This is a genomic window from Streptomyces sp. NPDC127117 (assembly GCF_042677325.1).
In the GTDB taxonomy this organism is placed as follows: domain Bacteria; phylum Actinomycetota; class Actinomycetes; order Streptomycetales; family Streptomycetaceae; genus Streptomyces.
Genome location: NZ_JBHXTM010000006.1, coordinates 163,746 through 252,539, shown reverse-complemented (window position 1 = coordinate 252,539; position 88,794 = coordinate 163,746). Strand labels below are relative to the sequence as shown.

Sequence of the window (88,794 nt, the reverse complement as noted above, 5' to 3'; positions counted from 1 at the left end):
GACCCAGGCCGCCGGGGCTCAGGCCGCCGCGGACTCAAGCCGCCCGGACCCAGGCCGCCGTGGCTCGGGCCGCCGCGAGCTCAAGCCGCCCGGACCCAGATCATCCGGACTCAGACCGCCGCGAGCTCAAGCCGCCCGGACCCAGATCGCCCGGGCTCAGGTCGTCGCGGGCCGGGAATTGACCGCCCGGCCCGGCGGGCGCTGTTCCAGTTCCGGCTGCGCACCGGCTGCCGCCGCGGCGGCGGCCGCCGCGGCCGCCAGCTCGGCCGGGCGCCGCCAGCCGTGCTCGCCGCGCGCCCGCAGCCACGCCGTGGTCTCCTGCGGCGGCATCGCCGCGGCGACCAGCCAGCCCTGCACCGCGTCACACCGCAGATCCCGCAGCCGCTCCCAGGTCTCGTCGTCCTCGACCCCTTCCGCGACGACCAGCAGACCCAGCGAGTGGGCCAGGTCGATCGTGCAGCGGACGATCTCCGCGTCCTCGTTGTCCACGGCCAGCCGGGCCACGAACGAGCGGTCGATCTTCAGCTCGCTGACCGGCAGCCGGCGCAGATGGACGAGCGAGGAGTACCCGGTGCCGAAGTCGTCGAGGGACATCTTCACGCCGTGTCCGGTCAGCCCGGCGAGCGTGTCGGCGGCGCGCTGCGGGTCCTCCAGCAGCACGTGTTCCGTTATCTCCAGCTGCAGTGCCCCGGCCGGGACGCCGTGCCGGGCGAGCCGAGCCGCGACGCCGCCCGCGAACCCGGGGGTGTGGACGTCGCGCGGGGAGACGTTGACCGCGACCGGGACGAACAGTCCCTGTGCCCGCCACCGGGCGACCTGGGCCAGCGCCGTCTCCAGGACGTACTCCGTGAGATGCGGCATCAGGCCGGACGACTCGGCGATGGCGATGAACTCGTCCGGAGGAACCCTGCCGCGTTCCGGATGCACCCAGCGCACCAGGGCTTCGAGGCCGGCCACCTGGCCGTCGAAGCGGACCTTCGGCTGGTAGTGGAGCTCGACCTCGCCGGCGTCCAGGGCGCGGCGCAGATCGCCCAGCAGCCCGAGCCGGTCCGGGGTGTTGCTGTCCCGCTTGGACTCGTAGACCTCGACGCCCGTACGGTCCCGCTTGGCCTGGTACATCGCCACGTCCGCGCGCCTGAGCAGCCCCTCGGCGTCCAGCGCGTGGTCCGGATAGACGGCGACTCCGGCGCTGGCCTCCAGCACCAGGGTCAGTCCGTCGAGGTCCAGGGGGGAGGACAGCTCGGCGACCAGATGGCGGGCGACCCGCTGGGCGCTGGTGGTGGAGTCCGCGGTCGGCAGGAGCACCGCGAACTCGTCGCCGCCCAGCCGGGCGGCCTCCGCGCCCCGGGGCAGCGCGAGTCTGAGGCGTTCCGCTATCTGCAACAGCAGCCGGTCCCCCGCCAGATGGCCGAGAGTGTCGTTGACCGCACGGAAACGGTCGAGGTCGATCAGGACCAGAGCGGATCTGGCGCCAACCGATTCGGCGTCCTCCAGGGCCGTCCAGGTGCGCTCCAGCAGCCACTGCCGGTTGGGCAGCCCGGTCAGCGGGTCGCGCAGCTGCTCCTCGGCCCGGGCCCTGGCGATCCAGAGGGCGGAGTCGAGGGCGATCAGCGGGACGGCGAAGAGCGGCAGGAGCAGCGGAGTGGCCATCGCGACGACGCAGATCAGCGGTGCGATGGCGAGCAGGGCGAGGGCGACGAGGCCCTGGCGCAGCAGTGCGGTGCGGGCGATGGTCGGCAGTCCGCCGCCCTGGGGTGTCCTCGCGTACCACAGCAGGACCCGGGTGACCAGGAGGTAGGTGGAGGCGGCGAGGAGGACCTCCGGGACGGCGTCGATGCCCCAGTCGAGTGGCTGCCAGGGGGATTCGACGGTCTGCACCTCGCCGAAGGCGGCGAGCACCAGGGCCGCCGCACCGATCCCCAGGATGTCCACCGCGCCGTGCAGCAGCCCCTGCCACCAGCGGTGTCTGCGGGCGACGCCGACGAGGACGACGACGACCAGGGAGACCAGCCCGGCGGGCACCCAGCCGTAGAGCAGCAGCACGGCCAGGGTGAGCGAGGCACCGGAACCGGTCCCTCCCCACCAGCGGTCGCGGCCCAGGGCGACGAGATGGCCGACGATGATTCCGGTCAGGACGGCGAGGGACCAGCCGGCCCTGCCGTCGGGGAAGAGCGCGTGTCCCTCGCTCACGGTCCGGTAGAAACCGGTCGCTATCTGGACAACGGCGATCGCCATGGCAACGGCACCCACTTTTGGCGTGAGGCCGACGAAACCTTGCAGCCGCGACACCGGTGCGGCGCTCTCGGTCGGTTTCATTCCGTCCCTCTCACAGCCGGCGGTGCCGATGTCACCCGATGGTTCCGTTCCATGCCGCCACGACCCGGTTTCCCACCCCGCGGCCGGACACGGCAGGTGCACGTCTCAACAGTAGGCCGCGGAAGGCTTCTACGGGCAGCGCTCTGACGCTCTTGCCCGAATGCGGACCGACCATCCGTCAGCATCTGCTAGGCGCCGATCGGGTGAACCGGCCGAAGCGGCGAAACCCTTGCCCCGGCCTGCCCATCTACGCACCTTATTGCCGCCTTGCTCTCCATTCGCCCGCCTCCCTGTCGTACGGCCATCGCTCTGTTCCGATACCCCGTCCGGGGGCGGGGATCCGCCTACAGTGCCGGTTCCTCGGCCGGAACCGCCGCCTCGCGCGCCGCATCCGGACCCTGATCGAGCAGTACGGCAAAGCCGTCCTCGTTCAGCACCGGCACCTTCAGCTGCATGGCCTTTTCGTACTTCGAACCGGGGTTGTCACCGACGACCACGAAGGAGGTCTTCTTCGAAACGGAACCTGTCACCTTCGCGCCGCGGCTCTGGAGCGCCTCTTTCGCGCCATCCCTGGTGTGGCCGGCCAGCGTGCCGGTGACGACGACGGTGAGGCCTTCGAGCGGACGCGGCCCCGTGTCCTCCCCCGCCTCCTCGTCGGCCATCCGGACCCCCGCCTCCCGCCACTTGCGCAGGATCTCCCGGTGCCAGTCCTCGGCGAGCCACTGCTTCACCGATGCGGCGATGATGTCCCCGACCCCGTCGGCCTCGACCAGCTCCTGCTCCGTCGCCTCGTCGATCCGGTCGATGGAGCGGAACTGGCGGGCCAGCTCCGCGGCGGCGATCGGTCCCACGTGCCGGATGGACAGCCCGGTGAGGATCCGGGCCAGCGGCGCCTCCTTGGCCGCGGCGATGGCGTCGAGCATGGCGAGGGCGTTCTTCTTCGGCTCGCCCTGCTGGTTGGCGAAGACCCAGGCGGTCTTCTCCTCCCCGGTCTTCGGGTCGCGCTTGGGCAGCCCGCTGTCCTGGTCCCGGACATAGGCCCGGATCGGCAGCAGCTGCTCGACGGTCAGCCCGAAGAGATCACCCTCGTCGCGCAGCGGCGGCTCGGCGGGCTCCAGCGGCTTGGTCAGGGCCGCGGCCGCGACATAGCCGAAGTGGTCGATGTCGAGGCACTTGCGGCCCGCGAGATAGGCGAGGCGCTCACGCAACTGAGCAGGACAGGAGCGCGCGTTGGGACAGCGGACGTCGATGTCGGCCTCCTTCATGGGCCGCAGCTCCGTACCGCACTCCGGGCATTCGGTGGGCATGACGAACGCCCGCTCGGTGCCGTCACGGAGGTCGACGACCGGGCCGAGGATCTCCGGGATCACGTCGCCCGCCTTGCGGAGCACCACCGTGTCCCCGATGAGGACGCCCTTCGCCTTCACCACGTTCTGGTTGTGCAGGGTGGCGAACTCCACCTCGGAGCCCGCCACTTCGACCGGCTCGACCTGCGCGTACGGCGTGACCCGGCCGGTCCGGCCGACGCCGACCCGGATGTTGACCAGCTTGGTGTTGACCTCCTCCGGGGCGTACTTCCAGGCGATCGCCCAGCGCGGGGCGCGGGAGGTGGAGCCGAGCCGGCCCTGGAGCGGGATCTCGTCGAGCTTGACGACGACGCCGTCGATCTCGTGCTCCACGGAGTGCCGGTTCTCACCGAAGTACCTGATGAACTCCCGTACTCCGTCTAGGGAATCCACCACCTTGTTGTACTTGGCGGTGGGCAGGCCCCATTCGTGCAGCAGCTCGTAGGCGTGCGAGAGGCAGTCGATGTCGAAGCCCTCGCGGGCGCCGATGCCGTGCACCACCATGTGCAGCGGGCGGGTGGCGGTGACCTTCGGGTCCTTCTGGCGCAGGGAACCGGCCGCCGCGTTGCGCGGGTTGGCGAACGGCTTGTCGTCGGCCTCGACGAGCCTGGCGTTGAGCTCCTCGAAGGCCTCCATCGGGAAGAAGACCTCGCCGCGGATCTCGACCAGCGCCGGGATCCGGTCGCCCTTCAGCCGGTGCGGGATCTCGGCGATCGTACGGATGTTGGGGGTGATGTCCTCGCCGGTGCGGCCGTCGCCGCGGGTGGCGGCCCGGGTCAGCCGCCCGTGCTCGTAGGTGAGGTTGACCGCCAGTCCGTCGACCTTCGGCTCGCACAGGAAGTGGTAGTCGGTGGTGCCGACGTCCCGGGCGATCCGCTCGCCCCAGGCGGCCAGCTCCAGATCGTCGAAGGCGTTGTCCAGCGAGAGCATCCGCTCCCGGTGCTCGACGGAGGTGAATTCCGTCCGGTAGGGGCCCGCGACCTTCTGCGTCGGCGAATCCGGCGTACGCAGCTGGGGGTACGTGTCCTCCAGCGCCTCCAGCTCGCGCATCAGCCGGTCGAACTCGGCGTCGCTGACGACCGGCTGGTCGCTCACGTAGTACCGGAAGCGGTGCTCCTCGATCTGCTCGGCAAGGAGCGCGTGCTGCTCCTGGGCCTGTGCGGGCACCGTCGTCTGCTGTTCGCCGGCCATCGTCTCGTCCTCCCGTTACCCGTTGCCCCGTTACTCAGGGTTGTCTGCGAGCGATCTCGCGGCCCGGACGCAGTGGGCGAGCGCGGCGCGCGCGTACGCGGGCGAGGCACCCGCGAGCCCGCACGACGGGGTGATCACCACGGACTCCGTCAGAGTCCCCGGATTCAGCCCCAGCCTGCGCCACAGCGTCCTGACACCCATGACGCTACCGCCCGGGTCCGACAATCCGCCCGAGGCCGGGTCGGTGCCCGGCACCACTCCGAGGAGGAGCTGGGTGCCGCCCTCGACGGCTTCCCCGATCGCGTCCTCCTCACGCTCGGTGAGCAGCGAGAAATCGAAGGAGATGCCACCGGCGCCGGCCCGGCGCAGCAGCGCGAACGGCACCTCGGGCGCGCAGGTGTGAACGAGCGTCGTCCCGTCCCCGGCCGCCGCCAGGACATCGCGCAGGGTGCCCTCGACGACCTGGCGGTCCACGGCCCGGTAGGTGCGGTAGCCGCTGGCCGTCCTGACCCGCCCGCGCAGTACGGCGGTCAGCGACGGCTCGTCGAGCTGGAGGATCACTTCGGCGCCGGGCACCCTGCGCCGCACCTCCGAGAGATGGGCGCGCAGCCCCTCCGCCAGCGAGCCCGCCAGGTCGCGGCAGGCACCCGGGTCGCCGAGCGCGGCCTCGCCGCCCCGGCGCTCCAGCGCGGCGGCCAGCGTCCAGGGGCCGACGGCCTGGACCTTGAGCGGCCCCTCGTACCCCTGGGTGAACTCCTCCAGGGCGTCGAGGTCCTCGCCGAGCCAGGACCTGGCCCGGCGGGTGTCGCGTCCGGGCCGGTCGCTGATCCGCCAGCCGCTGGGCTCGACGTGCCCGTACAGGTCGACGAGCAGCCCGATGGTCCGTCCGATCATGTCCGCACCGGGCCCGCGGGCGGGCAGCTCCGCCAGATACGGCAGGCCCTCGCCGCCCGCGAAGGAGCCGGTGACGGTCTTCGCCGCCTCCCGCGCGTCTCCTCCGGGCATGGACCCGATCCCGCTGGCCGGGCAACCGCTGAACTTGCTCTTCTCGCTCACACGGGAAGCCTAAGGCCGCGCCGGGCCACCACCGGCGTCCGCGTCGCTCAGCGCCCGGGGCGCACCGTGAGGTCGTTGACCTCGGCGTCGCGCGGCAGGTCGATGGCCATCAGGATCGTGGTGGCCACCGACTCCGGGTCGATCCAGCGGGAGGGGTCGTACTCCTTGCCCTCCTGCTGGTGGACCTTGGCCTGCATGGGGCTGGCGGTGCGCCCCGGGTAGACGGAGGTGACCCGGACGCCGTTGCCGTGCTCCTCGTGGCGCAGCGAGTCGGCGAGGGCCCTCAGGCCGTGCTTGCTCGCGGCGTACGCGCTCCACTCGGCGTGCGCGGCGAGGCCGGCGCCCGAGTTCACGAAGAGGACGTGGCCCTGGGCGACGCGCAGCTGCGGCAGGAAGAGCCGGGTCAGCTCGGCGGGCGCGACCAGGTTGGCGTTGAGCTGGAAGTGCCAGGCCTTGGGCGTGAGGTCCCCGACGCTGCCGAGCTCGACCACGCCCGCGATGTGCAGCAGCGAGTCGATCCGCTCCGGCATCGCCTGCTGGGCGAGCGCCCACGACAGCCGGTCCGGGTTGGAGAGATCGCCGACGAGCGTACGGGCGCCTGGGTGGAGCGCGGCCAGCTCCTTGGCGCGGCCCGCGTCGCGGGCGAACAGCACGGTCTCGTCACCGCGCTCCAGCAGACGGCGGGTGACGGCGGCTCCGATGCCGGAGCCGGCACCGGTGATGACATGAGTGGGCATGCCCTCATGATCGCACCCCCGCCGCCCCGTCACCGCAGGCCGGACCACTCCTCCAGGTGGGCCAGCGCGCCCACGCCGTCCTTGGCGAAGAACACCAGGTCGGTCAGCGGGACGGGCAGGAAGCCCTCGTCCTCCATGCGCTGGAACTGCTGGCGCAGCCCGTCGTAGAAGCCCGCGGTGTTGAGCAGGACGACCGGCTTGTCGTGCTTGCCGTGCTTCTTCAGCTCCAGGATCTCGGTCGCCTCGTCGAGCGTCCCGGTGCCGCCCACCATGATCACGACCGCGTCGGCCTTCTCCAGGAGCAGCGCCTTGCGTTCGGCGAGATCACGGGCGATCACCATCTCGTCCGCATTGGCCCGTGCCTTCGCGGCCAGGAAGTCCACCGACACCCCCACCAGCCGCCCGCCCGACTCCTGGACCCCGTCGGCGACGACCTTCATCAGCCCGCTCTCCGAGCCTCCCCAGACCAGGGTGTGGCCGCCCTTGCCGAGCAGCTCGGCGAATTCGCGGGCGGGCCGGGTGTAGCGCTCGTCGAGGTCGGCGGCGGAGAGAAATACGCAGATCTTCATGGACCAACCGTAAGGGCCACCGCCGACAGCCCCGGCGCCCGGTGGGAAACCGGCCACCTTGAATGGCCGGGGAAGAATCCGGTCCGCGAAACGGCTGACCTTTACATGACTACGTCACCAGGACACCGCATCACGGTCGAGCCCGGCACCGAGCATGTACGTGTGGTCCGCGACGGGCGGGTGCTCGCCGAGAGCCGGCGCCCGCTCGTCCTGCGCGAGACCGGCTGCCCGGTCCGCTACTACCTGCCGCCCGAGGACGTCCGTACCGAACTCCTCACGGCCTCGGACACCCGAACCCATTGCCCGTTCAAGGGAGATGCCTCGTACTGGTCGCTCCCGGACGCCGCGGATCTCGTCTGGGCCTACCCGGAGCCGAAGCCCGAAGTCGCCGCGATCAAGGACCACTTCTGCTTCTACGACACCGTGACCGTCGGCGACACCACGTCCGACTGATCGTCAAGAAGGGCCCTGACCTGGGCAATCGAAGAATTTCAGAAAAACTTCGGCGAGAGCGATGAGTTTTCGCGGGCCCGGCGGTCCACCCTCGCATGGACAAGATTCTCTCCCGCGACGGCACCTTGATCGCGTACCGGCGGCGCGGTGAAGGCCCGTCGGTGATCCTGGTCGGCGGCTCGCTGGGCACGGCGGTGACCGAGGCGCCGCTGGCGCGTCTGCTCGCGCCGCACTTCCATGTCGTCACGTACGACAGGCGCGGCCGCGGCTCCAGCGGCGACAGCACTCCGTACGCGGTGGAACGCGAGATCGAGGACCTGGCCGCGCTCGTCTCCGCGTCGGGCGGCCGGGCCTCCGTCTTCGGCATGAGCGCCGGCGGGGCCCTGGCCCTGGAGGCACAGGCCGCCGGCCTCCCCGTCGACCTTCTGGCCGTCTACGAACCGCCGTACACGCCGGGCGCCTCGGGCCTCCAGTACAAGGTGTGCTGCACCTCGCGCCTGCACCGGCTGCTGTCCACCGGGGACCGCGCGGGAGCCGTCGAGCTGTTCCTGTCGGTGACGGGCGTGCCGGCCGACATGATCGCCCGCATGCGCCGCGCCCCGCTGTGGAGCGACCTGCTGGCGATGGCGCACACCCTCGCGTACGACGACGCGATCCTCGGCACCGGCGCGATCCCGGCCGCCCGGTTCGCCTCCGTCACGGCCCGCACCCTGGTGATCTGCGGCGGCTCCAGCCCCACCCCGTCCCGCCTCGCCTCCCGCGCCCTCGCGGAGACCCTCCCCCGCGCCCGCCACCGCACCCTGACGGGCCAGACCCGCGATCTGGCCCCGCAGGCGGTGGCCCCGGTGCTCACGGAGTTCTTCGCCCGCCACGCCCCCCTGCGCCAGGCCTCCTGAGCCCATGGACCACCCCGCGCATCCACGCCCGTACAGGGGTCGGACGTGGCCGCGCGGGGCATCGCCGCGTGGGCGAGGGCACCGGGCAGTGGCGTCGGCCGGCCGCACGATCAGCGGCGGCGCCAGGGCGACCGGGACCGTGGCGTTGCGATGTCAACTCCGACTTCGCCGAAACCGCCCGCCCGTCAGCCGGCCGGCGCGGTCTCCCTGCGCACCGTCGTCGCGATCGTCGCCGAGCCGACGACGCGGGTGCCGTCGTACAGGACGACCGCCTGGCCGGGGGCCACGCCCCGTACCGGCTCGGCGAACGAGACGCTGAGCGTCCCGTCGGCCAGCTCGGCCGTCACCTCGGTCTCGCCGCCGTGGGCGCGGAGCTGGGCGGTGTACGCGCCGGGGCCGGACGGGGCGGTGCCGCACCAGCGGGGCTTGATGGCGGTGAGGGCGGTGACGTCGAGGGACGCGGCCGGGCCGACCGTGACCGTGTTGTTCACCGGGGAGATGTCCAGGACGTAGCGCGGCTTGCCGTCCGGGGCGGGGTGGCCGATGCGCAGGCCCTTGCGCTGGCCGATGGTGAAGCCGAAGGCGCCCTCGTGGGTGCCGACCTTCGTGCCCGACTCGTCGACGATGTCGCCCTCGGCGGTGCCGAGGCGGCTCGCCAGGAAGCCCTGGGTGTCGCCGTCGGCGATGAAGCAGATGTCGTGGCTGTCGGGCTTCTTGGCGACGGCCAGGCCACGGCGCTCGGCCTCGGCGCGGATCTCGTCCTTGGTGGTGAGGGTGTCGCCGAGCGGGAACATCGCGTGGGCGAGCTGCTTCTCGTCCAGGACGCCGAGAACGTACGACTGGTCCTTGGCCATGTCGGAGGCGCGGTGCAGCTCGCGGCTGCCGTCCTCGTTGAGCACGACGGTGGCGTAGTGGCCGGTGCAGACCGCGTCGAAACCGAGCGCGAGGGCCTTGTCGAGGAGCGCGGCGAACTTGATCTTCTCGTTGCAGCGCAGGCACGGATTGGGCGTGCGGCCCGCCTCGTACTCCGCGATGAAGTCGTCCACGACGTCCTCGCGGAAGCGTTCCGCCAGGTCCCAGACGTAGAACGGGATGCCGATGACGTCCGCCGCGCGGCGGGCGTCGCGGGAGTCCTCGATCGTGCAACAGCCGCGCGCCCCGGTACGGAAGGACTGCGGGTTCGCGGAGAGGGCGAGGTGCACACCGGTCACGTCGTGGCCCGCCTCGGCGGCGCGGGCCGCGGCGACGGCGGAGTCGACACCGCCCGACATGGCGGCGAGCACACGGAGGGGGCGCAGGGAAGTCTCAGTCATAGCTCCACCAGGGTACGGGGCGCCGGGAACCGAACGCTCTCGGATATGCGTTGTGGATCACATGGGGACCAAGGGGACATCGGGCGCCAAGAGCTCCGCGGGCGCGAAGTCCGGGCGCGGCATCAGCCGGCGCGGGCTGCTGATCGGCGCCGCCGTCACGGCCGTGGGCACGGCCGCGCTGGCGCGGGAGCAGCTGGAGCATGCCTGGTGGCGGCTGCCGGGGGTGGAGAAGCCCCGGAAGCCCGGCGAGGTGGATTTCGCGCGGGCCCAGTGGATATCGGCGTCCTCGGCGAACTGGCGGCGGGCCGACCGCCCCGACGACTACACGGTCGACCGGGTCGTCATCCATGTCACCCAGGGCAGCTACAACAGCGCGGTGAAGGTCTTCCAGGACCCGGGACACGGGGCGGCGGCGCATTACGTGGTGCGCAAGGACGGCCATGTGACGCAGATGATCCGTGAGCTGGACGTGGCGTTCCACGCGGGGAACAGGTCGTACAACGAGCGCAGTGTGGGGATCGAGCACGAGGGCTTCGTGGACCGGCCGCAGGACTTCACGGCGGCGATGTACGGGGCCTCGGCGCGGCTCACGGCGGCGATCTGCGGGCGGTACGGGATGCCGGTGGACCGGGAGCACATCATCGGGCACGTGGAGGTGCCCGGCACGGACCACACCGATCCTGGCGAGCACTGGGACTGGGACCGGTATCTGAAGCTGGTCCGGGCGGCCGAGAAGCGGTGAGCGCCCGGCCCCCGGGGTGAGCACCGGGCCAGGCGTACCGCCCCGGGCTCAGCTGAGTCCCGCTGTCCGTGCCCGTTCCACCGCCGGTCCGATCGCGCGGGCCACCTCGTCGATGTCCTGCTTGGTGGAGGTGTGGCCGAGCGAGAAGCGCAGGGTGCCGCGGGCCAGGTCCGGATCGGTGCCGGTGGCCAGCAGTACGTGGCTGGGCTGGGCGATCCCGGCGGTGCACGCGGAGCCGGTGGAGCACTCGATGCCCTGGGCGTCCAGCAGCAGCAGCAGGGAGTCGCCCTCGCAGCCGGGGAAGGTGAAGTGGGCGTTGGCGGGGAGCCGCCCGCCGGGGGCCGGGTCGCCGCCGAGGACGGCGTCGGGCACGGCCGCCAGCACGGCCGCGACCAGATCGTCGCGGAGCCCGCCGATCTCACGGGCGAATTCCTCGCGCCCGTCGGCGGCCAGCCGCCCGGCCAGGGCGAACGCGGCGACGGCCGGCACATCGAGGGTGCCCGAGCGGACGTGCCGCTCCTGGCCACCGCCGTGGAGCACGGGTACGGGGGTGTGTTCGCGGCCGAGCAGGAGCGCGCCGATGCCGAAGGGGCCGCCGATCTTGTGCCCGCTGACCGTCATCGCGGCCAGCCCGGACCGGGCGAAGTCGACCTCCAGCTGCCCGAACGCCTGCACCGCGTCCGCATGCATCGGTACGTCGAACTCGCCGGCCACAGCGGCCAGTTCGCGTACCGGCATGATGGTGCCGATCTCGTTGTTGGCCCACATCACGGTGACCATCGCGACGTCGTCGGGGTCGCGGAGGATCGCCTCGCGCAGTACGTCCGGGTGGACGCGGCCGTATCCGTCGACGGGGAGGTATTCGACGTTCGCGCCCTCGTGTTCGGCGAGCCAGTCGACGGCGTCCAGCACCGCGTGGTGCTCGACCGGGCTGGCCAGCACCCGGGTGCGGCGGGGGTCGGCGTCGCGGCGGGCCCAGTAGAGGCCCTTCACGGCGAGGTTGTCGGCCTCGGTGCCGCCGGAGGTGAAGACCACCTCGCTGGGGCGGGCGCCGAGGGCATCGGCGAGGGTCTCTCTCGACTCCTCGACGGTACGGCGGGCCCGGCGCCCGGCGGCGTGCAGTGAGGACGCGTTGCCGGTGACGGCGAGCTGGGCGGTCATCGCCTCGATCGCTTCCGGAAGCATCGGCGTGGTCGCGGCGTGGTCGAGGTAAGCCATGGTGGGCTCGATTCTACGAGCCCCGGCGGGGCGTACGGCGGGCGCATCGCGGCCCGGTCCCCGCGCACCGCGCGCGGCGCCCGGTGGCCCGCACCGATCCGGAGCCCGATCCGGTCGTGCGTGGCGGCTCGTACGTGTGGCCGGCCGTGGGCGGCGGGCCGTGTCCTGCCGGTCGTATGCGGACCGCGTCAGCCGGCGAAGTTCCAGGACACGGTGCCGGAGCCGGTGACCAGGCAGGCCAGCACCACGAGGTCGGCGATGCCCAGCGCGAGCCCGAGGAAGGCGCGGCCGCGGCGGGAAGTGGAACGGGCGAGGGCGATGACCGCCATGACGATCGCGGCCGGGCCGAGCAGGATGTTCATCACCAGCAGACCGACGAGCCCCAGCACGAACGAGGCGACGGCCAGCCCGTCGGCGTCCCGGGTCCGGGCGCTGCGGCTGCCCGGCCGGGTCTCGGCGGCCACGGGGTCGGGTCCGGCTTCGGCCCCGGCGGTCGTCGTCCCGTCATCCGTCTCCGGGTGGTGGACCGATGCGGCGAGTGTCATGGTGCGGGCTCCTTCGGATCGATGGGCGGGGCGACTTCGGGAACGGCGGCCGGAGCGACGGTCACCGCGAACGGCGCCGCGCACCCGCCCGCTCCCGCACGGCGAAGACCAGCAGCCAGCAGCCGATCGCGGCGGCGCATACGAGGCTCAGCGGCAGCGGGATCTGGGCCACCGCTCCGAGCACGATCCCGAGCAGGAGCAGGGCGACGACGAGGACGATCATGTTCAGCCTTTCCGCGGGCTCTCCACGAGCTTTTGAGAGTACGACTGTTCACTGACTTGTCAGTCTAGACCCGCTCGCCACTTCCCCGCCCCGGAGAACAGTTGTTTACTGAATGGCATGAGTCACACCGTCGGCGTCCGACAGACCCAGAAGCTGAGAACCCGTCAGGCACTGCTGGATGCCGCACTCGGACTCCTGGAGCACCAGAGCCTCAGCAGCCTCGGGCTGCGCGAGGTGACCCGGGTCGCGGGCGTCACGCCCACCGCCTTCTACCGGCACTTCGAGGACACCGCGGCACTCGGTGTGGCGCTCGTCGAGGAGGCGCTGGGCAGCCTGCACGGAATGATCGGCGCGGTCCTCGCCGAGACCGGCGACAGCGAGCAGCGCCTGGGGCGCAGCGTCGAGCTGATCCTGCGCCATGTCGGCGAACAGCCCGCCCACTTCCGCTTCATCGCCCGCGAGCAGCACGGCGGCGTCGGCCCGGTCCGCGAGGCCATAGCGGCCCAACTGCGGCGGTTCGCCGAGGAGGTGGCGGCGGCGCTCGCCGAGGAGCCGCAGTCCCGGGGCTGGAGCGACGAGGACCTGCTGATGCTCGGCGGCCTCTACGTCGACCACATGGTGATCACCGCGTCGGCGCTGCTGGACGCGGGGCCGGAGGGCGAGCGGGAGGTGGCCGGGGTGGCCCGCCGCCGGCTGAGACTGGTCACCCTCGGCAGGCTGCACTGGCTGGACGACACCGGCGGGAGCGACAGCCCCTGAGAGCCGGCGGGAGCGACACCCCCGAGACCCGTCAGCCCTGATCCGCCGGACAGGCGCCGGGGCCGCTCTTCCGGATCATTCCGCGCCCGCCCGCCCGTACAGCGCCACGACCGCCGCCGCGTGCCGGGCCAGGACATCGCGGGCCTCGGGCGGTGACAGCACTTCGACGTTCGGGCCGAAGGAGAGCAGGGCACGGGCCCTCTCGACCGAGTCCACGGCCAGCTCGGCCCGCAGCCACTCCCCGCGCCCCTCTCCGGCCTCGCCCGCCTCGCCCGCCTCGGGCTCCTCCGGCCCCTCGGGCTCCTCGGGCTCCTCCGGCCGCGGTTCCCCGGTCAGGGATCCGGCATGGAAGCGCAGGAACAGATCGAGCCGGGAGCGGTGCACGCGTACCAGCAGCCGCACCCGCCCCGGCCGCTCCTCGACCTGTCTGCGCAGGGTGTCCCACAGGTCCGCCGGCTCCACCCCGGGCCGCCGTACGACCGGTTCATCCGTCAGAACGGCCCGCCGCACCCGGTCGGCCCGGAAGAGCTGGGGCACCCCGTCCCGGTCCGCCACCAGGTACCAGACGCCCGCCTTCACGACGAGGCCGTACGGATCGACGGTGTAGGTGCGCGGGGTACTCGTACCGCTGTGGCGGTAGTCCAGCCGCAACCGCCGGTCGGCGAAGACGGCGTCGTGGAGTTCGGCCACATCGACGGCCGGCTGCGGGCCGCTCATCCAGCGCACCGGATCGACCAGGATCCGTCTGCTGGTCAGTTCGGCGGCGGGCCGGTGCGGTTCGGGCAGGGCCGCCATCACCTTGCGCAGCGCGGAGCCGAGCGCCTCGTCGAGGCCGAGCGCGGCATGGGCGCCCTCGGCGGCGAGGACGAAGAGGGCGCGCGCCTCGTCGGCGGTGAGCCCGGTGACATCGGTACGGAACCCGGGCAGCAGCGCGATGCCGCCGTGCCGCCCGCGCTCGGCGTAGACCGGGACGCCGGAGGCGGAGAGCGCCTCGATGTCACGGTAGATGGTGCGTACGGAGACTTCGAGGCGCTCGGCCAGCTCGGTGGCGGGCACCAGACCGCGGGTCTGGAGCAGCAGGAGGATCGAGAGCAGCCGGTCGGATTTCACCTCACCAGCTTCTCCTGTCCGCCGCCTTCGCCCGCGCCCCGGCCCCGGCCGCGGCCGGTCGTCAGGAGCGCGGTGCGCGTGCCAGTTGGCGGGACTGGGCCACCAGCCGGTCCGCGCTGTCCCAGACCTCCGCGTCCTCCTCCAGGAAGCCGCCCGCGAGGTTGCGGGTGGTGATGGAGACGCGCAGCGGGCCGGGGGCCGGGCGGCAGCGGATGTGGGTGGTGAGCTCGATGGTGGGCGTCCAGCCCTTGAGGCCCAGCTCGAACGAGGTGGGCGGCAGCGCGTCGACGGTGAGCAGCAGCGAGAGCGGGTCGGCGTCGCGGCCGTCCGCGAGGCCGAACCAGCCGCGCATCTCACCCTTGCCGGAGGGCGCGCCGACGGCCCAGCCGACCGTCGCAGGGTCGAGCTTGATGTCGAGCCGCCCGGTGATGGCGGAGCTGCCGGGGATCGGGGCGGGTCCGTCGCCCGGGCCGAGGCAGTGCTCCGCCGGCGGGATGGCCGGCGGCTTCGCCGACGTACGGACCTCGTCGGACAGGCCGTCCAGGTCGCCATAGGTGGCGATGACCCGGATGCGCTCGATCTCCGTGCCGTCCTCCGCGAACTGGAAGAGGGAGGCCTGGCCGGTGGAGAGGGTTCGGCCGGTGCGGACGGTCTGGGTCCGGATCACCGCGGGGCCGGGGACGGACGCGGTGAGGTAGTGCGCCGAGACGGAGAAGGGGTCCGGGTGCGGCAGGGCCTGGCCGAGCGCGCGGCCCAGCGTGGCCAGCAGATATCCGCCGTTGACGGCGTGGATGATCGTCCATCCGGCGGAGAGTTCGGCGTCGTAGACGCCCTCTTCGCGAAGGGTGACGGCGGTGTCGCGGTCGAACTCGCTGTCCCCGATGGTCGCCTGTGCGGTCCGCGCCGCCTGCTCTGCTGCCTGTGCCATGCGATGCACCGTACACCGATTGTATTACTGAGCGGTAGCTTTTTGGCCGGAATATGTCTCCCGGAAGCCGGAACATGTCTCAGGTGGTCGCCGGGCCCTCCTCGGCCGACGCGGACTTCCGGTTGTAGGCGCGCGGGGCCCGCCAGTGGTAGCGCATCGCCAGCAGACGCAGCACGAAGGCGACGATCACGGCGGTGCCGCTGGTGACCGCGTTGAGCGCGTCGAAGCGGATGCAGAGGGCGGTCATCGTGGCACCGACGATGGCGGGCACCGCGTACAGGTCGCGGTCCCAGCGCAGCAGCGAGGGCACCTCGTTGGCCAGTACGTCACGCAGCACACCGCCGCCGACCGCGGTGGCGAGGCCGAGGGCCGCCGACGCGGTGAGCCCCAGGCCGTAGTCGTACGCCTTGACCGTGCCCGTGACGCAGAACAGCCCGAGGCCCGCCGCGTCGAAGACATTGACGCCGACCTGGATCCGCTCGACGTGCGGGTGCATGAAGAACACCAGGACGGCGGCGAGGAGCGGGGTGGTGAAGTAGCCGAGATCCGTGAACGCCGCGGGCGGGACCGCCCCGATGACGATGTCACGGAACAGCCCTCCGCCCAGTGCGGTCACCTCGGCGAGCACCGCGATGCCGAAGACATCGAAGTTCTTGCGTACGGCGAGCAGAGCGCCGGAGATCGCGAAGACGAAGATTCCGACGATGTCGAGCGCATGCTGGACGGAGGGCGTGAACAGTTCGTTGAGCACCGGGCAATTGTGCCGGTACTACTCCTTCGTGCTGTCCTCCTGCGTATCGGGCGAGGCTGCGCCACCCTCCGCCTCGGCGCCCTCGGCGGCCTCCGCTGCCTCGGCAGCATCCGGCTTCTGCACGTCGACGATCTGGATCGCCTCGCGCGCCGCCGCCGTCACCGTCTCGCCGGGCACCTGGTCGGGCGCGTTCTCCGGGTGGTGGCAGGCCACCTGGTGCCCGGTCTTCAGCGCGGCCAGCGGCGGTTCCTGCGTCTTGCAGACCTCCGTCGCCTTCCAGCACCGGGTGTGGAAACGGCAGCCGCTGGGCGGTGAGATCGGCGAGGGCACGTCGCCCTTGAGCAGGATCCGCTCACTCTTGACCGAACGGCGCTTGGGGTCCGGGATCGGCACCGCCGAGAGCAGCGCCTTCGTGTACGGGTGCATCGGCGCCTTGTAGAGCGACTCGCGGTCGGCCAGCTCCACGATCTTGCCGAGGTACATCACCGCGATCCGGTCCGAGACGTGCCGGACCACCGACAGGTCATGGGCGATGATCACGTACGTGAGGCCCAGCTCGCTCTGGAGGTCGTCGAGCAGGTTCACCACCTGCGCCTGGATCGATACGTCCAGCGCCGACACCGGCTCGTCCGCCACGACCATCTTGGGGTTGAGCGCCAGTGCGCGGGCGATCCCGATGCGCTGGCGCTGACCGCCGGAGAACTCGTGCGGATAGCGGTTGTAGTGCTCGGGGTTCAGGCCCACGACCTCCAGCAGCCGCTGCACCTCCTTCCTGACGCCGCCGTCGGGCGTGACGCCCTGCAGCTTGAAGGGGGCGCCCACGATCGTGCCGATCGTGTGCCGCGGGTTCAGCGAGGAGTACGGGTCCTGGAAGATCATCTGCATGTCCCGGCGCATCGGGCGCATGCCGCCCACGCCGAGGTGTGTGATGTCCCTCCCCTCGAACTCGATCTTCCCCGCGGTGGGTTCGAGCAGCCGGGTGATCAGCCGGCCCATCGTCGACTTGCCGCAGCCCGACTCGCCGACGACGCCCAGGGTCTCCCCCGAGCGCACCTCGAAGTCGATCCCGTCGACGGCCTTCACGGCACCGGCGTTGCGCTGCAGCAGCCCCTTCTTGATGGGGAAGTGCTTCTGCAGCCCGGTCACCTTGAGCAGCACCTCGCGGGAGGCGGTGTCACCGGCCGACCTCTGCGCCGGAACGTCGACGCCCTTGTCCTCGCTCGTCACGGCCTTGTCCTCGCTCACAGCTTGGGCGCAATCTCTTCGGTCCAGATACGCTCCCGCTGCTCCGGCGACATGTGGCAGGCCGCCCAGTGCCGGCCGCCGACCTCCTGGAGCTCGGGCCGTACGGTGCGGGTGACGTCGTCCTTGGGCACGTCCGCGTACGGGCAGCGCGGGTTGAAGGCGCAGCCCGACGGGATGTTGATGAGCGACGGCGGCGAACCCTTGACCGGGATGAGCCGGTCGGTCTGGTCGCGGTCCAGGCGCGGCATCGAGCCCAGCAGGCCCCAGGTGTAGGGGTGCCGGGGCTCGTAGAACACCTTCTCGGCCGGTCCGCGCTCCACGCAGCGCCCGCCGTACATCACCAGGATGTCGTCGGCGAGCTCGGCCACGACGCCCAGGTCGTGGGTGATGATGATGACCGCGGAGCCGAACTCCTTCTGCAGGTCCCGGATCAGGTCGAGGATCTGCGCCTGGACGGTGACGTCCAGGGCGGTCGTCGGTTCGTCGGCGATCAGCAGCTCGGGGTTGTTGACCAGCGACATGGCGATCATCGCGCGCTGGCGCATGCCGCCGGAGAACTCGTGCGGGTAGCTGTCGACGCGCTTGTCGGGCTGCGGGATGCCGACCCGGTCGAGCATCTCGATCGCCCGCTTGCGGGCGGTCTTCTTGTCGACGCTGTGATGGACCCGGTACGCCTCCACGATCTGTTTGCCGATCGTGTAGTACGGGTGCAGCGCGGACAGCGGGTCCTGGAAGATCATGGCCATGTCGCGGCCGCGCAGCTTGCGCACCTCGTCGGGGTCGGCGGACAGCAGCTCCTTGCCGTCCAGCCAGATCTCGCCGGAGACCTGTGCCTTGCGCTTGCCGTACTGGCCCGTGGTGTGCAGGCCCATGATGCCCAGCGAGGTGACGGACTTTCCGGAGCCGGACTCGCCGACGATGCCGAGGGTCTTGCCCTTCTCCAGCTGGAAGTTCAGCCCGTCGACGGACTTGACCAGGCCGTCGTCGGTCGGGAAGTGCACCTTGAGGTCGCGCACTTCGAGGAAGGCGGTGGGAGCGGGCGAGCCGGCCGGGGAGGGTTCGCCCAGCGCGGCACCGCTCTTGTGCAGTTCGGTCATCCCAGCCTCACTCGCGGGTCGATGACGGCGTACATGATGTCGACGACGAGGTTGGCGACGGCGATCGCGAGAGCCGCGAACAGGGTGACGCCGAGAATCACCGGCAGGTCCTTGTTGCTGATCGCCTGGACCGCGGCCAGCCCGAGTCCCGGCAGGTTGAACGTGGACTCGGTGAGGACGGCGCCACCGAGGAGCACGCCGATGTCGAGGCCGAAGACGGTGAGGATCGGCGTCATCGCGGACCGCAGGGCGTGCCGGGTGATGACGGTGCCCTCGCCCAGGCCCTTGGCGCGGGCGGTGCGGATGTAGTCCTCGCCGAGCACTTCGAGCATGGTGGCTCTGGTGAGGCGGGCGTACATCGCGGCGTTCAGGAAGGCGAGCACGATCCACGGCAGGATCAGGGTCTGGAACCAGGTGCCGATGCCGTCGTCCGTGGAGAGGTTGTCGGCTATGTGGACCCAGCCGAAGTTGTGCACGAACAGGCCCATGGCGACCATGCCGGTGAAGAAGATCGGCAGCGAGACACCGGCGAGCGCCGTGGTCATCGCGGCGCGGTCCCAGATGCTGCCGCGCCGGAGCGCGGACACCACACCGGTGGCGACACCGCCGAGGAGCCACAGCACGCAGGCACCGGCGGCGAGCGCGCCGGTCACGGGCAGCGCGTCCTTGAGGGTGGTCCAGACGGGGACCTCCGTGCGGAAGGAGTAGCCGAAGCAGGGCGCGGCGCAGTGGGTGACATCGGCACCGTTCGCGTAGTCGCGTCCCATCGGGATGCCCTTGACGAAGTCCCAGAACTGGACGAGGAGGGGGTCGTCGAGACCCAGTTTGATCCGGATGCCCTGGAGCTGCTCGACACCCGTGGCCTTGCCGGCGAAGAGGACTGCGACGTCCTGACCCGCCCACTTGGGCAGCATGAAGAAGATGGTGAACGTCGCGAGCAGTACGACGAGCACCATGATGACTACGGCGAACAGGCGCCGGATGAGATAAGCAAGCACTGTGTGCGGCCCGGCGGTGGCCGGGAACCCCTTGTGGGGGCTCCCGGCCATCGCCCCGGCCCTCACCTGCCCTTCGGACTGGCGGGTTTCGGCGGCGGTGGAACAGTCAACCGGGTTGACTGCGAATGCTGTTGACTACAGCGGCTACTTGACGACGCCGAGCGAGACGTAGTCGTAACGGCCGTTGTACGCGTCGGACATGTAGGCGTTCGTCAGACGGTCGCCGCGCCAGGTGATGTTCTTCTCGTAGATGAAGGGCATCCAGTCGGCCTGGTCGAGGATCCGCTTGTCGACCTGCTTGTAGATCTCACCGGCCTTGACCGGGTCGGTCTCCGCGATCGCGCTGTCGAAGAGCTTGTCGATCTGCGGGTCCTTGATCTGCGACTCGTTGTAGTTACCGGTGTCCGAGAGGAACCGGCTGTCCCACAGCGGCTGGCCGAAGCCCTGGCCGGAGGGGAAGTCCGGGCCCCAGCCGCTCATCGTCATGCCGTAGCCGCGCTTCTTCACGACGGACGGCGAGCCGGTGATGCTGGACGCCTCGGCGCCGTCGAGCGGGTCGACCTCGATCTTGATGCCGACCTTGCCGAGCTGCTCCTGGAGCGCCTCGGCGGCGTCGACCTCGCCCGGGTTGTTGTTGCGGGCGGTGAGCTTGGTGGAGAAGCCGGTCGGGTGACCGCACTGCTTCAGCTCGTCCTTGGCCTTGGCCAGGTCCGGCTTGCCCTTGCGGGCGAGGACGCCGTACGGGTCGTAGTCGCTGTGGCCCTTGATGGAGACCGGCAGGCTGCTGTTGGCGATCGCACCACCGGCGATCTCACCGCCGCGGGTCTGCTGGAGACCGGCGAAGTCGGTGGCGTAGAAGACGGCCTTGCGGCAGTGGACGTCGTCCAGCGGCTTCGCGGTGTGGACGAGCGCGACGTAGCGGACGAAGGACGTCTGCATGTTGTCGACGCTGTCCTTGTGGTCCTGGACGGCGGTGACGCGGCCGGACTGGGTCATGCCGGTGCCGTTGAGGTCGACGTCGTAGTCGCCCTCCATCAGCTTCTTGTCGTTCTCCTCCAGGTTGGCGGAGATCGTCACGGTGATCTTGTCCGGGAGCGCGGGGCGCAGCGGGTCGGAGGCCTTCTGCCACTTGTCGTTGCGGACGAGCACGATGCTCTTGCCCGGCTTGTACGACTCGAACTTGTACGGGCCGGAGGAGAACGGGCGCTGGGTGTACTTGGCGCCGGTGTCCTTGTCCGCCTTCACGGGCGTGCCGGACGGCATGGCGAGGAACTGCTCGAAGTCACCGTTGGGCTTGGGCAGCTTGAAGATGATGGTGTTGTCGTCGGGCGTCTCGATCGCCTTGAGGCCGAGCTTGTCCGCGGACTTGTCCTTGTAGGGGCCCTTGTACTCGCCCTTGGGGTCCAGCGTCTGCTTCAGGTACTGCGGGCCACCGGTGATGGTGTCGGTCGCCCAGATGCGCTCGATGCCGTACTTGACGTCCTTGGAGGTCAGCTTGGAGCCGTCCTCCCAGGTCAGGCCGTCGCGCAGCTTGTACGTGTAGGTCTTGCCGCCGTCCGTGATCTCACCGGGGCCGGTGGCCAGGTCGCCGACCAGCTTGGTGGAGGCCACACCCGGCTTGGTGTCGTACGTGACCAGCTGGCGGGTGTAGAAGCGCATGAAGTCCCAGGCCATGCCGTAGTAGGCACGCTGGGGGTCGGCGGAGTCGAGGTCCTGCTTGCCGACCATCTTCAGCGTTCCACCCGTTTTGGTGGACGGGTTGGCGACCTTGTTGAACGCCGCGTTGAAGCCGGCGGCCTTCGACTTGCCGCCGTCGCCGTCTCCGTCGCCGCCGCCGCACGCCGTGGTGGTCATCAGCGCCGCGACCACGAGGGCCGCACCAGCGGTGAGCCGTCGTTTCGAGGTAACTGTGGACATTTTCTCGTAACCTCCGAGATCGCGGTCCCTGGCCGTTGCTTGCCGGAGAACCATGGGAAAAGCCACCTGACGATGCGGCAGGGGCAAGTCGTGGGTTATCGGGTTCCCTTGGGATCCAGGGCGTCGCGCAGCCCGTCCCCGAAGAGGTTGAAGGCCAGCACGGTGATGAAGATCGTCACGCCGGGGAAGACCATGAACATCGGGTCGTGCTCGTACGTCTCCAGCGCGTCCCGCAGCATCCCGCCCCAGGAGGCGGTCGGCGGCCGGACACCGGCGCCCAGGAAGCTGAGTGCCGCCTCGGTGAGGATGTTGGTGGGGATCATCAGCGTCGCGTAGACGGTGATCGGCGCCACCAGGTTGGGCAGCAGTTCGCGGAAGAGGATGTGCGTCCGCCCGCCGCCGAGGCTGCGCGCCGCCTCCACGTACTCGCGCTCGCGCAGCGAGAGCGTCTGTCCGCGGACGATGCGGCCGACATACGGCCAGCCGAAGAAGCCGATGACGGCGACGAGTACGGCGATGCGCACGCCGCTGCCGGTGAGCCCGAGCAGGTCGTCGGGGAGGACGGAGACCAGGGAGATGATGAAGAGGAGCTGCGGGAAGGAGAGCAGCACGTCCATGACCCGGCTGATCACCGCGTCCACCCAGCCGCCGAAGTAACCGGCGATGATCCCGAAGAGGGTGCCGAGGGCGACGGCGACCAGGGCGGCCAGGAAGGCCACGAGCAGCGAGATCCGGGCGCCGTAGACGATCCGGCTGAAGATGTCGCGGCCCTTGTTGGGCTCGACGCCGAACAGGTAGTCGCCGCTCACGCCGCCGAGGCTGCCCGTGGGCAGATTGGTCAGCGGGTCGAGCAGGTCCTGGTGGAACTCGTTCGGCGGGTGCCCGAACAGGTTCACGATCAGCGGTGCGAAGACCGCCACCACGACCAGGACGAGCACGGTGATGCCGCCCGCCAGCGCGACCTTGTCCTGCTTCAGGCGGCTCCAGGCGATCTGCTTGAGCGACCGTCCCTCGACCTTCTTCACCCCGGAGTCGACTGCGGGACCGCCGGCCGCGATCGGATCCGCTTCCTTGGTCGGCTCGTGCAGTGGTGCCGTCATCGTGGCAAGGACCCCTCTCAACCGGCGGTGGCCGGGCCGAACTGGCCGCTGTGGCGGCACGATCAGTCAGTCGTACGCAGAGGCGGCAAGACGCCCTTGCTGCGGGAGTCTTCATTGCCGTTACGACTGGTAGCCATACCGACAGGCGAATGGATGCCTAACCGTGATGCGCCCTGGGGTGTTCCGTTATCCGGACGGATGTGAACGCCCGCCGAACACAGGTCAGTTGATACGGAAGAGGGCATGCGAGCGAATTCATGATGCTTTCACCATGAGTTGTGCCGAGCACGGAAATCTCGGACATGCGCGGCGAGATGGGCCACGGCAGGAATGAACGAGCCTCCGTATTGGGCGAGTTGATTTCTTATGGCCGCGTTCCGGAAATCAGGAACGTACGACCACATTCGGGCCCCCGGGGGCGAAACACCCTCTTTACGGGTGGCGGGAAAGGCCCGTCCGCCTTCCCGGCGCGGAAACGCGCGACCGGGCGTCCGGAACGGTCAGTACGCGCCCTGCGGCGGGTAGCCGTACCCCGCGACGGGGGCCGCCGGGGCGTGCGCCTCGCGGTCGTAGAACGGGCGGGCGTTGGCCCGCAGCCACATCGCGACCGGGTCGTACTCGTCGGACATCGCGACGGTGGAGACGGGCAGCCCCTCCGGGACCGCGGAGATCGACTGCTGCATCATCGCGCGCGCCGCGTCCACCGAGGGCGGGCTCGTGTCGTAGAGGTCGAGGCCGATGGTGAGGTACGGGACGCCGAGCGCGGGCTGCACCCAGGCGCGGCGCAGCGAGCGGATCGCCGGGGTGTGGTGGGCGTTCTGCGTGAGCAGGGCGTAGAACTGCGGGATCTCGATGGCCGGCTCGGTGAGCCGGAGCGGGCCGGCGGGCATCCGGTCGAGGCCGGTGGCGATCCGGCGCAGGTCCAGCCAGGGGATGCCGACGCCGCCGCCCGGGGCGTGCGGGTTGAGCCAGATGCCCCAGCGGTCGGGGAAGAGCGCGCGGGCGATGTCCCGGCCGTCGACCAGCTCGTGGGCGCGGTTCCAGCCGCTGGCCGAGAGCTCCTGGGCGGAGGTCACACAGGGGGCGTAGCCGAGGCCGTCGACCTCCATGTTTCCGTACTGGGCGTCGGGCGATCCGGCCTGGCCCTGCCAGAGGAGCATCCAGATCCGGCCGCCGGCGAGGGCCTGCAGCAGCGCCTCGTACGCGTCGTAGCGTCCGGGCGTCACTTGGCGCAGCATGTGCTCGACCTGCCCGGCCGCCGCGGTGCCTGACGCACTCACCTGGTCCCGCCCCTCTTCGATCCACTGTGTCGGCCCGCCGCCCCGGGCACACGGGTGCGGCCTGATGCCGAGGCACCGGCCATGAAACCAGCTTATGCGCCGGTCCTGACACCGACTTGACGCCATGGGTCGAAGCGGTGTTCCCCACCGGTGCCCGGCGCGGGCCCCGCGCCGGGTTCTATATGCCCGCTCGCTGGTAGAACGGCCGGACCCGCTCCCGCATCCAGTCACCGACCGGGTCCTGTGCCACATCGAGCAGTACGAGATTGACCGGCCAGGGAACCTCGACCCGGCCCAGAGCGCGGCCGAGGGCGTCCATCGGGGCATTGCGCCCCGCGCCGTCCCAGGTGGAGAACTCGACGCCGATGAAGAGGACGGGGTCGCCGCCCTCGATGCTGGCCAGCGCCCGGCGGGCGGAGAGCACCACGCCGCTCTCCTCGAACTCACCGGCCGCCGCGGCGAGGAAGTCGACCGGCTCCTCCTTCCAGTCCGGCTCGTACAGCCGGACCCTGCCGCCGCCGGCCGGCCCGTCCAGCGGGGTGCGCCCGGCCCGGCAGAGTTCGGCCACGGCGGGCGGCGGCAGCGGCATCCCGACCGCGCCGCCCGGGTTCACCGCGATGCCGAGCTGCGGGGGCAGTCCGCGGGCGAAGTCGCGGGCGGGCGCGACGGTGAAGGACATATGGGCGCCGACACAGGCGAGGAACTGCTGTTCGGAGCTGAAGACGGGGACGTACGGGGCGCCCTCGATCTCCATCGTCGGCAGGTCCAGCGCGCCCGAGTCGGGTCCGCCGCCGTTGGGCAGCGGCACCCAGACCTGGCTGCGGCCGAGCACCTCGACGAGCCGCCCGCCCGCCTCCGGGCTGCCCACCGAGGCCATCAGCACTTCTTCGAGCTCATTGGCCGGCCATCCGCCCTGCGGATGGGACTGGACCTGCGCCGGAACGTCCACTGCTTCCCCTTCTCGCCCAAGCTTTCCGGCAGAAGATTAACGCCCGGTCCCGCCGCCGCCCGGCCCCGCTACCGGTCCCCGGGCCGCCCGTCCGCGAAGTCGATCCGGGTGAGCCGCCCCGCCGCCTCCCGGTCCAGCAGCACCGCCGAGCCGCACCCGGGCGGCAGCAGCCCCGCCCCGGCCGCCCGCAGCAGCCTGCCCACCGCCCTGCGGTGCCGGGCGAAGGCGTATCCCGATACGCCGCGTCCGCGCTCGCGCTGGCCCTCCCGCGCGACATCGGGCGTGACGTCGAGCAGGACCAGGTGCAGCACCCGGCCCCGCCGCCGCGCGTCCCGGGCCAGCCAGCCGCGCACCCACGACTGCGTCCCGCAGTCGTGGACGACGACGGACTCCCCGGAACGCAGCACCCGCCACAGCCCCCAGTAGTGGGCGGCGCGGACGAGCGGGCGGTAGAGGGCGTACGGGAATAACCGGGGCACGGACCGTGCCCAGCGGTCCCGGGTGTCCTGGGAGTCGATGGCGTGCGCCGTCGTCACCGCGCGCCGGATGAGCGTCGACTTGCCGCTGCCGGGCAGCCCGGAGACCACCACCACGTCGCCCGCCGCGAAGCGCAGGCCGCGCGGGCTGCGTCCGGCCCGCTCCCGCAGATCACGCACGACGGGCGCGTGCGGGCCGGACGCAGCCCTGGCCGGGGCCCCCGGCTGTGCGGGCATCGCTCCGTGCGCGAACCCCGCGGTCGTCGCGTAGCGCTGCAACGTCATCGCTCCCCCTGTCGGATCACCCCACGTATGCCCCTGAAGTGTAAAGAAAAGGTAATGCGACACAACCGTCCACGCCGGTTGTTTCCGATGGGGGACCGGGGCCCCACTCGGGCCCGATGCGTGCGATGATGGCCCGGCCAACTGCATAAAGGCCGTTCGAATCCGCGCGGGAGAGTTCCGGTCACTGCCTGTGCCGGGCGCCGAAGGAGCAAGTTCCTCCCTTGAATCTCTCAGGCCCCGTACCGCGTGGATGAGGCAGATCTGAAAAGCGGGCCGCTTCGCGGCTCCACCCAAGGTGCAAGCCGAACCCCTCCAGGGGCTCTCGGCGAACCTCTCAGGTTCCGATGACAGATGGGGAGGGATCGTCCTCGTCGTCATGCCCTGGGAGCCATATCCATGAGCACCGCCCCCCGCCTCACCGCCCTCGATGCCCTGCACCGTTCGCTGGGCGCGACCATGACCGACTTCGCGGGCTGGGACATGCCCCTGCGGTACGCCAGCGAGCGCGACGAGCACAACGCGGTGCGCACCAGGGCCGGCCTCTTCGACCTGTCGCACATGGGCGAGATCACCGTCACCGGCGCCGGGGCCGCGGCGTTCCTGAACTTCGCGCTGGTCGGCAACATCGGCACCGTCGCCGTGGGCCGGGCCCGCTACACGATGATCTGCGCCGAGGACGGCGGCATCCTGGACGACCTGATCGTCTACCGGCTCGGTGAGGCCGAGTACATGGTCGTCGCCAACGCGGGCAACGCCCAGATCGTGCTGGACGCGCTGACCGCCCGCGCCAAGGGCTTCGACGCCGAGGTGCGCGACGACCGCGACGCGTACGCGCTGCTCGCCGTCCAGGGCCCGGAGTCCCCCGCCATCCTGGCCTCGGTCACCGACGCCGACCTGGACGGTCTGAAGTATTACGCCGGTCTGCCGGGCACGGTCGCCGGTGTCCCCGCGCTGATCGCCCGTACCGGCTACACCGGCGAGGACGGCTTCGAGCTGTTCGTCGCCCCCGCCCACGCCGAGCAGCTGTGGAAGGCGCTGACCGAGGCGGGCGCCTCCCGCGGCCTGATCCCGTGCGGGCTCTCCTGCCGCGACACGCTCCGCCTGGAGGCGGGCATGCCGCTGTACGGTCACGAGCTGACCACCGGGCTCACCCCCTTCGACGCCGGTCTCGGCCGGGTCGTGAAGTTCGAGAAGGAGGGCGACTTCGTCGGCCGCGAGGCCCTGGAGGCCGCCGCCGAGCGCGCCGAGACCGCCCCGCCGCGCAAGCTGGTCGGCCTGGTCGCCGAGGGCCGCCGGGTGCCGCGCGCCGGCTTCCCGGTGGTCCTCGGCGGCGAGGTCGTCGGCGAGGTCACCTCGGGCGCCCCGTCCCCGACCCTGGGCAAGCCGATCGCCATGGCGTACATCGACGCCGCGCACGCCACGCCCGGCACCGAGGGCGTCGGAGTGGACATCCGGGGCACCCACGAGCCGTACGAGGTCGTGGCGCTGCCGTTCTACAAGCGCCAGAAGTGACATCCGCTCACCTCAGGAAGTGACGCAGTCGCGTCTCACACCGTAAGACCACCGTTCATCAGCACTCCCCCGCGTACAGGAGAATTCAGGTCATGAGCAACCCCCAGCAGCTGCGTTACAGCAAGGAGCACGAGTGGCTGTCGGCCGTCGAGGACGGTGTGGCCACGATCGGTATCACCGAGCACGCGGCCAACGCGCTCGGCGACGTCGTCTACGTCCAGCTCCCCGCGGTCGGTGACACGGTGACCGCGGGTGAGACCTGCGGTGAGCTGGAGTCGACCAAGTCGGTCAGCGACCTGTACTCCCCGGTGACCGGCGAGGTCACCGAGGCGAACCAGGACGTCGTGGACGACCCGTCGCTGGTGAATTCCGCTCCCTTCGAGGGCGGCTGGCTGTTCAAGGTACGCGTCGCGCAGGAGCCGGAGGACCTGCTCTCCGCCGACGAGTACACCGAGTTCTCCGGCAACTAAAGACCCCAAGGGACCACCTGATGTCGCTTCTCAACTCCTCCCTCCACGAGCTGGACCCGGATGTCGCCGCCGCTGTCGACGCCGAGCTCCACCGTCAGCAGTCCACCCTCGAAATGATCGCCTCGGAGAACTTCGCTCCGGTCGCGGTCATGGAGGCCCAGGGCTCCGTCCTCACCAACAAGTACGCCGAGGGTTACCCCGGCCGCCGCTACTACGGCGGCTGCGAGCACGTCGACGTCGTCGAGCAGATCGCCATCGACCGCATCAAGGCGCTCTTCGGCGCCGAGGCCGCGAACGTCCAGCCGCACTCCGGTGCGCAGGCCAACGCCGCCGCGATGTTCGCGCTGCTCAAGCCGGGCGACACGATCATGGGCCTGAACCTGGCCCACGGCGGTCACCTGACCCACGGCATGAAGATCAACTTCTCCGGCAAGCTCTACAACGTGGTCCCGTACCACGTCGACGAGACCGGCGTCGTGGACATGGCCGAGGTCGAGCGGCTGGCCAAGGAGTCCAAGCCGAAGCTGATCGTCGCCGGCTGGTCCGCGTACCCGCGTCAGCTGGACTTCGCCGCCTTCCGCCGCATCGCGGACGAGGTCGGCGCGTACCTGATGGTCGACATGGCGCACTTCGCCGGCCTGGTGGCCGCGGGGCTGCACCCCAACCCGGTGCCGCACGCCCACGTCGTCACGACCACCACGCACAAGACCCTCGGCGGTCCGCGCGGTGGCGTCATCCTGTCGACGCAGGAGCTCGCCAAGAAGATCAACTCCGCGGTCTTCCCGGGCCAGCAGGGCGGTCCGCTGGAGCACGTGATCGCGGCCAAGGCGGTCTCGTTCAAGGTCGCGGCGACCGAGGAGTTCAAGGAGCGCCAGCAGCGCACCCTGGACGGCGCCCGCATCCTCGCCGAGCGCCTGGTCCAGCCGGACGTCACCGAGGTCGGTGTCTCCGTGCTGTCCGGCGGTACGGACGTCCACCTGGTCCTCGTCGACCTGCGCAACTCGGAGCTGGACGGCCAGCAGGCCGAGGACCGGCTGCACGAGCTGGGCATCACGGTCAACCGGAACGCCATCCCGAACGACCCGCGGCCGCCGATGGTGACCTCGGGCCTGCGGATCGGTACGCCGGCCCTGGCGACCCGCGGCTTCCAGACCGAGGACTTCACCGAGGTCGCGGAGATCATCGCCGCCGCTCTCAAGCCGTCGTACGACGCGGACGCCCTGAAGGCCCGCGTCGTCGCGCTGGCCGAGAAGTTCCCGCTGTACCCCGGCCTGAAGTAGTCCGGACACGTTCTGGTAACACGATGGGGCGGGGCACCGCGCACACTGAACTGTGAGCGCGGTGCCCCGTCCCATGCCCCGCCCTCCGGGCCGCCCGGCCCGTACCGCACCACCCGGCAGACGACGATGTCTACCAACCCCTGAGGAGTCACCCGTGGCCATCTCGGTCTTCGACCTGTTCTCGATCGGCATCGGCCCGTCCAGCTCCCATACGGTCGGCCCGATGCGCGCCGCCCGTATGTTCGCTCGCCGGCTGAAGAACGAGGGCCTGATCGCCCACACCGCCTCGATACGCGCCGAGCTGTACGGCTCGCTCGGTGCGACCGGCCACGGCCACGGCACCCCCAAGGCCGTCCTGCTCGGCCTGGAGGGCGAGTCGCCGCGCACCGTGGACGTGGAGTCCGCCGACGACCGGGTGGAGCAGATCCGCAGCACCGGCCGGATCAACCTCCTCGGCATGCACGAGATCGACTTCGACGCCGACGAGCAGCTGATCCTGCACCGCCGCAAGGCCCTGCCGTACCACGCGAACGGCATGACGATCTTCGCCTTCGACCACGAGGGCGCTCCGCTCCTGGAGAAGACGTACTACTCGGTCGGCGGCGGCTTCGTCGTCGACGAGGACGCGGTGGGCGAGGACCGGATCGTGCTCGACGACACCGTGCTCAAGCACCCCTTCCGCACCGGCGACGAGCTGCTGCGCCTCGCCCATGACACCGGGCTGTCCATCTCCTCGCTGATGCTGGAGAACGAGAAGGCCTGGCGCACCGAGGACGAGATCCGCTCGGGGCTGCTGGACATCTGGCGCGTCATGCAGGCCTGTGTCTCGCGCGGCATGTCCCGCGAGGGCATCCTGCCCGGCGGCCTCAAGGTCCGCCGCCGCGCCGCGAACACCGCCCGCCAGCTGCGGGCCGAGGGCGACCCGCAGACCCACGCGATGGAGTGGATCACGCTCTACGCGATGGCGGTCAACGAGGAGAACGCGGCGGGCGGCCGGGTCGTCACCGCCCCCACCAACGGCGCCGCGGGCATCATCCCGGCGGTCCTGCACTACTACATGAACTTCGCGGCCGGCGGCGCCACCGAGGCGGAGAAGGAGGACGGCGTCGTCCGCTTCCTCCTCGCGGCCGGAGCCATCGGCATGCTCTTCAAGGAGAACGCCTCCATCTCCGGCGCCGAGGTCGGCTGCCAGGGCGAGGTCGGCTCCGCCTGCTCCATGGCCGCGGGCGCCCTCGCCGAGGTCCTCGGCGGCACCCCCGAGCAGGTCGAGAACGCCGCCGAGATCGGCATGGAACACAACCTGGGCCTCACCTGCGACCCGGTCGGCGGGCTGGTCCAGATCCCGTGCATCGAGCGCAACGGCATGGCCGCGGTCAAGGCCGTCACGGCGGCGAAGATGGCGCTGCGCGGCGACGGCAGCCACAAGGTCTCCCTCGACAAGGTCATCAAGACCATGAAGGAGACCGGCGCGGACATGAGCGTGAAGTACAAGGAGACCGCGCGGGGCGGGCTCGCGGTGAACATCATCGAGTGCTGAGCGGACCCCCCTGATCGTCCGGGCCGTCCTGGGGGGGAGCCGGGCCGTCCTGAGTGGAGCCGGGCCGTCCGGGGGAGCCGGGCCATCCTGAGTGGAGCCGGGCCGTCCTGGGGGAGCCGGGCCGTCCTGGGGGAGCCGGGCCGTCCTGGGGGAGCCGGGCCGTCCTGGGGGGAGCCGGGCGGCTTCGCCCGCCGGACGGCCGTCGGGCGTGCGGGTAGAGTGGCCCGCTGCTCGCGGGCGTCGCCGATGACGCCCCGGCCTTCTGTGCTCTCCCGCACACCCCCGCACGACAGGTTTCCCGCTCTTGTCCTCCTCCGTACCGTCCCCCGCCGCGCGGCTGCGCGGTTTCCGCCCCTCCTGGCTGTCCCCGAAGGTGTTCCGCACCGAGCTGCTGGCCGGCCTCGTGGTCGGGCTGGCGCTGATCCCCGAGGCGATCTCGTTCTCGGTGATCGTCGGAGTGGATCCGGCGATCGGGCTGTTCACCTCGTTCACCATGGCGGTGGTCATCTCCGTCGTGGGCGGACGCCCCGCGATGATCTCCGCCGCCACCGGCGCGGTCGCCCTGGTCCTCGCGCCCCTCAACCGTCAGCACGGGTTCGGTTACCTGGTCGCCGCGGTCATCCTGGGAGGCGTCTTCCAGATGGCGCTGGGCGCGCTGGGCGTCGCGAAGCTGCTGCGGTTCGTGCCGCGCAGCGTGATGGTCGGCTTCGTCAACTCCCTCGCCGTCCTGGTCTTCATGGCCCAGATCCCCGAGCTGCACGATGTGCCCTGGGCGGTGTATCCGCTGATCGCCGGCGGCATCCTGCTGCTGGTGTTCTTCCCCAGGGTGACCAGGGCGGTCCCGGCTCCGCTGGTCTCCGTCGTCGTCCTCACGGTCATCACGGTCGCCGCCGGGATCGCCGTCCCGACCGTGGGCGACCGGGGCGAGCTGCCGTCCGCGCTGCCGGTTCCCGGCCTGCCCGACGTGCCGTTCACGGTGGACACGCTGACGACCGTGGCGCCCTATGCGCTGGCCATGGCGCTGGTGGGGCTGATGGAGTCCCTGATGACCGCCAAGCTGGTCGACGACATCACCGACACCCGCTCCGGCAAGGCCCGCGAGTCCGTCGGCCAGGGCATCGCCAACATCGTCACCGGCTTCTTCGGCGGCATGGGCGGCTGCGCCGTGATCGGCCAGACGATGATCAACGTGAAGGTCTCCGGCGCCCGCACGCGGCTGTCGACCTTCCTCGCGGGCGTCTTCCTGATGGTGCTGTGCATCGTCTTCGGCCCCGTCGTCTCCCGTATCCCCATGGCCGCGCTCGTCGCCGTCATGGTGATGGTGTCCGTCGCGGCCTTCGACTGGCACTCCGTCGCACCGAAGACCCTCAGGAGGATGCCGCTCGGGGAGACGGTCGTCATGGTCGTGACCGTGGCCTGTGTGGTCGTCACCCACAACCTGGCCGTCGGCGTCGTGGTCGGCACGGTCATCGCCATGGTCATCTTCGCCAGGCGGGTCGCCCGCCTGGCGAGCGTCACGGCGGTCACCGACCCCGGGGGCGACCGGATCGTCTACTCCGTGACCGGCGAACTCTTCTTCGCCTCGGCCAACGATCTGGTCACCCGGTTCGACTACGCCGCCGACCCCGGCCGGGTCGTCATCGACCTGTCCGCCGCCCACATCTGGGACGCCTCCTCCGTCGCCGCGCTGGACGCCATCACCACCAAGTACGCGCAGCGCGGCAAGACCGTCGAGATCATCGGCCTGAACGAGCCGAGCGCCGAGATACACCGGACCCTCAGCGGCGAACTCACCGGCAGCCACTGACCCCGGGGGCCACGGCGCCACCCGGCCCCGCGGCATGACCCGGTGCGGGATTCTCAGCTCAGGTGCACCGGCAGCGACTCGATGCCGTAGACGATGGACAGCTTGCGGAAGGCCAGGTCCTGGGGCGGGACCGCGAGCCGCATCCCGGGGAACCGCCTGGCCAGGGCCGGGTAGGCGGTGCGCAGTTCCATCCGGGCCAGTTCGGCGCCGATGCAGCGGTGGATGCCGTGGCCGAAGGCGAGATGGCCGCCCGCGGGGGTGCGGTGCGGGTCGAAGCGCCCGTCGTCGTCCACGTACCCGGCATCGCGGTTGGCGGCGCTCAGCGAGCAGAGCACCATGTCGCCCTGCGGGATCACCACTCCGCCGATCTCTATGTCCCGGCGGGCGAACCGGGGGAAGGCGATCTGCACCGCCGAGAGGTAGCGCAGCACCTCCTCGACGAAGGGGGCGGTCATGGCGTCGTCGTGACGTATTCGGTCGAGCACGTCCGCGTTCTGCAGCAGCACCAGGGAGCCCAGGGCGATGGTGCTGGCGGTCGTCTCGAAGCCGCCGGTGAGCACACCGTCGGCGAGGCCCGCGAGTTCCTCGTCGTCGACGTTGTCGCCGTGCTCCCGCACGATCATGCCGAGCAGGCCGTCGCCCGGCTTCTCGCGCTGCGCCTTGACGACGTCCCTGAAGTACGTCAGCGACTCCGACATCGCGCCGAAGGGCGCGGTCGTTCCGGCGAAGAGGTCGAACCGGTCCATGGCGAGCTGCTGGAAGTCGTCCCGGTCCTCGTACGGCACGCCGAGCAGTTCGCAGATGGTGAGGGAGGGGATCGGCAGCGCGAACTCCTGCACCAGGTCGACCGGGCCCCGGGCAGCCGCCATCGCGTCGAGGCGTTCCTCGACGATGGCGTCGATCCTGGGGCCCAGCCGCCGCAGCCGGCGCATCGTGAACTCCGGGGTCAGGATGCGGCGCAGCCGGGTGTGCACCGGCGGGTCGTTGAAGCCGAGCCCGCCGGGACTCTGCTCGGCGGCCACTCCGGCGTTCGTCGCGAGGTGGGCGAAGTCGGTGCTGAACCCGTCGGCCGAGCCGAGGACGGCCTTCGACTCCTCGTAGCCGCTGACCACCCAGGCGTCCATGCCGAACGGCAACGAGACCTTGTGCACCGGCCGCTTCGCCCGGGTCCTGGCCAGTTTGTCCACCGGGTCGAGGCCGTCCCTGCGCAGCATCATCAGCAGGTCGTCGGGCAGCAGCCTGACCGTGGATGAGCCGATCCCGTACTTCTGGATCCTGGACAGGTAGCTGCGCCCGATCCGGGCGGTGATACGAGAGCGGAACGTCGTGGTCAATCTGCACTCCAGGAGTCGTCGCGCGGTCCGCACACACGGTGCGGACGTGAAACAGCTGTGCAGCAGGCGCGGAAGTGGATAGTGGCCGGCGGCGACACGGCTTGTGCCAAACGGCATTCTGTCTCAGAGCGTGAGCAAGCGGCGCCCCGACGGCATCGGATGCGGCCCGCGGCACCCGGAGGGCGAAGGCCTGTGATCGTGAGCACACTGTAAGGATCGCTTGGAGATCCTCGGGAGCCCGGCTGCTCCGTACCGGGCTCCCGCGCACCATGGCAGGTCAAGTGCTCGGCTTCCGGCGCTCCTTGCCCGTAGCGGACCGGCGATGGTTCTGTCACAGCATCTCAACAGCACCACTGGCCCCAATTGCCTCCGGTCCCCGGTAATTGATAGTCATGACAAGACATTTGTTCGCTCAGCTCCACAGGGGGACTGAATGAAGTTCGACATGGGGGCGCAGGTTCTGACGAACCTGTCGTCGAAGTCGCGTGGGTCGAGTGATGATCTGGGCACGCTGATTCGTCAGTTGCTGCAGGCGGCGGCGCCGTTGGAAGGGAAGTTCAACGGTGCGGGCCGGGCGGCGTTCGACTCGTTCAAGGGTCGTTCGGACGAGATCACGGCGGCGTTGAACAGTTCGCTGTCGGCTCTCCTCGGCGGTCAGTCGGGGATGGAGCAGGCGTTCGGCTCGGGTGACCAGGAGCAGGGTGACAACGCGCGGCAGCAGATGTCCGCGGCGAATTTCGACGCGGCTCGCTTCGGCGGCCGGTGACAACGGGGGGTTGGTTTTCTGATGGCCGGTAACAGTGACCGTCGTTCGTACGACATCGGTGCGTCCACGGACGCGCAGGGCAACATCCAGGTGGTGATCGCGCGGCTGGAGGAAGTGATCGCGGCGCGCGACGGCCAGGTCAAGGCCGCGATGGCGGACTTCACGGCCGACGGTGTGGCGGACGAGTACCACGGCAAGGAAATGCGGTGGAACCGTTCGTCGCAGGAGGTCAAGAACATCATCCAGCTGCTGAAGACGACGCTGGAGAAGAACGACGGCACGGCGCAGCACACGATCACGCGCGCGAAGGCAGCGGTCGACAACATCGGCTGACCCGTCCGGGACACCTGCCTGGGGGTGGGTTCGGGATCGGGGCGGTAACGGGGAGCATGAGGTAACGCATGACCGGGTGGGATCTGAAGCCTCAGGGCATTCAGGGTGTGCTGAAGACGACGGGTGAGGTCGCGTCGAAGATTCAGACGCACGCGACGTCGTACGGGGATCATCTGACGTCGGCGGCGTCGAGTGCGGGCACCATCACCGCCGAGGGCGGTGGCGGTGACAGCGGCGGCAAGGGCGGCGAGGCCGTGGGCGGTCTGGTCGCGCTCGCGTTGTCGCAGTTCGCCGAGCACACCACCGGAGACCTGAAGTTCATCGCCGCGCGGGCGGGGAAGTCGCTGACGGGTGCGGTGGACGCGACGACCGCGTACCTGAACGGTGACCTCGAAATGGCCGCCGAGGCGCAGCGCAAGGCGCTCGGCGCGGTGGATCTGGATCCGAAGAAGCCGGGGGTGCAGTCGCGGTGATCAAGCCCGAGGCGATTCCGCAGTACACCGGTGATCTGGGTCAGCTGGAGAAGGACCACGCGAGCCTGAAGGCGGACGCGGGCCATATCCGTGACACCGGTTCCTCCGTCCACACCCACTTCCAGGCCCTGTCGGCCTATTACCAGGCCCCCGAGGCCGAGCAGCTGTTCGCGTCCACGAAGCCGGTCAAGGACCGGGCTGACGGCTTCGCGGACGATCTGGAGAAGGTCGCCTCCTCGCTGTCGGACTACGCGACGGAGATCCGCCCCCTGGTCACGAAGCTCACGCAGCTCAAGACCGACGCGACGACGTTCGTGAACGACAACAAGGACGACGACGACTGGGAGTACGACGGCGACAAGGTCGAGGAGCACAACAAGCTCCGCGACGACATCACCGCGACCGTCGCCGCGTTCTGGGCCGCCGAGCGGACCTGCCACAACAAGATCACCGCGCTGTTCGGCGGGACGCAGATGGTCGCCGGCGACGGCTCCGAGCGCAAGGACCAGTACGGGTTCAACGCCGACGACCTGAAGAACGCCAAGCTCCCCTGGGGCGACCCCGTCGAGGAGAAGCACCACTGGTACGAGGTCGGCCACTGGGTCAAGTCGTTCGTCTGGGACGGGCTGATCGTCGACGGGATCTGGGGCACCATCAAGGGCCTGGGCACCCTCGTCGGGTTCGGCGGCTGGGACGCGATGGGACAGGCCTGGAAGGGTCTGGCCCAGCTCGCGACCGGCCTCGTCATCAGCGCCGTCCCCGGCGCCGGAACCCTCTTCTGGACGCTGCCCGACGACAAGCTCCCCTCCTGGCTGCGTGACTCACGCACCGCGATGAAGGAGACCGGCAAGGCGCTGGTCGCGTGGGACGAGTGGGGCAAGAACCCCGGCCGGGCCGCGGGCGCCGTCACGTTCAACGTCCTGACGACCGTGTTCACCGGAGGCGCCGGCGGCGCCGTCGCCGGGGCCGGGAAGGCCGGGGCCGTCGCGAAGGTGCTGTCCGTCGCGGGCAAGGCCGGCAAGGTCATCGATCCCATGACCTACATCGTCAAGGGCGCCGGCAGCGGCCTGTCGAAGATCGGCGACATCACCAAGGGCCTCAAGGGCATCGGCAACATCGAGATCCCCAGGATCCCCGACGACGCCATCACCATTCCCGAGGGCTCCCTCAAGCTGCCCGACGGCACCTTCCACCTCCCCGAGGGCGCGGCGATCCCCGAGGGCGGCGTCAAACTCCCCGACGGGAACGTCAAGTTCCCCGACGATGTCCCCGTCCTGCCCGAGAACGCCACCAAGCTCCCCACCCACACCGACGTACCCGTCCAGTACTTCGACCACGACGGCAACCTCCTCGACCAGAACGGCGGCATCGTCCAGAAGGCCGGCGACGCACCCGTCGAGCCCTCCCCCAACATCCACCCGGACGGCACCGACCCCACCACCCCGCACAGCGACACCCCGGAGCCCACCACTCCGCACACCGGCTCCCCGGGCAGGGAACCGGCCCTGGTCGGCGTCGGCGCCAACACCGCGGACACCGCCGCACACGTCGGCGCGAACGCGGGCGACAACGTCATCCACCTCGGCAGCGACCTCGGCGACACCGGCCGCCTCGCCGACGACCTCCCCGGCACCCACAACCCCGCCGACAACCTGCCGGGCGGCCACGCGGGCGACAACCTCCCCGGCGGCCACGCCGACGACCTCGGCCACGGCCCCTCCGCGAGCCACGAACCGCCCAGCACCCACAACGACGGCCCCGGCAACCACACCGACGGCACCGGTCACGAGGACCCGCTCGGGAGCGGGCACGACGGGCCCGGAAGCCACGGCCACGACGGCCCGTCCGCCGGCGGCGACCACCTTCCGGAGGGTTCGGGAACGGACGTTCCCGGTCCCCCTCACGGCGGCGACGGCACAGTTCCCGGCGGGATCACCCCCGAAGGCCCCCGGGGCAATCTCCCCGACGGTTCCTGGGCGGGCGAGAACGGCCTGCGCCTGGACCGCGAGGCGAACGCGGCAGCGGACGACTTCATGCGCAGGTCCACCGAGGCGGAACCGCGCATCACCGAGTCGATGCAGGGCATCGCGGGCAAGGTCGACAACGGCAAGCTGATCGGCCTGGAGTACCGCCTCAAGGGCGAGGACTCGCTCAAGCGCAAGCTCGCCACGGACATGCTCGAAGACGTCGGCATGGACCCCGCGCGGGCCCTCGGCGACATCAAGGACTCCATCCGCTACACGATGGAGGTCCCGAGCAACGGCTACACCCACGGTGTGCAGCAGGCGATCGACGACCTCCAGGCCAAGGGCTTCGAGAACGTCACGTTCAAGAACACCTGGGACTCGGCCGGCTACAAGGGCATCAACTCCACCTGGCGCGATCCGCTCAGCGGCCAGACCTTCGAGCTGCAGTTCCACACCGCGGACAGCTTCACGGCCAAGATGGACGGCCACGTCCTGTACGAGAAGGAGCGCCTGCCCGGCGTCTCCCCGGACGAACTGGCCGCGATCAAGGCCGAGCAGACGGAGCTGTTCGGCAAGGTGCCGGTACCGCACGGGGCGGGTGACATCAGGCTCGGCGCCAGCAGCGTCGACGACATCGTGTCCGCCATCGGCAAGGACGTCGACCCGGCAGCCCCTGGCCTCGGGTCGGTGGGGGACGATGTCGGACGATTGGGCGACGACGCCACGCACATCGGCGACGACGCGGCACACCTCGGCGACGACGCCACGCACATCGGCGACGACGCGGCACACCTCGGGGACGACGCCACGCACATCGGCGACGACGCGGCACACCTCGGGGACGACGCCACGCACATCGGCGACGACGCGGCACACCTCGGGGACGACGCCGCGGACCTCGGGGACGACGCCGCGGACGGGGCGCGGGCCGACGAGGACGGCGGCCCGTACACCGACGGCCCGAACGGTGGGTGGAGCGGCGCCGGCTGGATCGACAAGCCGAACGACCTGGACGGCTTCAAGGCCGCCAAGATGTACGACGAGATCCGCGGTACCGACAACCGGGTCGATCTGCCCGCCATCTCCAGGAACACCGGCGTCGACGAGTCGGTGCTCCGCCAGGTCAAGACGCACCTGTTCCGTGCCCAGCACACCGTGGCCGTGGGCCCGGACATGTTCAAGTCGGGCCGGTTCTCGCCCCGTACGGACATCTCCGAGGCATGGGTGGGTGCGCGCGAGGGCTCGCTCACGGACGAGGGGGTGCAGAAGTTCCGTCATCTGATGGCCCACGAGTACATCGAGAGCCGTCTGATGAAGTCCGGTGTGCCCTACGTCCGCGAACACCCGCACCTGTGGGAGCTCGACCCCAGCGACGGGGTCCACTACCGGCCGAACTTCCCCGACAACCTGCGCGACGCCGGGGCCCACGACCTGGCGCCCCATGACAAGATCGGTGGCTTCAGCCTGTGGAACAAGCTGGGGCTGAAGCCGCCGGCCGTCTCACTCGCCCCGAATTTGTCCAATATTGACGACGTGGTGAAGTCTGTCATGGAACAACTGCGTTTGAACGGGATGGACTTCAAGTGAGCAGCGAACCGTCGCGGGCCGCCCTGGAGCGGCTGCGCACCATCACCTGGGACGATCTGGAGCCGGCCTTCGCCCACGGGCGCTCGCGCGCCCTGCTGATGCGCGAGCACATGCGCCGTGCGGCGCTGTGGGCCCGTGCCTGCGGCGCCGAGGAGGACTGGCCGTTCTTCGACGTCACCGAGTACCTCGATCCGACGTTCGAGCTGGCACCCGACGTCGCGGCAGAGCTCTCGGGGTACGTCGGGCGCATCGGCACCGCTTCCATCGAGCGGGTGTGCCGCGGCGCGGTCCGCTGGGCCGCGCTGCGGGCCGAGGGCAAGGTCGAGCTGCCCGAGCTGCCCGATCCCTACGAACCGATCCTGCTCATGTTCGAGCGGGGCGGCGGCTATTCCATCGGGCAGTTCATCGACCTGTACAACGGCATGATTCCCTACGGGAATTTCGACTCCAACGCGCAGGCCACGCCGTTCCTCTCGCTGGCGCGCCCGACGCTCGACGCCCTCGACGCCGATCCCGGCGGCCGGGTCACGTACTACGCGAAGATCAGCGAGGGCTATCCCCGGAACAGCCCTCGCGGAATCCTCCGGCGCCGCACCGTCGGCCGGGACGCGGAAACGCACGACGAGGCATTCACCCGGAATCTCCGCTGGGAGCCCACCGAATACCTCCGGCTGTACGAGCTCGGCCACAACGAGATCGATCACGTCGAGATCACCGAGATCGAGGCCGCCGCGTTCATCGAATCGACGACGAAGAGGATCACCGGGACCTGACGGGCGGCCGGCCGGCGGAGCTGCGGCCGGATATCGCCGGATGCCAGGGCGATGGCGGGAACATCCCGTACGCCCGAGCGTGGTCTCTTCACGCCTCGCGACGCCATCGCGGGCCCGCGGGACGGCGCGCGCAGGGAACTCCGGACGCCGACCGGGTCGAAGAGTGAAGCGAAGGGGCTGGACCTCAGGTGACCGACGACCGTGCACGCGTGGTGCTCGGGCGGCTGTGTGCCATCGACTGGAGCGACGATCGCGCGGCGTACGGGCACGCGAATTCGTGTGCTCTGCTGATGCGTGAATATCTGCGCCGTGCGGCTCGGCGGATCCCGATGAATCAGGGCCTTTCGTTCGGACAGGGCCGGATCGGAGAGACCGGGGCAGGAGCGATTCATGGCGAATCGGGCTGACGCACAGCGCTACCGCAACACCACCGACAGGCCGGTCCATTACCTCGCCGTCGCCAACGCTCGCGGCGAGGAGATCGGCTATCTGTGGGCCAACGACGAGGACGACGCCGCCGGATGGTGTCTGCGGCCCGCCGGTGACCGAACGGGGTTCGGTGAAGGGCTGGAGTGGTCCGCGAAGCTCGCCGCCGCCAAGGCGCGCGGACTCGCCCCCACCATGGCGCTCGCGGAACTGATCCGCGGCTCGGACCCCAGGCACGTCAGCCACATCGTCCCGCACTCCCTGACCTCGGCCCCGTCGTCGGCCGCGCTCACCGAACTGGCCCAGGTCGTGACCGAGGCCGACGACCGGCGTCTGCTGGCTCAGCTCGACCGGGAGAACGCCGGCGCGTGGCGCGAGCTGAGGGAGGCGCTGGCCGCGCTCACGGACGAGGACCGCGAGGTGCGGTGGTCCGAGGGCGGGAAGCAGCCCGACGGCACCTGGCGGATGAGCTTTCCGCTCCACGGCGAGCGGCTCGAACGCCTGGTGCGCGCACTGCCCGCCGTCGGCGCGGTGACGCCCGCCTACCTGTGGCGGGACAACCCGCCGCCGGCCGTGCCCGCCGACGGCCGGCTGAGCCCGGCCGACGCGGTGCGCGCCGCCACGGCCGTGGTGCGCGGGGAACGCTTCTGCGACGGGACGATCGCCCGAGCCGCGGGGGAAGGACTTCTCGACGCCGTGGCCGAGTCGTTGTGTGTTTGGTACGAGGCCGAAGCCGGCGGCCCGCACGGTGTTCCCTGACTGATACGGAATACCCGTTCGCCGTACTCGCCGGTGCCGCGACCTGGGCTGTACTGCCTGCTCGCCCATGCCTTATGTTGCAGGAGTGAATCGGGGGATTCCCTGCGGTACCGGCCGGCTGATGCGGAATATGCCGCTCCCCCGGAGCGTGTGGGAGCGACTCCTCCCCGGCCGCCACTCCTCGCGCCGATGGGCGATGATGCGGCGACCATGACCGACGCAACGTACGACTGAGACGACGGACGACAAGACGAATGGCACGGGATTACGACAGCCAGCTTCTGGAGTCGGTGGCGGTACGCCGGCGCAGGATGCGGGACGCTCTGCTGTTCGGCGCGCAGCGGGCGCGGCGTACGGCGGACGAGCGGCTCGGAAAGGTTTTCGCGGGGATCGCCATCGCCGCCGTGTTGTGTGCGGGATGTGTGGGATGGTCCTTTGTCCAGAACATGCTGGAGAAGCAGAAGGCCGAGCAGCAGAAGCAGCAGCGCCAGGAACAGCAGTACCAGCAGCCGACCAAAACGGCACAACCGGAGAAAACCGGGGATTCGGCGAAGAATCCCCAATAAGTCGGTAACTCCGGCGAATTCAGAAAGAGTTCCCTGCAAAGGGGGCTGAGAAGGCGCTAGTAGCATGGGCACGCCGAGCTGCCCGACTCCTCAAAACGTCGCGATGATAGGTTCCCGTAAAGTGGTGAGCACAGCAACGACTTCCCGAGCGCAGCTCAGCCGGGTGACTCTGGTCGGTGAGCGACGCCGGGCCGACATCGTCCTGCCGTCCGACACACCGATCGGTCAACTGCTGCCGGACATCCTGCAGTTGCTGGACGACCGGGCGGCCGCCCGCCCGATGACCCGGCAGTTGATCACCTCGGACGGATCCGCTCTCCCCCACGACAGCACGCTGTCCTCGGCGGGGATCGCGGACGGGGCGGTGCTCCGGCTCGTCCGGGCCCACTCCGCGCCCCCTGCCCCGGTCGTGCACGACGTCACCGATCTGGTGGCCGACGATCTCGATCTGCAGGCGTGGCGCTGGCGCCCCTCCGCCCGTCGTACGAGTGCGGGTGTGGCCTCGGTGGCCTTCGCGGTGGTCTCCGCGCTGCTGGCCCGGCGTGAGTTCGCGTTGGAGGCGCTGACCGCCGCCCTCGCGGCGGCCACGCTCGTCCTGCTGGCGGCCGGTGCGCTGATCGCGAAGATCGGGCAGGGCAACCGGGGTCTGGCGACCGCGCTGCTGCTCGCCTCCGGCAGCCTCGGCGTTCTCACCGCCTGGACCGCCGCGGACGCGTACGACTGGTCGGGGACCGCGCGGCTCGCCGCCGTCGCCGCCGCGCTGGTCCTGACGCTGGTGCTCCTCGGGTACTTCTCGCCGCTCGGCCGCGGCGGGCTCATCGGCGCCGTCGCCACCACCGCGATCACCGTGGTGTGGGAGGCCGTCGCCGCCGTCCAGGACGATCTGGCGCGGCTCGGCGCCGTCATGGCCGTCTTCTCGGTCGTACTGCTCGGCCTGCTCCCCCGGTTGGCGCTGGCGGCCTCCGGGCTCACCGCGCTGGACGACCGCCGCTCCGGCGGCGCCTCGGTCAGCCGCCACCAGGTGGGCAACGCGCTGGCGGCCACCCACCGCGGTCTCGCCCTGGCGACGGTGGTCACCGCGGTCTCCGCGGCGGCCGGCGGCTGGCTGCTCACCCTCGCCGACAAGCCGTCCGTGTGGACCGTGGCGCTCCCCTCGCTGGTGGCCCTGGTGCTGCTCTCCCGGGCGCGGGCCTTCCCGCTGGTCGCGGAGGTGGTGGCGCTGTTCGCCGCCGCCGCGATCCTCCTCGTGCGTCTCGTCATGCTGTGGATGGGCCACGCCGGGGGCGCCGGACCGCTCGCCCTGCTGTGCGTGGCCGCGGCGCTGCCGCTGCTCGTCCTGGCGGTGCAGCCGCCCGAGCACGTGCAGGTCCGGCTGCGGCGCATGGCCGATCTGGTCGAATCCATCGGCGTGGTGGGGCTCTTCCCGCTCGCCGTCGGTGTGTTCGGCGTGTACGGACAGCTGCTCAACAAGTTCTGAGTCGACGCGCAGGTGCTCCGGGCGGGGCAGCAGGGCGAAAAAGAAGGGCAGACATGCCGAACGAAGACAACTGGCAGGGCGATGTGCTGCGCGCCATGAGGGGCGGCGCCGCCCAGCAGGGCGCTCAGGACCCCGACGGCCGGGCCCCCGACGGCCAGGGCTACGGAGCCCCCGCGCAGGGTCAGGGCGGTCAGCCGTACGGTGCCGCCGCGCCGGGGCCCGGCGTTCCCGCGCAGAACGCCCATGCCTACGGGACGCCCCAGCAGCACCCCGGCTACCAGGAGCCCCAGCCGCCCCAGCAGCAGTACGCCGACTACCAGCAGGAGCAACAGCAGGCCGCCCAGCAGCACACCGGCTACCAGCAGGAACAGCAGCAGGCCGCCCAGCCGCAGCACACCGGCTATCAGGAGCAACAGCAGGCCGCCCAGCCGCAGCACACCGGCTACCAGCAGGAGCAACAGCAGGCCGCCCAGCAGCAGTACGCCGACTACCAGCAGGAACAGCAGCAGGCCGCCCAGCAGCACACCGGCTACCAGGAGCAACAGCACCAACAGGCTCAGCAGCAGCAGTACCTCGGTTACCAGGAACAGCAGCAGCACCAACAGCCCCAGCGTGCGTACCCCGGTTACCAGGAACAGCAGCAACCGCCCCAGCAGCACCCCGGCTACCAGGAACAGCGGGGTGTGGCCGCCCACCCCGTCGCGCAGCCGCGGCAACCGCAGCAGCAACAGCCCCGACAGCAGCCGCAGCAGCAGGCCCAAGCGCAGGCGCAGGCGCAGGCCCAGGCCGCGTACACACCGGGCACCCGGCCCCACAACACCCCGGACTCCCGGCCCGTGGTGGACCAGGGGCTGGCCGCCGTCGGGCGCAAGGCCCGGCGCGGTGAGCCGTTCACCGCGCGGGCCGCGCGCGCTCTGCGGGTGAGCGTGTCCTCGTCGGCCGCACGCGAGGTCGCCCGTACCACCGCCACCGCCGAGACGCTCCAGCAGCCCGTGACGACCGGCCGGCAGATCGCCGTCACCTCCATCCGGGGCGGCGCGGGCAAGTCGACCGTCGCGGCGCTGCTCGGCACCACGTACGCGCACTACCGCCAGGACCCGGTCCTCTTCGTCGAGGCCGACCCGTCGCTCGGCTCGCTGCCGCTGCGGCTCGGCGCCGAGTCGCTGCGGTGGACCACCGGTGATCTGGCGGGCATCATCGAGCCGCAGATGTCGCTGCTGGACATCACCGGCTATCTCGTCCAGCTCCCCGGCAACGCCTGGCTGCTGCCCGGCAGTCAGGGCCAGATCGGCGCGATGCTGGACAGCAGGGCGTACGAGCGGGTCATGGTCTCGCTGCGCCGCTACTTCGGCGTCACGATCGTCGACTGCGAGACGCTGCCCGCCGAGGTCGCCCGGGTCGCGCTGTCCGCCGCCCAGGCCCGGGTGCTGGCCGCCCCCGCCACGCTGGAGGGCATCACCAGCACGTACGCGGTGCTCCAGTGGATGCAGTCGCTGCCCCGGCAGGTGATCGCCGGCACGGTCGTCGTGCTCAGCGAACTGGTGCCGCACCCCGGACTCGATCTCGACGAGGCGACGAAGAGGCTCGAAGCCACCGGGGCGAGCGTCCGGGTGCTGCCGTACGACCGGCATCTGGCGGCCGGCGGCGAGATCCGTACCGAACTCCTGGCGCACGCGACGCGGGAGGCCGCCACCCGGCTCGCCGCCGATGTGTTCCGGCTCTCCCAGCAGCACCACTGATCACCGATCGGCAGCACCACTGATCCCGATGCCGAGCCCGACCCCGAGTGACGGACGACGATGAGTACCCGACTGATCCACCGCCCGGCCAGGACCACCCGGCCGCCGGCCGCCTCCGAGGCGCGCACCATCGAGGCCCCGCCGAACCTGCCCGAGGGCAAGTCCGGCAACATCGCGATGTCGCTGTTGCCGGTGGCCGGTGTGATGTCCTCCGTCGTGATGATGACGGTGGTGCGCAACAGTCAGTTCGCCGGTCTCGGCGCGATCATCCTCGTCGTCACCGTCATCGGCTCGGTGGCGCTGGTCTTCTCGCAGCGCGGCAAGGCCCAGCGCACCCGCCGTACCCAGCGCGAGGCCTATCTCGCGTATCTGGAGGACCTGCGCGAGGAGCTCTCCGTAGAGGAGCGCCGGCGGGCCGAGCGGGCCGATGTCCTCAACCCGCCGCCGCACGCCCTGTACGACATAGTGCGCGACCCGGCGCGGGTCTGGGAGCGGCGCCGTCTCGACGGCGACTTCCTGCGGGTGCGCGTCGGCACGGGCGAGATGCCGGTACGCGATCTGACGGTCGCCCAGCAGGGCTCGTCCGTCCTGTCGCCGCCCGACACCTTCATGCTCAACGAGGCGTCCGCGTTGATGGACCGCTTCCGCACCGGCACCGAACTCCCGCTGACCGTCCCGCTCGACCGGGTCGGCAACGTCAGTGTCATCGGCCCCCGCGAGGACTGCCTGCGCATCGCGCGCGCCCTGCTCGTCCAGACCGCCGCCACGCACGCCCCCGACGACGTCGCGATGGCGCTCGCCGTGCCCGGTGACCGGCTGGCCGACTGGGAGTGGGCCAAGTGGATGCCGCATCTGCTCGACCCCGAGCAGTTCGACGGCCCGGTCGCGGCCCGCCGGATCGCCCCGTCCGCACCCCAGCTCTCCCGCCAGATCGGCCCGGAGCTGCGCCGCCGCGCCTCGTACGCGGCCGAGGTGCGGCGCGGTCTGTCCGGCAAGGACGCGCTGTCCATGACGTCCCGGCTGCTCGTCGTCACCGACGGGCACGGCGAGGACGCCGTCGACCTGCCGCGCCCGGACGACGCGGTCGGCCTGCGCGAGATGGGCATCAGCGTGCTGCACCTGCTGGAGCACCGGGTCCAGGAGCCGGGGCACGTGAGCGTCCGGATCACCGTCGGCGGCGACGGGGTGGTCATCGAGGACCTGCGCGAGCAGGAGCCGATCAGCGCCCATGGCACCGTGGACGAGGTCAGCATCCCGTTCGCCGAGGGACTGGCGCGGATGCTGGCGCCGATGCGGCTGTCCGCCGAATCGCTCGTGGACGCGCCGCTGTCGGGCCCCGTCGACTTCGCCGACCTCCTGGGCATCGACGACGTGGCGCAGCTGAACCTGTCGCGGATGTGGGCGCCGCGCGGCGAACGCGCCTTCCTGCGGGTGCCGATCGGCATCAGCGACTCCCACCAGCCGGTGCTCCTGGACCTCAAGGAGTCGTCCGAGCTGGGCATGGGCCCGCACGGGCTGTGTGTCGGCGCCACCGGTTCCGGCAAGTCGGAGCTGCTGCGCACCCTGGTCCTGGCCCTGGTGGCCACGCACCCGCCGGAGGACCTCGCCCTGGTCCTGGTCGACTACAAGGGCGGTGCGACCTTCGCCCCGTTCGCCGAGCTGCCGCACGTGGCCGGGGTCATCACCAACCTGGAGAACCAGGCGGGCCTCGTCGAGCGGGTGCACGCCTCCCTCGCCGGTGAGGTCAAGCGCCGTCAGCAGGTGCTCAAGGACGCGGGCAATGTCGCCGACATCGGTGACTACGCGGCGCTGCGCGCGGACCGGCGGCCCGATCTGGACCCGCTGCCGCATCTGTTCGTGGTGATCGACGAGTTCGGTGAACTCCTCACCGCGAAGCCGGACTTCATCGACCTGTTCCTGTCCATCGGCCGGATCGGCCGTTCCATCGGTGTGCATCTGCTGCTGTCCAGCCAGCGCATCGAGGGCGGCAAGCTCAAGGGCCTGGACACCTATCTCTCGTACCGGCTCGGTCTGCGCACCTTCTCCGCCGACGAGTCGCGTACGGTCCTGGACACCACGGACGCCTTCCATCTCCCGCCGCTGCCCGGCTTCGGCTATCTGAAGGTCGACACCAGCCATTACGAGCGTTTCAAGGCGAGCTATGTCTCGGGCGCGTACCGGGGTCCGGTGCAGCGCGACGAGGAGCAGGACAGCGGTCCGCTGGCGCTGGAGTACGAGGCGTTCAACACCCTTGCCGAGCCGGAGAGTTCGGGCGAGGAGCCGAAGGTGCGGCGCCGGGAGACCGGGCCGACCGAGATGGGTGTCATCGTCGACCAGCTGCGGGAGGCGGCCGGTCCGGTGCGCCGGATCTGGCTGCCGCCGCTGCCCGGCGCGGTCGCCCTGGACAAGGTCGCGGGGCCGCTGGACGTGGGCCCGCGCGGGATGCAGCTGGCCAAGCGGCGCGGTCCGCTCCAGGTGCCGCTCGGTCTGCTCGACGACCCGACCAAGCAGTGGCAGGGCCAGTGGTACCTGGACCTCACGGTGGCGGGCGGACACGCCGCGGTCATCGGCGGGCCGCAGACCGGCAAGACGACGCTGCTGCGTACGCTCGCGCTGGCGATCTCGCTGACCCACACCCCGCAGGAGGTCGGTATCTACGGCCTCGACCTGGTCGGCGGCGGTCTCCAGGCCGTGTCGGGGCTGCCGCACGTCGGCGGTGTCGCCGGGCGGGCGGACCGGGAGCGCGCGGGGCGCACCGTCGAGGAGGTCCGGGGCATGCTCGCGGTCCGCGAGGACCTGTTCCGCGAGCACAACATCGACTCCGTGGAGCAGCTGCGTTCGCTGCACTCGGCGGGCCGGCTGCCGCAGCTGGCCTCGGCCGAGATCGTGCTCATCATCGACGGTTTCGGTGCGCTGCGCGACGACTTCGACGAGCTGGACGACGCGGTCGTGGACATCCTCAAGCGCGGTGGCGGCTACGGTATCCACGTCGTCGCGGGCATGCTCCGCTGGAACGACGTACGCATCGCCACCCAGTCGAACTTCGGCACCCGGGTCGAGCTGCGGCTGAACGACCCCAGCGAGTCCAGCATCGACCGCAAGCTCGCGCAGACCCTGTCGTCCGACGAGCCGGGCCGCATCCTGACCGACGGCAAGCTCTTCGCCCAGGTCGCGCTGCCCCGCACGGACGGTCTCGCGGACGTCTCGGACCTGGGCGCGGTCCTGGAGCACACGGCCCGTACGGTCCGGGCCACCTGGAGCGGCGAGGTCGCCCAGCCGGTCCGGATCCTGCCGCACGTCCTGGAGCCGCATCTGCTGCCGGGCCCGGTCGCCGAGCCCAAGCGGGTGCCGATCGGCCTGGACCAGACGGCGCTCGCGCCCGCCGTGCTCGATCTGTTCCACCACGACCAGCACCTGCTGATCCTGGGCGACAGCGAGTGCGGCAAGACGAATCTGCTGAAGACCGTCGCCGGCGGGCTGATCGAGCGCTACGGCGAACAGGAGCTGGTCTTCGCCGTCATGGACCCGCGGCGCGGGCTGCGCGGCGCGATCCCCGAGGAGTTCCGCGGCGGGTACGCGTACAACCCCAAGATGTGCGCGGGTCTCGCCGCCGGTATCGCCACCGAGCTGGAGAAGCGGCTGCCGGACGACCGGGCGGACACCGAGGACCTGGAGCCCGGCAGCTGGGGCAGCGGTCCGCGGATCGTGATCCTCGTCGACGACTACGACGTGCTGACCACCGCCGGTCAGTCGCCGCTCGACCCGTTCCTGCCGTACATCCCGTCCGCCGTCGACATCGGCCTGCACTTCGTGCTGACCCGCCGGGTCGCGGGCGCCTCGCGCGGCATGTACGACCCGCTGGTGCTGGGTCTGCGCGAGTCGGGGGCCTCCGCGCTCCTGATGTCCGGCGACCGCAGCGAGGGCCAGCTGTTCCCCGGTGTGTACGCCGCCCAGCAGCCGCCGGGCCGCGGGGTGTTCATCCGCAGGGGGCAGCCCAACCGCCTGATCCAGACCGTGTACACCGCGGAGTGACCCGCCGGGGCGCGGTCCCGTTTCCGCGGGCCGCGCCCCCACCGCACATCCGCACCCGGACGAAGAAGGAACGGCCGACCACATGACCAAGGACGTCATCGCCCTCACCCCGCGCATGCCCGACCCGTTGACCGTGCTCGCGGGTCTGCTCGCGGGCGGCCCGGACAGGCTGGTGGGGACCACGGGCGAGGATGCCGTCGTGCAGCTCTGTGACGACCAGGGCCGGCCGCTCGTCTCCATCGAGGCGCCGCTGCTGGTGCAGGTGGCGGGCGAGGCCGAGCGGCTGCTCGGGGCCACCGCGCCGCCGGTTCCGTTCTGGTGGACGGAGGCCCGTGCCACCACCGGGGTCGAGGAGGCCGAGCTGCTCGCGGGCACCTTCGCGGCCCGGATCGCCACGCTGGCCGGGGGCTCCGCCTGGCCGCCGGAGGCCGCGCGTTCCCTCGCGGTGGTGAAGAGCGAGGGGGTGAGCGTCGCGCCGACGCCCGCCGCCGCGCAGCCCGCCGTGGACGCGCTCACCGACAAGGTGGCCGTCATCATCCAGGACCGTCCGGTGGTCGCGATGACGGCCTGGCTCTCGGATGCGTTCCGGGCGGCGGCCAACGCCGAGCTGGGGCTCCAGATCGTCACCTCGCCGGGTGCCACCCTCTCCCCCGCGGTGCGCAACAGCCTCAGCGGCTGGCCGTCGCGCTGGGTGGTGCAGGACGAGAAGGACGGCTACTACGACGGCCTGTCCGGTGCCGTACTGCGCTGGCAGCACGGCATGTTCGCGACGGTCGAGTCGGCCGACGCCACCCCCGAGGACCCGCGCACCCCGGTGGCCGACGCCTACCGGGAGGTCACGGACACCGGTGACCGTCAGCTGGCGATCTCGTTCCGCACGGTCCACCCGGCGGACGACCGGCTGGTGCTGGGCGGGGCCCTGGAGTCGGTGTGGCAGGAGCTGACGGGGCAGCCGCCGGCCGGATGGGGCACCGCCGAGCCCGCCAACCTGCCGTGGTCGCTGCGCCGGCTGACCGATGTCGCCTTCGACCGGGCGCCCGAGCCGACCTGGCTCGTGGTGGTCGGCAGCCCGGACCGGCCGGGCCTGGCCACGGTCCGCATCAGCCGTACGAAGGCGGGTGTGGAGGAGGACGTCACGCTGGCGTTCGGCTACGGGCCCGGCGAGGAACCCCCGCTGGACGCCCTGCCCCGGGTGGCGGAGGTGCTCGCCACCCGTCATCATCTGCAGTCGATGCTGGTCCAGCTCCGCAAGGCCCGCCGCGACCTGGCGGTGCCGCCGCGCTTCGAGGGGCCCGGGGTTCCGCTGGCCTTCGTGCTCGGCGCGGAGGAGGTGCGCGAGATGCCCGGCGACCGGGCCCGGCGCACGCCGCTCTCCGAGCCGCCGGTCCAGCTCGGTCCGAGGTCCCGTCCGGCGCTGTACTACCCGCTGCCGGGCGATCCGTCGGACCTGTCCGGCTGGCAGGACTTCGAGCGGCTGATGCGGCATCTGAAGGGTGCCTGAGCGGTACGGGACAGCGGCCGCGACAGCATGCGGGGCGGTTTGGCAAGGGGCGGGACGAGGCGGGGTGCGGCGGGGCGGCGTAAAATCGTCTGCGCGGCCGTCCGCGCCGACGTCCGCGCCCCCCGACAGCCGACAAGCACAACCGGTCATCCGTTGCTCAGAGATGTTCATTCGTTTCTGACGATCAAGCACTTTCGGTCACGTACGGCTTCCCTCTTTTCTCAACAGGGGGTTGACTGGGTGTTACACATGGTGATGCCACCGTCCTGAGCCGAGGGCGATTGCCACCGCGGGCCCACGGGCCCGGCCCCGATGCCCCCACCCCCGGCGGAGGAGAGTGAGCAGGAATGACTGCCTCGTCTCGCACGGTGCGCCTCTGGCCAGGGTCGGTGGATGCGGGCGGCCCGTCCCCCGATGCGTACCCGGCCCCGGGACGCGAGTCCGGCCGGTTACCCGTTCGTATCGTTCATCCGAATCGTTTCGACGAGGGGCACCAATGAGCCAGATTGTGCTGCCAGCGTTTCATATGCCGTTCCAGAGCACCGGATGCAATCCCGGCATCGAGAAGACCCGGGAGGCCGCATGGGAATGGGCCGAATCCAATGGCCTGGTGCTCTCCCCGGTGGCCCGGAAGAAAATGATCCGGACCCGGCCCGAACTCTGGATATCCCTCATCTTCCCCACTGCTGCGCAGCAGCATCTCGATCTCTTCTGCCAGTGGCTCTTCTGGGCCTTCCTCGTCGACGACGAGTTCGACGACGGGCCCGCCGGACGCGATCCGCGCATGTGCGAGGCGGCGATCGACCGGCTGGTCACCGTGCTCGACGGCGGCCCGCCGCGCGGCGCCATGGAGCGCGCGCTCGTGGGGCTGCGCACCCGCACCTACCGGGACCGGTCGGCGCGCTGGATCCGGCAGTTCCGCCGGGACACGGTCGCCTGGCTGTGGACCTACTACGCCGAGGCCGTGGAGCGGGCCGCCGGGCAGGCGCCGACCCGGAGCGAATTCGTGAAGCACCGCCGGGATTCGGTGGCCATGCAGCCCTTCCTGGATCTCCATGAGATCACCGCCGGGATCGATCTTCCGGAATCGGCCCGGAGCCTGCCCGCGTACATCGCGCTGCGCAATGCGGTGACCGATCATTCGGGGCTCTGCAACGACATCTGCTCCTTCGAGAAGGAGGCGCTGCTCGGCTACGAGCACAATGCGGTGCGCCTCATCCAGCGCGACCGTGACTGCACGCTCCAGGAGGCCGTGGACGAGGCCGGGGCGCAGCTCGCGGAGATCGCGCAGCGGGTGCAGCGCGCCGAGAAGGATCTGGTCGAGGAGATCGAAGCGGCCGGCATCCAGGGCGCCACCCGGGCCGCGCTGGAGCGGTGCGTACAGGACTACCGGGGGCTGGTCCGGGGCGACTTCGACTACCACGCCCGCGCGGAGCGCTACACCCGTCCCGATCTCGTCGAGGTCGACGAGCGGGATTCCATGTCGAAGCACTTCGCCGCCTGACCCACCGTCGGCACGGCGCGGGAGCCGCGACCGGAGGCCCGGCGACGGCCTCCGGTCCCGCGCGGTGGACGCGCCGCGGGACGGCCCTCAGGACCCCGGCGCGCCTTCGTCGTCACCGGACAGCAGCGGCAGCGCCCGCAGGGCCAGCGCCCATCCCAGCCGCACCTCGCCCGACTCCGCGTTGCAGCCGGTGAGTTCGGCGATCCGGCCGATCCGGTTGAGGACCGTGTTGCGGTGGCAGTAGAGCAGTTCGGCCGCCCGCGCCGCCGAGCAGCCGCTGTCGAGCCAGACCCGGAGCGTGCCGAGCAGCACCTCGCGTTCGGCCGCCATGTCCAGTACGCCGCCCAGCCGTGTGCCGACGATGCGCTCGGCGATCTCCGGCCGGCCGACCAGCAGCACCTCCGCGAGCCGGTCGTCGAAGGCCGCCACCTCACCGCTTCCGGCGGGCAGCGTGCGCAGCGCCTGCTCGGCCAGCCGCAGCGCCCGGCCCGCACGGGCCAGCCGGTCGAACTCCGGTGAGACGCCCGCGGTGGCGCCGGTGCGGTGGCGCAGCAGGCCGAGCAGGACGCCGGACTCCCCCGAGGCCAGCCGCACGATGCCCGCGTACCGGCCCGACCGGGGCCGCCAGAAGGACCAGATGCCGTGCTCGTCGAGGACGGGTGCCGGGTTGGGCGGCGCGGCCGGGTCCTGGGCGGCGACGACGATGACGTACCGGTCCTGGACCGGCACGCCCAGCGCGGCGGAGGCGGCCGACGCGACCGCCGGATCGTCGCCGCGCCCGTCGAGCAGGGCCTCGAAGAGGGCGACGCGGCGGGTGTCCTGCCTGCCCTGCATCTCCAGCTGGGTCAGCCGGTACGACTCCGCCATCACCAGTGAGTAGCGGTCGATGGTCTCCCAGACGGCGCCCGCCATGTCCAGCTCGGTGTCCCGGTCGACCGCCGCCGCACGGTCCTCCTGCGTCCCGCGCGTGGCCCGCAGATACTCGGCCATCACCTGCCACATCACCCGGCCACCGCGCCGGTACGCCTGGAGCACGGTGTCCATCGGCACGCCCTGTTCCGCACGCCGCCGCCCCGTCTCGCGCGCCGCCTGCTCGGCGTCCCCGCCGGACGACAGCCCGCCGAAGTCCTCCAGCGCGCGCAGCAGGTTGTCGCGGCAGATCCCCCACAGGTCGTCCCGGCTGACGGGCGAACCGGAGGCATACGTACTGCTGTGCGCGTGGATGTCGTCGACGACCCGCCGGGTCAGTTCGTCGATCCCCGGCAGCAGGGCGATGGCCAGGGCCCGCCGCAGCCCGCCGTCGCCGTCGCCTTCCGGGCGGGGGCCAGGGGTGTGCGGGGTCCGGGCACCCGGATTCTGCGCCATGAACGAAGGTTAACGCCCGCGTGTTATGCGGATGCCCCGCCGCGTACCGCTCCGAGTGGCCACTGCCCAGGTGAAGCGCGCGCATGGTGGGCAACCGCACATTGTGCAAAGACGGGGACACGGCCGATTCTGAGCAGGACCAGCCGTGTGAACACCGTGTTTCCTGGAGCCCGTCATGTTTCTCAGCGTCGCGACCGTCCTGGGTGAGTCGGCCCGCAAGCACCCCGACCGGGTGGCCGTGGTCGATTCGGGCGACCGGATCAGCTACCGCGAGCTGTGGGCGGGGGCGCTGCGCTGTGCGGGCGCGCTGCGGGCGTCCGGGGTCCGGCCGGGTGACCGGGTCGCGGTGCTGCTGCCCAATTCGGCGGACTTCCTGTACGCGTACTACGGCGCGCTCGCCGCCGGGGCGACGGTGGTGCCGGTGCACGGGCTGCTGGTCGCCGAGGAGGTGGCGTATGTGCTGCGGCACAGCGGTTCCGTCGCGCTGATCAGCGGCGGTCCGATGTGGCCGGTCGCCGAGGAGGGGGCCCGCGCCGCGGGCGTCCGGGCCGTGCGCGGTCTGCCGGAGGGCGGCGAGCCGCTGACCGCACCGGAGCCGGCGGCCCCCGAGGACATCGCGGTGATCCTGTACACCAGCGGCACGACCGGGCGGCCCAAGGGCGCGCAGCTCACCCACCTCAACATCGTGATGAACGCCTCCGTCTCCGCCCACGACCTGCTGCGGCTGGACGGCGACGACGTGGTCCTCGGCTGTCTGCCGCTGTTCCACAGCTACGGGCAGACCTGTGCGATGAACGCGACGCTGCGGGCCGGGGCGACGCTCGTCCTCATGCCGCGCTTCAGCGGCGCGGGCGCGCTGGAGCTGCTGATCACCGAGGGCGTGAGCGTCTTCATGGGCGTACCGACGATGTACCACGCCCTGGTCGAGGCGGCGGCGCAGAGCGACCCGGCGAACCGCCCCACCCTGCGCGCGGGCGTCTCCGGCGGCGCGGCCCTCCCCGTGGCCGTGCTCGAACGCTTCGAGGCCACCTTCGCGACGCGGATCCTGGAAGGCTACGGGCTGACCGAGACGTCCCCGGTCGCCACCTTCAACCAGCCGGAGTTCGGCCTGCGCCCCGGCACGGTCGGCCACCCGGTGTGGGGCGTGGAGATCGGGGTGGCGGACGCGGCGGTGGAGGACGCCGTGGTGCTGCTCCCGGACGGCGAGGTCGGCGAGGTCGTGGTGCGCGGCCACAACGTGTTCGCCGGGTATCTCGACGATCCGGAGGCGACGGCCGCGGCGGTGGTCGACGGCTGGTTCCGCACCGGGGATCTCGGGGTCCGGGACGCGGACGGCTTCCTGAGCATCGTCGACCGGAAGAAGGACCTGGTCATCCGGGGCGGCTTCAACATCTATCCGCGTGAGGTCGAGGAGGTGCTGGTCCGCCACCCGGCGGTCTCCGAGGTCGCGGTGATCGGGGTGCCCGACGAGGCGCGCGGCGAGGAGATCTGCGCGGTCGTCGTGGTGCGGGCCGGTACCGAGGCGGTGACCGAGCAGGAGCTGATCGACTGGTCCAAGGAGCGGCTCGGGCGGCACAAGTACCCGCGGATCGTGCGGTTCACCGAGGCGCTGCCGCTGGGACCGACCGGCAAGGTCCTCAAGCGGGCCCTGACGGCGGGCTCCGCCTGACCGCACCGGCGTCCGCCGTTCACCCGACAGGGCCGGTCCGGGTCGACGCGGCCCCGGACCGGGTACGTATCGAAGCACCGGCACCGGTGGCCGTCGTCCGCGCCGGCACCGTCCGCGACCGCACCGCACCGCAGAAGGGCTGGACCTCATGTCTGCCGTACCCACTCCGATACCCGGGACGTCACCCCGGGTCAGCACGGTCCACGGGGCGGTGCGCGGCACGCTGGAGCGGGGTGTCGCCGTGTTCCGCGGCATCCCGTACGCCGCCGCGCCGGTCGGCGCCCTGCGCTTCCGGGCACCCGGGCCGCCCGAGCCCTGGGAAGGGGTACGGGACGCGGTGGCGTTCGGGCCGACCGCGCCGAAGCGGCCGTACAGCCCGCCGCTGGACCGGCTGCTGCCCGACCCCGACGTACCGGGCGACAACTGCCTGAACCTCAATGTGTGGACGCCGTCCCCGGACGCCACCGGGCTGCCCGTCATCGTCTGGATCCACGGCGGTTCGCTGCTGCACGGCTCGTCGGCGGTTCCGCTGTACGACGGGAGCGCGTTCGCCCGGGACGGCGTGGTCCTGGTGTCGGTCAACTACCGGCTCGGCATCGAGGGGTTCGGGGTGCTCCCGGACGCGCCCGCCAACCGGGGGCTGCTCGACCAGATCGCGGCCCTGGCGTGGGTGCGGGACAACATCGCGGCGTTCGGCGGCGATCCGGACCTGGTCACGGTGTGCGGCGAGTCGGCGGGGGCGATCAGCATCGGCGCCCTGCTGGCCATCCCCCGGGCCCGGGGGCTGTTCCGGCGGGCGGTGCTGCAGAGCGGTGCGCCGACCGCGCTGCCGCCGGGCGCGGGCGCCCGCCGCACCACGGAGCTGATCGCCAAGCGGCTCGGGGTCGCGGCGACGGCGGAGGCGCTGGCCGCGGTCGATCCGGCCGCGCTGCTGGCCGCGCAGACCGAGGTGACGGCCGGCGGCTCCCCGCTGACCGGCGGGAACTCCTTCCAGATCGTGGTGGACGGCGAGCTGCTGCCCCGCGATCCGCTCGAAGCGCTGCTGGACGGCGCCGCGTCCGGTGTCGATCTGCTGCTGGGCTCGAACAGCGAGGAGTACCGGCTCTGGTTCGTCCCCAGCGGTCTGACGGAGCGGCTGTCCTCGTTCAAGCTCAGGCTGGCCCTGCTGAAGTTCAGGGTGCCGGGTGCCACGGCGCGTACGTACCGGGCGAACCGGCCGGGTGCCACGCCGGGTGAGCTGCTCGGCGCGCTCGCCACCGATCTGCTGCTGCGGGTTCCGCTGAACCGGCTGGCCGACGCCCACGCGGACGGCCCGGGAAGCACCCATGTCTACGAGTTCGGGTGGCCGTCCCCGGTGCTGCGGCTGGGCGCCTGTCACGCGCTGGAGATCGGCTTCGTCTTCGACACCCTGGACCGGCCCGACGCGGTGGCGCTGGCCGGTGCGGACGCCCCGCAGGAGCTGGCCGACGCGATGCACGCGGCATGGGTGGCGTTCGCGGTGTCCGGCGACCCCGGCTGGCCGGGCTGGGACGGCTCACGCCCGGTGATGGGCTTCGGCCCCGGAGAGCCCGCCGTCGTGCGGGCCCCGCGCGACGCGGAGCTGCGCGGCTGGGCGCCGTACCGCGAGAGCGCCTGAACGCCGGATCCCCGGCCCTCGGGCCGGGGATCCGGGTCCGGCGTGACGCTCAGTTCTGCGCGGCCCAGAACTCGTCGAACGTGAGCAGCCCGTCGCCGTTGGCGTCGTGCGAGTTGATGACGGCCTGGGCCACCGGCTCGGTGACGTAGGGGTCGCCGAGCTGCGCCATCACGCTCTTGTACTCGGCGGCCGAGATCAGCCCGTCGCCGTTCAGATCGAACCGCTCGAATGCCTTGCGCGCCGCCTCGATGTCCGCCACAGTTCCGCCCCTTCGTAATGCCTGATCAATGCCTGACCAATGCCTGACTGACGGTGGCCAGATTAACGGTCGCGACGGATGGCGGTCGCGGCGGCCGGTCGTCGATCATGGGCGGGTGGTCCGCCGCCCGGCGGACCGCGGCCCGGACGGGGAGGCGGAACGCTCGTGGATGACTCGCTGGCACGGATTCTGGCGGCTGCGGCGGACGGGCGGTTCCCGCCGCCGGACGGGTCGACGACCGTGGTGCGCCGGCCCTCCGCCCGGGACGCGGGAGTGCTGGCGTTCACCGCGCACTCGGTGGTCTTCACCGACGAGGACCCCGACTGGGTGCGGTCCGTGCTGGCCGGCACCCCCGGCGACGCGCTCGCCGCGACGATGAATCCGTACTTCCTGGGCGTGCTGATGGCCCGCAGCGGCCGGCACATGAACACCGTCGATCTGCTGACGGCCGCCCACGCGCTGCCCGGCGAACCGGAGATCGCGCTGCGGGAGATCGAGGACCCGGAGCATCCGCGGGTGGCGCGGGCGATGAAGTACCGCGACGAGGTGCGGGTCTGGGCCGCCGACGGCGGTGTGGTGATCCTGGGCCGGGGCGTCGCGGGGCGATGGGAGACCGCGATCGAGGTGGCCGAGGAGTCGCGCGGGCGGCGGCTGGGCGAACGGCTGGCGCGGGCGGCCCGGCATCTGGTGCCGGACGCGGTGGTGTGGGCCCAGCAGTCGCCGGGCAACGCCCGCAGTGTGCGGACGTTCCAGGCGGCGGGCTACCGGCCGGTGGGTTCGGAGGCCCTGCTGATCGCCGGGTGAGCGGTCGGCAGGGCCGGGGCGCGCGGTGGCCGGGCGGTCAGCGGAAGACGCCGGTGTGGCCGAGCGAGTAGCGGCCCGGCTGCGGGTAGACGGCGAGTCCGTGCGGGCCGCTGCCCACCGGGATGCGGGCGAGCTGCTTGCCGGTGGCGGTGTCGATCGCGTACACCTCGGCGTCGTAGCGTCCGCTCAGCCAGAGGACCTTGCCGTCCGCCGAGACCCCTCCCATGTCGGGGCTGCCGCCGCCGGGCAGCCGCCATTTCTTCGCCAGCTTGCGCTGTGCGAAGTCGAAGACGGAGATGGAGCCCTCGCCGCGGTTGGAGATGTACATCTCCTTGGAGTCACGGCTGACGTAGAGGCCGTGGGCGCCCTTGCCGGTGCGCAGCAGCTTCGGGGTGGTGAACTTCTTGCCGTCCAGCACCCAGACCCCGTCGGCGATCATGTCCGCGATGTAGAACGTTCCGCCGTCCGGCGACAGTTTCACGTCCTGCGGCATCGCGCCCTTGAACGGCAGCTTCTGCCGGCCGATGACCTTCATCTTCGCGGTGTCGACCTTGAGGAGTTCGCCGGAGAACTCGCAGGAGACGATGAAGTACCGGCCGTCGGTGGAGAAGTCGGCGTGGTTGACGCCCTCGCAGTCGACCGGGAGGGTCCTGGCCGTCTTCATGGTGTGGGCGTCGCGGAAGACCAGCTGACGGTCCATCGAGGCCATCACCACGGCGTACTTGCCGTCCGGGGTGAAGTAGAGGTTGTACGGGTCGGAGACCGGCACCGTCGGGCCGGTCTTCCCGGTGGCCGGGTCGATGGCCGTGAGGCTGTCGCCGATGTCGTTGTTGACCCAGAGGGTCTTCAGGTCCCAGGACGGCACGACGTGCTGCGGCTGGCGGCCGACCTTGATGGTCCTGATGACCTTGTACGTCGCGGGGTCGATCACGCTCACGGTGTCGGAGTTGGTGTTGGGGACGTACACCCGGGACGGGAAGTCCTTGACGGCCGGCGAGAGCTTTCCCGGCCGGTCGGCGGAGTAGATGTCCTTGGCGTCGAGCACCGGGGGCATTCCGGGGAGCCCCGGCGGCGCGGGCGGGGTGAGACGTCCGGTCCTGGCGGGCTGCGCGGCGGCCTCGCTGCCGACGGCCTGGACGTTCGCCTGGTCGGCGGAGGTGCCGCAGCCGGTGAGTACGGCCAGCAGGACGCCCCCGAGCAGGGCCGCGGTGTGCTTGGTGGAGGGAGACATCAGGTCAGCAGCTCCGTGGTCGTCACCGCGCGCAGTCGGCGGCGGTCGATTTCGGTGAGGAGGAGGGGCAGGGCGGCGACCGTGTCCGCGTAGCCGAAGTGCAGGCTCACCACCGATCCGTTGCGGATCTCCCCGGCCACCTTGCGGGTGACGGCCGCGGCGCCGGGAGAGGTGAAGTCGAGGGAGTCCACGTCGTAGGAGAGGACGTGCGGGTAGCCCGCCCGGGCGGCCAGCCGCTGGACGAGCGGGGTGGCGGACCGGGTGCGTGAGGGCCGGAACCAGGTGCCGATGGAGCCGGTGAGCCTGCGCAGCCGCTGGGCGCAGCCGTTGATCTCCGCGTACGCCTCGGCCTCGCCCATCGCGGAGATGTCGACGTGGTGCTGGGTGTGGTTGCCGAGTTCGTGGCCGCCGTCGAGGATGCGCCGGGCCATCGTGGGGTGTTCGTCGAGCCAGCTGCCGACGGCGAGGACGGTGACCCGGACGTGTGCCCGTTCGGCCTCGGCGAGCACGGTCCGGGCGATGGCGGGGTCGCCCTGGCCGTGGAAGGTGAGGGCGACGCGGGCGCGGTCCCGGGGGCCGTGGTCGATCTGGACCGGCTGTCCGGGGAAGCGGTGCGGTCCTGGCGCGGGAGCGGGGGACGGCGGCCGGGTGGTCGCGTCGGCGGGGTTCTTCGGACTCACCGTGTCCGTGACGGTGCCGGCCGGTGTGCCGGCGGCGTCGCGGTCCGCGCATCCGGCGGTGAGGACACCGGCGAGGGCGGCCCCTGCTCCCGCGCGCAGGGCGCCGCGGCGGTGCACCGGAGTGTCGGAGGCGTTCATGTGCAGACACAGTAGGGGCGAAATGGGAAGAAAATAACAATTTAGGCATATGGGCGAAGCGAATGAATCACTCACTGAATCCCATAAATATTCACACTTTTGCAGGCAAGTGACCCATCACACCTGCGATTCAGCCCTGGAATGTCCCACTATGGCAGCCTATAAACCAATTGCCTCTTTGGCGGGGAGGTCGCCCGTCTGCCATAGTCGGTCACACGACCGCATGACCCGAGCCCGGTCGTCACAAGCGGCCGTGAACACACCCCCCATTTCACGGCCCCCACACAGCAGCCCCCGAAGCGCCTCACCGCGGCGAACCGGGGGCTGCTGTGTGTCCGGGCGCGATCCGGCCGGGTCAGCGGTCGGAGATCCGCATCTCGAACCAGGTGGTCTTGCCACGCGGCAGCAGATCCACGCCCCAGCGGTCGGAGAGCTTGTCGACGAGGAAGAGACCCCGCCCGCTGATGTCCATCTCCTGAACCGGCATCAGACAGGGCAGCCCGCGCGAGGGGTCGCGCACCTCGATCCTGATCCAGCCCCGCCGTCGCAGCATCCGCAACCCGAAGACCCGGGCGCCGGTGTGGCGCACCGCGTTGCCCACGAGCTCCGAGACGAGCAGCACGGCGTACTCGGCGGTCTGCGGGGAGAGCGCCCACTGACGCAGCACCACGCACGAGGTGAGCCGTCGGGCGGTGGCCGCGGACTCCGGACGGGAGGGCAGCCGGACTTCACCCTCCGTCGGATTTCCGAACAACTCCAGCGCCTTGAACGCCTGTTCGTCCTCGACGACCGGCATCCAGCGCGCCGCTGTCGCACCACTGTGCGGTCGCGGCTGTTCCACACCCTCCAGGCCCGCCATGGACACCATCATGGCCGCAAGACGGGTGCCCCGGGGCCGTTCCGAAGGAATCCGCACCCCGGAACACGCCGCTCCGTGATCACCGAAAGTCATATGCCACTGGCAGAACGAGGCCCGCCACAGCCCTGCTGACCTGCATGAATACCCCCTCCGATGGCGGTTGACCGGGCCATCGGGGAGCTGGGCCTCAAGGCTGTCCCGAGGCCCGGCCAATCCGCCCGCACGGATGAACGCGCGTCAGTCTGTGCCCAACTGTCGTTCGGTCAGAGGAACTTGGCCTTGCCCGGCCCCTCCTCGACGAAGCTGCGCATTCCGCGCTCCCGGTCCTCGGTGGCGAACAGTCCGGCGAACCAGTTCCGCTCGATCGTGAGCCCGGTGTCGATGTCCGTCTCCAGACCGGCGTCGATGGATTCCTTGGCGGCGCGCAGGGCCAGCGCCGGTCCCTTGGCCAGCCCGGCGGCCCAGGCGTGCGCCTGCTCGTACACCTCGGCGGCGGGCACCACCCGGTCCACCAGACCGATCGCCAGGGCCTCTTCGGCCCGCACATGGCGGCCGGTGAAGATCAGGTCCTTGGCCCGGGACGGGCCGATCAGCCGGGCCAGGCGCTGGGTGCCGCCCGCGCCCGGGATCAGCCCGAGCAGGATCTCGGGCTGGCCCAGCTTGGCGTTGTCGCCGGCGATACGGAAGTCGGCGCAGAGCGCCAGCTCGCAGCCGCCGCCCAGCGCGTAGCCGGTGACGGCGGCGACGACCGGCTTGGGGATCCTGGCCACCGCGGTGAACGAGTCCTGCAGCGCCTTGGACCGTACGACCATCGCCGTATGGTCCATCGCCTGCATCTCCTTGATGTCCGCGCCCGCCGCGAACACCTTCTCGCCGCCGTAGAGGACCACGGCGCGCACGTCGTCGCGCCGGGTCGCCTCCTCGGCGAGTTCACGCAGCCGGTCCTGGGTGGCGACGTCCAGGGCGTTCATGGGCGGGCGGTCCAGCAGGATCGTGCCGACGCCGTCGCGTACTTCGAGATTTGCGGTCATGAGAGGCAGGTTAACCGTCGCTAACGACGGCGGGCCCGGTGCTGTTGGTCACAGCACCGGGCCCGCCCGTGTTCCCCGTGAGGAGAGGTTCCTTGCGCGCAGGACTACTTGGTCCACTCCGACCAGGACATGTTCCAGCCGTTGAGGCCGTTGTCCGGCTGGATCGTCTTGTCGTGCGAGTTCTTCACGACCACGACGTCACCGATGAGCGAGTTGTCGAAGAACCAGGCCGCGGAGGTCTTCTTGCTCCAGGCGCCGCGCACGTCCTGCAGACCGACACAGCCGTGGCTGGTGTTGGTCGAACCGAAGATGCCGGACGAGCCCCAGTAGTTGCCGTGGATGAAGGTGCCCGAGGTGGACAGACGCATCGCGTGCGGCACGTCCTTGATGTCGTACTCGCCGCCGAAGCCGACGGTGTCACCGTTCATCCGGGTCACCTTGAGCTTCTCGCTGATGACCATCTGACCGTTGTACGTGGTGGTCGCCGGGGCGCCCGCCGAGATCGGGATGTCCTTGATCTGCTGGCCGTCGCGGACGACCTTCATCCGGTGGCTGCTCGCGTCGACCGTGCTGACCTGCTTGCGGCCGATCGTGAAGGAGATCGTCTTGGACTGCTTGCCGTAGACACCGGGGCGTCCCTCGACACCGTCGAGGTTGAGCTTCACGGTCACCTTGGTGCCCGCGGCCCAGTAATCCTCGGGGCGGAAGTCGAGCCGGTCGTTGCCGAACCAGTGGCCCTCGACCGGGACGGACGGCTCGGCCGTCACCTTGATGGCGTTCTCGACCGCGTCCGGGTCGGTGATACCGCGGGTGAAGTGGATCGACACGGGCATCCCGACGCCGACCGTGGAACCGTCCTCCGGGGTGTACTGCCCGATGAAGGTGTTCTGCGGGACCAGCGTGGTGAAGCTGGTGTCCTTGGCCGACTCACGGCCCTCCGAGTCCTTGGCGACCACGTGGACCTTGTACTTGGTCGCGGCGGCCAGGTGCTGGTCCGGTGCCCAGCTCGCGCCGTCCGCCGCGATCTTCCCCGCGACCTCGGTGCCCTTGGGGTCGGAGACCTTGACCGTGGTCAGCTTCCCCTGGTCGGCCGAGATCTTCAGCGCGCCGCTGGTCGCCACGGAGTCCGCGCCGTCCTTGGGCGCGACGGTCACCACGGCCTGCGAGGCCGAGGTGTCCTCGGCCTTGCCCGCGCCGCCCTTACCGCCGCCGGCGTCGTCTCCCCCGCCGCACGCCGTCACCAGCAACAGCAGCGCACCCAGTACCAGAGCCAGCAGTCCGGTGGACCCTCGCCCGCCCCGTACGCCGCTCGCCCCGGCCGATGTCCCCGATATCGGCTGCCCGTTCAATGTGATTGTCTCCCCTCACACGGCCTGGCCCCGCCAAGGCCCCGGGAGCCCGAAGGCTCCCTCCCCCGCGCGCTGCACATGCACGCTCAGCGAAAGATAATCACACCGGCCGTGTGGAAATGACCCCCCGGATGTCACCGTTCAGTCCCAAGTTGTCCCGGGACTTCTGCCAGGTGGCGCGGGACTCCGGGGCGGGGCGGTCCGACGGGGACTCAGCGGAGGGCGGAGCCGGCCTTCCACCGGGTCCAGTCCAGATTCCAGCCGCCGAGCCCGTTGTCCGGCGCGACCTTCTTGTCGTCGGAGTTGACGACCTCGACCACGTCGCCGATGAGCGTCCGGTCGTAGAACCGGCCGGCCGGGGTTTCGCTGCTGCCGCCCCGCACGTCCTCCAGCCCGACACAGCCGTGGCTGACGTTCTCCGAGCCGAAGACGCCCTCGTCCGACCAGTAGTTGCCGTGCAGGAAGGTGCCGGAATCGGTGAGCCGGATGGCGTGCGGTACGTCCTTGATGTCGTACTCGCCGCCGAAGCCGACCGTGCGGCCGTCCATCCGGGTCACTTCGCGCATCTCGCTGACCACCATCTTCCCGTTGTACGTGGTGGTCTTCCCCGCGGAGCCCGCCGTGATCGGAATGGTGGAGACGATTTCCCCGTCGCGGCGCACCTGCATGGTGTGCGCGGCCGCGTCGACCAGGGACGACTGCGAGCGGCCGATCCTGAAGACGACCTTCTTGTCCTGGGTTCCGTACACGTGCGGCGCGCCCTCCACGTCGCGCAGCGCCATCTCGACGGTCACCTCGGTGCCCGGTTTCCAGTACGCGGCGGGGCGGAAGTCGAGCCGGTCCGCGCCGAACCAGTGCCCCACCACCTCGACCGGCGGTACGGACGTCACCTTGATGGCCCGCTGCACGGCCGCGCGCTTGGTGACCGGCCGGTTGAAGTCGAAGGAGACGATCATTCCGGTGCCGACCGTGGCCGCGTTCTCCGGTTTGAAGTAGCCGATGAAGCGGTGCTCGGGCACGGCCATGGTGAAGGTGGTGTGGCGGGTGGTGCGGTTCCCCGAGCCGTCCACGGCCACCGCGTCCACGCTGTACTTGGCGCCGAGCCTGAGCCGGCCCTCGCTCCCCCGGGGCGCCCAGGAGAGTCCGTCCCGCGCGATCCGGCCCGGCACCCTCCGGCGCTGCGCGTCCTCGGTCCGGGTCACCTCGACGCTCTTCAGCTTCCCGTCGGGGACCTTCACCGCGATCCGCCCGTCCGGGCCGATGTTCTTCGCCCCGTCCCGCGGGGTGACCTGGATCGCCTCCTGCGGCGGGCCCGCCGACCCGCCGAAGATCGATCCGGTACCGGTGCAGCCGGTCAGTACGGCCAGCACGACGAACAGTCCTGCCCATGTCGGCGCGGTGGCCCTGCCCGCCACCGCCCTCTTCGCTACGTGGTTCACGCCCGCCCAACGACGGGGGCCGGTCGGGGGAAACGTGAGTGCGGGCGCCCGGATGGGCAGAAACAGGGGGAGGACCACCCTCGGGGAGCCGCGGCCGGGACGCCGTGCGCTCCTTTTCGGTGCCGGTCCCCATGAGCCGCGGGAGGCGAGCAGGTGTCGAGCGCAGCCGAGCAGGAGGCAGTTCAGGAGCCGGGTACGGCCGCCCGGAGCCGGGCCGTACGGGGGCGGCCGCCCGCCGTGTGGCCCGGCTCCCCGACCCCGCTGGGGGCCCGGTTCCGGGTCGGTCCCGACGGGGTCGCGGGCACCAACTTCGCGCTCTGGGCCGGGGGTTCGGACTCCGTCGAGCTGTGTCTCTTCGACGAGGACGGGACCGAGCGCCGGCTCGCGCTGACCGAGCTGACCCATGAGATCCGGCACGGCTTCGTACCGGGTGTGCGGCCGGGACAGCGCTACGGCTACCGGGTGCACGGCCGCTGGGATCCCTGGACCGGGGCCCGCTGGAATCCGGCGAAGCTGCTCCTCGATCCCTACGCGCGGGCGGTGGACGGCACTTTCACGCTTCCGGCCGAGGTGTACGGCCATGTGAGGGACTGGCCGCAGCAGCATGTCGCGGACACCGTCCGCGACGAACGGGACTCCGCCCCGCACGTCCCCAAGGGTGTCGTGGTCCATGACGACGACGACTGGGCCGAGGACCACCGGCCGAAGACCCCGTGGGCGGACTCCGTCATCTACGAGCTGCATGTGCGCGGCTTCACCGAGCGGCACCCCGGCATCCCCGAGGAGCTCCGGGGCACGTACGCCGGTCTCGCCCATCCGGCGGCCGTCGGACATCTGCTGCGGCTCGGGGTGACGGCGGTGGAGCTGCTGCCGGTGCACCAGTTCGCCCACGAGGACCATCTGCTGAGGCGCGGACTGCGCAACTACTGGGGCTACAACTCGATCGGCTACTTCGCCCCGCACGCCGACTACTCGGCGAGCGGCACGGCGGGCGGCCAGGTCGGCGAGTTCAAGAGGATGGTCCGGGCGCTGCACGACGCGGGGATCGAGGTGATCCTCGACGTGGTCTACAACCACACGGCGGAGGCGGGCGAACTCGGTCCGATGCTGTCGCTGCGCGGCATCGACAACCGCGGCTACTACCGCCTCCAGCCCGACGCCCGCCGCTACGCCGACTACACGGGCTGCGGCAACACCCTGCACGTCGTCCAGCCGCACGTACTGCGGCTGATCACCGACTCGCTGCGCTACTGGGTGACGGAGATGGGCGTCGACGGCTTCCGCTTCGACCTGGCCGCCGCGCTGGCCCGCTCCATGCACGACGTCGACATGCTCTCGCCGTTCCTCGCGGTGATCGCCCAGGACCCGGTGCTGCGCCGGGTGAAGCTGATCGCCGAGCCGTGGGACGTCGGCAACGGCGGCTACCAGGTGGGCGCCTTCCCACCGCTGTGGACCGAGTGGAACGACCGCTACCGGGACGCCGTACGGGACTTCTGGCGCGGCGCCCTGCCCGACGTACGGGACCTCGGCTACCGGCTGACCGGGTCCAGCGATCTCTACGCCTGGGGCGGCCGGCGCCCGTACGCCTCGGTCAACTTCGTCACCGCGCACGACGGCTTCACCCTGCGCGACCTGGTGAGCTACGAGCAGAAGCACAACGAGGCCAACGGCGAGGCCAACCGGGACGGCACCTCGGACAACCGGGCCTGGAACTGCGGCGCCGAGGGCGAGAGCGACGATCCCGCGATCAACGCGCTGCGCCGCCGCCAGCTGCGCAACCTGCTGACCACGCTGCTGCTGTCGACGGGGGTGCCGATGCTGGTCGCGGGCGACGAGATGGGCCGTACGCAGGGCGGCAACAACAACGCGTACTGCCAGGACAACGAGACCGGCTGGCTGGACTGGTCGCTGCTCGAACAGCCCGGGTGGCGGGAGCTGACCGAGCTGACGGCGCGGGTGCTGCGGCTGCGCCGCGCTCATCCGGTGCTGCGCCGCCGGGCCTTCTTCTCCGGGCTGCCGCAGGCGGCGGACGGGCTGCGGGACCTGGCGTGGTTCACCCCACGGGGTACGGAGATGACCGAGGGCGACTGGTACGCGCCGGCCGCCACGGTCGGGCTCTTCCTCTCCGGGCGCGACATCCCCGGCCGGAACGCACGGGGCGAACAGATCACCGACGACAGCTTCCTGGCGATCCTGCACGCCGACCACCGCCCGACCGGCTTCCGGCTCCCCGGGCCGCCGTGGGCGCGGAGTTACGAACTGGTCCTGGACACCTCGCGGGAGGACCAGACCACGGCCCCCGGAACCGCCCACCCGGGCGACGGGACACTGACCGTGCCGGCCAGGTCGGTGCAGCTGCTGCGCGTGGCGCAGTGAGCGGGGTGCACGGCCGGGTCAGCCGAGGATGCCCCGGTCGTAGCCGATCGCCACGGCGGCGGCCCGGTCCTTGGCACCCAGCTTGGCGAAGACATGGGTGAGATGGGTCTTCACGGTGGCCTCGCTGATGAACAGCCCGGCGGCGATCTCCCGGTTCGACGTGCCCTTCGCGACGAGTTCGAGCACCTCGCGCTCGCGGGCCGACAGCGCCTCGCTGCCCGCCGCCGGGGTGCGCACCCGTGAGATGAGCCGGGAGGCGACGGCGGGCGAGAGCACGGTGCGGCCGTCGGCGGCGGCGCGGACGGCGGTGAACAGCTCGTCGCGGGGCGCGTCCTTGAGCAGATAGCCGGTCGCACCGGCCTCGATCGCGGGCAGGGTGTCGGAGTCGGTGTCGTACGTGGTCAGGACCAGCACCTTGGACCGGACGCCGAGCCGGGCCAGTTCGGCGATGGCGACGACTCCGCCGCCGCCCGGCATCCGCAGGTCCATCAGGACGACATCGGGGTCCAGCCGGACCGCCAGGTCCACCCCCTCCACCCCGTTCGACGCCTCCCCCAGGACCTCGAAGTCCGGGGCCGAGTCGAACATGCCGCGCAGACCGTCCCGTACGACGGGGTGGTCGTCGACGACGACGAGTGTGATGACGCGTGCGGTTTCCTGAGCCATGGCGGGTCAACCGTACTGGGTCATCGGCTGTGCCGGACCAGGGGCACCCGGGCGCTGACCGCCGTGCCCCGGCCCGGCTCGGTCTCCACCTCGACCGTGCCCGCGATGCGCTCGGCGCGGGCCCGCATGCCGCCGAGCCCGAAGCCGCCCGCACCGCCGGCGGGCGGCAGGGCGGCCGGGTCGAAGCCGCAGCCGTCGTCCCGTACGTCCAGGGTGAGTTCGTCCCCCATGAACGACAGCGTGACACCGGCCCGCAGGGCCCCGGCGTGGCGGCCGACGTTGGCGAGGGCCTCCTCCGCGATCCGCAGGAGGGTGGCGGCTATCTCGTCGTGGACCGGCTCGACGGTGCCGGTGACCGTGAACTCGGCCCGGACCCCGAGGCGTTCCGCCCAGTCGGTGACCGTGCGCTTCAGCGCGCCCGGCAGGTCGTCGTGTTCCAGCGCGGCGGGGACCAGGTCGTGGACCGAGCGGCGCGCCTCGCCGAGGCTGTGCCGGGCCAGGGCGGCCGCGCGGTCCAGGTGTATCCGGGCCAGCGCCGGGTCGGTGTCGCCGATCGAGTCCACCGCCTGGAGCTGGGCGATGATGCCGGCCAGGCCCTGGGCCAGGGTGTCGTGGATCTCGGCGGCGAGCCGGCGGCGCTCGTCGGCGACGCCCGCCTCGCGGGCCTGGACCAGGAGCTGGGCGTGCAGCCCGGCGTTCTCCGCCAGGGCCTGTTCGAGCCGGGCGTTGGCCGACTCCAGTTCGGTGATGGTGTCGACCTGCGTACGGGCGTGGTCGGCCTCGCGGTCGCCGATCCTGGCGAAGACCATGGTGAGGGTTCCGTGCAGGCCGAACAGGGCGGCGAAGGCGACCCAGTTCATCAGGGAGACCGGCGGCAGGCCGCTGCCGCACTGCGCACCCGCCATGATGACGGCGGTGACCAGCAGCCCGGGGCGGACGGCCCGTTGCGGGAGCAGCCGGCCGGTGTCGAAGTATCCGAGGATCGCGAACACCGAGTAGAAGGGGTTGCACCAGGTCAGGGCGAAGGCGATCAGGGTGCGGGCGACGTAGTAGCACTGCGACGACCGCGACTTGGGGACAACGGTCGGCCCGACCCGCCCCCACCAGAGCTGGAGGGCGAAGGCCACCGGCACCAGCACCGCGGCGGCGTACACGTCCGCGCGGTCCATGATGAGCGGGGCGCTCACGGCCGCGACGAAGGTGCTCAGGCCGAGGAACCCGTAGGGCCCGAGCCTGAAGAACCGTTCCCACCCCAGCTCGGCGTTCACCGCGTCGTTCCGGTGCGCCGTCGCCGTGTCCCGCGCCTTCATGGGTGCAGTCTCCCGTATCCGGCGCCCCGGTCACTCCCAGCGGAAGAGACGGGCCGCGAGGAAGGTCACCAGAGCCGTCCACAGCGCCATCACGCCGAGTTGGGCGAAGCCGGGCCAGCCGCCGGACGCCGCCCGGTCCAGTGCCTCGGACGCGGCGCCGAACGGGGTGAACCGGACGATGGTGCGCAGGGTGTCGGGCATGCTCTGCACCGGGATCCAGACCCCGGCGGTGAACATCATCAGGAGGTAGACGACCGAGCTGATGGCGGCGGACGCCTTGGCCGTACGGGCGAGGGCGCAGAGCAGCGAGCCGAGCGCCAGCACGCTCGCCACGGCCAGCAGCAGCGCCACGGCGTAGCCGAGCGGCTGCCCGGGCAGTGCGACGCCGAAGCCGATCCGGCCGACGGCCATCGCCAGCGCGGCGGAGCCGAGGGCGGCGACGCCGTGCAGCGCGATCTGCGCGGTGAGCAGCGCGGAGGGGCGTACCGGGGTGGTGGACATCCGGCGCAGGATGCCGCGTTCGCGGTAGCCGGTGAGGACCGGCGGCATGGCCTGGAGCCCGGCCATGATCATGCCGAGCAGCACCGCCACCGGTACGTAGAGGTCGATGACACGCCGTCCCGCGAGTTCGTCGGTGTGCTCCCGGAAGGAGGGGATGAGACCGAGGATCGTCAGGAGCACGGTCGGGAAGACCATGATCCAGAACAGGCTGCCGGGTTCGCGGAGGAAGAGCCGGATCTCGGAGCGGAGCACCGCACGGTGCGCGGAGGCGGCGGAGGCCGTCGCGGGGGCCGTCGCCGGGGCCGGGTTCGCCGTGGTCATCTCAGACAGCCTGTTCTGTGAGGTCGAGGAAGGCGTCGTCGAGCGTCGCCTCCGAGACGCGGAGCCGGTGTGCGGTGATGCGGTGCCGGGCCAGCAGGGAGATCACCGCGTTGACCGTCTCGTCGGTGCCGCTGATGACGATCCGGTCGTCCTCGCGCTCCACGGAGGCCGCGCCGGGCAGTTGCTCCAGCTCGGTTTCGGTGAGCGGGCGCGACGGGGTGAAGGAGATGACGGTGGAGCCGTCCGCCCGGCCGATCAGGCCGGAGGGGGTGTCGAGGGCGACGACCTTCCCCTTGTCGATGACGGCGATCCGGTCGCAGAGCTGCCTGGCCTCCTCCATGAAGTGGGTGACCAGCAGGACGGTGACACCGCTGTCGCGTACGTCCTCGATGAGCTTCCAGGTGTCCCGTCGGGCCCGTGGGTCCAGGCCGGTGGTCAGTTCGTCGAGCACGACCACCCGTGGTCTGCCGACCAGGGCGAGCGCGATGGACAGCCGCTGCTTCTGACCGCCGGACAGTTTGGCGAAGCGGGTGCCGTACACGGTGTGCAGGCCCAGCCGTTCGGCGAGCTCCCGCCAGTCGGCGGGGTCCGGGTAGAAGGCGCTGTACAGCTCCAGCGCCTCGGCCACGGTGAGTTTGGGCTGGAGTTCGCTCTCCTGGAGCTGGGCGCCGAGCAGCCCGGTGACCCGGTCGTGGTCGGCGACGGGGTCGAGTCCGGCGACCCGGACCGTACCGGCATCGGGGATCCGCAGCCCCTCGACGCACTCGACGGTGGTGGTCTTGCCCGCGCCGTTGGGACCGAGGATCCCGAAGATCTCCCCCTCGTCGACGGCGAAGCTGACGCCGTCGACCACGGGGCGCCCGGCGTAGGACTTGCGCACCCCGTCCACTTCGATGATTGCCATGCCCACGAGCATCGGGGCGCGGGGGCCGGCGCACCATCGTCCATCGCGCTCGAAGCGGCATCGGCCGATCGGTTGATACGGGCTACGACCTGCGTGGTTCTGCCCCGGTCGGCGCCGGTCGGCCGGAAAACCACATGAGCGTTGTCAGGGGTGAACCGTACGCTCGCCCGTGATGCCCGAAAAACATGCAGAGCCCAAGGATCGGTCCACCGTTCAGTCCCTGTTGCGGCTGTGGCCTTATGTGAAGCCGGTACGGCACCGGCTGTTCGGCGCCGCGCTGGTCGCGATCGCCGCGTCCTGTATCGCCCTGGTGATCCCCCTCGTACTGAAGTGGATCGTCGACGGCCCGGTGGCGGACCGGGATCCCGGCGGGGTCTGGCTCGGGGCGCTGTACCTGCTGCTGCTGGGCATCGCCGAGGCGGCGCTGTTCGGGGTGCGGCGGTGGATGGTGGCACGGCCGCTGGCCACGATCGAGGCGACGATGCGGGCCGATCTGTACCGGCATCTGCAACGGCTTCCGGTGGCCTTCCACGACCGCTGGGCATCGGGGCAGTTGCTCTCACGCGCGACCACGGATCTGATGCTGCTGCGTCAGTTCCTGGCCTTTCCGATGACGTTCTTGCTGGTCAACGGGGTGACGATCCTGATCGGCTTCGTCATTTTGCTGATGCAGCAGTGGACGCTGGGGCTGGTGCTGCTCATTCCGGTCGTGCCGCTGATGATCATCTGCTCGGTCTTCGAGACGAAGTACTCGGTCGTGGCGCGCCGGGCCCAGGACCAGGTCGGTGATCTGACGACGGTCGTCGAGGAGAGTGTGCTCGGCATCCGGATCATCAAGGGCTTCGGCCGGCACCGCAGCCAGGCCCGCACCTTCCGCGCCCTCTCGCAGCGGCTGCGCGCCACGGAGCTGGGCAAGGCCCGTCTCCTCGCGGCCATCTGGGCCGCCATCACCGTGATCCCGGAGCTGGCCATCGGCGCGGCGCTGGTGCTCGGCACGGTCCAGGTCGCGGACGGCGGCCTCTCCGCGGGCACCCTGGTCGCCTTCCTCTCCACCGCGCTCGCGCTGCGGTGGCCGGTCGAGTCGATCGGCTTCCTGCTGGCGATGAGCCAGGAGTCGGCGACGGCGACCGAGCGGTACTTCGAGGTGATGGACGTGGCCGAGGAGAACGACTCGTCCGGCGCGGCCGGGCCCGTTGCGGGCAGCGACTCGGCCCGGGGCGAAATGGTCTTCGAGGGTGTGGAGTTCCGCTATCCCGACGCGGAGCCCGGCTCCGTACCCGTGCTGTCCCGGATCGATCTGCGGATCCGGCCCGGCGAGACGATGGCCCTGGTCGGTGCCACGGGTTCGGGCAAGACGACGCTCACCGCCCTCGTCCCGCGGCTGCACGAAGCCACCGCGGGGCGGATCACCCTGGACGGTACGGACATCACCGCCATGCCCCGGGAGCAGCTGCGCGAGCTGGTCTCGGTGGCCTTCGAGGAGCCGACGCTCTTCTCGGCGAGCGTCGGGGAGAACGTGCTGATGGGCGCCGAAGGCGCCGGGGACGACGAGTTGCGCAGGGCACTGGCCATCGCCCAGGCGGACTTCGCGCACGCGCTGCCCGAGGGCGCCGGCACCCAGGTCGGCGAGCAGGGGCTCAGCCTCTCCGGCGGGCAGCGGCAGCGGCTCGCGCTGGCCCGCGCCGTGGTCGGCCGGCCGCGGTACCTGGTGCTGGACGATCCGCTCTCCGCGCTGGACGTGCACACCGAGGCGCTGGTGGAGGCCGCCCTGCGGCAGGTCCTGGCGGAGACCACGGCGATCGTGGTCGCGCACCGGCCGTCCACCGTGATGCTCGCGGACCGGGTGGCGCTGCTCTCGGAGGGCCGGATCGCCGCCGTCGGCACTCATCAGGAACTGCTGCGCAGCAGCCCCGAGTACGCCTGGCTGATGTCGGGCGCCGAGGGCGCACCGGACGCGCCCGCCGAGGACGCCTTCCCCGACCCGTCCGCCGGGGACATCCTCACCCCGGACGTCCCCGCCGAGAAGGGCCGCACCCGATGACCAGTACGACGACCGCGGACACCGCCCCCGCCGAGCCCACCAAGAGCGTCGAGATCACCGGGGACGGGTTCGACCGGGACGATCTGCCCACCCCGGCCGGCGCGACCGGGGCACTGCTGCGGTCGCTGCTGCGGCCGTACAAGGCCCGGGTGGTGGTCGCCGCGCTGCTGCTGCTGGTCCAGCAGGCCGCGGTGCAGGCCGGACCGCTGCTCGTCGCGTACGCCATCGACAGCGCGGTGCCCGCGTTCCGGGACGAGCGGTACGGGCCGCTGATCGCGGTGGCGGTCGGGTACGCGCTGTGCTCGGCGGCGGGCGGCGGCATGCAGTACGCGTTCATCCGGGTCTCCTCGCGGCTCAACCAGGATGTGCTGCTCGATCTGCGCGGGCGGATCTTCCGCCATGCGCAGGCGCTCAGTGTGGACTTCCACGAGCGCTACACCTCGGGCCGGCTGATCTCCCGTTCCACCACGGACGTGGAGTCGCTGCGGGAGCTGCTCAGCGAGGGGCTCCAGGAGCTGATCGGCGTCGTCCTGTCCTTCGTCTCCATCTCGCTGATGCTGCTCTGGCTGGACTTCGGCCTGGGCGCGCTGGCCGTGCTCTCCCTCGTACCGCTGTATCTGCTGGTGCGGCGCTTCCAGCGGCGGGCCGGGGTGCTGTACTCCGGGCGGTCCACGGCGATCGCCGCGGTCATCGTGAAGTTCGCGGAGACGATGAACGGCATCCGTCCCGTCCAGGCGTTCCGCCGCGAGTCCGTCAACGACGCGCACTTCGAGCGCCTCAACAACACGCACCGGTGGGCGAACGGCAGCGCGATGCTGGAGATGGCGCGTTATGTCGTCGGCTCCCGGCTGGTCGCCAACACGGCGGTCGCCGGAATCGTGCTCTGGGGTGCGTACCGGGTGGCCTCGGGCACCCTGGCGCTCGGTGTGCTGGCCGCGGCCGTGCTCTATCTGCGCCGGCTGTACGACCCGATCGACCGGCTCGGCATGTTCCTCAACTCCTACCAGTCGGCCGCGGCCTCGCTGCAGAAGATCGCGGGCCTGCTGGCCCAGACCCCGTCCGTACCGGAGGCGCAGAACCCGCGCGAGCTGCCGGCCCTGACCGGTGAACACCCGGGCCGCGAGGTCGTGTTCGACCGGGTGCGCTTCGCCTACCGCACCGGCGGCGAGGTGCTGCCCCGCTTCGACCTGACGATCCCGGCCGGTCAGACCGTCGCCGTGGTCGGCTCGACGGGCGCGGGCAAGTCGACGCTGGCCAAGCTGCTGGCCCGCTTCTACGACCCGACGGACGGCCGGGTACTGCTCGACGGTACGGACCTGCGGGAGCTGGCCGTGCCCGAGCTGCGGCGGGGTGTGGTGATGGTGACCCAGGAGGCGTTCCTGTTCTCCGGGACGGTCGCCGAGAACATCGCGATCGGCAGCCCGGACGCGACCCGCGCGGACATCGAGCGGGCCGCCAAGGCGATCGGCGCGCACGATTTCATCAGCGGGCTGCCCGACGGGTACGACACGGACGTACGCAAGCGGGGCGGCCGGATCTCGGCCGGTCAGCGTCAGCTGGTCGGCTTCGCCCGCGCCCTGCTCGCCGACCCCGCCGTGCTGATCCTCGACGAGGCGACCAGTTCCCTGGACGTCCCCGGCGAACGGGCGGTGCAACGGGCCATGGACACGGTGCTGCACGGCCGCACCGCGGTGGTGATCGCCCACCGCCTGTCGACGGTGGAGATCGCGGACCGGGTCCTGGTGATGGAGCACGGCCGCATCGTGGAGGACGGCACCCCCGCCGAACTCATCGCCGGGACCGGCCGCTTCGCCGGTCTGCACCGGGCGTGGCGGGAGAGCCTGACCTGAGCGGTCCCCGGCCCGGGGCGGGTGGCGGCCGTCCGAGGGCGACCGCCTACGGAACCGGGGCACCGGGGGCCGACAGGGTGATCGCCCCGGCGGGGCACAGGTCGACGGCCCGGCGGACCGCGTCCCGTGTCCCGGCGGGCGGCTCGGGTCGCAGCACGATCGCCCTGCCGTCGTCCTCGCCCTGGTCGAACACCTCGCCGGCGGTGAACACGCACATTCCGGAGCCGACGCAACGCCCGGCGTCCACGGTGACCCTCATCGCTCAGGCCTCCCAGGTGACCGGGAGGCTCTTCACCCCGTAGATGTCCGCGGTCTCCGGACGCAGGGCCACCTCTTCGGGCGGTACTGCCAGACGCAGCGCGGGAAAGCGGTTGAACAGCGCGGGGAACGCGACCTTCATCTCGACGCGGGCCAGCTGCTGCCCCAGGCACTGATGGATGCCGTGGCCGAAGGCCAGGTGCCCGCCGCCCTGCCTGCGGAGGTCGAGCACGTGGGGATCGGCGAAGCGCTCGGGGTCGCGGTTGGCGGTGTTGTACGACAGGATCACCCGCGACCCGGCCCCGATGGTCGCGCCTCCCAACTCGACGTCCTCCAGGGCCGTCCTCATGAACGTCTTGGCGACACTGAGGTACCGCAGCAGTTCCTCCACGGCCCGGTCGGCGAGCGCGGGATCGGCGCGCAGCGCGGCCAGTTGCTCCGGGTTGCGCAACAGCGCGAAGGTGCCGAGGGACAGCATGTTCGCGGTGGTGTCGAGCCCTGCCGCCAGCAGGAGCAGGGCCATCCCCCTCAGTTCCTCGTCGGTCAGATCGCTGTCGGTGAGGTCGCTGAGCACGTCGTCGGTGGGGTTGGCGCGCTTGGCGGACACCAGCTCCGCGAGGTAGGTCTGAGTCGCGGTATAGGCCGCGATCATGTCCTCGTCGCTCGTCTCCCCGTTCATGAACGAGTCGACCTGCTCCTGGAAGGACCCCCGGTCCCGGTACGGCACCCCCAGCAGTTCACAGATCACGATGGCGGGGATGGGCTTGGCGAACGCGGTCACCAGGTCCGCGGACGTCCCGGCCTCCTCCATGGCATCCAGGTGGTCGGCGGTGATCTGTTCGATGCGCTCGGTGAGCAGTCGCATCCGTCGCACGGTGAACTTGCCCATCAGCGGCTTCCGGTAGCGGCTGTGCTGGGGCTCGTCCATGAGCAGGAACTCGCCGGGCGGCGCCGGGAGTGCCTTCATGTCTCCGTAGTCGATGGTCGGGTGGAGCATGAGCTCCCTGCGCGAGCTGAACCGCGAGTCGGCCAGGACCGACCTGACCAGGTCGTATCCGGTGATCAGCCAGCCGGGTTCTCCGCCGGGGAAGGTGTAGTGGCTGATGGGACCGTGCCGGTGGGCGTCGCGCAGCTCTGCCGGCGGGTCGAAGGGGCAGCCGGGACGACGCTCCGTCGGCATCGTCGTGACGGTGTGCAGTAACTCACCCATGATCATTCCCCCGTCCATCTCGCGATAGTACGCGTTTGGCGATGATTGAAAGCTACGTTGCATCCAGAATTCCTGTCAATCGACAGAAATGCATCTACGCAGGTCAGAAGCTATAAATTGATGCAATGACGCTGCGGCCTAATGCACTATCGCGTTGCAATGAATGACGGCGAAAGCAATACTGACGGCATGCCAGGAGAACGGTTGACCCAGCAGGACCGCCAGCGCATCGCGGCCGGAATCGCCGATGGGCTCTCCTGCTCCGAGATCGCGCGACGGCTCGGCCGGCCGCCCTCGACGATCAGCCGGGAGATCGCCCGCAACGGCGGCTCCGGCGGCTACCGGCCCGACCAGGCGCACCGGGCGACGGGCCTGCGAGCGCGGCGTGGCACACCGGCACCCCCGCGCGCGGCCGGGTCACCGGGTGACACGGTGGGAGAGGAGATCATCGAGGCGGCGGTCCGGGCGGGGCTGCCGAGGATGACGGCCCGCGTGCACATGGACCTGCTGCTGTCCGAGGAGGGCAGGCGCACCGCGGCCGAGCTGACCCGCAGGCTGAAGGTCAGCCCCGCCTCCGTCTCGCTGGCCGTGAACTACCTCGTCCAGCACGGCTATGTCCGGCGGGAGCGCGATCCGCGGCAGCGTCGCGACGTCTACGTGATCGACGACGGGGCCTGGTACCGGTCCGTCGTGCTCAGCACGCGGCAGACGCTCGAAACGGCGCGGTCCGCGATGGCCATGGCGGAGGCGTCCGGGCCGGACAGCCCCGTGGGGCAGCGGATGGCCAAGGCAGGGGCGTTCCTGGAGCAGGTCAGCCTCGACATGATGGAGTCGGCCGACCGCTGGCGCAGCCTCCTGACGTGAGGGGCCCGGCCGGACCCGGGGGGCCGCCCGCACGCGCCGCCGGTGGTCGTCGTGGCAAGTACCGCCGGAGGATGATGTGCGCTCCTGGCCAAGTTGCTTGTGCGGCAGCGCTGTTCAGGCGATCACCAAGAGCACCGAAAGGCCCCTGGTAGGGTCCGCCGGGAGCTTCCACAACGCGATGGAGATGGTGCATGAGGCTGCTCCCGCTGTTTCTCCGACGGCCGATCGAGGCGGTGTACGAGCGCCGGCTGGCCGCCACTCTGGCAGGGCTGCCACGCCCGCAGCACGTCGGGATCATGCTCGACGGCAATCGGCGCTGGGCTCGGCAGGCGGGTCACACGGACGTCCGGGAGGGATACCGGGCGGGCGGCGCCAAGACGACCGAGTTCCTGGGCTGGTGCGCCGCCGACGGAATCGAGCGCGTGACCCTCTTCATGCTCTCCGACGACAACCTCGGGCGCCCCGCCGAGCAGCTCGGCCCGCTGATCGAGATCATCGAAGCGACCGTCCGGGACATCACGGCCCCGGGCCGTTCCTGGGAGGTCCAGGTGATCGGCTCGCTCGACATGCTGCCCGGCGCCAGTGCCCGGGTCCTCAAGGAGGCCGCCGCCTCGACCGCGGGGCGCGGCGGGCTCAAGGTGGACGTCGCGGTCGGCTACGGCGGCCGACGGGAGATCGTCGATGCGGTGAGGAGCGCCTTCGAGGAGCACATCGCTGCCGGAGGCGACCCCGCCGAACTGGTCGAGCGGTTCGACATCGAGGACATCTCCCGGCATCTGTACTCGCCGACGGCCGACCACACCGACTTCATCATCCGGACCTCCGGAGAACAGCGGCTGTCCGGCTTCCTGCTCTGGCAGTCCGCGTACGCCGAGATGCACTGGGTGGACTGCTACTGGCCGGCGTTCCGTCACGTGGACTTCCTGCGCGCACTTCGCTCGTACGCGAATCGTGAACGGCGATTCGGCAAATGACCGTCCCCGGCGCCGGGGAGGCGGTCAGACGGCGCCGAACTCCCCGGCCCTGACGCCCGCCACGAACGCGGCGAACGACGCGGCGGAAGCATTCAGCACCGGGCCGCTCACGTTCTTCGAGTCACGGACGGGGACCACGCCGAGCGAGCCGACGAGGTTGGCAGCGACCTCGATGCACTGGCCGCCGTTCTCGCTGAATGAGGACTTGAACCAACGGGGGGACTCGGTTGTCACGGGATGCCCTTTCGTAGCCGCTTGAAGCCCCGCCACACTCCCGGCGGATCGCCGGGGAGCGTGACGGGGCTTACGTCGCACTCGGTATCAGTACCCGCGAAGCCGACCGGTCAGACGGCGCCGAACTCTCCGGCCTTCACGCCCGCCACGAAGGACGCGAACGAGGCGGCGGAGGCGTTCAGCACCGGGCCGCTCACGTTCTTCGAGTCACGGACGGGGACCACGCCGAGCGTGGCAACGAGGTTCGCGGCGACCTCGATGCAATCGCCTCCGTTAGAACTGTGCGAGGACTTCCGCCAACGGGGCTCGATAGTCACGGGTCTTCCCTTTCATGCCTGCTCAATCATCGCCACGGATGCCGCTTGGGACAGCGCTTCAGCCTGTAGTTGATGGTAGGCCGTCAACAGGGGCAGAACGGAAGTGCTCTCGCGATCCACATGCCCCTGCGCGTGGGATTCGGCGTACGCGACCATGGACCTATCCGGAAGCGTGAGCAAGTTGACGGGCAAGTTGAAGGGGCGGCGTTCACCTATGCCGAAAGGCGCCACCTGCAGGACGGTGTTGGGTAGTGCGGCGAACTCGACCAGCTTTTGAATCTGCGAGTCCATGACCCCAGAACCGCCGATCGGGCGGCGGAGGCAGCTCTCGTCCATCACCACGAGCATCATGGGCGGCCTGGCCCTCGCCAGTGCCGCCTGCCGCTGCGCGAGGAACGAGACTCGCTCATCCGCCTGTTCCGACGTGATGGAGCCACGCCACACATCCCCGTACGCCAACGCCCTTGCGTACTCCGGAGTTTGCAACAGCCCGGGGATGATCCCGATCTGAAACAGCCTGATCTCCACGGCCCGACCCTCGTACCCGACGTACTCCGGGAAACCTTCCAGCAGTGCACCGAACCGCATGTCGCGCCACTCGCGTTCGAACGAATCGGCGGCACCGGCAGTGCCGAAGGCGAGGTCGACCTTGCGCGAGAAGGGAAGGGTTGGCGGCTTCCGACCAGTTTCCACAGCCGAGATGTGCTGACTGGAATATGCCATCATTCCGGCCAGATCGTCCTGGCTCCAGCCACGACTCTCCCGCAACCTGCGCATATGGGCTCCGTAGGCAGCTTCGGGACTGCTCTCGGGGTCTAACTCCTTGCGGTTGACCACGCCGCCACCCAACCCTTCCTTCGGTTCTGATTACTTGAAGGGTTCCCCACTCTAGGTCACGCTGATCCCCCTTGGTAGCGGAACCATTACGGAGAGGAGTGGCCCGTGTGCGCAGAAGACGGCCCCTCAAGCGAGCAGAAGCCCCCACAAGTACCGTCCACCGGCACGTTGTTGGTCGACACCAGCCGTCGTGACCAGGTCGGGGAGTTCCGCGGGGCGGCCGGCCCCTACTGGTCGTTGCGGCCTGTCTGCGGCGGTACGGAGTGGGAGGCGGAGCCCGCGAACGTGCGGGCACCGAGCCCCATGGAGCGGTTGCGGGCCGAGATCGCGCGGTGCAACGCCCGGAGCGAGGGGCGGATCCTGTGACCGGCGAGGTGAACACCGCTTTGGGACAGGCGAGTTACCGGTGCGAGGCAGTCGCCGAAGGGCTCGTGTGCGGGACGGACGAAACGGCGCGGTACGTCCTGGGCACCTTCTGGACGATCTCCCCCGTCCTCGCGCTGCGCTGGCTCGGCGGGCAGGCGTTGTGGATCGTGGACCGGCTCGCCTTCGACGACCACCTCGCGGAACTCCGCGCCTGGTACGAGGACCGTGAGAGCCAACGCGCCGCCCACGCGCACCTCAAGAGCGGCGCCCCGCTCCTCGTCGTCGTCCCCGACGAGGACTGCACGTACACGCTGTCCGTACGATCCGTGGAACAGGCACACGCGACCACGCTCCGCTGCCGCCCCGGGGAGGGATCACGATCAGAAAGCGCTCGCCGCACCCCGTACGGCCTCCCGACCGCCGCAGCGCCCCGCGCTACCTGTGGTGGCTGATCGTCTGCCAGCGCGGCCGGATCGCCGCCGGTGCGCTGCTCGGCAGCGCCTGGATGGTGTGTCTGACGCTGCCGCCGTACCTGCTGTCCCGCGCCATCGACGACGGGCTGCAACCGGGGCGGTGGCCCGTGCTGGCCGGCTGGGTCGCGGCGCTGCTGGGTGTGGGGGTGCTGAACGCCTGGCTGGCCATCATGCGGCACCGCACGATGACCAGGGTGCGGCTGGACGCCGCCTTCCGTTCCGTGCGGGCCGTGGTCGCGCAGTCGACCCGGCTGGGCGGGGCGCTGCCGCGCCGGGTCACGGCCGGGGAGGTCGTCACGATCGGGTTCGGCGATGTCGGGGTGATCGCCCACACCCTGACCATCACCGGCCCCGGTGTCGGTGCGGTCCTCGCCTTCCTCGTCGTGGCCGCGCTGCTGCTTGCCGTGTCACCGCTGCTCGCCGCGGTGGTGCTGCTCGGGGTGCCGTTGCTCGCGGTGCTGGTCGGCCCATTGCTGGGGCGGTTGCAGGCCGTCGAGGCGACGTACCGGGATCGGCAGGGCGGGCTCGCCGGCCGTTTCGCGGACATGGTCGGGGGCCTGGGCGTCCTCAACGGCATCGGCGGCAAGGAGGTGTACGCCGAGCGCTACCGGCGCGGCTCGCAGGAGTTGCGGGCGGAGGGGTACCGCGTCGGCGCGGTGACCAGTTGGATCCAGGCCCTCGGCGTCGGTCTGCCCACCCTGTTCCTCGGGGCCGTGACCTGGCTCGCGGCCCGGATGGCCGCCGAAGGGGCCATCAGTGTCGGCGAGTTGGTCGCGGTCTACGGGTACGCCGCGGTGCTCGTGGTGCCGGTCGAGTTCTTCATCGAGGGCGGCTACGGCCTCGGCCGCGGACTGGTCGCCGCCCGCCGGGTCATCCGGTTCCTGGACCTGGAGCCCGATTCCGCGGGCGGCAAGGCGGCGGCGGACGGGCCCGGCTCGCCGGCCGCGCTCCGTGATCCGGAGTCCGGCGTGGAGGTGGCGCCCGGGCGGCTGACCGCGCTGGCCGGTGCCCGGCCGTCCCAGTCCGCGGCGGTGGTCGAGCGGCTCGGCCGGTTCACCGATTCGGCCGCGACCTGGGGCGCGATACGCCTCGACGAGATCGATCTGACGCAGGTGCGCCGGCGGATCCTGGTCGCGGACAACGAGGCCGATCTGTTCGCCGGTCCGCTGCGCGAGGTGATCGGCGGCGCCCGGGAACGGGACGAGGATTCCATCGGCCGGGCCCTGTACGCGGCAGCGGCGCAGGACATCGTGCGCGGGCTGCCGGACGGACTCGACTCCCCGGTCGAGGCGCAGGGACGCAATCTCTCCGGAGGCCAGCGCCAGCGCGTCCGGCTGGTCCGGGCGCTGCTGGCCGATCCCGAGGTGCTGCTGGCGGTGGAGCCCACCTCGGCGGTCGACGCGCACACCGAGGCGGCCATGGCGACCCGGCTGCGCGAGGCGCGGGCCGGCCGCACCACGGTCGTCACCAGCACCTCACCACTCGTGCTGGACCGGGCGGACACCGTGTACTACCTGGTCGGCGGTCGCGTCGCGGCCGTCGGCAGCCACCGCGAACTGCTGGACCGGGAGCCCGGCTACCGCCTCCTGGTGTCGCGCGGTGCCGACGACGCCCCCGGCGACGAGGGAACCGTCCCGCCGTCCAGGGAGGCCATGCGATGACCACCGGATCCGGACCGATGTCCCCGGCCCTGCCCGTCGCCGAACCGTCCGGGACACTCCGCGCGGCGCTCCGGCTGATCCGGCTGGACGGCCGCGTCTTCGCCGCCATGACCGGCCTCAACGCGCTGGCCGCCGGTGCCGGACTCGTCGGCCCGTGGCTGCTCGGCCGCATCGTCGACGAGGTCGGGGCGGGTGCCGGGGTGGCCGTGGTGGACCGTCTGGCGCTCACCATCCTCGTCTTCGCCGTGGCGCAGCTCCTCCTGGTCCGCTGGGCCGGTTACGTGGGACACCGTTTCGGCGAGCGGACGCTGGCGCGGATCCGCGAGGAGTTCACCGACCGGACGCTCGCGCTGCCCGCCCGGGTGGTCGAGCGGGCCGGGACGGGCGATCTGCTGACCCGCGGCACCACCGATGTCGCCATGGTCGGCGCCACCCTCCGGGACACCGGGCCCGAGGTCCTCATCGCCGCGGTCCAGGCGCTGTTCATCCTCGGCGCGGTCTTCGTGCTCGACCCGCTGCTCGGCGCGTGCGGGGTGCTGGGCCTGCTCGGGATCTGGTTCGCCGCCCGCTGGTACCTGCGCCGGGCGCTCACCGCGTACCTGGCCGAGGGCAGTGCCAACTCGGCGCTCGCGGAGCAGCTCGCGGCCACCGCCGCCGGGGCCCGCACCGTCGAGGCCCTCGGGCTTCAGCAGCGCCGTGTCACCGCCTGCGACGAGGCTGTCGAGGAGTGTTGGAGGACCCGGACCAGGACGCTGTTCCTGCGCAGTGTGCTCTTCCCGGCCGTGGACGTCTCGTATGTCATTCCGGTGGCCGGTGTCCTGCTGGTCGGCGGTGTACTGCACGACCACGGCGCGGTGAGCCTCGGTGCGGTGGTCGCCTCGGCCCTGTATCTGCGGCAGCTCTCCCAGCCCCTGGACACCATCCTCCAGCGGCTGGAACAGCTCCAGAGCAGCGGCGCCTCCTTCGCCAGGGTCGAGGGTCTCGCCCTGGCGGCGCACGTACCGCCGGCCGCCTCCCCCGCACCGGCCGACGACCGGATCGAGGTGACGGACGTGCGTTACGCCTACGACGGCGGGGGCGACGTCCTGCACGGTGTCGGCCTGACGCTCCGTCCCGGCGAGCGGCTCGCGGTCGTCGGCCCCTCCGGCGCGGGCAAGACCACGCTGGGCAGGCTGCTGGCGGGCATGGACGCACCGCGCACCGGCTCGGTGACGGTCGGGCAGGTCCCGGTCGCCGGGCTGGACCCCGAGCGGCTGCGCAGGCACGTCGTCCTGGTCACCCAGGAGCACCACGTCTTCCTCGGCACGGTCCGGGACAACCTGAGGATCGCCTCGGCCGACGCCACCGACGACGAACTGCGCGCGGCGCTGGCCGCCGTCGGCGCCGACTGGGCCGACGAGCTGCCGGACGGCCTGGACACCGATCTGGGCCACGGGGCGCACCGGCCGGACGGCGCACGGGCGCAGCAGCTCGCCCTGGCGCGTGTGGTGCTGGCCGATCCGCACACGCTGATCCTCGACGAGGCCACCGCGCTCCTGGACCCGAGGACGGCCCGGCACACGGAGCGGGCGCTGGCCGCCGTGCTCGAAGGCCGGACCGTCGTCGCCGTCGCGCACCGCCTGCAGACGGCTCACGACGCCGACCGGGTGGCGGTGATGGAGGACGGCCGGATCACCGAACTGGGCACCCATGACGAGCTGGTGGCGGCGGGCGGCGCGTACGCCGCGCTCTGGCGCTCCTGGCACGGCGAACGGCCGCCCTCCTCCTGAAGGCCCCTCGTCCCGAAGTCCCCGCCCCGCCCCCGTCCGCCCCGTCCGGCGCGCGTGACCCGGCCGGAGCTGGTCTGCTGGTTCGGGGGGCCGTCCATCCGTGACCCGGAGAGATCCAGATGAGTGTCGCCAGCATCTGCCGAGCCGCGCAGGCCACCGCCGCGGGCGGCCCCTTCGAGATCGTCGAGCGCGCGGTGCCGCGGCCGGGTCCGGGGCGTGTCCGGGTGTCCGTGGATGCCTGCGGGGTCTGCCACAGCGATACGTTCTTCGTGGACGGCGCGCTGCCGGGCGTGCGGTTCCCGGTGGTCCCCGGGCACGAGATCGCGGGCCGGATCGAGGAGCTCGGCGAGGGTACGCAGGCCGCCTGGCAGGTGGGCGACCGGGTGGCGGTGGGCTGGTTCGGCGGCAGCTGCGGCCACTGCACGCCGTGCCGGCGGGGCGACTTCGTGGTCTGCGAGAACCTGAAGGTGCCGGGATGGGCGTACGACGGTGGCTACGCCGAGAGCGTGGTCGTCCCGGTGGACGCCCTGGCCCGGATTCCCGACGCGCTGTCCGCGGTCGACGCGGCGCCGATGGGGTGCGCGGGGGTGACCACGTTCAACGGGCTGCGGCGCAGCGCCGCCCGGCCCGGGGATCTGGTCGCCGTGCTCGGCATCGGCGGCCTCGGGCACCTGGGCGTGCAGTACGCGGCGGCGATGGGCTTCGAGACGGTGGCGATCGCCCGCGGCGCGGCCAAGGCCGACTTCGCGAAGGAGCTCGGCGCCCACCACTACGTCGACAGCACCGCGGGCACCGGCGTCGCGGACGCGCTCCAGGCCCTGGGCGGCGCCCGGGTCGTGCTGGCCACCGCCGCCAACTCCGCGGCCATCACGGCGACCGTGGAGGGGCTCGCGCCGCGCGGCGAGCTGGTGGTCATCGGGGCGGACCCGGAGCCGCTGGGGATCAGCCCGAACCAGTTGCTGATGTCGGGCAGGGTCGTGCGGGGTCACCCGTCCGGCACCGCGCAGGACGTGCAGGACACCCTGGCGTTCAGCACCCTGCACGGGATCCGCCCGATGACCGAGACCGTGCCGCTGGACGACGCGGAGGCCGCGTACCGGAAGATGATGTCCGGCGCGGCCCGCTTCCGGATGGTGCTCACCACCTCCTGAAGGCCCGGTGGCCGCGGGCCTCACCGCGGCGTGCGGACGCCCCGGAGCAGGAGGACGGAGAGTACGGCGGCGCCGAGCATCACGATGGCGGCACCGGCCGCGGCCATGTCCAGGCTGTGGGTGAAGGCCCTGGTCGCCGAGGCGAGCACCGTCTCCCCCAGCCGGTCCGGCAGCTGCCGGACCACGGCGACCGCGCCGCCCAGGGTCTCCCGTGCCGCGTCGGGTACGGCGGCCGGCACCGTACCGCTCATGTCCCGGCCGTAGACGGCGGCGCCGACCGAGCCGAGCAGTGCCATTCCCAGGGCGCCGCCGAGTTCCTGCCCCGATTCGAGGACGGCGGCGGCGGAGCCCGCGCGCTCGGGCGGTGCGGCGCCGAGCGCGAGTTCATTGGCGAGGGTCATCGCGGAGACCAGCCCGCCCGCGTAGACGGCGGAACCGGCGAGCGTCGTCCACAGCGGAGAGTCCACCCCGGTCCGGGTGAGCCAGAGGAAGCCCGCGGCGGAGACGAGGAACCCGCCGGCCATCACATGACCGCGGTCGAACCGCCGGGCGAGCGCACCGCCCACCGGGGCGGCGACCATGACGCCGAGGGACGGCACCAGGCTCCACATCGCCGCCTCGAAGGGGCTCTTGCCCAGGACGGACTGCAGGTACTGGGAGAAGAACGGGGCGAATCCGACCGTGGCCGCCATGGCGAGCAGATTGACGACGACCGATCCGCCGAAGGCGCGGCGGCGCAGGAGTGCGAGGTCGACCATCGGGTGGGCGAGCCGGGCCTGCCGGCGGAGGAAGACGAAGCCCAGGCAGAGTCCGACGGTGATGCCGAGGGCCGGCAGCGGCCGGCAGCCGTGCTTGGCCAGTTCCTTGATGCCGTGGATCAGCGGCAGCAGCGCGGCGAGCGAGAGCACCGCGCTCAGGGTGTCGAACCTGCCCCGGGCGGGCGCCTTGGACTCCGGCAGCAGCAGCGGTGCCAGGACGAGCAGCAGCGCCATCGCGGGCAGGTTGACGAGGAACACGGCGCCCCACCGGAAGTGTTCGAGGAGCGCCCCGCTGAGGACCGGGCCGAGGGAGATGCCGGTGGCCAGCACGGTCGTCCAGACGGCGACCGCCCGGGAGCGCTGTCCGGGGTCGTGGAAGAGGTTGCGTACGAGGGCGAGGGTGGACGGCATCAGGCAGGCGCCGCCCACGCCGAGGAGTGCGCGGGCGGCGATCAGTGCCCCGGGGGACTGCGCGTACGCGGCGGCGACCGAGGCGGCGGCGAACAGGACCGTGCCGGCGATCAGCACCTTCCGGCGGCCGACGCGGTCACCGAGCGCGCCCATCGTGATGAGGAGTCCGGCGAGGACGAAGCCGTACATGTCCAGGATCCACAACTGCTGGGTGGAGCCGGGTTCGAGGTCCGCGCCGATGGCCGGCAGGGCGTAGAAGAGGATGGAGACATCCATCGAGACGAAGAGCAGCGGCAGCATCAGCACGCCCAGCGCGGTCCATTCACGGCGCCCGGCACGCGGGGCGGCGGGCTCCGGCGGGGCGGGGGCGGGCGGGGCCGGGGTGTGCGGTTCCGAAGTCATGGCGGGAGCACAGCAGTTGCTCCGCGTACACCGCAAACAGTGCCGTAGTGCACCTGGCGACATGCCCTGAAGGCCCCTCCGAATTCCCCGGGTTGACGAGGCGTACGCCGTCACGGGTGCACTAGTACAGTGCACCCGTGACGACCGAACCGCCCTACCTCAGGATCGCCGGCGGACTGCGTCGCCGGATCGCCTCCGGTGAGCTCGCCCCGGGCGACCGGCTGCCCTCCACGCGCACGATCGTGAGGGAGTACGGGGTCGCGATGGCGACCGCCACCAAGGCGCTGTCGGTGCTGCGCGGCGAGGGCCTGGTGCGGGCGGTGCCGGGCATCGGCACGGTCGTCGCCGAGCGGGCCGCGCCGGGCCCCGGCGGCACGGGCGGCGGGCCCGCCCTGAACCGTGGGCGCATCGTGCGTACCGCGATCGGACTGGCCGACGCCGAGGGGCTGCCCGCGGTGTCGATGCGCCGGGTCGCGACCATCCTGACCACCTCCACCATGGCGCTGTACCGGCATGTGCCGGGCAAGGCGGAGCTGGTCCGGCTGATGTCGGACGAGGCGTTCGCGGAGCGCCCGCTGGGCGCCGCGCCGCACGGCTGGCGGCCGGGGCTGGAACTCGCCGCCCGGTGGCTCCGGTCGGTGTACGGGCGCCATCCCTGGCTGGCCCAGGCCGTGGCCTCCTTCACCCGGCCGACGGCGTCCCCGCACGCGATGCGGTACACGGAGTGGGTGCTGCGCGTCCTCGCCGGCACCGGGCTGCCCGCGCGGACGAAGCTCCACATCCACCTCACGCTCTTCGCCCATGTCCAGGGACTGGCGATGGCCGGCGAGCTGGAATCGCAGGCGCGGCAGGACACCGGGCTCTCCGCGGAGCAGTGGATGGAAAGAAACGAGCCACACTTCGACGCCATCTCGGCCAGTGGCGACTACCCCTTCCTCAACTCGCTGTTCGAACACGAGGAGTTCGAGCTCGACCTCGACACTCTCTTCGAATTCGGGCTCCGGAGGACATTGGACGGCATCGCGGTGATGATCGGCGAAACGTCCGCTTAACGAACACGACGTTTCCGGCAACGAACGAATTCCGGCCAACTTGTTGACGCGGTCCTGACAGGAACATCTTTCGGCTGACACTCTTCACCCCGTTCTGCGCACTTCTCGCTCACCCCGGACGGCTCACCGTGCCGCCGGTACCCCCCTCGCAGAAGGAGTCCGCGTGAGATCCACGCCCAGCCGTCGTGCCACCGCGACCGGCGCTCTGATAGCCGCAGCAGCCCTCATCGCAGTCGGAGTCCAGACCGGTACGGCCACTGCCACCCCCGGCAGCACGACCTCGGCGGTACCGGCGTCCGCCGGCGCCAACCAGGGTTCCCTCGCCAAGCAGCTTTCCCCGTCCCAGCGCGCCGAGCTGATCCGCAAGGCCGACGCGAGCAAGGCGGACACGGCCAGGGACCTCGGTCTCGGATCCCAGGAGAAGCTCGTCGTCCGGGATGTCATCCAGGACAACGACGGCACCACGCACACGCGTTACGAGCGCACCTTCGCCGGACTTCCGGTACTCGGCGGCGACCTGATCGTCAAGGAGTCCAAGTCCGGGGCGAACCGGGGCGTCACCAAGGCCTCCAAGGTGACCAGCGGTCAGCTGAAGGCCGTGGACCTGAAGGCGGACGTCGCGCCCGCCAAGGCCGAGAAGCAGGCCCTCGGCCTCGCCAAGGCCGACGGTTCGAAGAAGACCGAGGCCGACCGGGCGCCCCGCAAGGTGGTCTGGATGGCGCAGGGCAAGCCGCAGCTCGCCTACGAGACCGTCGTCGGCGGCCTCCAGCACGACGGCACCCCCAACGAGCTGCACGTCGTCACCGACGCGGCCACCGGGGCGAAGCTGTACGAGTGGCAGGGCGTCGAGAACGGCACCGGCAACACCCAGTTCAGCGGCCAGGTGACCCTCGGCACCGCACCGTCGTACACCCTGACGGACACGGGCCGCGGCAACCACAAGACCTACAACCTGAACCACGGCAGCTCCGGCACCGGGACGCTGTTCACCAACACCACCGACGTGTGGGGCAACGGCAACCCGTCGAACGCCGAGACGGCCGCCGCGGACGCGCACTACGGCGCGGCCGAGACGTGGGACTACTACAAGAACGTGCACGGCCGCACCGGTATCCGCGGTGACGGTGTCGGCGCGTACTCCCGCGTCCACTACGGCAACAACTACGTCAACGCCTTCTGGCAGGACAGCTGCTTCTGCATGACGTACGGCGACGGCTCCGGCAACAACGCCCCGCTGACCTCGCTCGACGTCGCCGCGCACGAGATGTCGCACGGTGTCACCGCCGCCACCGCCGGCCTGATCTACAGCGGCGAGTCCGGTGGCCTCAACGAGGCGACCAGTGACATCTTCGCCACCGCCGTCGAGTTCTACGCCAACAACGCCAGCGACAAGGGCGACTACCTCATCGGCGAGAAGATCGACATCAACGGCGACGGCACCCCGCTGCGCTACCAGGACAAGCCGAGCAAGGACGGCGCGTCCAAGGACGCGTGGTACTCGGGCATCGGCAACATCGACGTCCACTACTCCTCGGGCCCGGCGAACCACTTCTTCTACCTGCTCTCCGAGGGCAGCGGCGCCAAGGTCATCAACGGGGTCTCCTACGACTCCCCGACCTCCGACGGCCTGCCGGTGACCGGCATCGGCCGCGACAAGGCCGAGCAGATCTGGTTCAAGGCGCTCGCCACCAAGTTCACCTCCACGACCAACTACGCGGCGGCCCGCACCGGCACCCTCGCCGTGGCCGGTGAGCTGTACGGCACGACCAGCGCCGAGTACAAGGCCGTCGGCGACGCCTGGGCGGCCATCAACGTCGGCACCCGTGACGGCGGCAACCCGAACCCGGGCGGCAAGGTCTTCGAGAGCACGACCTCGGTGGCCATCCCGGACCGCGGCGCGGCCGTCACCAGCTCGGTCAGCGTCACCGGTGTCACCGGCAACGCGCCCAGCGCCCTCAAGGTCGACGTGGACATCACCCACACCTACCGCGGTGACCTGGTCGTCGACCTCGTCGCCCCGGACGGCACCGCCTACCGGCTGAAGAACTCCTCGGCCGGCGACCCGGCGGACGACGTCCGCGGCACCTACACGGTCGACGCGTCGTCCGAGGTCGCCAACGGCACCTGGAAGCTCAAGGTCCAGGACGTCTACTCGGGTGACACGGGCAAGATCAACAGCTTCAAGCTCACCTTCTGAACCCCGCACCGGTCATGACCCGGTGACCACCGCCCGGCAGGAGCTCACGCCCCTGCCGGGCGGTTCCGTTTCCGGCGGGCGCTCAGCG

77 protein-coding genes and 1 riboswitch (1 of these 78 cut by a window edge) are annotated in these 88,794 nt (G+C 71.1%); of the genes, 37 read left to right on the top strand and 40 right to left on the bottom strand.

From position 1 onward, the window contains the following. Positions 1 to 156: 156 nt before the first annotated feature. The 5 genes from ACFVH0_RS08520 to ACFVH0_RS08500 form a co-directional block, all read right to left on the bottom strand. A complete protein-coding gene (locus ACFVH0_RS08520; protein ID WP_385818829.1) occupies positions 157 to 2,235 on the bottom strand; it encodes a putative bifunctional diguanylate cyclase/phosphodiesterase in 2,079 nt (692 codons plus the stop codon). A 425-nt stretch (positions 2,236 to 2,660) separates the two neighbouring features. Then, positions 2,661 to 4,853, bottom strand: a complete 2,193-nt coding sequence (gene ligA, locus ACFVH0_RS08515) for an NAD-dependent DNA ligase LigA (protein ID WP_385818828.1) — start codon at positions 4,851 to 4,853, stop codon at positions 2,661 to 2,663. Between the two features lie 30 nt (positions 4,854 to 4,883). Continuing rightward, on the bottom strand, positions 4,884 to 5,909 hold the full coding sequence (locus ACFVH0_RS08510) for a methionine synthase (protein WP_385818827.1): 1,026 nt from the start codon (positions 5,907 to 5,909) through the stop codon (positions 4,884 to 4,886). 47 nt (positions 5,910 to 5,956) lie between these two features. Then, a complete protein-coding gene (locus ACFVH0_RS08505; RefSeq protein ID WP_385818826.1) occupies positions 5,957 to 6,646 on the bottom strand; it encodes an SDR family oxidoreductase in 690 nt (229 codons plus the stop codon). 29 nt (positions 6,647 to 6,675) lie between these two features. Further along, complete coding sequence (locus tag ACFVH0_RS08500; protein ID WP_385818825.1) at positions 6,676 to 7,215, bottom strand: TIGR00730 family Rossman fold protein; 540 nt, start codon at positions 7,213 to 7,215, stop codon at positions 6,676 to 6,678. A gap of 105 nt (positions 7,216 to 7,320) precedes the next feature. Between ACFVH0_RS08500 and ACFVH0_RS08495 the strand changes: the two genes are divergently transcribed. Further along, positions 7,321 to 7,668: a DUF427 domain-containing protein gene (locus ACFVH0_RS08495; RefSeq protein ID WP_385818824.1), complete on the top strand. Its 348-nt coding sequence runs from the start codon at positions 7,321 to 7,323 to the stop codon at positions 7,666 to 7,668. 95 nt (positions 7,669 to 7,763) lie between these two features. Then, on the top strand, positions 7,764 to 8,564 hold the full coding sequence (locus tag ACFVH0_RS08490; protein ID WP_385818823.1) for an alpha/beta fold hydrolase: 801 nt from the start codon (positions 7,764 to 7,766) through the stop codon (positions 8,562 to 8,564). A 185-nt stretch (positions 8,565 to 8,749) separates the two neighbouring features. Here ACFVH0_RS08490 and mnmA read toward each other — a convergent pair whose 3' ends face one another. Continuing rightward, entirely contained in the window at positions 8,750 to 9,877 is a 1,128-nt protein-coding gene (mnmA, locus tag ACFVH0_RS08485; protein WP_385818822.1) for a tRNA 2-thiouridine(34) synthase MnmA, read from the bottom strand. 61 nt (positions 9,878 to 9,938) lie between these two features. On the opposite strand from mnmA, the gene ACFVH0_RS08480 reads away from it, so the two are divergent. Then, positions 9,939 to 10,619, top strand: a complete 681-nt coding sequence (locus ACFVH0_RS08480) for an N-acetylmuramoyl-L-alanine amidase (RefSeq protein WP_385818836.1) — start codon at positions 9,939 to 9,941, stop codon at positions 10,617 to 10,619. Positions 10,620 to 10,667: 48 nt separating this feature from the next. Here the strand turns inward: ACFVH0_RS08480 and ACFVH0_RS08475 are convergent, their stop codons facing one another. From ACFVH0_RS08475 to ACFVH0_RS08465, 3 genes are all read right to left on the bottom strand, one after another. After that, entirely contained in the window at positions 10,668 to 11,837 is a 1,170-nt protein-coding gene (locus ACFVH0_RS08475; RefSeq protein ID WP_385818821.1) for a cysteine desulfurase family protein, read from the bottom strand. A gap of 188 nt (positions 11,838 to 12,025) precedes the next feature. After that, entirely contained in the window at positions 12,026 to 12,382 is a 357-nt protein-coding gene (locus ACFVH0_RS08470; RefSeq protein ID WP_385818820.1) for a DUF4190 domain-containing protein, read from the bottom strand. A gap of 61 nt (positions 12,383 to 12,443) precedes the next feature. Beyond that, entirely contained in the window at positions 12,444 to 12,605 is a 162-nt protein-coding gene (locus tag ACFVH0_RS08465; protein ID WP_385818819.1) for a hypothetical protein, read from the bottom strand. 117 nt (positions 12,606 to 12,722) lie between these two features. Here ACFVH0_RS08465 and ACFVH0_RS08460 point away from each other — a divergent pair, with 117 nt between their 5' ends. Beyond that, on the top strand, positions 12,723 to 13,364 hold the full coding sequence (locus ACFVH0_RS08460; protein WP_385818818.1) for a TetR family transcriptional regulator: 642 nt from the start codon (positions 12,723 to 12,725) through the stop codon (positions 13,362 to 13,364). A 75-nt stretch (positions 13,365 to 13,439) separates the two neighbouring features. Here ACFVH0_RS08460 and ACFVH0_RS08455 read toward each other — a convergent pair whose 3' ends face one another. The 11 genes from ACFVH0_RS08455 to ACFVH0_RS08405 all read right to left on the bottom strand — a co-directional run bounded on the left by ACFVH0_RS08455 (position 13,440) and on the right by ACFVH0_RS08405 (position 25,500). Then, on the bottom strand, positions 13,440 to 14,474 hold the full coding sequence (locus ACFVH0_RS08455; RefSeq protein WP_385818817.1) for a helix-turn-helix transcriptional regulator: 1,035 nt from the start codon (positions 14,472 to 14,474) through the stop codon (positions 13,440 to 13,442). A 61-nt stretch (positions 14,475 to 14,535) separates the two neighbouring features. Next, positions 14,536 to 15,402 carry a thioesterase family protein gene (locus tag ACFVH0_RS08450; protein ID WP_385818816.1) on the bottom strand — a complete coding sequence of 289 codons (867 nt, stop codon included), beginning with the start codon at positions 15,400 to 15,402 and terminating at the stop codon, positions 14,536 to 14,538. A gap of 79 nt (positions 15,403 to 15,481) precedes the next feature. After that, the gene (locus ACFVH0_RS08445; protein ID WP_385818815.1) at positions 15,482 to 16,153 is read right to left on the bottom strand and encodes a trimeric intracellular cation channel family protein; all 672 of its coding nucleotides are present in this window, start codon (positions 16,151 to 16,153) and stop codon (positions 15,482 to 15,484) included. A gap of 18 nt (positions 16,154 to 16,171) precedes the next feature. After that, the gene (locus ACFVH0_RS08440; RefSeq protein WP_385818814.1) at positions 16,172 to 17,380 is read right to left on the bottom strand and encodes an ABC transporter ATP-binding protein; all 1,209 of its coding nucleotides are present in this window, start codon (positions 17,378 to 17,380) and stop codon (positions 16,172 to 16,174) included. Positions 17,381 to 17,394: 14 nt separating this feature from the next. Then, the gene (locus ACFVH0_RS08435; RefSeq protein WP_266911859.1) at positions 17,395 to 18,495 is read right to left on the bottom strand and encodes an ABC transporter ATP-binding protein; all 1,101 of its coding nucleotides are present in this window, start codon (positions 18,493 to 18,495) and stop codon (positions 17,395 to 17,397) included. Then, on the bottom strand, positions 18,492 to 19,493 hold the full coding sequence (locus tag ACFVH0_RS08430; RefSeq protein ID WP_266431288.1) for an ABC transporter permease: 1,002 nt from the start codon (positions 19,491 to 19,493) through the stop codon (positions 18,492 to 18,494). The genes ACFVH0_RS08435 and ACFVH0_RS08430 overlap by 4 nt, the downstream gene beginning before the upstream one ends. A 144-nt stretch (positions 19,494 to 19,637) precedes the next feature. Then, positions 19,638 to 21,410 (bottom strand): ABC transporter substrate-binding protein, encoded by a 1,773-nt coding sequence (locus tag ACFVH0_RS08425; RefSeq protein WP_385818813.1) that lies wholly within the window; start codon positions 21,408 to 21,410, stop codon positions 19,638 to 19,640. A 95-nt stretch (positions 21,411 to 21,505) separates the two neighbouring features. After that, positions 21,506 to 22,510, bottom strand: a complete 1,005-nt coding sequence (locus ACFVH0_RS08420) for an ABC transporter permease (RefSeq protein WP_385818812.1) — start codon at positions 22,508 to 22,510, stop codon at positions 21,506 to 21,508. Between the two features lie 500 nt (positions 22,511 to 23,010). Further along, positions 23,011 to 23,790, bottom strand: a complete 780-nt coding sequence (locus tag ACFVH0_RS08415; protein WP_385818811.1) for an enhanced serine sensitivity protein SseB C-terminal domain-containing protein — start codon at positions 23,788 to 23,790, stop codon at positions 23,011 to 23,013. A 178-nt stretch (positions 23,791 to 23,968) separates the two neighbouring features. Then, positions 23,969 to 24,739, bottom strand: a complete 771-nt coding sequence (locus ACFVH0_RS08410; RefSeq protein ID WP_385818810.1) for an enhanced serine sensitivity protein SseB — start codon at positions 24,737 to 24,739, stop codon at positions 23,969 to 23,971. A 68-nt stretch (positions 24,740 to 24,807) separates the two neighbouring features. Continuing rightward, complete coding sequence (locus ACFVH0_RS08405; RefSeq protein WP_385818809.1) at positions 24,808 to 25,500, bottom strand: AAA family ATPase; 693 nt, start codon at positions 25,498 to 25,500, stop codon at positions 24,808 to 24,810. A 157-nt stretch (positions 25,501 to 25,657) separates the two neighbouring features. Continuing rightward, positions 25,658 to 25,755, top strand: a riboswitch (glycine riboswitch). A 141-nt stretch (positions 25,756 to 25,896) separates the two neighbouring features. On the opposite strand from ACFVH0_RS08405, the gene gcvT reads away from it, so the two are divergent. From gcvT to ACFVH0_RS08380, 5 genes are all read left to right on the top strand, one after another. Beyond that, positions 25,897 to 27,012 (top strand): glycine cleavage system aminomethyltransferase GcvT, encoded by a 1,116-nt coding sequence (gene gcvT / locus ACFVH0_RS08400; RefSeq protein ID WP_385818808.1) that lies wholly within the window; start codon positions 25,897 to 25,899, stop codon positions 27,010 to 27,012. Between the two features lie 92 nt (positions 27,013 to 27,104). Beyond that, entirely contained in the window at positions 27,105 to 27,482 is a 378-nt protein-coding gene (gcvH, locus tag ACFVH0_RS08395; RefSeq protein WP_385818807.1) for a glycine cleavage system protein GcvH, read from the top strand. A gap of 20 nt (positions 27,483 to 27,502) precedes the next feature. Beyond that, positions 27,503 to 28,762 carry a serine hydroxymethyltransferase gene (gene glyA, locus ACFVH0_RS08390; RefSeq protein ID WP_093549220.1) on the top strand — a complete coding sequence of 420 codons (1,260 nt, stop codon included), beginning with the start codon at positions 27,503 to 27,505 and terminating at the stop codon, positions 28,760 to 28,762. A 154-nt stretch (positions 28,763 to 28,916) separates the two neighbouring features. Further along, positions 28,917 to 30,299 (top strand): L-serine ammonia-lyase, encoded by a 1,383-nt coding sequence (locus ACFVH0_RS08385; protein WP_385818806.1) that lies wholly within the window; start codon positions 28,917 to 28,919, stop codon positions 30,297 to 30,299. Between the two features lie 304 nt (positions 30,300 to 30,603). Then, positions 30,604 to 32,106 carry a SulP family inorganic anion transporter gene (locus ACFVH0_RS08380; RefSeq protein ID WP_385818805.1) on the top strand — a complete coding sequence of 501 codons (1,503 nt, stop codon included), beginning with the start codon at positions 30,604 to 30,606 and terminating at the stop codon, positions 32,104 to 32,106. Positions 32,107 to 32,159: 53 nt separating this feature from the next. On the opposite strand, the gene ACFVH0_RS08375 is transcribed toward ACFVH0_RS08380, so the two are convergent. After that, on the bottom strand, positions 32,160 to 33,440 hold the full coding sequence (locus tag ACFVH0_RS08375) for a cytochrome P450 (protein WP_385818804.1): 1,281 nt from the start codon (positions 33,438 to 33,440) through the stop codon (positions 32,160 to 32,162). A gap of 433 nt (positions 33,441 to 33,873) precedes the next feature. On the opposite strand from ACFVH0_RS08375, the gene ACFVH0_RS08370 reads away from it, so the two are divergent. The 13 genes from ACFVH0_RS08370 to ACFVH0_RS08310 all read left to right on the top strand — a co-directional run bounded on the left by ACFVH0_RS08370 (position 33,874) and on the right by ACFVH0_RS08310 (position 51,343). Further along, a complete protein-coding gene (locus ACFVH0_RS08370; RefSeq protein ID WP_385818803.1) occupies positions 33,874 to 34,206 on the top strand; it encodes a hypothetical protein in 333 nt (110 codons plus the stop codon). Positions 34,207 to 34,227: 21 nt separating this feature from the next. After that, the gene (locus ACFVH0_RS08365; RefSeq protein ID WP_326767966.1) at positions 34,228 to 34,539 is read left to right on the top strand and encodes a pore-forming ESAT-6 family protein; all 312 of its coding nucleotides are present in this window, start codon (positions 34,228 to 34,230) and stop codon (positions 34,537 to 34,539) included. A 68-nt stretch (positions 34,540 to 34,607) separates the two neighbouring features. Continuing rightward, on the top strand, positions 34,608 to 35,012 hold the full coding sequence (locus ACFVH0_RS08360; RefSeq protein ID WP_385818802.1) for a DUF6507 family protein: 405 nt from the start codon (positions 34,608 to 34,610) through the stop codon (positions 35,010 to 35,012). After that, a complete protein-coding gene (locus tag ACFVH0_RS08355; protein ID WP_385818801.1) occupies positions 35,009 to 38,566 on the top strand; it encodes a hypothetical protein in 3,558 nt (1,185 codons plus the stop codon). The genes ACFVH0_RS08360 and ACFVH0_RS08355 overlap by 4 nt, the downstream gene beginning before the upstream one ends. After that, positions 38,563 to 39,339, top strand: a complete 777-nt coding sequence (locus tag ACFVH0_RS08350) for a hypothetical protein (protein ID WP_385818800.1) — start codon at positions 38,563 to 38,565, stop codon at positions 39,337 to 39,339. The genes ACFVH0_RS08355 and ACFVH0_RS08350 overlap by 4 nt, the downstream gene beginning before the upstream one ends. Positions 39,340 to 39,527: 188 nt before the next feature. Next, complete coding sequence (locus tag ACFVH0_RS08345) at positions 39,528 to 39,746, top strand: hypothetical protein (protein WP_385818799.1); 219 nt, start codon at positions 39,528 to 39,530, stop codon at positions 39,744 to 39,746. Then, entirely contained in the window at positions 39,730 to 40,524 is a 795-nt protein-coding gene (locus ACFVH0_RS08340; protein ID WP_385818798.1) for a DUF6508 domain-containing protein, read from the top strand. Before ACFVH0_RS08345 ends, ACFVH0_RS08340 begins: the two co-directional genes overlap by 17 nt. Before the next feature lie 254 nt (positions 40,525 to 40,778). Next, the gene (locus tag ACFVH0_RS08335; RefSeq protein ID WP_385818797.1) at positions 40,779 to 41,090 is read left to right on the top strand and encodes a hypothetical protein; all 312 of its coding nucleotides are present in this window, start codon (positions 40,779 to 40,781) and stop codon (positions 41,088 to 41,090) included. 103 nt (positions 41,091 to 41,193) lie between these two features. Next, positions 41,194 to 42,567 carry a type VII secretion integral membrane protein EccD gene (eccD, locus tag ACFVH0_RS08330; RefSeq protein WP_385818796.1) on the top strand — a complete coding sequence of 458 codons (1,374 nt, stop codon included), beginning with the start codon at positions 41,194 to 41,196 and terminating at the stop codon, positions 42,565 to 42,567. Positions 42,568 to 42,620: 53 nt separating this feature from the next. Continuing rightward, positions 42,621 to 44,306 (top strand): MinD/ParA family protein, encoded by a 1,686-nt coding sequence (locus tag ACFVH0_RS08325; protein ID WP_385818795.1) that lies wholly within the window; start codon positions 42,621 to 42,623, stop codon positions 44,304 to 44,306. A gap of 60 nt (positions 44,307 to 44,366) precedes the next feature. Further along, complete coding sequence (gene eccCa / locus ACFVH0_RS08320) at positions 44,367 to 48,338, top strand: type VII secretion protein EccCa (RefSeq protein WP_385818794.1); 3,972 nt, start codon at positions 44,367 to 44,369, stop codon at positions 48,336 to 48,338. Positions 48,339 to 48,420: 82 nt separating this feature from the next. Continuing rightward, entirely contained in the window at positions 48,421 to 49,839 is a 1,419-nt protein-coding gene (locus ACFVH0_RS08315) for a DUF6177 family protein (protein ID WP_385818793.1), read from the top strand. A gap of 526 nt (positions 49,840 to 50,365) precedes the next feature. Continuing rightward, on the top strand, positions 50,366 to 51,343 hold the full coding sequence (locus tag ACFVH0_RS08310) for a terpene synthase family protein (protein ID WP_385818835.1): 978 nt from the start codon (positions 50,366 to 50,368) through the stop codon (positions 51,341 to 51,343). An 87-nt stretch (positions 51,344 to 51,430) separates the two neighbouring features. Here the strand turns inward: ACFVH0_RS08310 and ACFVH0_RS08305 are convergent, their stop codons facing one another. Then, entirely contained in the window at positions 51,431 to 52,708 is a 1,278-nt protein-coding gene (locus tag ACFVH0_RS08305) for a PucR family transcriptional regulator (RefSeq protein ID WP_385818792.1), read from the bottom strand. 175 nt (positions 52,709 to 52,883) lie between these two features. Here ACFVH0_RS08305 and ACFVH0_RS08300 point away from each other — a divergent pair, with 175 nt between their 5' ends. After that, positions 52,884 to 54,377, top strand: coding sequence for a long-chain fatty acid--CoA ligase (locus ACFVH0_RS08300; RefSeq protein ID WP_385818791.1), 1,494 nt, complete (start codon positions 52,884 to 52,886; stop codon positions 54,375 to 54,377). 148 nt (positions 54,378 to 54,525) lie between these two features. After that, on the top strand, positions 54,526 to 56,013 hold the full coding sequence (locus tag ACFVH0_RS08295) for a carboxylesterase/lipase family protein (RefSeq protein WP_385818790.1): 1,488 nt from the start codon (positions 54,526 to 54,528) through the stop codon (positions 56,011 to 56,013). Positions 56,014 to 56,062: 49 nt separating this feature from the next. Here the strand turns inward: ACFVH0_RS08295 and ACFVH0_RS08290 are convergent, their stop codons facing one another. Continuing rightward, complete coding sequence (locus tag ACFVH0_RS08290) at positions 56,063 to 56,272, bottom strand: EF-hand domain-containing protein (RefSeq protein ID WP_385818789.1); 210 nt, start codon at positions 56,270 to 56,272, stop codon at positions 56,063 to 56,065. Between the two features lie 165 nt (positions 56,273 to 56,437). Here ACFVH0_RS08290 and ACFVH0_RS08285 point away from each other — a divergent pair, with 165 nt between their 5' ends. After that, the gene (locus ACFVH0_RS08285) at positions 56,438 to 57,076 is read left to right on the top strand and encodes a GNAT family N-acetyltransferase (RefSeq protein ID WP_385818788.1); all 639 of its coding nucleotides are present in this window, start codon (positions 56,438 to 56,440) and stop codon (positions 57,074 to 57,076) included. A gap of 37 nt (positions 57,077 to 57,113) precedes the next feature. Here the strand turns inward: ACFVH0_RS08285 and ACFVH0_RS08280 are convergent, their stop codons facing one another. From ACFVH0_RS08280 to ACFVH0_RS08255, 6 genes are all read right to left on the bottom strand, one after another. Next, complete coding sequence (locus ACFVH0_RS08280; RefSeq protein WP_385818787.1) at positions 57,114 to 58,307, bottom strand: beta-propeller fold lactonase family protein; 1,194 nt, start codon at positions 58,305 to 58,307, stop codon at positions 57,114 to 57,116. After that, entirely contained in the window at positions 58,307 to 59,125 is an 819-nt protein-coding gene (locus tag ACFVH0_RS08275; RefSeq protein WP_385818786.1) for a polysaccharide deacetylase family protein, read from the bottom strand. Before ACFVH0_RS08275 ends, ACFVH0_RS08280 begins: the two co-directional genes overlap by 1 nt. 355 nt (positions 59,126 to 59,480) lie before the next feature. Continuing rightward, positions 59,481 to 59,996, bottom strand: coding sequence for an ATP-binding protein (locus tag ACFVH0_RS08270; RefSeq protein ID WP_385818785.1), 516 nt, complete (start codon positions 59,994 to 59,996; stop codon positions 59,481 to 59,483). A gap of 251 nt (positions 59,997 to 60,247) precedes the next feature. After that, positions 60,248 to 61,015 (bottom strand): enoyl-CoA hydratase/isomerase family protein, encoded by a 768-nt coding sequence (locus tag ACFVH0_RS08265; RefSeq protein ID WP_385818784.1) that lies wholly within the window; start codon positions 61,013 to 61,015, stop codon positions 60,248 to 60,250. 104 nt (positions 61,016 to 61,119) lie between these two features. Then, positions 61,120 to 62,364 (bottom strand): Ig-like domain-containing protein, encoded by a 1,245-nt coding sequence (locus tag ACFVH0_RS08260; protein ID WP_385818783.1) that lies wholly within the window; start codon positions 62,362 to 62,364, stop codon positions 61,120 to 61,122. Between the two features lie 212 nt (positions 62,365 to 62,576). Next, positions 62,577 to 63,803, bottom strand: coding sequence for an Ig-like domain-containing protein (locus ACFVH0_RS08255; RefSeq protein ID WP_385818782.1), 1,227 nt, complete (start codon positions 63,801 to 63,803; stop codon positions 62,577 to 62,579). 153 nt (positions 63,804 to 63,956) lie between these two features. Here ACFVH0_RS08255 and glgX point away from each other — a divergent pair, with 153 nt between their 5' ends. After that, a complete protein-coding gene (gene glgX / locus ACFVH0_RS08250) occupies positions 63,957 to 66,179 on the top strand; it encodes a glycogen debranching protein GlgX (RefSeq protein WP_385818781.1) in 2,223 nt (740 codons plus the stop codon). 18 nt (positions 66,180 to 66,197) lie between these two features. On the opposite strand, the gene ACFVH0_RS08245 is transcribed toward glgX, so the two are convergent. The 4 genes from ACFVH0_RS08245 to ACFVH0_RS08230 are packed head-to-tail and all read right to left on the bottom strand — an operon-like array spanning position 66,198 to position 69,881. Beyond that, entirely contained in the window at positions 66,198 to 66,845 is a 648-nt protein-coding gene (locus tag ACFVH0_RS08245; RefSeq protein WP_385818780.1) for a response regulator, read from the bottom strand. 20 nt (positions 66,846 to 66,865) lie between these two features. Further along, on the bottom strand, positions 66,866 to 68,155 hold the full coding sequence (locus ACFVH0_RS08240) for a sensor histidine kinase (protein WP_385818779.1): 1,290 nt from the start codon (positions 68,153 to 68,155) through the stop codon (positions 66,866 to 66,868). Between the two features lie 30 nt (positions 68,156 to 68,185). Next, positions 68,186 to 68,977, bottom strand: coding sequence for an ABC transporter permease (locus ACFVH0_RS08235; RefSeq protein WP_385818778.1), 792 nt, complete (start codon positions 68,975 to 68,977; stop codon positions 68,186 to 68,188). 1 nt (position 68,978) lies between these two features. Next, a complete protein-coding gene (locus ACFVH0_RS08230; RefSeq protein ID WP_385818777.1) occupies positions 68,979 to 69,881 on the bottom strand; it encodes an ABC transporter ATP-binding protein in 903 nt (300 codons plus the stop codon). A gap of 172 nt (positions 69,882 to 70,053) precedes the next feature. On the opposite strand from ACFVH0_RS08230, the gene ACFVH0_RS08225 reads away from it, so the two are divergent. After that, positions 70,054 to 71,922: an ABC transporter ATP-binding protein gene (locus ACFVH0_RS08225; RefSeq protein WP_385818776.1), complete on the top strand. Its 1,869-nt coding sequence runs from the start codon at positions 70,054 to 70,056 to the stop codon at positions 71,920 to 71,922. Next, complete coding sequence (locus ACFVH0_RS08220; protein ID WP_385818775.1) at positions 71,919 to 73,772, top strand: ABC transporter ATP-binding protein; 1,854 nt, start codon at positions 71,919 to 71,921, stop codon at positions 73,770 to 73,772. The genes ACFVH0_RS08225 and ACFVH0_RS08220 overlap by 4 nt, the downstream gene beginning before the upstream one ends. Positions 73,773 to 73,818: 46 nt before the next feature. Here ACFVH0_RS08220 and ACFVH0_RS08215 read toward each other — a convergent pair whose 3' ends face one another. Together ACFVH0_RS08215 and ACFVH0_RS08210 are read right to left on the bottom strand one after the other, a co-directional pair. Next, entirely contained in the window at positions 73,819 to 74,031 is a 213-nt protein-coding gene (locus tag ACFVH0_RS08215) for a ferredoxin (protein WP_385818774.1), read from the bottom strand. A 3-nt stretch (positions 74,032 to 74,034) separates the two neighbouring features. After that, positions 74,035 to 75,240 carry a cytochrome P450 gene (locus tag ACFVH0_RS08210; protein WP_385818834.1) on the bottom strand — a complete coding sequence of 402 codons (1,206 nt, stop codon included), beginning with the start codon at positions 75,238 to 75,240 and terminating at the stop codon, positions 74,035 to 74,037. A gap of 204 nt (positions 75,241 to 75,444) precedes the next feature. Between ACFVH0_RS08210 and ACFVH0_RS08205 the strand changes: the two genes are divergently transcribed. Together ACFVH0_RS08205 and ACFVH0_RS08200 are read left to right on the top strand one after the other, a co-directional pair. Beyond that, entirely contained in the window at positions 75,445 to 76,104 is a 660-nt protein-coding gene (locus ACFVH0_RS08205; RefSeq protein WP_385818773.1) for a helix-turn-helix domain-containing protein, read from the top strand. Positions 76,105 to 76,295: 191 nt separating this feature from the next. After that, positions 76,296 to 77,078: an isoprenyl transferase gene (locus tag ACFVH0_RS08200; protein ID WP_385818772.1), complete on the top strand. Its 783-nt coding sequence runs from the start codon at positions 76,296 to 76,298 to the stop codon at positions 77,076 to 77,078. Positions 77,079 to 77,102: 24 nt separating this feature from the next. On the opposite strand, the gene ACFVH0_RS08195 is transcribed toward ACFVH0_RS08200, so the two are convergent. From ACFVH0_RS08195 to ACFVH0_RS08185, 3 genes are all read right to left on the bottom strand, one after another. Further along, complete coding sequence (locus tag ACFVH0_RS08195) at positions 77,103 to 77,312, bottom strand: DUF397 domain-containing protein (RefSeq protein ID WP_385818771.1); 210 nt, start codon at positions 77,310 to 77,312, stop codon at positions 77,103 to 77,105. 110 nt (positions 77,313 to 77,422) lie between these two features. Further along, positions 77,423 to 77,629 carry a DUF397 domain-containing protein gene (locus tag ACFVH0_RS08190; RefSeq protein WP_385818770.1) on the bottom strand — a complete coding sequence of 69 codons (207 nt, stop codon included), beginning with the start codon at positions 77,627 to 77,629 and terminating at the stop codon, positions 77,423 to 77,425. Positions 77,630 to 77,641: 12 nt separating this feature from the next. Beyond that, entirely contained in the window at positions 77,642 to 78,466 is an 825-nt protein-coding gene (locus ACFVH0_RS08185; protein ID WP_385818769.1) for a Scr1 family TA system antitoxin-like transcriptional regulator, read from the bottom strand. Between the two features lie 105 nt (positions 78,467 to 78,571). On the opposite strand from ACFVH0_RS08185, the gene ACFVH0_RS08180 reads away from it, so the two are divergent. From ACFVH0_RS08180 to ACFVH0_RS08160, 5 genes are all read left to right on the top strand, one after another. After that, positions 78,572 to 78,832 (top strand): hypothetical protein, encoded by a 261-nt coding sequence (locus ACFVH0_RS08180; protein ID WP_385818768.1) that lies wholly within the window; start codon positions 78,572 to 78,574, stop codon positions 78,830 to 78,832. Beyond that, entirely contained in the window at positions 78,829 to 79,284 is a 456-nt protein-coding gene (locus tag ACFVH0_RS08175; RefSeq protein ID WP_385818767.1) for a hypothetical protein, read from the top strand. The genes ACFVH0_RS08180 and ACFVH0_RS08175 overlap by 4 nt, the downstream gene beginning before the upstream one ends. Positions 79,285 to 79,337: 53 nt before the next feature. After that, on the top strand, positions 79,338 to 80,966 hold the full coding sequence (locus ACFVH0_RS08170) for an ABC transporter transmembrane domain-containing protein (protein WP_385818766.1): 1,629 nt from the start codon (positions 79,338 to 79,340) through the stop codon (positions 80,964 to 80,966). Beyond that, positions 80,963 to 82,735 carry an ABC transporter ATP-binding protein gene (locus ACFVH0_RS08165; protein WP_385818765.1) on the top strand — a complete coding sequence of 591 codons (1,773 nt, stop codon included), beginning with the start codon at positions 80,963 to 80,965 and terminating at the stop codon, positions 82,733 to 82,735. Before ACFVH0_RS08170 ends, ACFVH0_RS08165 begins: the two co-directional genes overlap by 4 nt. A gap of 119 nt (positions 82,736 to 82,854) precedes the next feature. Next, positions 82,855 to 83,886 (top strand): alcohol dehydrogenase, encoded by a 1,032-nt coding sequence (locus ACFVH0_RS08160; protein ID WP_385818764.1) that lies wholly within the window; start codon positions 82,855 to 82,857, stop codon positions 83,884 to 83,886. Between the two features lie 20 nt (positions 83,887 to 83,906). Here ACFVH0_RS08160 and ACFVH0_RS08155 read toward each other — a convergent pair whose 3' ends face one another. After that, complete coding sequence (locus tag ACFVH0_RS08155) at positions 83,907 to 85,457, bottom strand: MFS transporter (RefSeq protein ID WP_385818763.1); 1,551 nt, start codon at positions 85,455 to 85,457, stop codon at positions 83,907 to 83,909. A 137-nt stretch (positions 85,458 to 85,594) separates the two neighbouring features. Here ACFVH0_RS08155 and ACFVH0_RS08150 point away from each other — a divergent pair, with 137 nt between their 5' ends. After that, positions 85,595 to 86,509 carry a TetR/AcrR family transcriptional regulator C-terminal domain-containing protein gene (locus ACFVH0_RS08150; protein WP_385818761.1) on the top strand — a complete coding sequence of 305 codons (915 nt, stop codon included), beginning with the start codon at positions 85,595 to 85,597 and terminating at the stop codon, positions 86,507 to 86,509. A gap of 163 nt (positions 86,510 to 86,672) precedes the next feature. Next, on the top strand, positions 86,673 to 88,706 hold the full coding sequence (locus tag ACFVH0_RS08145) for a M4 family metallopeptidase (RefSeq protein ID WP_385818759.1): 2,034 nt from the start codon (positions 86,673 to 86,675) through the stop codon (positions 88,704 to 88,706). Between the two features lie 82 nt (positions 88,707 to 88,788). Here the strand turns inward: ACFVH0_RS08145 and glgP are convergent, their stop codons facing one another. Continuing rightward, positions 88,789 to 88,794, bottom strand: the 3' end of a protein-coding gene (glgP, locus tag ACFVH0_RS08140) for an alpha-glucan family phosphorylase (RefSeq protein WP_385818757.1). Its footprint extends 2,601 nt past the window's final position; the window shows 6 of its 2,607 coding nt (coding positions 2,602-2,607); its start codon lies off the right edge, out of view; it ends in the stop codon at positions 88,789 to 88,791.

Excerpts from the sequence above, each read along its gene's own strand:
- ACFVH0_RS08520 (WP_385818829.1), bottom strand. The coding sequence starts at position 2,235 with ATGGCGATCGCCGTTGTCCAGATAGCGACCGGTTTCTACCGGACCGTG.
- ligA (WP_385818828.1), bottom strand. The coding sequence starts at position 4,853 with ATGGCCGGCGAACAGCAGACGACGGTGCCCGCACAGGCCCAGGAGCAG.
- ACFVH0_RS08505 (WP_385818826.1), bottom strand. The coding sequence starts at position 6,646 with ATGCCCACTCATGTCATCACCGGTGCCGGCTCCGGCATCGGAGCCGCC.
- ACFVH0_RS08500 (WP_385818825.1), bottom strand. The coding sequence starts at position 7,215 with ATGAAGATCTGCGTATTTCTCTCCGCCGCCGACCTCGACGAGCGCTAC.
- ACFVH0_RS08495 (WP_385818824.1), top strand. The coding sequence starts at position 7,321 with ATGACTACGTCACCAGGACACCGCATCACGGTCGAGCCCGGCACCGAG.
- ACFVH0_RS08490 (WP_385818823.1), top strand. The coding sequence starts at position 7,764 with ATGGACAAGATTCTCTCCCGCGACGGCACCTTGATCGCGTACCGGCGG.
- mnmA (WP_385818822.1), bottom strand. The coding sequence starts at position 9,877 with ATGACTGAGACTTCCCTGCGCCCCCTCCGTGTGCTCGCCGCCATGTCG.
- ACFVH0_RS08480 (WP_385818836.1), top strand. The coding sequence starts at position 9,939 with ATGGGGACCAAGGGGACATCGGGCGCCAAGAGCTCCGCGGGCGCGAAG.
- ACFVH0_RS08475 (WP_385818821.1), bottom strand. The coding sequence starts at position 11,837 with ATGGCTTACCTCGACCACGCCGCGACCACGCCGATGCTTCCGGAAGCG.
- ACFVH0_RS08470 (WP_385818820.1), bottom strand. The coding sequence starts at position 12,382 with ATGACACTCGCCGCATCGGTCCACCACCCGGAGACGGATGACGGGACG.
- ACFVH0_RS08465 (WP_385818819.1), bottom strand. The coding sequence starts at position 12,605 with ATGATCGTCCTCGTCGTCGCCCTGCTCCTGCTCGGGATCGTGCTCGGA.
- ACFVH0_RS08460 (WP_385818818.1), top strand. The coding sequence starts at position 12,723 with ATGAGTCACACCGTCGGCGTCCGACAGACCCAGAAGCTGAGAACCCGT.
- ACFVH0_RS08450 (WP_385818816.1), bottom strand. The coding sequence starts at position 15,402 with ATGGCACAGGCAGCAGAGCAGGCGGCGCGGACCGCACAGGCGACCATC.
- ACFVH0_RS08435 (WP_266911859.1), bottom strand. The coding sequence starts at position 18,495 with ATGACCGAACTGCACAAGAGCGGTGCCGCGCTGGGCGAACCCTCCCCG.
- ACFVH0_RS08425 (WP_385818813.1), bottom strand. The coding sequence starts at position 21,410 with ATGTCCACAGTTACCTCGAAACGACGGCTCACCGCTGGTGCGGCCCTC.
- ACFVH0_RS08420 (WP_385818812.1), bottom strand. The coding sequence starts at position 22,510 with ATGACGGCACCACTGCACGAGCCGACCAAGGAAGCGGATCCGATCGCG.
- ACFVH0_RS08405 (WP_385818809.1), bottom strand. The coding sequence starts at position 25,500 with ATGACGTTGCAGCGCTACGCGACGACCGCGGGGTTCGCGCACGGAGCG.
- gcvT (WP_385818808.1), top strand. The coding sequence starts at position 25,897 with ATGAGCACCGCCCCCCGCCTCACCGCCCTCGATGCCCTGCACCGTTCG.
- gcvH (WP_385818807.1), top strand. The coding sequence starts at position 27,105 with ATGAGCAACCCCCAGCAGCTGCGTTACAGCAAGGAGCACGAGTGGCTG.
- glyA (WP_093549220.1), top strand. The coding sequence starts at position 27,503 with ATGTCGCTTCTCAACTCCTCCCTCCACGAGCTGGACCCGGATGTCGCC.
- ACFVH0_RS08370 (WP_385818803.1), top strand. The coding sequence starts at position 33,874 with ATGAAGTTCGACATGGGGGCGCAGGTTCTGACGAACCTGTCGTCGAAG.
- ACFVH0_RS08365 (WP_326767966.1), top strand. The coding sequence starts at position 34,228 with ATGGCCGGTAACAGTGACCGTCGTTCGTACGACATCGGTGCGTCCACG.
- ACFVH0_RS08360 (WP_385818802.1), top strand. The coding sequence starts at position 34,608 with ATGACCGGGTGGGATCTGAAGCCTCAGGGCATTCAGGGTGTGCTGAAG.
- ACFVH0_RS08340 (WP_385818798.1), top strand. The coding sequence starts at position 39,730 with ATGGCGAATCGGGCTGACGCACAGCGCTACCGCAACACCACCGACAGG.
- ACFVH0_RS08335 (WP_385818797.1), top strand. The coding sequence starts at position 40,779 with ATGGCACGGGATTACGACAGCCAGCTTCTGGAGTCGGTGGCGGTACGC.
- eccD (WP_385818796.1), top strand. The coding sequence starts at position 41,194 with ATGATAGGTTCCCGTAAAGTGGTGAGCACAGCAACGACTTCCCGAGCG.
- ACFVH0_RS08325 (WP_385818795.1), top strand. The coding sequence starts at position 42,621 with ATGCCGAACGAAGACAACTGGCAGGGCGATGTGCTGCGCGCCATGAGG.
- eccCa (WP_385818794.1), top strand. The coding sequence starts at position 44,367 with ATGAGTACCCGACTGATCCACCGCCCGGCCAGGACCACCCGGCCGCCG.
- ACFVH0_RS08315 (WP_385818793.1), top strand. The coding sequence starts at position 48,421 with ATGACCAAGGACGTCATCGCCCTCACCCCGCGCATGCCCGACCCGTTG.
- ACFVH0_RS08310 (WP_385818835.1), top strand. The coding sequence starts at position 50,366 with ATGCCGTTCCAGAGCACCGGATGCAATCCCGGCATCGAGAAGACCCGG.
- ACFVH0_RS08305 (WP_385818792.1), bottom strand. The coding sequence starts at position 52,708 with ATGGCGCAGAATCCGGGTGCCCGGACCCCGCACACCCCTGGCCCCCGC.
- ACFVH0_RS08300 (WP_385818791.1), top strand. The coding sequence starts at position 52,884 with ATGTTTCTCAGCGTCGCGACCGTCCTGGGTGAGTCGGCCCGCAAGCAC.
- ACFVH0_RS08295 (WP_385818790.1), top strand. The coding sequence starts at position 54,526 with ATGTCTGCCGTACCCACTCCGATACCCGGGACGTCACCCCGGGTCAGC.
- ACFVH0_RS08280 (WP_385818787.1), bottom strand. The coding sequence starts at position 58,307 with ATGTCTCCCTCCACCAAGCACACCGCGGCCCTGCTCGGGGGCGTCCTG.
- ACFVH0_RS08275 (WP_385818786.1), bottom strand. The coding sequence starts at position 59,125 with ATGAACGCCTCCGACACTCCGGTGCACCGCCGCGGCGCCCTGCGCGCG.
- ACFVH0_RS08270 (WP_385818785.1), bottom strand. The coding sequence starts at position 59,996 with ATGATGGTGTCCATGGCGGGCCTGGAGGGTGTGGAACAGCCGCGACCG.
- ACFVH0_RS08265 (WP_385818784.1), bottom strand. The coding sequence starts at position 61,015 with ATGACCGCAAATCTCGAAGTACGCGACGGCGTCGGCACGATCCTGCTG.
- ACFVH0_RS08245 (WP_385818780.1), bottom strand. The coding sequence starts at position 66,845 with ATGGCTCAGGAAACCGCACGCGTCATCACACTCGTCGTCGTCGACGAC.
- ACFVH0_RS08240 (WP_385818779.1), bottom strand. The coding sequence starts at position 68,155 with ATGAAGGCGCGGGACACGGCGACGGCGCACCGGAACGACGCGGTGAAC.
- ACFVH0_RS08235 (WP_385818778.1), bottom strand. The coding sequence starts at position 68,977 with ATGACCACGGCGAACCCGGCCCCGGCGACGGCCCCCGCGACGGCCTCC.
- ACFVH0_RS08230 (WP_385818777.1), bottom strand. The coding sequence starts at position 69,881 with ATGGCAATCATCGAAGTGGACGGGGTGCGCAAGTCCTACGCCGGGCGC.
- ACFVH0_RS08225 (WP_385818776.1), top strand. The coding sequence starts at position 70,054 with ATGCCCGAAAAACATGCAGAGCCCAAGGATCGGTCCACCGTTCAGTCC.
- ACFVH0_RS08220 (WP_385818775.1), top strand. The coding sequence starts at position 71,919 with ATGACCAGTACGACGACCGCGGACACCGCCCCCGCCGAGCCCACCAAG.
- ACFVH0_RS08215 (WP_385818774.1), bottom strand. The coding sequence starts at position 74,031 with ATGAGGGTCACCGTGGACGCCGGGCGTTGCGTCGGCTCCGGAATGTGC.
- ACFVH0_RS08210 (WP_385818834.1), bottom strand. The coding sequence starts at position 75,240 with ATGGGTGAGTTACTGCACACCGTCACGACGATGCCGACGGAGCGTCGT.
- ACFVH0_RS08200 (WP_385818772.1), top strand. The coding sequence starts at position 76,296 with ATGAGGCTGCTCCCGCTGTTTCTCCGACGGCCGATCGAGGCGGTGTAC.
- ACFVH0_RS08170 (WP_385818766.1), top strand. The coding sequence starts at position 79,338 with ATGGTGTGTCTGACGCTGCCGCCGTACCTGCTGTCCCGCGCCATCGAC.
- ACFVH0_RS08165 (WP_385818765.1), top strand. The coding sequence starts at position 80,963 with ATGACCACCGGATCCGGACCGATGTCCCCGGCCCTGCCCGTCGCCGAA.
- ACFVH0_RS08160 (WP_385818764.1), top strand. The coding sequence starts at position 82,855 with ATGAGTGTCGCCAGCATCTGCCGAGCCGCGCAGGCCACCGCCGCGGGC.
- ACFVH0_RS08155 (WP_385818763.1), bottom strand. The coding sequence starts at position 85,457 with ATGACTTCGGAACCGCACACCCCGGCCCCGCCCGCCCCCGCCCCGCCG.